Below are 115,343 nucleotides of genomic sequence, written 5' to 3' on the forward strand. Positions count from 1 at the left end.
TTTTTTGCTAACTGCTAACTGCTAACTGCTAACTGCTAACTGCTAACTGCTAACTGCTAACTGCTAACTGCTAACTGCTAACTGCTAACTGCTAACTCATATGTCTTTTGCCAGTTCTATTGCATTTGTTAAGGCTCCAAGTTTATTATATACTTCTTGCAATTCACTTTCAGGATTTGATTTAGCCACCAATCCAGCTCCAGCTTGCCAGAATAATTTATGATTCTGACTTAAAAATGTTCTAATCATAATGGCATGATTAAAATTACCGTTGAAATCCATAAAACCAATGGCTCCACCATAATAACCTCTACTGGTTTTTTCATATTTCTCAATCAGTTGCATCGCTTTATGTTTTGGTGCACCACTTAAAGTACCTGCCGGAAAAGTATCTGCAACAACTTGCATGGTATCTGTGTTTTTATGAATGGTTCCGGTCACTTTACTCACTAAATGGATAACATGAGAGAAAAACTGTACTTCTCTATAATTCTCTACAGTTACATTACTACCATTTCTACTTAAGTCGTTTCGGGCTAAATCAACTAACATCACGTGTTCGCTATTTTCTTTGTCGTCTTTTATTAATTCTTCAGCAAGTTCTGCATCTTTAAGGTCATTTCCGCTTCGTTTAAATGTACCTGCAATTGGGTGTATTTCGGCTTTACCATCACTTACAACGAGTTGTGCTTCTGGTGAACTTCCAAATATTTTAAAATTCCCATAATCGAAATAGAAAAGATAGGGTGAAGGATTGATACTTCTTAAAGCTCTGTAGACGTTAAATTCGTCTCCACTAAAACCTTGCGAGAATTGTTTAGACAAAACTAATTGAAAAACGTCACCTCTGCCACAATGTTTTTTTGCTAACTCTACATGTTCTTTGTACTCATCATCTGTAAGATTAGAGTCAATATCACCATTAGTGTTAAAGTCGTAAGAGGCATATTGTCTGGTCTGAATTAACTGCAGAATATCATCAATATTATTATCAGTATCAAAGCAATGCGCAAAAATGTAGGCTTCGTTTTTAAAGTGGTTTATGGCAATGATGTTTTGGTAAACCGCATAATATACATCTGGAATATTAACAGAATTTTCCTTTTTAGAGATGTCTATATCTTCAAAATATTTTACAGCATCATAAGAGGTATAACCAAAGATTCCATTATTTATAAACTTGAATTCTTCATTAGGATCTACTTTAAAGCGTTGTGTGAATTTGTGAATTTCTTCAACGACACCTACTGTTTCTACGAAATTAGATTTAGAACTACCATCTGGATACGTTTGATAAATAGTATCTCCTTCAACTTTAATAGAAGCAATTGGATTACAGCAGATGTAACTGAAACTATTATCATTGGCATGATAATCACTACTTTCTAAAAGAATGCTATTAGGGAATTTATCTCTAATTTTAAGATAGATGCTTACAGGTGTTATAGTATCTGCTAAAATCTTTTTATAATGTGTATTTAAACTAAATGTTTTCATTGTTGCTGAATTTATTTCCAGAATCTTATTAATACAAAAAAGGCTTGTCGTGAATGACAAGCCTTTTTTCTATATGATTACATACCAAGGATTATTTCACGAACATGAGTTTGAGAAATTCCACCACCAGATATGATTTGTTATTGTTTTCATTTGAATGTCAAATATAGAAATGAAATGTTGGAAATCAAATTAATTAAGATAAATTTAAAAAAGATTCCTGTAAAAGTGAATTTTCACAAAAACAGGAATCATAATTTAAACGTTGCTATTAATAGTTCTTAGGGTATTAAAACTCTAATGTTACATTTAAATCAAAGTTGTCATAAATCGCTTTGTCTTTTAAGTCGTCAAAAAAGCTAGAAGAACCATATTTAATATTGTATTCTGTTCTGTCAACTTCCAAGTTTGCTGTTGCAATATTATCTTTAATAGTCATTGAGAACTCTACAGCTTTAGTCGTTTCTTTAATTGTTAAGTTCGCTTTGATTTTATAAGAACCGTCTTTTCCTGAAACGTTGATAAACTCTAGAGTAGCTGTTGGGTATTTTTCTACGCCAAAGAAATCTGCAGATTTTAAATGTCCATCTAGTTTACCTTTGTATTCACCTTCTAAATCTGTGGTGTTTATTGAGGTCATGTCCATTACAAATGATCCACCAGTTAAGGTTTTATCATCAAAAGTTAATGTGCCACTTTTTAAGCTTATGGTACCTTCATGTTGGCCTGTTACTTTGTAACCTTTCCATATAACTTTGCTTTTTTCAATACTAACTTCCTTTTTCGTTAAAGCTGTAAATGACATCAGTGATACAGCTAAAATTAAAAGCATTCCGATTTTTGAATTTTTCTTTTTCATAATTATTTGTTTTTTAGTTTTATTAATAGGGTATTTAATTGTGTTAACTCTTCTTGAGTTAAATTCTTTGTTATATTTTTTTCTGTTTCATCAATTATAGGATCTACTATTTTAAGTGTCTCTAATCCCAAATCTGTAATCAAAATTTCTACTTTTCTTCTATTCGTTTTGCAAATTGTACGTTTAACAAATTTTTTCTTAATAAGCTTGTCTACTAACCGAGTAGTATTACTCATTTTACTTATCATACGCTCTTGTATGTCTTGCAGGTTAATGGCATTTCCTTTTTGACCTCTCAATATTCTAAGAACATTAAACTGTTCTAAGGATAATTCATAGGGTTTTAGCTGTAGTAAAAAATCATCTTTAATCCATATACTTGAATGAAAAATGTTGATTACAGTCGCTTGCGGTAAGGATAAATTAGCGTTTGTTTTTAAAATATTATTTAACTCTTTCATATACAATATTTGTATATACAAATGTATGTTTATTTTTGAAACTATACATTAATGTTTTGTTAAAAATTTAAACACAGAGAAATGGATTTATAACTTTAACTTATGAAGCATTTATTACTTATTCTCTTAATTTCAGTTTTACCAATTCAACAAGAAAAATTGGAGGTTTATGATTATGATGGTCTAGAGCCTTTGATTCATAAAAAAGACGATAAAGTCCATGTTGTAAATTTTTGGGCAACGTGGTGCGGACCATGTGTAAAAGAGTTGCCTTATTTTGAAGCTATAAATGATACCTATAAAAACGAAAATGTAGAAGTACTTTTAGTAAGTTTAGATTTTCCTAGTAAATATGATTCTGCCTTAAAGCCATTTATAAAAAAGAATAATTTAAAATCTAAGGTAGTTGCTTTAAATGATACAGACCAAAATCGTTGGATTCCTGCAATAAACGAAGATTGGTCTGGTGCTTTGCCTGCTACGATTATTTATAAAGGAGATAAAAGACAATTTTATGAACGCTCTTTTACAAAAGAAGAATTAGAAACCGAACTTAAACAATTTTTAAAATAAGAATGACTATGAAAAATTTAAAATTACTTGCTGTTATGGTGTTGGTATTTTCACTATCTGCTTTTACAAATAAGACCGATGATAATGGTTATAAAATAGGTGATTTTGCTACAGATTTTAGTTTAGAAAATATTGATGGTAAAATGGTATCCTTATCAGATTTTAAAAAAGCAGAAGGCTTTATTGTTGTGTTTACTTGTAACACTTGTCCTTATGCTGTGGCTTATGAAGATAGAATAGAAGCATTAAATCAAAAATATGCAGATAAAGGATTTCCTGTAATTGCAATAATGCCAAATAATACAGATGTAATGCCTGGAGATAATATGGAAGCGATGAGAGAAAGAGCAAAGTCTAAGGGTTTTTCGTTTCCTTACTTATTAGATAAAGGTCAGCAAATCTATCCTCAATATGGAGCCACCAAAACTCCGCATATTTATTTGTTACAAAAAACAGAAAAAGGAAATGAAGTAAAATATATTGGAGCCATTGATGATAATTACCAAGATGCTGAAGCTGTAAAAGTAAAATATGTTGAAGATGCTGTAGATGCATTATTAGAAGGTAAGGCGATAAAAGTTACAGAAACTAAAGCTATAGGCTGCTCTATTAAAGTATAATTCTATGTGTTATAATCTAAATTGAGCTTAGATTAAAAATGTTAAAAAAAGACCCGTTGTGTAACACTTCGGGTTTTTTTTCGTCTATTTTATAAGGAAATGTTAATTTTACAAAAAAATAATAATACAATATATGGCAGATTTATCGCAAGACGAATGGACAAAACAACTTGAATCAGACAATAATTCTGTGATTTTAGATGTTAGAACTCAAGATGAAGTTAATGAAGGTATTATTCCTAATGCTATAAATATAGATATTTATAAAGGCCAAGGTTTTATATATGAGCTAGAAGAGTTAGATAAAACTAAAAACTACTATGTCTATTGTAGATCTGGCGCTCGAAGCGGACAAGCTTGTGGAATAATGAATCAATTGGGTTTTAAAAATGCTTATAATTTAGTAGGTGGTTTTATGGCTTGGCAAGGAGAAGTTGCTCAACAATAAAAAACTAATGACTATGAAAAATATATTTATAATCTGTTGTCTTTTTATAGGAATTGGCCTAAGTACAAGTTGTGCAGATGGCACAACAGATTCTGAAGATGTTAAATTAATAACCGCTTCAGAAATGCAATCTGTTTTAGAGTTAGAGGAAGTGCAGTTGGTGGATGTGCGCACTCCAAAAGAGCATGATGAAATTCATATTGTAAATTCACAGAATATTGATTTTATGTCTCCTACCTTTGATGATGATATTTCAAAATTAGATAAGAAAAAACCTGTTATTCTGTATTGTAAATCTGGCAGACGAAGTGCAAAATGTGCAAAAAAGATGAAAGATGCAGGCTTTGAAAAAATATACGATTTAGATGGAGGTATTTCTAAATGGAAACATTCCGATAAATTAAATATTAAAGTTAAATCTTAATGAATAATATATTCTCAATAAAAAAACCGAACATAACGTTCGGTTTTTTTATTGCTATAATTCATTTCTTAAACTCCTAAGGTTTTTATAAATTAGGCGTCTGTTAACTAAAAAACGGAAACACATCTATTACATTTGTAAATTAACATGCTGTTTATGATTTTAAAAAAAGTACTCCTGCTATGTCTTTTGGCATTTTCTTTTTTATTCAATTTAAATGCTCAAGTATTTGATCCTGTAAAATGGGAGACCAAAACTGAAAAAATTTCTGACACTGAATACGATTTAGTTTCTATTGCAACCATTGAAGCTGGTTGGCACTTGTATTCCCAAGATGTACCAGAGGGTGGTCCAATTGCTACAGGTTTTACTTATAAAACAAATAAAGATGTTGAGCTAGTTGGTGAAACTTCAGAAGAAGACGGTCATGTAATTGATGACCCTGTTTTTGAAATGAAAATTAAGTTTTTCGAAAACAAAGCTGAGTTTAGGCAGCGTATTAAAATTGTAAATAAAGAATTATCTATTGTTGAAGGCGAAGTGGAATTCATGGTCTGCGACGATGAAAAGTGCATGCCACCAAATTATATTGATCTTCAATTTAATTTGAAAGAAGCTAAGCTAGTAAAAGAGGATTCTTCTTCAACTACTTTGAATTTTGGCAATACTGAATCAAAAATATTTGAACCTGTAAAATGGAATACTTCTGTTGAAAAAATTAGTGATACAGAATATGTTTTAGTTTCTAAAGCGACTATAGATGAAGGGTGGAAGTTGTATTCTCAAAAAGTACCAGAAGGTGGTCCAATCCCAACAGGATTTGAGTATAAAACTGATAATGGTGTTGAATTAATTGGAAGCACTATAGAGGAAAAAGGAAAAGAAGTTATGGATAAGGTCTTCGAGATGAAGATTAAGTTCTTTAAGAATACTGCTGAGTTTAGACAGAAAATAAAAATTTCCGATGTAAATATCTCCAAAACTTCATCTGAAGTTAGCTTTATGGCATGTAATGATGAACGCTGTTTGGCACCAACATATTTTGATTTAGAATTCGATTTAACTAAAAGTGTAGCTGTAAAAAAAAAGGAAAACAATTCTGATTCTAAAAAAGAAGGAGAAAGTAAAGGTTTGTGGTCTATCTTTTTTATTGCTTTTTTATCCGGATTTGTGGCTTTGTTAACACCTTGCGTATTTCCTATGATACCAATGACGGTGAGTTTCTTTATAAAGCAAAGTCAATCTAAAGCTAAAGGAATTCGGAATGCCATTATTTATGGGTTGTCAATTATTGTAATCTATGTGTTATTAGGGACAATAATAACCGCCATTTTTGGTGCAGATGCTTTAAATGCTTTAGCAACAAATGTGTGGTTTAATCTCATTTTTTTTTTATTATTAATTGTATTTGCTATGTCCTTTTTGGGTGCTTTTGAAATTGTTTTACCAAATTCTTGGGCAAATAAAGCAGATAGACAAGCAGATCGAGGAGGTCTTGTGGGTATCTTTTTTATGGCATTAGCATTGGCTATTGTGTCTTTTTCTTGTACTGGTCCTATAGTAGGAACGATTTTAGTAGAAGCAGCTTCTAAAGGTGGTGTTGCGCCTGTTATTGGTATGTTAGGGTTTTCATCGGCAATAGCATTACCATTTGCTTTATTTGCAGCTTTCCCTGGATGGTTAAATTCATTACCTAAATCTGGAGGTTGGTTAAATACGGTAAAAGTAGTTTTGGGTTTTTTAGAACTAGCCTTAGCGTTTAAATTTTTATCGCAAGCAGATTTAGTGTTGCAACTTCATTTCTTAGAGCGAGAAGTCTTTATTGCAATATGGATAGCCGTTTTTGGAGCATTAACCTTATATCTTTTTGGTAAAATTCAGTTACCACACGATTCTCCATTAAAACATATTTCGGTTGGGAGATTAATGTTTGGTTTATTGACTTTAACATTTACCATTTATATGATTCCTGGACTTTGGGGAGCGCCACTTAATTTAATTAGTGCATTTCCGCCTCCGTTAGATTATTCAGAGTCGCCTTATGGAGTAGGTAATTCAAAGGGTGGAGGTAGTTCTGTAAGTCATTCAGATTTACCAGATGGAGCACATTTGTTGGCGCCACATGATATTTTGGCATTTAATGATTACGATAAAGGTTTAGCCTATGCTAAAGAAGTTGGTAAACCTGTGATGCTTGATTTTACAGGATGGGCATGTGTTAATTGTCGTAAAATGGAACAGAATGTTTGGGTAAAACCAGAGATTTTATCGAAACTAAAAAATGATGTTGTACTCATCTCGTTATATGTTGATGAACAAATAGATTTTCCAGAAGGTGAAGCGCCAGATTCTAAATTAAGGCCAGGGAAAAAACTGAGAAACAAAGGTCAAAAATGGAGTGAGATGCAGACTATTCGTTATAAAACAAATACACAGCCTTATTATGTTTTAATGGATCATAATGAAAAAAATCTAAATGAGCCTGTAGCATACACACCAAATTATGAAGAATATAATAATTGGTTAAAGGAAGGTATTAGTAATTTTAGCAACTAGAGTTTTATTAATGGCATATACCATTTAGCTAAAATTGTTTTCCGCTATTATTTTTAATCCAAGTTAAGTTTTTCTTAAATACTCAGGAAAGTTCAGTTATCATTCTTTATTCTCTGTTATAAATAATAAGTTTGCAACTTATTTAAAATGAAATCAGAAATTTATGAGTCAAGTAAAAGAAAATGATACGGTAAAAGTACATTATACAGGAAAATTAAAAAGCGGACAAATCTTTGATAGCTCTTTAGAGCGTGAGCCTTTAGAATTCACTTTAGGACAAGGTATGTTGATTCCTGGTTTTGAAAAAGCGGTTATCGATATGAAAGTGAATGATAAAAAAACAGTAGATATTCCTGTGTCTGAAGCATATGGAGATGTTATTAAAGAATTATTTCATAAAGTTGAAAAAACACAATTGCCACCAGAAATGGAACCAGCAGTTGGTTTAGGTTTAGCATCTAGAGATGAAAAAGGAAATGAGCATCAATTTAGAATTGTTGAGGTAAATGAAGACCATGTTATTTTAGATGGAAACCATCCCTTAGCTGGTCAGGAACTAGTTTTTGAATTAGAATTAGTTGAGATAAAATAATTGAATTATCGCCAAAAGTAAAAAACCTGTGAAATTAGTTTCACAGGTTTTTTTATTTGAAAAAGTTGCTATTAATCAAATAAGGTAATCAATGTTTTTTAGGGTCTTTATTTTGTTTAGTTTCTCTTGCTATGTTAGCATCGCACCAAGCATTGTATGCATCTTGTAATTCTTTTACTATCTTAGGGTGTTTAGCAGACAAGTCATTTCGTTCTCCTGGGTCAGCTTCAATATCAAATAACTTTATCGTTAAATCATCTCTTATTGGAGCTATATATTGTGCTGAGGGTTCACTCTTCCAGTGATTTTCTTTGGCGTTGGTGATTTTCCATTTTCCTTTTCGTGCAGCCCATGTTTTTTGCCATTTCCAAACTAATAATCGTTCTTCATTTGGTTCAAATAAATCAATACCATCAATATTATTATCCGTAATTGTTAGTCCTGCAACTTTAGTTAGTGTTGGTAAAATATCAGTAGCAGAGACATAACGGTTTTCAGTACTATTAGGGGCAATATTACCAGGCCAACTTACAGCCATTGGTACGCGTATACCTCCTTCCCATAGAGAATATTTACCTCCAGTTAATGGTGCATTGTTAGAGCCATTTAAAGGTGAGCCTCCGTTATCAGATATAAAAACTATTAATGTATTTTTGTCTAGTCCAGTTTCGTTTAGCGCATCTAAAACACGGCCAATATTATCATCTAAACAATTCAAATTAGCGAGATAATATTTTCGTAGATCATCTGTGTTTATAGCTCCGACTCTGGAGTATTTGTCATAGTAAGCAGAGTAGCTCCCTTTTTTGTGATTGCCGTAAGCCACTAAACTGTCTGGATCATAATTGGCAATTTCCTTTACATTATATTTATCTAAATACTTTTTTGGCACTTCGTGGATTAAATGATGAACAGAGCTATATGCTAAAGTTAAAAAGAAGGGCTTATTGTGTTTTCGTTTTAGGTAATCAATAGATTCGTCTGTTAAGATATTGGTAAGGTAGCCGTCTTCATAGCTTTTTTCTCCCATATTATGCATCAATGGACCTAATAATGCGCTTGTGCCGTAAGGGTCTGGTGTACGTGCTTTTATACTTTGCGAATTGGCCCAATAATCATGTGCATGTGCCGAAAATCCTAAAAATTCATCGTAACCATGATTTAATGGATATTCTCTAACATCATTTTTATGAAAATTCTGACCTAAATCGTTTTTACCAATACGCGCTGTGTTGTAGCCAGCTTGTTTTAAATATTCTGGAATTGTTTTTACGTCATCTGGTAATCCTGGTCCCCAACTTGCAGGTTTATCCCAACGGAATTGGTTTTTTCCTGTAATAATACCAGCACGAGATGGGCTACAAACTGGTGCTGTAACATAAGCTTGCGTAAATACTTTGCCAGATTTTCCTAAACGCTGAATGTTTGGTGTAGAAACAGTTTTATCGTGCGATTCAAAAGGTGTGAAATCAGCATAGCCTTGATCGTCAATAACAATTAAAAGAATATTTGGTTTCTCGCTTTGTGCTGTGCTTTTATCTGATAATTTTTTACTTTTCTTATTTTCAGAATTGCAGGATAGTATTAGTGAAAAGGTCAATAAAATTAAAATTTGTTTCATAGAATAAATGATTGAGTTATTCAATTTTATAGTTAGTTAACAATAGTCACTTTAATCTCTTTCTCTTCCAATTTCTTTCGTTTAAGATCAGAGATGCCTTTGTCGGTAATTATTTCATCAACTTGAGATAGGTCGCATATTCTCGCAAAACTCTTTTTTCCAAATTTTGAAGAATCAGCTAGCACAATCACTTTTTGTGCAGCATTAAGCATTTTTTTATTTAGCTCAGCTTCTTCCAAATTTGTAGTTGAGAGGCCATATTCTAAATCAATCCCATCAACACCTAAAAATAATTTACTGCAAGACACATTTTTTAAAATGTATTCTGCGTAATTACCAATAACTGAAGCTGAACTGTGTCTAATATAACCACCAAGTTGAAGGATTTCAATATTCTTATCATTTATAAGGTGCAGTACTACATGCAGAGAGGAAGTAATAACAGTTAATTTGTTTTTTGCCTTGATGTATTTTGATAGGGCTTGGACCGTTGTTCCAGAAGCAATTAAAATGGAGTCATTTTCTACAATACGTGTAGCTGCCATTTGTGCAATGCCATTTTTCTCTTCTACAGAAATTTTTTCTTTATCTAAAACGGTACGTTCATTTATATAAGGATTTTCTAGTGAAGCGCCTCCGTGTGTTCTGTGTAATAGGCCTTTTTGTTCTAAAAGTTTTAGGTCTTTTCTGATAGTAACAGCAGAAACATTGAGAATTTCACATAGTTCTAAAACTTCAAGGTGCTTTTCTTTTGCTAACTTGTCTAATATGTCTTGGTGTCTCTTCATTCGTTATTTTTTTTGCACTAATCTTTAGTGGGTTTTCGATTTGAGGCTTAACAAATATAATGAAACGAAACTAAATGAAGTTTGAAAATGTATTAATTATATTAATTTTAAAATTTTACTTTCGTTTTGTTTCATTTAGAATAATAATTTATATATTTGAAACTAATTGTAATAAATTATAAATATTTTGTTTAAAAGAGAAACCTTATTAAAGCAGTTAGAAATCACCAAAGATTGGGATGTTATTATTATTGGAGGTGGAGCAACAGGATTAGGAGTGGCGTTAGATTGCGCGACACGAGGCTTCAAGACGTTGCTTTTAGAGCAAGTTGATTTTGCTAAGGGCACATCGAGTAGAAGTACAAAATTGGTTCATGGAGGCGTTAGATATTTAGCGCAAGGTAATATTGATTTAGTAAGGGAGGCTTTATATGAGCGAGGTTTATTATTGCAGAACGCGTCACATTTAGTAAGTAATCAATCTTTTATAATACCTAATTATAGATGGTGGGATAATTTTTTCTACACTGTAGGTTTAAAAATGTACGATTTTTTAGCAGGTAAACTTAGTTTTGGTAAATCTGTTAGAATAAAGAAGAACGAAACGATTTCAAGATTATCAACTTTAAAAACTGATAAATTAAAAGGAGGTGTTGTTTATCATGATGGTCAATTTGACGATTCAAGATTAGCTGTAAATATTGCTCAAAGTTGTATTGAAAATGGAGCAACAGTCTTAAATCATTTTAAGGTAAAGAATCTTCAAAAAGATGATAAAGGTTTAGTTAATGGTGTTATAGCTATAGATACCCAAACTAATACTGAATATACTTTAAATGCGAAAGCAGTAGTGAATGCTACAGGTGTTTTTACAGATGAAGTATTACAAATGGATAATGCAGCGGCTGCAGATAGTATTCGTCCAAGTCAAGGTATTCATTTGGTTTTTGATAAATCTTTCTTACCAGGAAATGATGCTATAATGATACCTAAAACAGATGATGGTAGAGTATTGTTTTTGGTGCCTTGGCATAATAGAGTGGTTGTTGGTACAACTGATACATTGCTAGATAGTCATAGTTTAGAGCCAAAACCATTAGATAAAGAAATTGATTTTGTGTTAGAAACCGCAAATAGATATCTTAACAAAAAAGCAAGTAAGGATGACGTGTTAAGTATTTTTGCAGGACTTAGACCTTTAGCGGCTCCAAAAGATAAATCTGAAAAAACGAAAGAGATTTCACGAAGTCATAAAATCATAATTTCTAAATCTGAATTGATTACCATAACTGGTGGAAAATGGACTACATATAGAAGGATGGCTCAAGATACAGTGAATAAAATGATTGAGTTAAACAAATTGCCAGATGCACAATGTAAAACTCAAAATCTTAAGATTCATGGTGCAGATACTGGTGTAGATCGTAATAATCATCTTTACATTTATGGTACAGATCAAAAAGGAATTGCGCAACTCGTAAATGAGAATCCTAGTTTGGGAGAAAATTTACATCCAAGATTAGAGTTTACAAAAGCTGAAGTTATTTGGGCTGTGAGACATGAAATGGCAAGAGGTATTGAAGATGTTCTTGCGAGACGTGTTAGGGTACTATTTTTAGATGCTAAAGCTGCTATTGAAATAGCTCCATTAGTAGGTGAAATGTTAAGAGAAGAATTAAATGAAACGGTAGATTGGCGTGCTAATCAAATTTCTGAATTTATAAAAGTTGCAGATCAATACATTTTAAAATAAAAATAATAAATTCCGAATCTCTACTTCGGATCAGTAACATATAAACAACAAATTATGGCTAAATATATTCTATCCTTAGATCAGGGAACAACAAGTTCAAGGGCTATTGTTTTTGATAAAAAAGGCAATATTATTTCGATGGCTCAAAAAGAGTTTACGCAATATTTTCCTAAATCGGGTTGGGTAGAACACGATCCTAGAGAAATTTGGTCTTCACAAGCAGGAGTGGCTGCTGAAGCTATTGCTAGTAAAGGATTAGATGTTGTAAATATTGCAGCTATAGGTATTACTAATCAACGTGAAACCGTTGTAGTCTGGAATAAAAAAACAGGTGAACCTATTTATAATGCTATTGTATGGCAAGATAAAAGGACATCTGATTACTGCGACCAACTTAAAAAAGAAGGTAAAGCAGAAATGATCAAGAATAAAACAGGATTGGTGATCGATTCTTATTTCTCTGGCACTAAAGTAAAATGGATTCTCGATAACGTAGAAGGTGCAAGAGCAAAAGCTGAAGCTGGTGATTTAATTTTAGGAACAATAGATAGTTGGTTAGTTTGGAATTTTACCAAAGGTAAACAGCATGTTACGGATGTTACTAATGCATCAAGAACATTAATTTTTAACATTAATACGATGGATTGGGATGATGAATTGTTAGAATTATTAACGATTCCTAAAAGTATGTTGCCAGAGGTGAAAGCATCGAGTGAAGTTTATGGTCATACTGTATCAACGTTTTATGATACAAATATTCCGATTGCAGGTATTGCAGGAGATCAACAAGCGGCTTTATTTGGACAAATGTGTACTAAGCCAGGCATGGTTAAAAACACATATGGTACTGGTTGTTTTATGTTAATGAATATTGGGGAAAAGCCAATTATTTCTAAAAATAATTTACTGACCACTGTAGCGTGGAAAATTAACGGAAAAACAACCTATGCTTTAGAAGGTAGTGTGTTTATTGCTGGTGCAGTAGTGCAATGGTTACGTGATAGTTTAAAGATTATTAGGAATTCTGCAGATGTAGAAACTTTGGCGGCATCTGTAGAAAATACAGATGGTGTGTATTTTGTACCTGCTTTTGCTGGTTTAGGTGCTCCGCATTGGAATCAACATGCTAAAGGTACTATGTTTGGATTAACAAGGGGAAGTACAGATGCGCATATTGCGAGAGCAGCTTTAGAGTCTATTGCATTTCAAACTATGGATATTTTGAAAGCGATGGAAGCAGATTCAGGTTTGTCAATTAAAGAATTACGTGTTGATGGTGGTGCTACAATTAATAATATGTTGATGCAGTTTCAGTCAGATGTTTTAAATACCAAAACGATAAGACCAAAAATAGTTGAAACTACTGCGATGGGGGCAGCGTTTTTAGCAGGTTTGGCAGTTGGTTATTGGGAAAGCCCTGAAGAAATTCAAGATATATGGCAAACGGATAAAACATTTAGTCCTAAGAAAGATAGAACTGAAATTAATGATAATATTAAAGGTTGGTACAGAGCTATTGATGCTTTAGAATATTGGACTAAAAATAATTAATATCAAATAAGACAAAAATTATGACACCATTTATAGCGGAAATTATTGGTACAGCGATATTAATTTTACTAGGTGGAGGCGTTGTTGCCAATGTTGTCCTCAATAAAACAATAGGAAATAATAGCGGTTGGATTGTAATAACAACAGGTTGGGCTTTGGCTGTTTATGTGGCTGTAGTTATTGCTGGTCCTTATAGTGGAGCGCATATTAATCCAGCAGTTACAGTGGCTGTAGCTATTGCTGGTAAATTTCCATGGGCAGATGTGCCAATGTATGTTTTGGCTCAAATGATTGGAGCCATGATTGGCTCATCTGCAGTTTGGGTGACTTATAAAAGTCATTTTGAGGAGACTGAAGATGCGGATTCTAAAAAGGCTGTGTTTTGTACAGCACCTGCTATTAGAAATACATTTTCAAACTTTTTTAGTGAAATGATAGGTACGTTTGTTTTAATTTTTACCATATTTTATTTTACAAATGCGAGTATTACGGATACTGAAACTATGATTGGTTTAGGTTCTTTAGGTGCATTGCCTGTTGCATTTTTAGTTTGGTCTATAGGTTTATCATTAGGAGGAACAACGGGTTATGCTATTAATCCTGCTAGAGATTTAGGACCGAGAATTATGCATGCTATTTTACCAATAAAAAATAAAGCAAAAAGTGATTGGTCGTATGCTTGGATTCCGGTATTAGGACCTTTGGTTGGTGGTGCTATAGCAGCATTATCGATGCTTGCGTTATCATAAAATAGATATACAATATTTTACAGAGCAAATGCCAATTCTAACTGAATTGGCATTTTGCTTATTTTATAATTCCATTTATTTTTATTTTAAGAAGAAATGGTATAATATTATCTTTATGACACTGATGAAAAATATTCTATCCATATTAAGTTTGTTTTTAGCCTTGATTTTGCATAGTCAAGAGTTGCCTCCAATTGAAACATTTACCACGTCCGACTATGCTGGTGAAAACCAAAATTGGATGATTTCTCAAGATTCTAATAATTATATCTATGTAGCCAATAACTTAGGCTTGCTAGAGTTTAATGGTTCGGAATGGACGCCTTATCGGTCTCCGAATAATACTATTCTAAGAGCTGTTAAGGTTATTGGAGATAGAGTCTATTCTGGTTGTTATGAGGAATTTGGTTATTGGGAGCGTAATAAATTTGGTCAGTTAGATTATACGTCGCTCATTCCAGAATTGGGAAATAAAATACTGAATGATGATCAAATATGGAATATAATTAGCTATGATGATTGGGTACTGTTTCAAGCTGGTCATGCTTTATATTTTTACCATAAAACATCAAAGAAATTTAAAACTATCATTTCAAAAAATATTATTTACAAAGTGTTTAATGTAAATAATAGAATTTACTATCATGTTGCTAATGAAGGCATATATGTTTTGGAGGAAGGAAAACCGAAACTTATGGTTAAAGACAGTATTGTCTTGGAAGATAGAGTGATTGGTGTATTTCAAAATGAAGATAAACTAATTATGCTTTCGCGTAATTCAGGTTTCTTTGAGTTGCATGATGATAAATTAGAAGAATGGAATGTGTCTTCAAATGAAAGGCTTAAGGCATTAAATGTCTTTAGTAGTATTCAATTAAAAGATGGAAGTTTTGTTTTGGGGACAATTTCTAACGGTTTGGTGAAAATAAATCGAAAGGGAGAAATTGAATATGAAATAAATCAAAAGAAAGGCTTAGCAAATAATACAGTACTATCGTTATTTGAAGATTATAAAAGCAATGTGTGGACGGGTTTAGATAATGGTTTAAATTGTATAAATGTAAACTCGGCTATAAATACATTTATAGATTATAATGGTGATATTGGTACAGTATATACAACATTGATTTTTAATAATTTTCTTTATGTTGGTACAAATCAAGGGTTGTTTTATCGGTCGATAGATTCAAAAAATCAAGACTTCAAGTTTGTAAAAGGTACAGCAGGCCAAGTTTGGAGTCTATTTAATGATAACGATGGCAATTTGTTCTGTGGACATCATTTAGGAACATTTTTGATTGAAGAAGATAAGTCAAAAAGTATCAGTTCTATTTTGGGAGCTTGGAATTTTAAAACAGTACCAAATCATGCTAATCTTTTGCTTCAAGGTAATTATGATGGCTTATATGTGCTTCAAAAAAATAATAATTCTTGGAGAGTAAGAAATAAAATTGAAGGCTTTAAAAATTCATCTCGTTTTTTTGAAATTAATGATATCAATCAAATTTTAGTTAACCATGAGTATAAAGGGGTTTTTAGGATACAGTTAGATAGTACGTTGCACAAGGTAATTGATATAAAGCCGCAATCTGAATTAGCTTTGGGGAAGAATTCAGGATTAATTACGTACAAAGATCAAATAATATATACTTCTGAAGATGGTGTGTTTAACTACATTAAAAGTGAGGAGAAGTTTGAAAAAAACATAACTTTAAGTGAGAAGGTCTCTCCGTACAAATCTGTAAAAATGGTTGTAGATCAAACAGGGAAGCTGTGGTTGTTTTCAGAACATAACATTAGTTTTATTGATAATGATAACCTCACTAATCAGCCTGAAATCACAACAGTTTCAATTCCATCTAGTTTAAGGAAAGGTGTTTTAGGATTTGAAAACATTCAACATATTGAAAAAGAAAAATATGTTATAGGTACTTCTAATGGTTATTTAACTATGGATTTATCCCAAATACATAATACATCTGAGTATGTCATTTATTTAAATTCTGCAAAAATAATAGACTTAAATGACGGTATTACAGATTTACCAATTCAAGATGAAGGAGATTTTAAGCATAAACAAGGTACGTTGGTTTTTGATTATTCCGTGCCTGAGTATAACAAGTTTCTAGACGTAAACTATCAATATAAATTAAATGGAAAAATGGATCGATGGAGTGCTTGGTCTAAACAATCGAGTATTCAGTTTGAAAATCTACCTTTTGGAGATTATACTCTAGAGGTTAGAGCTAAAGTTGGTAATAAGGTCACCGAAAACAATGTTAATTATCATTTTAATATTAATAGACCTTGGTATTTTTCTAATATGGCTATTCTGTTTTATGTATTACTACTTGTGGTTGTTGGTTTGTTAATTCACAGAGCTTACAAGTTTTATTACGAGCGTATCTTAAAGCATGAGCATATAAAAAGTGAGCGTGCTTTTATTCAAATAAAAAACGAAAAACTAAATCAAGATATAGAAGGTAAAAATAGAGAGTTGGCAATTTCTACAATGAGTATCATTAAGAAAAATGAATTGCTTCGTAAAATTAAGAAAGAGTTAAAAACAACTAAAAATAAAGAAGATATTGCTAGTGCAATAGATTTAATAGACACTAATCTAAATAACAATAAAGACTGGAAATTCTTTAAAGAAGCTTTTAATAATGCAGATAAAGACTTTATGGATAAAATAAAGGCTGCGCATCCGGAGTTAACACCTAATGATTTAAAGTTTTGTGCCTATTTAAGGTTGAATTTGTCCTCTAAAGAAATGGCACCATTACTTAACATATCTATTAAAAGTGTCGAAACAAAACGTTATAGGTTGCGCAAAAGATTACAATTACATCATGATGATTCCTTAGTTAATTATATCTTAAAATTCTAACACCTCGACACTCTTCTATTTTACCACGACTTTACCACGACAAATGGTTTTTATCCAGTAAAACCGGGCTTTTTTTGCAAATATTTTAATTCTTAAAAAGTATAGTGTTTGTAGTGTTTGACGTTGCTTTTTTCTGTTCTTAATTTCTTAAATATTACGATGTTGGTTTTTTATCGAGGTAATAATTATCATATTAACAATTTGTTAGGATTAAATTTACAATAACTTAAAATTGCAGAGGCTTAAGTGAAATTAAGTATTCTATAATTTTGGTGACTAAATAAATAATTAATCAAACCAATATTTATGAAATTAAAATTTCAAAGATCAAGAATTGAAATATTCTTTTGTCTTTTTTTATTGTGTAGTTCGTTCGCCCTCATGGCTCAAACCACAATGAAAGGAAAAGTGCTTTCTGGCTCAGATAATATGCCTTTACCAGGTGCATCTGTCATAGAAAAAGGAACAACCAACGGAACACAAACAGATTTTGATGGTGCATTTACTCTAAATGTATCAAACGAGTCTTCTGTTATCGTTGTCTCTTATGTGGGATTTAAAACAAAAGAGGTAGCGTATAAGGCAAGTGACATTATTGTTACTTTAGAAGACGACAACGCTTTATCAGAAGTGGTTGTAGTAGGTTATGGTACACAAAAGAAAAGTGATATTGTAAATGCTGTTGCAACTACAGATTTAGATAAGGCAACATTGTCACCTACATCTGATGTCAATGAAATGTTACGTGGTAGAATAGCTGGTTTACAAGTAGACGTAGGAGGCGGAACTTTAAGACCAGGTGGTACTTCAGAAATTCTATTTAGAGGTAGAGGTTCTATTGAAGGTAATATTAGCGCTATTTATGTTGTAGATGGTATAGTTAGAGAAGGTGGTATTGAAGATATTGACGCAGATGATATTCAATCTGTTGAATTTTTGAAGGATGCTTCTGCACAGGCTATTTATGGAACTAGAGGAGCTAATGGTGTTGTTTTAGTTACAACTAAAAGAGGTAAAACAGGTAAAGTAAGTGTTAGTTATCATGGTTTTTTAACAACAAAAAAGATTGAACGTAATTTTGATGTATATAGCGGACAAGAATTTGCTCAATTAAAGCGTGAAGCAGCGCGTTCTACTAACGCTGATGACTCATATTCAAATGATGAAGACGTGTTTTCTGCAATTGAATTAGATAATATTGCCAATAACCGTTTTGTGGATTGGGAAGATGAGTTAATGAAAAATGGTGTCGTAAATAGTCAGTCTATTAGTATCAGTGGTGGTACAGATATGACAAAAGTTTTTGGTAGTCTTAATTACTTTAAAGAAGATGGTATAATACCAACTTCTAGTTATACCAGAAAAACATTTCGTTTAAATGTAGATCAAAAAATTTCTGAAAAATTTTCTGTTAATTTTGATCTTAACTTTTTAAATGACGATACCGACAGAGCTGCGAATGTTAATGTCATTACTACTTCTCCTTTGGGAAGTGCATACAATGAAGATGGCAGCATTACAAGATTTCCAAGTGGTGAAGAATTATCTGCTGTAAACCCATTGTGGAATCTTCGTGAGCAAAATCACGATGAAAGAGGAAATGACTTTGTGGTTAACATAACACCAATTTGGCAAATCACAGATGATTTACAATACCAATTAAAAGCCAATTTTAGTAGAAAAACATCTGAAAGAGGACAGTATTTATCTTCATTAAGTTCTGCAGGTGATGATGTAAGAGGTATTGCAAGAATTGAAAATCAATTAACAGAAGGGTATTTAGTAGAAAACATTTTAACTTACGATAAGACTTTAGGTGATAAACATAAATTCAATGCGACATTAGTTCAGTCAATACAAGAGCATAGATATAGTCGTACATTTACTGAAGGACAAGGTTTTGGTAGTGATGATCTTGGTTATGAAGGTATAAATTATGCTATTGGTAATATTACTGTAGACAGAACTGAAGACCCATTTAATTTGGCTTCATTTATGGCTAGGGTTCGTTATGGTTTTATGGATAAGTACTTGTTTACTGGTACTGTAAGAGGTGATGCTTCTTCTACAATTGGTGAAGGGAAAAATGGTGATGAAAAAAAATGGATTTGGAATCCAGCAGGATCTTTTGCATGGAAAATTCATAATGAAAGCTTTTTAGAGGATGTTAATTCTATACAAGAATTAAAATTTAGAGCGAGTTATGGTTCTTTAGCTAATGCTCCAAGTGGTCCTTTTAGATCTTTATTTTTAGCACAAGGTGAACCATATATTTTTGATGGCGGAACGGCATCAGGAAATTCTCCTTCGACTGTTTTACCTAATCCAAATTTAAAATTTGAGAGAATTACAACGTTAAACTTAGGTTTAGATTTCTCAATACTAAATAGAACATTAGTAGGTAATGTGAATTGGTACGATGCTAGAACTAATGATTTATTATTAAAGAGAGGTGTGCCTTCTACAACAGGTTATACATTTTCTTATTTTAATGCTGGTGAAATGCAAAATACTGGTATAGAATTAGGTTTAACAGCTAATATTATTAATAATGATGATTTTAAATGGTCAGTATCTACAAATTGGTCTAATAATAAAAATGAGATATTAGAACTTTATAATGATGGTGAAGGTAATGCTGTTACGGAGGATAATACATATAATTACTATGTAGGTCAGCCAGTGGGTGTTATTTATCAATATGAATTTGATGGTATTTGGCAAGAAGGTGATGATTTTGAAAATGCTGCCCAAGCTAATCCAGAATCAGCTTTACCTCAAGATGATTTAAGACCTGGTGATATTAAGATTAAGGATGTTAACGGAGTAGATGACGAAGGTAATATTACAAAAGGACCAGATGGTAAAATTACACAAGAAGATCGCGTGTTCATAGATCCTAATCCAGATTGGTTTGGTTCATTGTCAACAACTATTCAGTATAAAGGATTTGATTTATTACTAGATTTTTATGCTGTTGAAGGTGCTACAAAAGTGAATCCATTTTTAAATACTTATAATAATGGTGGTACGTTAGAAGGAAAGTTAAATGGTGTAAAAGTAGATTATTATACTCCAGAAAATCCATCAACAACGTTTCCGAGACCAAACGCGGATTCTGCACCTTTATATTTAAATTCATTAGCAGTTAGAGATGCATCTTATATTAGATTAAGAACTATAAGTTTAGGATACACATTATCAGATAAGATAACTTCTAAATTAAACTTTGATCAAATTAGAGTTTATGCTACAGCGACTAATGTATTTACAGATACAGATTATATTGGTTACAGTCCAGAAGTTAATATTAGATCAACATTTTCTAATGCAGATACAGGTTATCCTGATGCAAAGTCATTCACATTTGGTGTAAGAGTTAAATTTTAATTAAAAAAAGAATAATATTATGAAAACGAAGTTTTTTAATTCAAAAATAAAGGGTAGCCTACTTCTATGCATGGCGTTACTCTTCGTAGTGACTTCTTGTGAAGATTACTTAAAAGAGGAGCCAAGTACATTTATAGATGCGGATTACATTTTTACTACTGAAGAAGGCTTAAAGTCTGGTGTGGTAGCTCTATATAAATTTGAAAGAGACCGTTATGATAACAGTACAGAAGATTTTATGGGATCAGTACTTATGTCATCTAGAAGTGATTTGGCTTTTTCAAGAACAGGTTATACAGGTTTAATGGGACGTTACGAAAGAGGTACGTCTCCAGTAGATCAAGGATCTAATTTTGCATCGTCATTATTTTGGAAGCATTTCTATAATATGACTAATAAAGCAACTGCTATTATTAACGCAGCTGAAGAAATAGAAGGTATCGATGAAGATGCAAGAAAGAAAGTATTAGCTGAAGCTAAATATTTTAGAGCACATTCTTATTTCTATTTATACAGAATGTATAATAACATATTTGTTTCTACAGAGACTGTAACTGTAGACAATGCATTTAATGTTGTAAACGATAGGTCAACTGATGCAGAAATATTTGGACTTATTAATAGTGATCTTGATTACGCCATTGAAAATTTAGATTGGATAGATACTTTTGGGCGTGTTACTAAAGGAACAGCAAAACATGTAAAAGCAAAAGTGGCTATGTGGCAAGGTGATTGGACAGAGGCTAAAAATCAAGCACTAGATGTTATTGAAGGACCTGATAGTCCACATAGTTTAGTGTCTAGTACTGCAGATGTATTTGCAGGTGATAGAAATAATTCAGAATCTTTATTCGTAATTCAATCTCAAGACGATGTACTTGGTGGTGGTAATACAACTATGATGAATGCGAATTATGTAACTCAATATTTTCAAATATCAGGAATAGAGTCTAATAATGAACAAGGAGGTCGAGGATTTTCTAGAATTTTACCAAATTTATATTTGTTAAACCTTATAGCTGAGGATCCAAACGACACAAGAGATGATAATACTTACTTTAGATTAAAGTATTACTATACATCAGGAGATAGAATTGGTGAGGAAGTAGATAATTATGAGCCAATAACAGATCTTGCTAATCCTTCTAGCTCATATCAAAATTATTATAAAAGAATGCATCCATCTTGTATTAAGTTTTCACAAGAAGATGGTAATGCAGATTCTTATTTAATAAGAGGTAATGTAACGGTTTATAGATTAGCCGAGACTTATTTAATAGCAGCAGAAGCTATTATGAGATCTTCAGGTGATCCTTTACCTTACATTAATGCTGTAAGAACTAGAGCTGGTGCTGCACCAGTAACTACTGTTAATCAGCAAACCATTTTAGATGAGCGCGCAAGAGAATTAGCTTTTGAAGGACAACGTTGGTTTACCTTAAAAAGAATGGGACAAGATGTAATTGATTTTCAAATAACAAATTATGCTGGTGATGGAGAATATTTTCCTGCAAATTTAGGCTCTAAAGATCCTAGAGAAAATTGGCAATCATATTATATCAACTGGCCAATTGCTCAGAGAGATTTAGATTTGTTAGGACCAGATTATCCTCAGAATAATGGTTATAATTAATTATTTGAGTTAGTTTTTTATATGCAAAATGGGCAAGTTCTCTTGCCCTTTTGTTTTCTTATCATTTGCCTTTAATATATTTACCTATGCGTTACTTAATCATCTTATTTATGTGTATTGGATTGGCATCTTGCAATTCAAATTCAAAAAAATCAGAAATTGTTTTTGCTGATAATCCTGTAATTGCGCACAGAGGTGCGTGGAAAGCCAAAGGCTTACCAAAAAATTCTATAGCAGCTTTAAAAGAAGCTATAAACCAAAAATGTACTGGCTCAGAATTTGATGTCCGAATGACGTCAGATGAAATACTAATCGTTACTCACGATGCAGATTTCGGAGGTTTAGATATTGAATCTTCAACCTATAACGAGTTAGCAAAACACAAATTATCAAATGGAGAAACTCTTCCAACTCTAAAAGATTTCATTTTAGCAGGTATAACAGATAACACCTCAACGGGTTTAGTTTGCGAAATTAAATCTTCAAAAATTGAAGGTCGTAATACACTTATTGCAGATAAGGCTGTGACTATAGTAAAAGAGTTAAAAGCGGAAGCTTATATATCTTACTATATCAGTTTTAGTTACGACGTTATTAAACACATTAAAAAAATTGATCCTAATTCTAAAGTCTTATATCTCGATGGTTCTAAATCTCCAGATGAATTAAAAAAAGATGGTATAAATGGTTTAGATTATTTAGTATGGAAACTAAAGCAGAAACCAGAATGGATTAAAGAAGCTAAAGATTTAAATCTTAAATTAAATGCTTGGACAGCAAATAAGCAAGAAGATATCGATTGGTTGCTAAACAACAATTTTGATTATATTACTACTGATGAACCAGAATTGACTTTTGAAAGACTAAAAGCAACTTCAACCAATTAGGAGCTTATTTGTTAAAGTTTTTAGACTAAACAATATATTGATAAATGAAATTTGTAAAGTTATTTATTATTTGTGTATCTCTTTTGGGTTGCAAAACCTATAAAGAAAATTCAAAGAGTTACAATTCTAGTTTAAAATTGATGACTTATAATATTCGTTTGGACACCGCTTCAGATGGAGAGAATGCATGGCCAAATCGAGCTCAATTTTTAAGTTCACAAATCTTATTTTTAGGTCCAGATGTTTTTGGAGTTCAAGAAGCACTTCCTAATCAAATAGAAGATTTAAATTCTGCTTTAGTAGATTATAACTCTATTGGTGTAGGAAGAGATGGTGAAGGAGCAGGAGAGTCTTCAGCGATTTTTTACAATTCTAAACAGGTTAAAGTTATAGAGCATAAAACCTTTTGGTTGTCTAATTCGCCAGAAAAAGTGTCTAAAGGTTGGGATGCTGCTTATCCTAGAGTATGTACGTATGGTTTATTTACTTCGATTACCACTAATCAAAAATTTTGGGTGTTCAATACACATTTAGATCATGTTGGTAAAGAAGCAAGATATGAGGGGATGAAACTTATTCTTCAAAACATAGCTTCAGTAAATACAGAAAATTACCCTGTGTTTTTAATGGGTGATTTTAATGTAGAACCTCAAAGTGAGGTTATTACTGAAATATCAAATACCATGTTAGATGCAAAACAAACAGCAGAATTAAAATATGGCTCTAACGGAACATTTAATGGCTTTAGATATAATGAGCCAGTTACCAGACGAATTGATTATATTTTTGTTTCTAAATCCTCTCAAGTAATGGTGAAGAAATATGCTGTATTATCAAATACAGTAGATTTTAAGTTTCCTTCAGACCATTTTCCTGTTTATATTGACGTAGATTTAAAATAATTAGTGTTTAATGAAAGTGAATAATAAGACTTTATTTGTTACAGTTATTAGCATAAAATTGCTTGCTATTTTACTGATTTCCTGTCAGTATCTAGATAAAGGAAATATTGTTGAAAATGATTCACAAACGACTGAAAATAAATCAATTATAAATGATGAGATAACAGAACGCAAAATAGATTCGGTTTTGTCATTAATGACCATTGATGAAAAAATTGGTCAATTAGTTCAGTACAGTGGTAAATGGGATGCAACAGGTCCTTCGAGTTCCGTAAGTGACCAGTACAAAAATGATAAGTTAAAGAATGGAGAAGTAGGTGCTATGCTTAACGTCTCTTCTGTAGCTTCAGTTCGCGAAACCCAGCGTATAGTAATGGAAAATTCAAGGTTAAAAATTCCATTGCTTTTTGGTTATGATGTCATCCATGGTTATAAGACTATTTTTCCTATTCCCTTAGGTGAAAGTGCTAGTTGGGATTTGGATATTATGCAGCAATCCGCTGTAATTTCGGCTAAAGAAGCTTCTGCATCTGGTATCAATTGGGTTTTTGCACCAATGATAGATGTCTCTAGAGATGCACGTTGGGGAAGAATAATGGAAGGCTCAGGTGAGGATACTTACTTAACTACTGTTATAGGAGTTGCCAAGATTAAAGGCTTGCAAGGAAATGATTTGTCGAATTCTAATACTGTTGCAGCATGTGCTAAACATTTTGCTGGTTATGGTTTTGCAGAGTCTGGTAGAGATTATAATACCATAAATATTGGTGAGTTTGAATTGCACAATACAATTCTGCCACCTTTTAAAGCTGCAGCAAATGCAGGTGTCGCTACTTTTATGAATGCCTTTAATGATATAGATGGCATACCTTCTACAGGACATAAATATTTACAAAGAGACTTGCTAAAAGGTGAATGGAACTGGCCTGGTTTTGTCGTTTCAGATTGGGGAAGTATAGGAGAGTTGATAGCTCATGGATATGCCTCAGATTTAAAACAAGCTTCTGAGATTGCATTAAATGCAGGAAGCGATATGGATATGCAATCTTATGCATATGAAGCTTCGTTAAAAGAATTGGTAAAAGAGGATAATGTCGCATTAAGCCTTGTAGATGATGCTGTAAGGCGTGTATTAAGAGTGAAATTTCACTTAGGCCTATTTGATGATCCTTATAAATATTGTAATGAAGAAAGAGAACAAAATGATATTTATAACCAAGCACATTTAAATGTTGCCAGAGATGTGGCTAAAAAATCTATAGTACTTCTTAAAAATAATAACCAATTATTACCTCTCTCTAAAAGCTTAAGTAGTGTAGCGGTTATTGGACCATTGGCAAATGATAAAAACACACCTTTAGGTAATTGGAGAGCCAAAGGGGAATATAATTCTGCCGTGTCTTTACTAGAAGGAGTAAAACAAGCCGTTTCTAAAAACACCAAAGTTTATTATGAGAAAGGTGTTGCATTAACGATACCCACTATAAAACCTGGAGAGAATCAATTTTCAACTCCTATAGAATTTAATACTAATGATACATCTGGTATAAGAAAAGCAGTTGAGGTAGCTAAGAAAGCTGAGGTTGTTTTATTAGCTATTGGTGAAGATGCTTATCAAACAGGAGAAGGAAGAAGCCAAGTAGATATTGGTTTTAAAGGTTTGCAGTTAGAGTTGTTAGAAGCCATAAAAAAAGTCAATAAAAATATTGTAATAGTACTAATGAATGGACGTCCTATGGATATAAGGAGTGCTTCAGAAATGGTACCTTCTATATTAGAATGTTGGCATTTAGGTTCGCAATCTGGTAATGCTATTGCAGATGTCATTTTTGGAGATTATAACCCTTCAGGAAAATTACCTGTATCATTTCCGCATCATGTTGGTCAAGAACCTTTGTATTACAATCAAAAAAATACTGGGAGACCATACGGATTAAAGCAAGTTACTTATTCTGCATATAGAGATGCTCCAAGATTTGCATTGTATCCATTTGGTTATGGCTTAAGTTATACTACTTTTAAATATGATAACTTAACGCTTAATACATCTGAAATAAAGGTGAATGGAGAATTAGAAGTTTCAGTGAATGTAACTAATGTAGGAGATAGAGAAGGAGAAGAGGTTGTACAATTATATATTAGAGATTTAGTAGGTAGTTTGGTTAGACCCATTAGAGAATTAAAAGGTTTTAAAAAAATGATGTTGAAACCAGGTGAAACTAAAACGGTTACTTTTTTAATTAATTCGGAAACACTACAGTTTTATTCCGTCAATAAAAAATGGGAAGTTGAGCCTGGTGATTTTGATGTTTGGGTTGGTGGCAGTTCTAAAGCAGAACTCAAAGAACGTTTTAGTGTCATTAACGAGTAAATAGGTTTTAACGGCATTGTCTGCAACTAAATTTTAAAATTGAAAAGTGGCTGATTTTAATCATTTTATGGCTCATTGATTTTGATTAGTTTTATACAAATTGAAAACGATGAAACAAATACTATTACTCACAGACTTTTCTGAAAATTCCATAAATGCTATACATTATGCATTAAATTTATTTAAAGAAGACAATTGTAATTTCTATGTTTTACATGTAGAAAGTTCTAAGTCATATTTAAGTGATGACTTAGTAATGGGAGGAGGCCAAAGTATTTATGATTCTATTGTGAAAAAATCGAAAAAAAGATTGTTAGAGCTTATAGAAAATCTCAAATCTAAGTTTCATAATCCTAAATTTACGTTTCAAGAGGTCATAGATTTTGATGGACTAACACAGGCTATAAACCAGGTGAAAACATCTAAACATATCGATTTAATCGTTATGGGAAGCAATGGAGTAACAGGCGCCAAAGAGATTGTTTTTGGAAGTAATACAATCAATGTTATAAGAAATGTGTACTGCCCAACTTTAATTGTTCCTGAAGGATTTTCATATATAAAACCATTAGAGGTATTATTACCTTTAGATTTAGACGACACATTAAATAGCAATGCATTTTCCGAACTGCTAAAGTTTACCGAAAAGTTCAGTGATAAATTACATTTGTTAAGAATGATTCCTAGTGATGAAGTATCTCAAGAATTAGAAAATGATGCTGAGTATATCAGTGCTTTTATAAAAGGTTTAGATTATGCTTATCATGTTATTGAAGAGGTTCCTATGGATTATACGGTAAGCTGTTACACGCAAACACATCCTATTACTTTAACGGCTCTGTTGGTTCAAAAAGAACGTTTTGTCGATCGTTTTTTTACGAGTTCTTCAACCTCAAAAATAAGTAATAAGTTGAGAGTACCTTTATTAGTTTTTCATTCTTAAATGTGTGATAAATAATTGTAAAAACAGAAATCTAAACCCATTTAATTGGTATGTCTAATTACTCAAATTTATATCATTTGTTGTCTAACAAATGATTTCGTTTGTCTTCTTTCTTAATACTTTTTATAATATCAAAAAGTTGCGTTTTTAGGTTTCTATAATTAGTTTGAAATTCTTTTATTTCTTTAATTAAACCTTGATGCGAATTTCTATACGCCTTTTCTTCCTTAAGTTGATTAACACCATCAACAATAATCTGAAGCTCATTTTCATGAACCTTTATGGCTTCAATTAATAGGTTATTCCGCTTTTGGGATCTATTGAGTACATCGATAACCTCTTTGTTATCCGAAAATTTTTCAGGTTCAATAAGTTGTAGTGTGTAAGACTTAATTAAATCTTCAAAAAAAAGATGTTCATCTTTAATAAATAGTAACTCGGAGAGCCATTCTTTAGACGCTTCATGCATTTCTTCTGCACTTAGCCATTCTACATATTTTGAATTTGTTTGTGTTGTTTTCATGATATTATAATTTATATGATAAAAGAAAATTAATAATAATATTAAGTAGCTTATTTAATTCTCTAATACTAAAAGTATTAATAATCACTATATTTTGAAATGATATAAGTCAGTTTGCAAAAGCTTTTAAAGTACAATTTTTTCTACATCAGTAATTTTAGGGATGGTGACATTCCAATGATATGTGTCTTTTATTTTTACTCTAAAAGCATCTAAAGCTGTGGGTTCTCCATGAATTAAATATACGTTTTCGGGTATATTTTTAATGTTGCTCATCCAATTAATTAAATCATGTTGGTCTGCATGTGCAGATAAGCTTGCGATGTTTTTAATTGTGGCTTTTACAGGATAATATTTTCCGAAAAATCGAATTTCATGTACTCCATCTTGTAATTGTCTGCCACGTGTGCCTTCTGCTTGGTAACCTACTAGTAAAACGGTTGTAGAAGGTTCGTCTATAAGTTGTTTTAAATAGGTGAGTACACGTCCTCCAGTAACCATTCCGCTACCAGCAATAATAATTTTAGAGCGTTTATCATCAATGGTTTCCCAAGTTTCTTTATAGGATGCTACAATGTTTACGTGTTTACACATGGCATTATAATCTTCATCAGATAATTTATGCCATTTAGGGAAACGTTTAAATACACTCAACACATTGTTGCCCATTGGGCTATCAACAAAAACAGGAATATTAGGAATTTTATTTTTTTTGTAGAGTTGCCATAAAATATACATTAAGGTTTGTAAGCGTTCTACAGCAAAACTAGGAATGATTAAGTTGCCTTTTTTCTCTAAGGTCTCAAGAATTATTTCAGTTAATATACCTTCAACATCTTCTTCTGGGTGTAGTTTATCACCATAGGTACTTTCAATAAATAGAAAATCTGCCCATTCAGGTCGTTTAGGGTCATTAAGTAAATAATCATTAGACCTGCCAATATCTCCTGAAAAAACAAAGCGTTTGCTATTAATGTCCAATTCAATAAAAGTAGCACCAATTATATGGCCATTGTATTGAAATCTATATGAGATGTGTTCAGACAAAACAATCCATTTATCTGGTAGTTGTTCCTCAAATAGTGTTACCGTATTTTCGGCTTCTTTTACAGTGTAAAAAGGAAGTGCTGGGTTGTGCTTACTATAGTTTTCTTTATTAGCTTTTTCAGCTTCTTCTTCATGTATTTTTGCGCTATCTCTTAGTATTATTTCAGCTATAGCAAGTGTTGGTGCTGTTCCCATTATTTTGCCACTGAAACCTTGTTTTAATAATCTTGGTAAGTAACCAACATGGTCTAAATGGCCATGTGTTAGCAATACCACATCAATTGATGGAACATTAACAGGAAGATCGCTCCAATTGAGTTCGCGTAGTTCTTTTAAACCCTGAAACATACCACAATCTATAAGGATGTTTTTTTCTGAAGTTTCAATAAGAAACTTGGAACCTGTAACCACTCCAGACGCTCCTAAGAAATTTATTTTTGCGAAATTTTCCATGATTTATTAATTTTTGTTTGGACATAATTGAGTTATTTCATCCAGAATTTTTTTCTTTCTAACTTCTGAAACACCCAAATGATCTAGGTAAAATTTATCGTGTATTAGTTGTCTACAAAGCACTATATCTCTACTTAATAAAAATTGTTTCTCTCTATTGGTTAGCAAGGTAGATACGGTAATAGGGTAAAGGCTTAATCTGTCAATTCTATCTTTTAAACCATCATTGTTAGGATAGTCCCAACTTAATAGATAAAGTCCGCAACACCTACCATATTGAATAGCATCTTCTGTAAATCTTGTATTAGTAACTACCCAACCTTCTGTTAATGTTGTATCTTTTTTGGGATTGGCATCCCAATGTGTTTTTACGTCTTTGTAACGAGAATTGATGTAGAGCGGAATTTTCACATTACAATTAAGCCCTTGTTCATTATGAAATTTACACTCTATTAAACTCGTTTTATTGTCTTTGTGAGCAACCACATCAATTTCATGTTTTACACATTTACCTTGTAAAATTTGCCCAACATCCGTTTTGTAACTAGAGTATTCTAAAAGTTCACTTATAAAACGTTCAAAGGGAAAACCAGTTGGTCCTAACTCATAAATGGCTTTTTTTAGCTTGTATTTTGAAGCGAAATAACTCTTCTTTTTTTTGAGTAAAGCAAAAGCTCTATTGTAAATTTCTTTAGTAGAAATTCCTTGGTACAATTCGTCTCTAACTTTATCAATAATTTGATCGATGGTCTCTTTGTCTGCACCAGTTTTATGTAATGAAGCACGTAGCTTATCTATTGAAAATTTCACACTTTCTCCAGAAGATTTAATGATATCAAAATTTTGAGTTTTCATATGTGATTATTTTAAAAACTGCCAAAACAATATTCATTTTGACAGCCTTAATTAATACCATCTATACCTTTAGATGACCAAAGCAACATCATTTTATTTTACAATCGTTTTCGATTTAAAATGGAAGAACTCATAAAATGGTTAAAATTTAATTAGACTTAAAGTAGTCTCTAACCCATGCTTTTACTTGATTCTCGGTCATGCTATCAGCTTTTTCTACTCCTTTTATTTTTGTACTTAAGCTGTTATAGTGTTTATGTAACTCTTTGCTAAACTTCTCATTGGTGTCAGCAGGTCCAAAAAGTACCAAAGCATTTGTGTCATTTATTTGCGATGCGATGTCTTTAAAATAAAGTTTTAATTGCTGTTTTTCGCGCTCTAAATACTTACTATCTTGAATTACGTCTTGTGGTCCACCTTTTAGTTTTGTACCAGAACCTCCATGGGCTTTATAGTGTTCAATGTTAGATGAAACCGTTTTAAATGTTTCGTTTTCATTCTCTATGCTTACGATATAAGCATTGTCAATATCGATCCAAATGCCTGTATTTTTCATTATAAATTTATTTATAACTCTCATTTAAATGAGAATCTGGTTAATACTTAATTTTTGAAATCGTGCATAGCTAGTATGGGAACATTTAAGTGAAATGAAATCTCCTTTACCATTGGATTACTTAAAATACTTCCAAAAAAAGCATGTTTTTTATTAATAAAAGCAACCATGTCACTTGATCTGCTTTCTACAAAAATGTTAACTGCAGATTGTATAGAATGGTGAGATAAAGTGTGGAAAGTATAGTTAACACCTTCTAATATTTCTTTGAGTAATTCTTTGTTTTCTCTTTGGTCTTCGTCTAGTTTTTCTTCCTTATTTATATAAAGTATTGCAATGTTTGCATCACTCTTTTTTGCAATTTCAGAAAGATAGATAAGTTCTCGTCTTTTAAAATGAGTTCTAAAATTAGAGGGAAAAACAATCTCTTTTGGTAATTCGATTTTTGCATTATGTGGAACAACTAACACCGGACAGTTTCTCACTTTTTCCATTGTATTAATTGCAGTACTGCCAAAGGCTGTGGCTCTAGAATGGGTTTGTCCTTTGGTACCCATCACTATCATCTCAATATCCTTTTTGTCTACGAATTGTTTTATGGATTCAACAACATTATTAAATTCAGAAAAAACTTCAAAATGATGCTTAGGATTATATGAATCGCTCATAGTAATCATATCAAAAACCTTAGCTAATCCATTTTCCGAATGTAGTTTTGCTGTTTCATAAAGCTCGCTTCCAGGTTCTAGATTTAAGAGACTTTCTAGAATATTACCTGTGGCCGAGAATACATTTAGTATAAAAAAATCGCAATGATCATTTTTATATAATTCCCTCGCATAATTAATTGCTCTAATTGAGTTTTTAGAAAAATCGGTAGGCAGTAAAATTTTATGTCTCATGATTAACTAAAATTAATTCGTTGAATTAAATATAGTTACATAACTAAAATTGCCAAATGATATACATCAGCTAAACCAATTGATTTTCAGATTTTTTAAGGATTATGACATGGTATTACCATAAATGGCACTACAGGATGAAATCCTATTTTCTTAATAACAGGTTCTTTAGTCATGTTTTCTATAAAGCCGTGTTTGTAGTTTATCATAGTAAGTATATTGATATCAAATTCTTCTATGAAATCTTTAATACATTGTTCTTTTGTTCCAAAATCTGGCATCCAATGTACACTACTTTTGTAATCTTCTAAATAAGCTTTTAGCATTGCTAAATTATAATTTTGCTTTTCAGATAATTGATCGTTCTGATTAATATGTACAATTCTTATCTTAGAGTTATATAGCTTAGATAATTGTTTTATGTATACTAATTCTTCACCATAAAAACGGTTAAAATCAGTTGGAAAAGCAATTTCCTTTGGTGCTACAAAATTATAAGCATCTGGTATTACCAAAATAGGGCAAAGCTTTATTTTATTAATAATGTCAACTGTATTACTTCCAAAAAGAAATTCTTTAGCTCCAGTTGCTCCTTTTGTACCCATTACAATAAGGTTTATTTTTTCCTTTTTAATGGTTTTTTTAATAGCAGGTAATAGTGGATCTGTACTATAAATAATTTCAAATTTGTGATAATTATTAGTGCTTTCAGCCTCTAGTTTAACCTTTAACTCCTCTAATTTCTGTTTTTGTTCCTCTTTTAGAGTTTCTAAATAGGTTGAGGTTATATAGGTTCTAGATCCAGAACTTGAAAACGTCCAAGAGTGAAGTAAGTAAAAAGTACTCGCTTCATTAGAATATAGTTTTAGGGCATATTGTGCTGCGCTATACGCATTGTCTGAAAAATCCGTAGGTATTAAAATATGATTGTTCATGGTATTTATTATTTTAATTCTAAAGAATAAAATTAATGTAATGACTCTAACTTTAAAATGATATATGTCAGCTTAGTCAGGTATTACTAAAAAAGGTATGGTTGGTTGAAACCCTAATTTTTTAATAACTGGTTCCTTTACAAGGCTTTCTATAAAGCTATGTTTATAATTAATCATGACTAAAATATTGATATTTAGTTCATCAATAAAATCCTTTATTGCTTCATCTTTTTTACTGTAATCTGGCATCCAATGGAAGCTGTATTCGTAATTTTCTAGAGCTACTTTTAATTGGTCTAGGTTATAATCTTGTGCTTCAGAAATACTGTCTTCTTTGTTAATATGAAGTACTCTTATTTTTGAATTGTAAAGATCTGCTAAGTCTAATAATGGTTGTAATTCAGCACCATATAACCTATTAAAATCTGTAGGAAATGCTATTTGTTCTGGTATTACAAAATCAAATTCATCTGGAACGGCTAGTACAGGACAATTTTTTATCTTCTTTATGCTATTTACTGTATTACTGCCAAAAACAATTTCTTTTGCTCCTGTGGCTCCTTTGGTACCCATAACAACCATATCTATATTGTTTTTTTCTATAATCGTTTCCATAGAATGGAACAAATCATTTGAGCTTAATATAATTTCAAAACTATGGTTGGCATTAGCATTAGAAGTTTCTGCCAGTTCTTTTAATTCAGAAAGCTCATTCATGGCATTTTCTGCCATAACACGAAGCAATTTGTTGGACATGTTAGACATGGTTGAAACTTTCATTTTAGTAGAATGTAAAAAGTAAAATGTGCATAGCTCCTCTTCGTATAATTTTAACGCATATACGACAGCACTCCATGCATTATCTGAAAAATCTGTTGGTAATAGAATATTCTTTTTCATGGAATTTGTTTTTAATTAATGAATACTGAAAACTTAATATTTAATCTAACTTGGTTAATGATGTCAGTTAGTGTTTATTTTTTTGGAATTACTAAAAATGGCACTTTTAAATGAAAGCCTATTTGGTTAAGTGTTGATCTAAAGAATAGGTTTTCAAAAAATGAATGTTTGTTATTTATCATAGCTAACAGATTAATTTTTGCTCTTATCTGAAAGCGATCAATAGCTTGGGTTACATTCATACTGTCATAATGATGAAATAAATAAGAAGTCCCTTTAAATTGAGTTTCTAGTTTAATTTGATTGTTTACTTGATTAAAGGTTAAATCTTTTCCTGTGGAAACGTGTAAAGCATTTATTCGAGAATTATGATGAGCAGCAATCTGTTTTAATACATCTATTTGAAAGGTGTTGTAGTCTACTTCAAGATCTGTAGGAAACAATATCTCTTGAGGTTTTTCATATTCAAAATCTGAAGGAATTGCTAAAACCGGACACTTAATTTCTCTAAACGTATGTACTGTATTAGAACCAAATAATACTTCTTTAGCTCCTGTAGCACCTTTGGTTCCCATAACAATGAGATATGTTTCGGTTTCTGTTAAAAATTCTTTTATGCCAGAAATCAAAGTATCAAATCGAGATAGGGTTGTAAACTTGTGTTTTGGATTTTTATCAAATGTTTTTGAAATTTTTTCAACCATCTCATTCAGGTTTTCTTGAGATGTGTTTCTAATGGCATCACCTAAGCCAAATTGAGCAGGATAGCCTAATACATATTCTACATTATAGATGACAGGTGTATAGGTATTCAATAAATGAAAAGTACAAGTTTCATCTTTAAAAAGTTGAATTGCATACTTTACAGCATTCCATGAATTATCTGAAAAATCGGTGGGCAGAAGTATATGTTTCATGACTCATTTATTTAGTTAATTACGTGTTGTGTTTTGCATTGCTAAAAGCGGAATTTCTAAGCCTAGACTAACTTTGTCTATTGTAGATGGAAATAGCATATCTTCTAAAAATGAATGTTGCGTATTTACCATCGTTATCATGTCTATCTCTTTTTCTTCAATCTGAGATTTTATAGTCTCAGCAATTTTTTTACTGTTTTTTATACTAAAATTAACTTTGTTAACCAATAATGCATCTTTAATAAATGCCTGGTTATCTTCTTGTCTTATAGATAATTTGTTACTTGTAGAAATATAAATGACATCAATATAACTTCTATAAGATCTTGCTAAAACAGATAATAATTTTAACTCTCTTCTTTTATAAGGAATCAGGTAATCTGTAGGGAACAAGATGCGTTTTGGTTGTGTGTTTTTATAATTTGAAGGAATCGCCAACACAGGGCATTCTACATATTTTAAAACCTGAAATGTTTGACTTCCAAATACAATATGACTGTCATTAGATTTGCCTTTTGTACCCATAACAATTAAGTCTATATTGTGCTTGTCTACGATTTCATTAGCTTCTTCTACAAGTGTATTATAGGCAGAGACACTATGGTATGTGTATCTTGGATTTGGTGCTATTTCATTTGCCTTTTTTAGTAGATTTTTTAGATTGGTTTCAGATTCATTTTTCACTTTTTCTAAAACCTCTTCAAACACCTCACGAGACACCAAATCATCGTGGTCGTAAAACTCATTTCTATAAGCATGCATAAAATAGAATTGTACTTTTTGATATTTAAAAAATTCTAACGCGTAATTAATCGCATTCATTGAATTTTTAGAAAAATCGGTAGGTAAAAGGATAGATAACATAATCATCTGGTTTTAATGTGGATTATAAAGCTAAGTACTTAATCCATTAAAAACTATGATATATATCAGATTGCATTGAGATTGTAATTGCAGTGTTGCGATTAATTAACAAAAAAGAGACAGCCTAAAAACGTAAAATTAGCCAAGCATTTTACAGTGATAATTTAAATAACTTTAGAAACACGTCTAAATTAAATTTAGACTAATCAACCAACCAAAAATTCTATAAGTTAAAGAAATCAGCTATATAAGCTTAGACAGATAATCCATTAGACTGTCTCTTCCTGATTAATAGCAAACCATTTTTAAATGGTCTTATAATATTAATGCTATTAATTATTAAAAACAATGACATTTGTCAGTTTTACATTAAAACAATACCATAAGCTGTATTAAGTAAATAAATGCCTAGGAAAAATAGTAAGGTATAAATAACTTGTACCAGTTTAATATTGGTTAAAGCTAAAAATGAAACGGTTTTTTTAGGAAAAGAAAATAGAGCCAATCCTATAAAAAGGGACGTCCAACCAATAAGAGTGATAATTAGTTTGTAACTAGGTTCCCACATATTATGAAAAATAATATTAAGTAAGCCGACTACAATGGCTATAAATGCTGTAATAATCAGAAACTTCTGGTCGTACAAGTCGTCAAAGACTTGTTTAATTCGTTTAGGATTAACACTTAGTATAAAGAAAAAAATAAGTAAATACCAACCCCAAAATTTTGCTAAAAATATTGAACTATCCATAATGTTTTAGTTTTTTTCGTGTAATACCAAAAATGGAATATTTACGTGATAACTAATGTTTTCCACTTTTGAATGAAATAATATTTGCTGAAAATAATGTATGTTTTTTGCTACCATACAAACCATATTTATAGCTCTACTTTCTATAAAACACTGTACAGCATCTTCAACTTTTTTGTTAGTTAAGAAATGGAAACTGTATTGGTATGGAGTAAAAAAATCTTCGAGTAATTCTTTGTTTTGCTTTTCATTTTCATTAAGATCTATTTTACGTTTGCTAATATGCAAAATGCTTAATGAAGCCTTAAATCGTTCTATTATTTCTGCTACAGGTTGAAGTACTTGTAAGTTATGAGATAAAGAAAAGTCTGTAGGATAAGCAATCTCGGTAGGTGCGGTAAATGTTGCATTCTCTGGGATGATTAAAGTGTTACACTTTACTTTAGTAATAACGTCTGCAGCATTAGAACCTAAGATTATTTTCTCTAATCCAGAAGCTCCTTTAGTACCCATTATAATTAAATCTATTTGCTTTTCTTCAATGTTCTTGCGTATGCCATCAATAAAAAAGTTTTCTTCAATGATGGTATAAAAATGATGTTTAAGTTTGTTTGTAGATAATTCTATAACACGTTTTAATAGTTTGCGCAGTTGTTGTTTTACAGGCTTTACGTCTAATAAATCTATATCGCTTTGAATCATTATAAGCGGATCATCATTAAACTCAATTGTAGGTATAGGTTTAATGTGCAAAAGATAAAAGTTGCAGTCTTGGTTTTTAAAAAAACTAATGGCATACTTAATAGCATTCCATGAGTTTTCTGAAAAATCAGTGGGTAATAAAATATTTTTCATCAAACAATAGCATTAGGATAACAAAGCTATATGTTAGATACTGTCTTTAAAATGATATTGGTCACCTTTAAGCATTATATTTATAAACTATTGGATGTGTTTAAGCTTTTCTAAGTCTAAGACCTTAATTGTTCTGCCATCCGAGCCAATTATGCCTTGTTTCTTAAAACTAGCTAAGGTTCTGATTAAAGTTTCTGTTGCAATACCAGCAACACTAGCCAAGTCACTACGAGAAATATTAATTGGGTCTTCTGGTTTTCTGTTTATTTTTTCAGCAAATTTTAAGATGGTGTCGGCTGTTTTTTTGTTAACAGAGCTATACGCCATTTCTAATAATTGATCTTTTACATATAAAAGATCATTAGATAATAGTTGAATAAGCTCTATAGCAACTTTAGGATTATCATTTAAGATTTGATTAAATTGATTGGTAGAAATACCAGATAAGCTCGTGTTTTCTATAGCAGTTGCTGTTTCTTTGTGTGGCATACTACTCGTAAAAGAGGTATAACCAAATAAATCATCTTCTTTATACAACCCAGTAACGAGTTCTTTACCTTGGTCATCTATCTGATGGCATTTTACAATACCTTTATTTATAAGGTAAATATAATTAGAGTGCTCAGCTTCTTTATAGATTGTACTGTCTTTTTTAGCTGTAAATGATGTGCCATTATCATCAATATAGATTTTTAAATCATTTAGGGTTTTAATAAGTTGACTAGCTGTTTCTTCTATGTCATTTTCAGCTTCTTTAAGAATAGCCACTTTTGCTAAGCGACTTTCAATAGCGCTAATAAGTTCATCTTCTGTAAAAGGTTTAGTGATGTAGTCGTCAGCACCTAAATTCATGCCTTTTCTTACATCTCCACGTTCTGTTTTTGCAGATAAAAATATAAAGGGAATATGTTTAGTTGTTTGATACTGCGATAGTGTTTTAAGCGTTTCATAACCATCAAGTTCTGGCATCATAATATCGCAAATAATAATGTCAGGAATGTGCTCTTTTGCCATGGAAACACCAATTTTTCCATTGGCTGCAGTTAAGACTTTGTATTCAGAGAGTTCTAAGATTTCGGCAGTGTTTTCTCTTAAAACCATATCGTCTTCTATAAGTAATATATTTGTCATTTTGCAGCTGAGTTTGGAAGTGTTATTGTAAATGTGGTGCCTATTTGTTCTTCGCTTTCAAAGGTAATATTACCACCTAAATTCTCAATGTGATTTTTTACAATATTTAGACCAATACCTGTACCTTGAATATTACTAACATTTTCTGCTCTGTAATAACGATCAAAAATATTTATTTGGTCTTTTTTAGGTATGCCTAAGCCTTCGTCTTTAATTTTAATTGTGGTAGTCGTTTTATTTTGATTCACCATAATAGCAATTGTTTTATGTTCTTGCGAGTACATTATGGCATTATTTAAAAGGTTTGAGAGTATTAATACTATTGATTTTTCATCTTGATAAAGTGAGAAGTCATCAATGTGTTCTGGGTATTTAATAGACTGGCCTTCTTTTAAAAGCATATTGGCGTTATAGATAACTTCATCAATTACTTTAGAGAGTTTAAACTCCGTAAAATTATAATTGAGTTTGCCTGATTCTAAGCGTTCTAAAGATAAAAAGTCATTAAGTATAGAATTGAGGTATTGCACCTTGTCTCCAATAGTTTTAATATGCTTATCACGTTTTTCTTGTTGTTCCGTTAAGGTGTATTTACTCATTAAAACCGTTGAGGTTAAAATACCACTTAAAGGTGTTTTAAATTCGTGTGAAACTAAAGATAAGAATTTAGTTTTTAGCTCGTTGAGTTCTTGTTCTTTAGCTAGTGCATTTTTTAACTCTATTGTACGTTTCTCAACAGTGCTTTCAAGTTTTTCAGTGTAATTTTTTCTTTCAGTAATATCTAAAATTACGGCTACAAAAACTTTTTTATTTCCAAGTATAGATAATTGCAAATGGATTTCTACCGGATAAGTAGTACCATCTTTACGTTGGTGCACGGTTTCAAAAATAAGTTTCTCTTCAAGCCCATCTATTAATGGCTTAACTTTTTCAATAAATTGCGCTTTGGTATAATGTGGTTTAATGTCTAGAGGAGTGAGTGTTTTTAACTCAGCTAAATCATAACCAATGTTTTTTTGTGCACCACGATTAACATTGACAAAATTATATGTTTCACAATCAAAAATATAAATCTCATTTAACGATTCGTTAAAGATATTAGCCCAATGTGATAGCTCTTGCTCTGCTTTTTTACGTTCTGTAATGTCTTTTACTAACGCAAGAACATAGGTGTTTCCATAAATAGTTAGAGGATTTAATCCTACTTCTACCGGAAATGTTACACCACTTTTTTTGAGCCCATATAAATCGCGTCCTATAGCCATTTGTCGTTTAGTAGTATTTTTTACATAACCTTTAAAATGACCTTCATGAGAACCATGATAATCTTTTGGAATTAAAATTTCAAGCGTTTGTCCTTCTAACTCACCGTGTTCATAACCAAAAATAGTATCAGTAGAAGAATTTGTTGCGACTATAGTTTGACTCTTATCAACCAATATGACGCCTTCAGCTAAGGCCTCAGCTAACGTATTAAAAATATCTTGGTTCTGTTTAAACATGTAAAAATGGTTGGTTTTAAAAGAAGTTAAAGATAATTAATCTTTTCTATATTAATAGTGCAATAGATTTTGGTTTTTAGAATGTTATAAAACTGATTTATATCATAGTCCTAAAAGCCTAATAATTATAAATTTATATTCAAAAACTTAACATTTTGAATTTAGAAGATCATACCACATATCGATTTTTTCAGAACCTAGGTAAATTGTTTTTTGCTTTTGCTTCTGTAGATAACAATGTGAGAGAAGAAGAGGTAAAGGCAGTACAGCAATTAGTAAGAAAGTATTGGTTGGATGAAGATATTATAAACACAATTTCAAAACGAGATGCGGAAGATGCTGTTTTAAAAACTTTTGATTGGCTTTGTAAAGATAATGACTATAACGCAGAAGCTTGTTATGATAGTTTTGTAAGCTTCAAAAAACAAAATGAATCATTTTTTACAGATTCTATAAATTCACTGATTTTGAAAACGGTAGGTAAAATTGCTGCGAGTTTTTCTGGACAAAACAAATCTGAACTTATTCTGCTAGCTAAACTTAATATTGAATTAAAAAAAGATTAGTAATAGCGTTTATATATCCCCATCTTTTGGTCTGATCAAGATCATTTTATATGAATGATTAGAACACTAGCTTCGTTTATTAATTATTAAAATTTAAATATCATGAAAAAGACAGTCATTTTATTATTGATTTTTATTGTGTTTCCTCTTTTAGGATTAGCACAAAGCATTGAAAATGTTGACTTTATTTCACCGATTCATAATGATGTTTCAGCGATTAAAAAGGATGGGAAATGGGCTTTTATGAATAAGAATGGGGATTTAATTATCGACTATAGAACAGATTTAGTCATTGAGCAAAATGAAGATGGTGCTTACCCTATTTTTTACAATGACAGATGTAAAATTGTTGAGGTTAAAGCCGGAATATCATATTTTGGATTTATAAACAAATCTGGTGAAGCCATCATAGAACCACAGTTTTTAAATACTACAAATTTTAAAGAAGGTATTGCTATTGCCCTAAAAGTAGATAAAAAGGTAATAGGTGAGAATACCGCTTTGGGCAAGGAAATGGTTAATTATAGATACTTTGAAGTGCTTATAAATACAGAAGGTGAAGCCTTGTATTATCTCACTCTAGATGGTGTTAATGTTGTTTTAGATAAGGACTTTTTAACTGGTGTACCTCTCATAATGTCTAAATATATTGCAAAAGACCTGTATGCCGTTAAACAAAAAGACAATACATGGTCACTTGTAAAAGTGAAAATGTAAGTCTGGAAATTAATATATTCTAAAAGTGAATTTAAATGGTATTTTTAAAAAATGCGGTTAGTACATTAGATTTAAAATTATGGTGTTGTATATGCGTTGGGTTTATAATATTTTCTTGTGCAAATAAAGAAGATAAAATATTACCAACAGAGCGTGCGTTAACGGAATCTGTATATGCTTCTGCAACGATACAGCCAGATAGCTTATACCAAGTTTATGCTATAGTTTCAGGACTTATAGATGCTAATTTAGTAGAGGAAGGTGATTTGGTTTCTAAGGACGATCATTTGTTTCAAATTATTAATAATACACCAAGACTTAATACTCAAAATGCAAAATTGGCATTAAACTTAGCTCAGGATAATTATAAAGGTAATGCTACTGTTTTAAGTAGTATAGAAAGCGAGATTTCTGCGGCAAAATTGAAGTTTAAAAATGATTCTATAAATTATTTTAGACAAAAAAGGCTTTGGGACCAAAATATAGGTTCTAAAGCGCAATATGATACTCAAAAATTAAATTATGAGTTAGCTTCTAATCAATTAGAGGTACTTCAAAACAAATTAGATAGAACAAAAAACGAACTTAAAACAGCGGTTCAGCAAGCACAGAATTATTACCAGACTACTGCAATTACAACAAAAGATTTTACAGTAAATAGTAAGATTAATGGAAAGGTGTATGCTATTTTTAAAGAACCAGGAGAGGTGGTGTCTAGCATGGAACCTTTAGCAACTATAGGTAGTGAAAAACATTTTGTTATTGAGCTGTTAGTAGATGAAGTAGATATTGTGAAAATTAAAAAATCTCAAGAGGTATTAATTAATTTGGATGCTTATAAAGACGTGGTTTTTAAAGCGAAAGTTTCTAAGATATATCCTAAAAAAGACGAACGGAACCAGACATTTTTAGTAGAAGCACTATTTAATAAACCACCAGAAATATTGTATCCAGGTTTATCTGGCGAAGCCAACATTGTTATTTCTAACAAGGCCAATGTATTAACAATACCAATAGCCTATTTAACTAGTGATAATAAAGTAAAAACAGATGATGGACTCGTATCTGTAAAAACAGGATTACAAAATATGGACTATGTAGAAATACTATCTGGTATTACTAAAGAGACTTACATCTATAAACCAGAATAATGGCAAACTGGACCGTTATACTAAATATAGCAAAAACACATTTGCTTACTAAACTAAAGTCAACTTCAATTGCTGCATTAGGTGTAACTTTTGGTATTGGGTCTTACATTACTTTGGTAAGTTTTATGACGGGTTTAAACACTATGTTAGATGACCTTATGTTAAATCAAACACCTCATATTCATGTTTATAATGAAATTGAACCTTCAAAAGAGCAACCCATTTCGCTTTACGATAAGTTTAGTGAAAGCTTTAATATTGTGCACTCTATTAAACCAAAAATGAGTCAAAAGAAGATTCATAATGCCTTACCAATTATAACTTATTTAGAGCGTAATGAAAATGTACGAGGCGCACTTCCAAGGATTGAAACACAAATATTTTATCTAGCAGGTTCTATAGAACTGGGAGGTAATCTTACTGGTATTAGCCCAATTGATGAGGCGAAGCTTTTTAATATGAGTGATTATATTGTTGAAGGTTCTGCAGAAGCATTGCAAAATACTGATAATAGTATTCTTTTAGGGATTGGTATTGCAAAGAAAATGGCTTTAAAAATCGGAGACCGTGTGCAGATAAGCCCTATAAATGGAGGCATATTTCCATTAAAAATTGTGGGTTTTTATCAAAGTGGTATTTCAGATGTAGATGCTATGCAAAGTTTTACAACCATAAAAACGGTGCAGCGTATTTTGGGTGAAGCCAATAATTATATTACCGATATTAATGTAAAGTTGTATGATATAGAACAGGCTGTGCCATTGTCTAAAAAGATTGAGCAGCAATTTAATCTTAAGGCGGTTGATATTAAAACCGCCAATGCGCAATTTGATACAGGTACATCTGTTAGAAACTTAATTACCTATGCTGTTTCTGTAGCGCTTTTAATTGTAGCAGGTTTCGGTATTTATAACATATTAAATATGCTCATTTATGAAAAAATGAATGATATCGCCATATTAAAAGCTATTGGGTTTTCGGGTACAGATGTTCAGCTCATTTTTATGAGTCAAGCCATGATTATTGGTTTTGTTGGTGGTGTTTTGGGCTTAATAGTAGGTTATGGTTTAGCGAGTTTAATTTCTACAATTCCTTTTGAAACAGAAGCCTTGCCAACAGTTGAAACCTATCCAATAAATATAGATCCTATGTTTTTTGTTATTGGTTTTTCATTTGCCATGGTTTCAACATTTTTAGCAGGTTATTTACCCTCTAAAAAAGCAAAAAAAATAGATCCAGTTAAAATTATAAGAGGTCAATAAGATGAGTAACGTATTAGAAGCAAAACATATTAATAAGTATTTTAAAAAGCCTGTGTTATTTCATGTGTTAAAGGATATCAATTTTGAAATTAAAAAAGGTGAATTTGTTTCGATTATGGGAAAATCGGGTTGTGGAAAATCGACCTTACTCTATATTTTATCTACAATGGATACCGATTATGAGGGTGAGTTGTATCTAAATAATAAACTCATTACAGATAAGGATAGTAATCATTTGTCACGTTTGCGGAATGAGAACATTGGTTTTGTATTTCAATTTCATTATTTATTGGCAGAATTTACAGTATTAGAAAACGTAATGCTTCCTGCTAAGAAATTAGCTAAAAAAACGTTTCAAGAAATTGAACAAGATGCTTTAGAGAAATTAAAAATTCTGAACATAGAGCATTTGGCACATAAACGAGCATCTCAAGTTTCGGGTGGTGAAAAACAGCGTGTTGCCATTGCTAGAGCATTAATTAATAATCCATCTATAATAATGGGTGATGAACCTACAGGGAATTTAGATAGCCATAATGCAGAGAATGTTTTTAATATTTTTAAACAATTAAGTGTGGAGGAAGATTTGTCTTTACTTATTGTAACACACGATGAAGATTTTGCCAATAAAACAGATAGAATTATACAAATGGAAGATGGTAAAATTATAATTTAAGCTTTTAATAATGATGATATTAATCATTTTAAATGATTCTATTAATGACTAACTTTAGTAATTAATAATATAAATTCTGATGTTATGAAAACACTTCAAGATATAGAAAATCAAATTATAAGGCTTACTACAAGCATAGAAGTGAATTATCCAGAACTTTATGCAACCTTAGATGAAAATCCTATAACCATTCCGACAAATGCTCATCCAGATATGACCGTTAGTATTATGGAAGATTATTTAGAAAGTCTCAAACAGATTTTAAAACAATACACAAAAACTCATAATAAACAATAATGGCATTTATAGACTATTATAAAGTATTAGGTATCCCAAAAACGGCTACTGCAAACGATATAAAAAAAGCATATCGTAAGTTGGCTCGTAAACACCATCCAGACCTTAACCCAAATGATAAGGAAGCTGAGCAAAAGTTTAAAGAGGCTAATGAGGCTAATGAAGTATTGAGTGATCCAGAAAACCGTAAAAAATACGATGAATATGGTGAGAATTGGAAACACGCTGAAGAGTACGAAAAAGCAAAACAGCAAGAGCAATATCAGCGAAGTACAAGCAATCAGTATGGTGGTTATTCAGAGGAGGATTATTCAGATTTCTTTGGGTCAATGTTTGGTGGTAGACAATCATCGCAATCTCGTGGTCAGCATGTAAAGTTTAAAGGCCAAGATTTTAACGCAAAATTAGAGCTAGACCTTAAAGATGTTTACACGTCGCATAAACGTACACTAACCGTTAATAATAAGAATATCCGAATTACAATTCCGGCAGGAATAGAGAATGGTCAGGTTATTAAAATTAAAGGTCATGGTGGTAAAGGTGTTAATAATGGTCCAAATGGTGACTTGTATATTGAGTTTTCAATACGTAATAATACAGCTTTTAAAAGAGATGGAGATAACCTTTATGTTTCTGTAGATTTAGATTTGTATAAAGCACTTTTAGGAGGTGAAATAACCGTCAATACTTTTGATGGTAAAGTGAAATTAACGGTGAAACCTGAAACCCAAAATGGCACAAAAGTTAAATTAAAAGGTAAAGGATTTCCTAAGTATAAAAAAGAGGGACAGTTTGGAGATTTATATGTGACTTATAATCTAAAAACACCAACAAATCTTACGGAAAAAGAAAAAGAACTCTTTACAGAATTATCAAAATTACGATAACATGGAAACGACACAACTTATATCAATCACTCAATTTTGTACAAATTATAATGTTCCTGTTAGTTTTATTAATGCCTTGGAAGAGTATGAATTGGTTGAAATAACGATTTCAGAAAGCGATAATTATTTACAAACAAATCAGCTTAATGATGTTGAAAAAATGATGCGTCTACATTATGATTTAGATATTAATTTTGAAGGTATTGACGCGATTTACAATTTATTAAAACAAGTTGAAAGTCTTCAGGCTGAAATTACAACACTTAAAAATAAATTAAACTTTTACGAAAAGCTATAAAGCCATTATAATGACAGAAATAGAGCTACTAAAGGAGTGGGTTAGTGCTAATCCTTTAGCAATGAGTGTTATTAAGTTTGTAATTGTGCTGTTGGTTGTTTTATTTGCAATTCAATTGATAAGACGCTATTTAAAAAAGAAGATAGCTAATACCGTAATTCGTTATAAAGCTCAAAAAGGAATAGAGATTCTAGGTTACACTTTGTTAGTTATTTTGGCAATCATTTATTTTTCTGGCTCAATAAAAGATTTCACCATTATTATAGGTCTTTTTACTGCAGGAATGGCGTTTACACTGCAAGAACTAATTCTAAGTATTGCAGGTTCGGTTTATATATTTCTAGTAAAAGTTTATCAACCTGGTGATCGTATAGAAATTAACGGAATTAAAGGCGATGTTATTGATGTAGATAGTATCTATACAACAATGATGGAAATAGGAGAGTGGGTAAGTAGCGATAATTATACTGGTAGAATTGTAAAACTGAGCAATGCATTTGTTTTTAAAGGGCCTATTTATAATTACTCGCAAGATTTTCCTTTTATCTGGGACGAGTTTAATTTACCAATTCGTTATGGGTCTGACATCGATTTAGCCAAATCAATTATTATAAAAATAGCTTCAGAAACGCTTTCAGAATATACCGCTAATTCAAAACATGATTGGGAAAAAGTCGTCAACAAGTATTACATTGAAGATGCACAAATAGACCCAACTTTAGCCATATCACTTACCGATAATTGGATTCAGTTTAATCTTAGATACATTGTCGATTTTAAAAAACGACGTTATATAAAGCATCTTCTAAATGATAAAATAAGAGTAGAAATTGAAAAAACTAACGGTAAAATAATTTTAGCATCTGCAACCGTAGAACTTATTAAAATTCCGGACATAAATGTTAATTTAGATAGCAATAATAAGGTTTAGACTATAAAACTAAATTAATGGAAAAGGCGAAAGAAAATGTGCATCAGCACAAGGGTATTTTAGGAAACAAAACAGAACTGTATTTTGCGATGCTCTGTGGTGTTTTTCTCGTCGCTGCTTTTTTAATCGAAAAATTCAGTGCATTACCCAATTGGGTTTCATTAACTGGTTATTGTGTTTCTTATTTCTTTGGTGGTTATTTTATTACTATTGAAGCTTCTAAGAAGATTATAAAAGGTGGTTTTGATATTGATTTTTTAATGATTGCTGCGGCTGCAGGTGCTGCATATATTGGTAGTTGGGCAGAAGGCTCATTATTGCTTTTTCTATTTAGTTTAGGACATGCATTAGAGCACTTCGCAATGAATAAAGCCAAAAAGTCAATTGAAGCTCTAAATGATTTATCGCCTAAAACCGCATTAGTTAAAAAAGAAGGAAGGCTAAAAGAAATAGCTATAAATGAATTAAAAATAGGAGATGTTATAGTTGTTAAACCAAACACAAAAATTGCTGCAGATGGTGTAATAATTAGTGGTAGCAGTAGTATTAATCAAGCACCAATAACAGGCGAAAGTATACCAGTAGACAAAACCTTTATCACAAGCACTAATAATTTACCTGAGTTTACCCAAATTGATAAAAAACATATCGTATTTACTGGGACTATTAATGGTGATAGTAATCTTGAAGTTCTGGTATTAAAACTAAGTAAAGATTCTTCAGTATCTCGTTTGATAAAAATGGTTAGTGAAGTAGAAACTCAGAAATCACCAACACAACGTTTAACCAAAAAGTTCGAAAAATGGTATGTGCCAATAGTCATCATAGTTGTTTTTTTATTATGCTTTGCTTATTTAGTAATTGATGAAAGTTTTAATAATAGCCTTTATAGAGCCATAACGGTTTTAGTTGCTGCAAGTCCATGTGCTTTGGCAATTTCTACACCAAGTGCAGTATTAAGTGGTATTGCAAGAGCTGCACAAAAAGGAGTACTTATAAAAGGAGGAAAAGCTTTAGAAGACTTAGGAGAAATAACAACTATGGCATTTGATAAAACAGGGACATTAACAGAAGGTAAACCTAAACTGACTAATGTAATTCCGATTAATAATTTCGATGAAAAAGAATTAATAAGAATAGTATTAGAAGTCGAAAGTTTAAGTAATCATCCACTAGCTAAGGCTATAGCCAAAGACATTGAAACAAAATATAAGGTTGAAGCTCAAAATAAAGCAGTCAATGTAAATGCTATTCAAGGAAAAGGCATACAAGCACAATACAATGGTGATTCTGTTTTTATTGGTAATGTAAAACTGATGGAAGACAAAGGAATTATGGTGGTTGAAGCTATTACTAATAAGATGAAAGACCTTTTAGATGTTGGCCAAACAGTAATGATTGTAGCTTACAGAAGTGAAATTATTGGTCTAATTAGTGTTATGGATTTACCGAGAGAGACAGCTGCAAAAACCTTACAGCAGTTAAAAGATATTGGTATAAAACATATGGTAATGCTTACAGGCGATCATCAAAATGTAGGTGATGCTATTGCCAAACAAATTGGATTAACAGAAGCTAAAGGAAATTTGTTGCCAGAAGATAAAGTGTCTGAAGTAAAAAAATTAATTAATGATTACGGTAAAATAGCCATGGTTGGTGATGGTGTTAATGACGCACCTGCAATGGCACTAAGTACAGTGAGTATTGCAATGGGAGCAGCAGGAAGTGATGTTGCACTAGAAACAGCAGATGTTGCCTTAATGTCTGATAAAATTGAAAATTTACCATACCTCATAGGTTTGAGCAGACAATCTAAAAGGATTATAAAACAGAACATTTTTATCAGTTTGGGAGTTGTAGCTGTGTTAGTACCAGTAACTATTTTGGGACTTACCAATATTGGCTTAGCAGTTGCTTTTCACGAAGGGTCTACTATAGTTGTGGTTTTAAATGCACTTAGATTATTACGTTATGATTTAAATTAAAAAACTCTGAATATACTTTTCAAACTATTAACACAGCCAACTGATTTAAATCATAATTTAAATCATTAAGGATGACTAACTTGGTACAAACGAAAAATTATTAGCGCCATGTTTAGAGTATTAAATGAAAAGGAATCGATTGCACTTCTTATGTTAAATTATATAGGTAATCTATCATATATTTTCAGAGAGAAGCCTTTTGTGGTGCCAATTACTTATTTTTTTGATTTGGCAAATAATGTAATCATAGGATATTCTGCAGAAGGTCATAAGATTAATGCGATGCGAAAAAATAATAACGTGTCACTTAGTGTATCAGATTTAGAGTCAATAAACGATTGGAAATCTGTATTAGCGCACGGAACGTTTCAAGAATTATCTGGTAGTGCAGCTAAAGCAAAATTACATCAATTCTCACTTGGTGTAAAAGATTTAATAATTAACAAAGAACACAGAAAATTAGATTATATAAGCGAATTTTCAAGTAAAATTGACAAAGATCAAATGCCTGTTGTTTTTCAAATTAAGGTAAATGAAATAACAGGTAGAATGAGAATGCGCCATAATTCAGAAGATTAAACATAAGTTAATTATAAAATGAAATAATCGTCGTTTGTTGACGTGCGTCATTGTAAGTGAAATCTTATTATCGTAGCTTAATAGCATAAATAATGTGCTATTATGAAAATCCAAATAAAATTTATTATTGCTGTTTTTATTCTTGTCCTAAGTACTATTTTACTGTTGTAAAAATGAGTGTACGGAATAAGTCAATTCAGTTGCAGAACTACTTTTTTATTCTTTAGTATTATTTGCAGCTTTCTTTTCTTGTCGTTCTAGTTTTTTAAAATAGCCTCTAGTTAGAAAATTATGTTTTAAAGCTTCCATATTTTGGTTGAATTTATCTGACCCTTCATTAATATGTTCCAAGGTAGATTTTAAACTATTAACCAATGAGGTGTCTTTAACAATGTAGTTGTAGGTGCCTTCGCTAGTTTCAAAATTAGTAACAACGGTATTGATGTTTCTAACTACGCTGTCTATTTGTGTGCTCGAAGTTTCAAGATGACTAATGATGGTTTTTAATTTATAGCCAGAAATGGTATCGTTTAATAACATACCCAAAACAGACTCATCGTTGGTCTTTAATTCTTTTAGTATTTCATTTATTTCTTCTATAGAATTTGAAGCTCCGTAACTTACATTTTTAAGATTTGTAATAGTTAGTTTTAAGTCCCTTGCCATAATTGTGTCGTTGAGTAATACACCTATGGTACCTTTTCCTTTGGTAATGTTATTGGTTATTTTGAGAAGATCTGTAGTTAAAATTGCGGCATTTTCTGAACTGGTGTTTAATGTGTTTAAAATATCATCAGTCCCTATTTTGCTATAAGATGAAATATGGTCACCATTACTAATAGCTTCTTTGGTGCCTTTTCCAGGTACAATATTAACAATCATATTACCCACTAATCCGTCAGAACCTATGGTTGCAATAGCATCTTTTTTAATGTGTGAAATAATTTTTTCATCTATGCTCATGTCTATTTTTATGGTAGAATCATTAATCATCACAATATCTTTCACTGTACCAATATTAATACCTGCAAAACGAACGTTGTTGCCTTTTTGTAATCCATTAACATTCTGAAAAAATGCACTTACGGTAAACGTTTTTTTAAACATATCTTGACGCTGGCCAATAAAGTAAACCGCAGCAATAAAAAGCAAAGTGCCTATAATGATAAAGAGGCCTAGGTTGAACTTTTGTGAATTTGTTTGTTTCATGATGTTTTATTTTTAAAGAAAGCTTTTATTTTAGGATCTTTATGCTTGGATAGTTCTGCAAATGTACCAACCACATAATCCTTGCCATCTATGAGCAATACCATTCGGTCCGAAATGACACGAGCACAATCCACATCGTGTGTAATAATTAGAGAAGACGTGCCGTATTTTTTTTGAATGGTTTGCATAAGTAAAATAATTTCTTTGGCAGTAATTGGGTCTAAGCCGCTTGTAGGTTCATCATAGAGCATTATTTTTGGTTTTAAGATGAGTGTTCTGGCAATAGCAATACGTTTTTTCATTCCACCAGACAATTCAGATGGCATTAAGTCAATAGCATCTCTTAAGCCTACACTATCTAAAGCTTCAATAACTAGTGATTCCGTATTTGCAGTACTGTCAAATCTTTTGGTATGTCGTCTAAGCGGAAACTCTAAATTTTCTCTTACCGTCATAGAATCGTATAAGGCACTCCCTTGAAATAGAAATCCAATATCAGCACGTAATGTATCTAATGCACTTTGGTTTAATTTTGTAATATCATTTTGCATTACAGAAATAGTACCACTATCGGCTTCCATGAGGCCAACCAAACATTTAATCATTACAGATTTTCCTGAACCCGATTTGCCCATTATAACTAAGTTTTCACCTTGATAGAGTTTTAAGTTAAAGCCATTAAGCACATGGTTGTTTCCAAAACTCTTATGAAGATCTTTGATTTCGAGTACAATATTCTGTTTGTTAATGTCTTTGTTGTTTGTCATAACTCAAAAAATATGTCGGTTACAAAAACCGCTATGAAATCTATTATAAATAATAATAATGACGCAACTACAACAGCTGAATTGGCAGCTTTACCTACACCTGCAGTACCTTTATTACAATAATAACCTTTATAACAACCTACTAATCCAATAGCTAAACCAAAAAAGATAGATTTTATAGTTGCTGGTAAAATGTCTCCAAATTCTAATGCATCAAAAACTTGATTAAAAAACAGTGTAAAAGAGACACTGCCTTTACTATTTTCAATTAAAAAGGAACCAAATAATGCAATAGCGTCGGCAATTATAACTAATAATGGAAGCATTAATGTTACTGCCAAAACACGTGTTACCACCAAAAAATTAAAAGGATTTGTACCAGAAACTTCCATGGCATCTATCTGTTCGGTAACTCGCATAGAGCCAATTTCTGCACCAATACCTGAGCCAATTCTACCAGCACATACTAAAGCTGTAATAATTGGACCAATTTCTCGCACAATAGATATGCTTACCATAGATGGCATCCAACTTACTGCACCAAATTCCAGTAGAGTTGGTCTTGTTTGTATGGTTAAAACCAAACCAATAATAAAGCCAGTGATGCCAACTAAAAAAAGTGAGCGATTGCCCATATAATAACACTGACGTATCAATTCCTTTAATTCAAACGGAGGTTTAAACGCTGTTTTAAAAAATCGCGCAGTGAAATAAGAAAGTTCCCCAATTTCAATAAAAAAGGATTTTAAGGCATATTTTATATAGGCTAAAACTGTCATTTCTTATTGTTAGTATACTCAAAAGTAGAAGTTTAAAGAGCAATTTAAAATGATAAGCATCATCTTACCTTAATTAAGATGTTATTCTAGTTAGTATTGCTGCAGATAAAGTACTTTTATCAAAGCTTACCTCTTATTAATTATATTTGTTTGTATAATTAACTTAATTCTATGCAGAATTATCGCGTTTCCTTTTTGTAATTTGAAAAATTACGCTATTTTTGGTTAACCAATCTGGTTAACCAATTAACAATGAAGCAGGTAATGAAATTAAAATCGATCTTTTTTTTCTTAATTGCAATAGTAATGTTCTTTTGTTGTTCTGACAGTACCAAAACAACTGAAGATCTAGATTATGATATTGATGATGATACTATTCCTGTGGTATATGCAGATATCGATTTCTCTAATTGGAAAGTCACTTTACCAGTAGATGAAAACAACAATGGTAGTCCAGATGAATATCAGCCATCAGAATTGGTAAATGGAGGTTATAGAACCAATACATCAATTCAGCCTTATATGTACGATGATATTTCGGACTCTTCAATAGAATTTTATACATTTCCAGAAGTTTCAACAACAAACAGTTCGTATTCTAGAACCGAGTTGAGAGAGTTAATAAATCCATCAAACTCAAAAGAAAATTGGACTTTAGAAGAAGGTGGAAGTATTTCTGGTCGTTTAAAACTAGTAGCGATTTCCGAAGACCCAGAAAGTAGTAGCCAATACCATAAAACGATAGTGATGCAAATTCATGGGATTATTTCAATTGAAGATATGGCGACTCATAGTTTTTCTTCAAATAATGGTCCACCTTTAATAAAAATATATTGGAAAGACGGTTATATATGGTCGCATAAAAAATCACTTATAGATGAAAGTACTTCTGGTGATGATTTGCTGGAAACATCTAGTGCTACATGGGCAGATATAAAAGATAATATGGGTTATGTTGGTTTTGACGAGTTTCAATTCAGAATTACTGCATCAGAAGCAAGATTAGAATTACAACTTAATGATAATGAGCCTTTAGTTTATCAAGATGTTAGTTTAGATAAATGGCCTTATGAAAATTATTTTAAAGCGGGAAATTATTTAGGTTCTACAGCAGATGGAGCTTTTTCTAAAGTGAAATATTACGAACTCGAAGTAACCCACTAAAATTATAAAAGAATACTAAAAATGAAAAATTGTTTATTAGCTATCAGTTTATTAGTCTTGTTTTTGTCTTGTAATGAGAACACAAAAGCAAAAATAGAATCAAGTGCATTAATTTCTGATACTCAAGAGTTAAAAGAGGCTATTGAAAAAGCACAACCAGGTGACAACATTATTCTAAAAAATGGTGTTTGGAAGGATGTTAAAATTAAATTTAGAGGGAAAGGAACAAAGGATAATCCTATTACCTTAAAAGCTGAAACTGCTGGTAAGGTAATTATTGAAGGTGAATCTTATTTGAAATTTGGTGGTGAATATTTAGTAGTTGATGGTTTGCATTTTAAAAACGGATTTTCACCTTCTAGTGCAGTTGTAGACTTTAAAATAAGCCATAAGGATACGCTAGACGAAATAGCATATCATTGTAAGTTAACCAATAGTGTTATTGAAGACTTTAATAAACCAAAACGAGACAATAGCGATTTATGGATTCAGTTTTGGGGAAGACACAACGAGTTAAGCAACTGTTATATTGCAGGTAAAACAAACAGAGGGCCAACAGTAAGAGTAAGTATAGAAGGTATTGAAAGTATTAATAATTACCATCAAATTGTAAATAATCATTTTGGTCCAAGACCTGTAAAAGGTGGTCCAAGTGGAGAGACTATTCAATTAGGAAATAGTTACACGTCAATGTCACCAAGTCATACTTATGTTGCTAATAATTTGTTTGAAGAATGTAATGGTGAAGTTGAGGTCATTTCAAGTAAAACAAACTTTAACGAATTTAGAAACAATGTATTCTATAAAAGTGAAGGGTCTTTAGTAACACGCCATGGTAATTATTGCACAATTGATGGTAATTACTTTATTGGTGATGGTATCAATGAAAATATTGGTGGTATTAGAATAATTAACACAGGGCATTGGGTGACTAATAATTACTTTTTTAACCTAAAAGGAACAAGCTTTAGAAGTCCATTGGCTGTAATGAATGGTATTCCAAAATCACCATTAAATCGTTATAATCAAGTTACAGATGTAGTTGTTGCATATAACACATACGTAAACTGTAGTTCGCCATGGCAATTTGGTGTAGGTACAAACATTGCGCAAGCAGATGTATTACCAAAGTCTGAAATTCGTTCTGCAAGAGCCATTAGAACAACCGTTGCTAATAACGTTATTTACAATGAAAAAGGTCTTAAGAGCATTGTCGTTGAAAACGATAAAGCGGATGGTGTAACTTTTAAAAACAACATCGTAGATAATCAAGGTATGGATTTTAAGGACTTTGATGGAGGAATTATAGCTGCATCATTAGAGTTAAAAAAAATATCTGATAACATTTTAATACCAACAGGAATTCCAAATGATGTTGAAGCTTATAATGGATTCGATTTTGATACCATTGAAAAAGATTTATTTGGTAATTCTAGAAAAGACAGCAAAAGCATTGGTGCAGTTGTAGGTGCAGATGTTGCTAATCCTAATATTTTAGATAAATCTAAATACGGTACGTCTTGGTATTCAAATATTATGGAGGCTAAAGAGCCAACTAAACATGTTGTATCTAAATCAGAAGACTTGCAAACTAAAATAAACGAAGCAAATAATGGTGATATTATTGCTGTAGCTGAAGGGACTTACACTTTAAGCAAGTCTTTAATTATTAATAAAACAGTTACCATTCAATCCCAAGAAAATGCAAAAGCACAACTTGTTTTTTCTGGGGAAGCAAACACACCATTATTTTCATTAGAATCTAAAGGGAAGTTAACTGTAAACAATATAATTTTAAAAGGAAATGCGTCAAATTATGCATTTGCAAGTTTAAAAGAAAACATGGCTAATCATTTTGGTTTAACTGTTTCTAACACTGAAATCAGTGATTTTAATTATGTATTAAAAGTGTATAAAGAATCATTTTCAGAGCGTATTACTTTTGAAAACTCAACGATCACAAACTGTGAAAACGGAATAGAATTATCTGAAGAAACAAATGATAAAGGAGATTATAACACAGAATATTTAACTGTAAACAATTGTAACTTCAATAACGTAAAACAAAATGTTATTGATTATTACAGAGGTGGCTATGATGAGTCTACTATTGGCGGAAATCTTTTAGTTACCAATAGTACATTTACTAATTGTGGTGTTAAAGAGCAGAACAAACGACTATTAAATCATAATGGTATTGTAAATGTGAATATCACTAAAAACACATTTAAAAACAATCCAGTACAATTTGTATCTATTCTTTGGGGAGCAAAAAATAATGTAGAATCAGAAAACACACTTGTTAATTCTGGACAAATTAAGACGGAAGAAAATTTAGTTATGAAACTAATGTATTAATCCAAATGCTATAAATTAATCAATAAATGAAAAAATCACTATTTACAGTTTTCATCCTTTTACTCATCTTTGGATGTAAAAACAATACTGAAACTAATTCAGAGGTAACGGTTCAAACCGAAACGGAAACAGAAATAAAGTATCCAAGTGATGTTATTCCATTTATGGATAAATGGAAGATTCTTTTAGGAGATGGCACAAGGTCTGAAGACTTGGTAGGTTTTCAAAAAGAAGATTTCTTTTATGTTGAAAACGATGGAAAAACGGATTGGGTAGTTTATAAAACACCAAACTCTGGTATAACTTCTAAAACTTCTAGTAACACAAGAACAGAGCTAGGTGAAAAAGCACATTGGATTCCAGAAACAGGAGGAAAACTAACAGGTACTTTAAAAGTACAACATGTTTCAACTACAGGAGATGCAAATATATCTTCCTCTTATTCTGTTGTTGTAGGACAAATTCATAGTCATGAAGGACATGAAAACGAACCGCTAAAAATTTTCTATAAAAAATTTCCAGGTCATACAAAAGGATCTGTCTTTTGGAATTATGAAATAAATACAGAAGGAGATAATTCTGGTAGATGGGATTATTCTACAGCAGTTTGGGGATATGATTTTTCAGTGGTTGGAGAGAATGCAACTACAAGTCCTGCAGAACCAGAAGATGGTATTGCTTTAGGTGAAGAGTTTAGTTACGAGGTAAACGTACACGAAGGTATTATGTATTTAACCTTTACGAGCGAAGGTCATGAAACTATAAAGTTTACTAAGAACTTATTAAAGTCAGATTTTTCCACAAAAAAAGCTATACCGCAACAAATAATAGATGGGTATTCATCTAGGAGAACAGTAGGAGTAGAACGCGAAATTGCTTATGCAGGTGAGATAAATTACTTTAAGCAAGGAGCTTATAATCAAGCTAATATTAAAACAGGCTCTAAAACATACGATGGAGATATAGTAAAACAATATGCAAACGGAAGCTATGCAGAAGTTTGGTTTAAAGAAGCTACTGTTGGAGCATCTACAGATCCTAACAAATAAAAAATAGAATATTGAAAAAAGTAATATTTATAATGGGTGTTTCTGGTTGTGGCAAAAGCACTATCGGAAAATTATTAGCTCAAGAATTAGATATTCCTTTTTTTGATGGTGACGATTTTCATCCAGAAAGTAACATTCAAAAAATGTCTAACGGACAAGCTTTAAATGATGCAGATAGGCAAGGTTGGTTAGAAACATTGAATGATTTAGCAAAACAGCAGCTAGCTAAAAATAGTTGCGTTATTGTGTGTTCTGCTTTAAAACAGAAATATAGAGATACATTAAGTCTCAATATTAATGCAGAAACTAATTGGGTATATTTATCAGGATCTTTTAATCAGATTTTTGATAGACTCAATAGTAGGGAAGGTCATTTTATGCCATCTGAATTATTAATATCACAGTTTGAGACTTTAGAAGATCCTAAAGATGCGTTAAAAATTGATATTACCTTAACACCAGAAAATATTATAAGAACGATAAAAAGCGGATTAATGAATACTTCAGAATTTGGATTATTTGGTTTAGGCGTAATGGGAAAAAGCCTATGTAGAAATTTAGCCAATAATGGTTTTAAAATTTCTATGTTTAATAGACATGTAGCTGGTGTTGAGGTAGATGTTGCTAAAAACTTTAAAGCAGAGTATTCAGAATTATCGCATGCCAAAGCATTTGATGATATTGCAGCTTTTGTAAATTCATTGCAGCAACCAAGGCGTATCATGCTCATGGTAAATGCAGGGAAAACTATAGATTATGTTATTGAAGATTTACTACCTTATTTATCGGAAAATGATATTATAATTGATGGTGGAAATTCAAACTATAAAAAGACAAAAGAACGTAACACGTATTTAAAAACAAAAGGTATTCATTTTATTGGTACAGGTGTTTCAGGTGGTGAGGAAGGAGCTTTAAAAGGCCCATCAATAATGCCGAGTGGAGATAAAGAGGCTTACAAAAATGTAGCTCAGTTTTTAGAAACTATTTCAGCTAAAGATAAAAATGGTTTACCATGTTGTACGTACGTTGGACCAGAAGGAAGTGGTCAGTTTATTAAAATGGTCCACAATGGAGTGGAGTATGTAGAAATGCAATTATTGGCAGAAGTGGCCACAATTTTGGAAAGTTTAGGTCAAAATCCAGATGATATCGCTAACACTTTAGATAGTTGGAAAGCCACAGCAAATAGTTATTTGTTAGAAATTACAGCGACTATTTTTAGAAAAAAGGAAGGTGACGATTGGTTAGTTAATAAAATACTAGACAAAGCTGGAAATAAGGGAACAGGAAACTGGACAACCATTGCTTCTGCAGAACTTGGAGTGCCAAGTACATTAATAGCTTCAGCTTTATTTTCACGATATATTTCTTTTTACAAAGAAGAGCGAGTTCAATTAAATAAGAATTTTGAAAACTCAAATACTTCAGAATTAAACGTGACTACAAATGATATTTTAGAAGCATATCAGTTTGCTAGAATTATAAACCATTATCAAGGTTTTAAATTAATTTCAGAAGCTTCAAATAAATTTGAATGGCATCTAAATCTAAGTGAAATAGCTAGAATTTGGACAAATGGTTGTATTATTAGATCTACGTTAATGGAAGATTTGGTTGCTGTTTTTAAACACACAACAAACATTCTAACCAATCCAGAGTTAATAAATAAGGTTAATAACTATAAGTCATCAGCAAAAAAGGTTGTATCTGAGTGCATACTTAATGATGTAACAACACCAGCGTTGGCTGAAGCTATTCAATTTTTAAACGGAATTACAACAAAATATGCGTCTGCTAATATCATTCAAGCTCAACGCGATTATTTTGGAGCGCATACCTATCAAAGACTTGACGATGACTCTGGAAAGAGTTATCACTCAAACTGGAATTAGAAACTAAATAACCAAATTAACTAACTCATATTATGGATGTAACCACACCAAAGAAATCATTTCTCAAAAAGATTATAGCTTTAATATTAGGGTTTGGTCCAGGTATTTTTGCTATTGGTTACACAATTGGTACAGGTAGTGTAACGTCTATGATTGTTGCAGGTAGTAAATTTAATATGCAGTTGTTATGGGTGCTTTTAATAAGTTGTCTTTTTTCGGGAATTTTAATGTTTGCTTACGGAAATTACGCTTTAATAACTGGTGAAACCGCACTCTTTGGTTTTAAAAAGCATTTTAAATATGGTAAAATTTTAGCGATTTTAATTATTGTAGGTATAACGTTTGGTCAATGGAACTCTTTGATGGGTATCTTAGGGATTTCTTCGAATATAATTTATGAAATTTTAGCAGTAAATTTTGAAGGGTTATCAGACTTTAAATATGAAACTGTTCTTATTACAGCTATTGTTATCATCGTTACATTCTACTTATTAATGTTAGTAGGGAAGTACACTTTTTTCGAAAAAATACTAGTCATTTTTGTAAGCTTAATGGGAATGTCTTTTGTATTATCATTATGCTTTGTTCAGCCACTTTCTATAGATGTTATTAAGGGATTAATACCAACAATACCAGATGTACCTGGAGGTAAAATGTTGGTTGCTGCTTTTGTTGGTACTACTATGGCTTCAGCAACATTTTTATCAAGACCATTATTTGTAAAAGGAAAAGGATGGACTATTAAAAACTTAGGGCAACAAAAAAGAGATTCAATAACAGCTGCAATTTTAATATTTGTTATTAGCGGTGTTATTATGGCTGTGGCAGCAGGTGCTTTATATTATCAAGGCAAAGAAGTTACACAGGTTTTAGATATGGCAAACACTTTAGAGCCAGTTGCTGGTAAATGGGCTGTAACTATTTTCTTTTTTGGAGCATTAAGTGCGGGATTATCATCTATTTTTCCATGTTTATTAATTGCACCTTTATTGATAGCAGATTATCAATCTGGTGAGTTAGATACCAATTCAAAGCAATTTAGAATTATAACATTTATAGCTTGTTTGGTGGCATTAATAGGTCCTGCTTTTGGAGCAAATCCTATTGAAATTCAAATTCTTTCACAGGTGTTTAATGTGTTCGTTTTACCTATTGTTATTTTAGGTATAATAATGATTGTGAACAGTAAAAAGATTATGAAAGGTTACAAAACAAGTGTTTTTGTAAACGTTGGTTTATATGCATCACTTCTTTTTGCATGTATCATTTCTTATAATGGCATCCTGGCACTAATGGAATATTTTTAACGATGTTTTTTTAGTTTCGTAGTTAAAATAGTACAGATTTGAGATAAATGTCTATATATTTTTTGGTTACTTCCAAAAATCACGTATATTGGTAAACCAATCTGGTAAACCAATTTATTATGTTAAATAAACGATCTCTCGGTCTTGTATCAATGTTTATTTTATTGCTTCTTACGCTTTCTTTTAAAGACGCAGATTCAAGTGTTTTATTAGTAAAAAATATATCTCAATTTAATGATGCGGTTAAAAACGCAAAGCCAGGTGATATCATTACATTAGCTAATGGTGTTTGGAAAGATGCTGAACTCGTTTTTGAAGGTAAAGGCACTTTAGAAAAACCAATTAAGTTAACTGTTGAATCTAAAGGAAAAGTAACTTTAGAAGGTGCTTCAAATTTACAATTGGCTGGAGAACATTTAATTGTTGAAGGTCTTGTTTTTAAAAATGGATACACACCAACAAATGCTGTAATTTCTTTTAGAAAAAACAGAGAAGAAATAGCTAGTAACACAAGATTAACAGAATGTGTTATTGATAATTATAACAATCCAGAACGTCAAGTTCAAGATTATTGGGTCACCATCTACGGAAAAAATAATCGTATAGATCACAATCATATTGTAGGCAAAAAGAATTTAGGAGTTACCATGATTGTTGGTTTAGACACTAAAGAAAGTGTACAGAATAATCATAAGATAGATCACAATTATTTTGGTCCTCGTCCTACTTTTGGAAATAATGGAGGAGAAACGTTACGAATAGGTACAAGTCATACAGCATTAGAAAACTCGAATACATTAGTAGAGTCAAATTATTTTGATAGAACTAACGGCGAGCACGAAATCATTTCTAATAAGTCTTGTCAAAATACATTTAAGTACAATACTTTTTTTGAATGTACAGGGACATTAACGATGCGTCATGGCAATGAAACTTTAGTTGATGGAAACGTATTTATCGGAAACGGAAAGCCGAGTACAGGTGGAGTTCGTATTATTAATGAATCTCAAACAGTTATTAATAACTATCATATAGGATTAACTGGTTACCGTTTTAGAGGAGCATTTGTGATGATGAATGGTGTACCAAACTCACCACCAAATCGATATGTGCCTGTAATTAATTCAATGGCAAATAATAATACGTTTATTGATTGCGATCATATTCTTTTTGGAGCCGGAAATGATTCTGAAAGAAGTCAAGCACCAAAAACTTCTGAGTTTTCTGGAAATATTATCTATAACAAAAAAAAGAAAGACATTTTTACTATTGATGCAGATATAAGTGGAATAACATTTAAAGATAACTTACTCGGACAAAATGGAGAAACATCTATAAATAAAGGTTTTAAAAATGCAGATATTAAATTAGTTAAAAACGAACAAGGGTTTTTAATTCCAACTTCAAATAAAATTAAATCAAAGGTGACTATTAGTCCAAAAATAGCAACTAAAGAAAATACAGGAACCGCGTGGTATTCTAAAGCAGATAATAGTGTAGCTCTAAATTCTGGTGAAACAATTAAAGTTAAAGCTGGCATTAATACCTTATTTGAAATAGTTAAAGTGTCTAAAGCAGGAGATATTATAGAATTAGAGGAAGGAGGAACTTATTTATTAACTAAAGCGGTTCAAATTAATCATCCTTTGACTTTTAAAACTTCAGGAACAAAAAAAGCAACTGTTTTATTTGAACGTATGATGGCTTTCGAAATTCAAAATGGAGGAAGTTTAGCTTTAGAGAATATCACTTTTGATGGTACAAAATCACCAGATTATGCAGGGAATTCTGTTATAAGTACAAGCAAAAATTCAATGCTAGATAATTATAAATTGTTTATTGATAATTGCGAGTTTAAAGATATGGTGGTTAATCATTCATTTGATGTGCTACGAGTTTCAAAAGGTACTTTTGCAGATACTATAAGTATTCAGAATTCAACATTTAAAAATATTTCAGGACATATTGCTGCATTAGATAAAGAAACTGATGATATTGGTGCATATAATGTGGAATATATGATAATGAAAAACAATACAGTTACTGATTTGCAAGGAGCAGCTTTGAGGTTGTATAGAGGAGGAAAAGATGAAAGCACATTTGGTCCATTTTTAGAAGTAGATCATAACGTATTTAATAATGTCGGTTTTGGTAAAAAGAATAAGTATGGAGTAGCTATGTCTTTATATGGTGTTCAGGTTAATGATATTCAAAATAATAATTTCCATAATACTAAAGGCTTAAATATGCATTTGGTAGTTGGAGAGCCAATAGTGAATGTGGTAAATAACAATTATTACAAATCTGGTAAAATTGATGTTACTGGAGATGAAAAATATAATGTTCAAAACCTTTATAATATTGAGTCTACTTTTAAAGAAGGGACTTTTCAATTGTCTGAAGACTCTACTTTGAGAGGTAAAGGAACAGATAAAAAAGATATAGGAATTATTGTTAAAAACTAACTATGACCATAATTAAAAATTTCATAATCAAATTTGCTTTAGTCGCAATTGTATTCACTGCGTTTTCTTGTAAAAAAGAAAACGCAGCTGTTACAGATACTTCAAACGAAACGGCATCATTACAAGAGCATCCTAGTTTAATTTTAACGGCTCAAGGTGTTAAAGATATTAGAGCACAGTTAGGAAGTATTCCAGTTTTTGATAACACATTAAAAGCGGTTCAAGAAGAAATTGATGCTGAAATCGCATTAGGAATAGATACACCAATACCAGTAGATTATTCTGGTGGCTATACACATGTACGCCATAAACGTAACATGGTAGTATTGCAAAAAGCAGGAGTTTTATACCAGATTTTAGATGATGATAAATACGCGAAATATGTTAAAGACATGTTGATGCAATATGAGGAGATGTATAAAACCTTGCCATTACATCCTAAAACAAGATCGTATGCAAGAGGTAAATTATTTTGGCAATGTTTAAACGATTCTAATTGGTTGGTATATGTAAGTCAAGCTTATGATTGTGTTTATAATTATTTATCTGAAGACGAACGCAACAAACTAGAAACAAATTTATTTAAGCCATTTGCGGATCATATTTCAATAGACAGTCCTCAATTTTATCAAAGAGTCCACAATCATAGTACTTGGGGAAATGCAGCTGTTGGTATGATTGGTTTAGTAATGGATGATCAAGAGTTAATCGATCGTGCTTTGTATGGTATTAAAGATTTAAAATTAGATACTAAAGAAAAAGATGATGACGGTGGTTTTTTAAATAAAGATGGAAAAGCTGGTTTTCTAGCAAATATAGAAGAACCTTTTTCTCCAGATGGTTATTATAATGAAGGACCTTACTATCAACGTTACGCCATGTATCCTTTTCTAATTTTTGCAGAAGGACTACATAATGTAAAACCAGAATTAAAAATATTTGAATATAAAGATGGTGTATTGCTAAAATCCATAAATGCATTATTAAACTTATCTGATGCAGATGGTGATTTCTTTCCGCTTAACGATGGCCAAAAAGGCATGTCTTATTATAATGATGCTTTAGTTACTGCAGTAGATATTTCATATCATTTTGGAACGCAAGATCCGGGATTGTTAAGTATTGCTAAAGAGCAAAATAAAGTTTTATTGGATGATTCTGGTTTGGCAGTTGCACTTGGAATAAAGAATGGAAATGAAAAACCTTTCAATAAAAAATCAATTAATTTATCAGATGGACCAGAAGGAACACAAGGTGGTGTTGCTATATTAAGAAATAAAGATATAGAACTCGTGTTTAAATATGCAGCTCAAGGCTCTAGTCATGGTCATTATGATAAGTTATCTTATTCATTGTATGAAAAAGGAGAAGAAATTCTTCAAGATTACGGTTTAGCAAGATTTGTAAACATTGAGCAAAAAGGTGGTGGTAATTACCTAAAGGAAAACAAAACGTGGGCAAAACAAACGATTGCACATAATACAGTAACACAAAATGAAACGTCTCATTTCAATGCGAAGTATGACATAGGAAGTCAACATCATTCGGTTTTAAATTATTTTTCTTCAGAAAATGACAAGGTACAAGTAGCAAGTGCAAGAGAAAATAATGCCTATCCAGGAACAGAGATGTTGCGTACTATGGCAATAATAAAAGATGAAGATTTTGAAAAGCCGTATATGTTAGATATCATGAAGGTGACTTCAAACAAATCTAATCAATATGATTTTCCATATTATTTCATAGGTCAAGTTGTGCAAAAAAACTTCGATTACCATACACCTAAAACGTTAAATCCTTTAGGAAACAAAAATGGATATCAACACCTATTTGTTGAAGGAACAGCAAAAGCATCTAGTGATAATAGTAAATTGTCATGGCTAAATAAAGGGAAGTTTTACACTTTAACATCGGTTACTAATACTAATGATGAGTTGCTATTTACTAGAATTGGAGCAAACGATCCAGAATTTAATTTAAGACGCGAGGCAGCATTAATGTTGAGACGAAAAAATACTAAAAACACTCTTTTTGTTTCAGTTATTGAAGGACATGGTAGTTATAGTCCAGTTTCAGAATCTGCAGTAAATTCAAATAGTAGTATAAAAGAATTGAAAGTAGTTTTAGATACAGAAGCATACACGGCAGTACAAATCACAAATATAAATGGTAATACAAAACTATTTATTACGGCAAACACAAATACTTCAAAAGGAGAAAAACACAATTTAAAAATTAACGATAAGAATTATGAGTGGTCAGGTTCTTATTATTTCGAATAAAATAACATAAAATAAAGCAATTCAAATTATGAAAAGATTTAGCGAAAAGTACGTCATCACAAAAGATATGGAATGGGAAGAGCTTGGTGGAGGAGTATCCCGAAAGTTTTTAGGTTACGATAACCAAATCATGATGGTACGAGTAAAATTTAATAAAGGAGCGTTAGGTGCACCACATCAACATTTTCATACGCAAGCAACTTATTGTGTTTCTGGGAAGTTTGAATTTGAGATTGATGGTGAAAAGCAAATTGTAGAAGCTGGTGATGGTGTTTATATTGAACCTAATTTATTACATAGTGCTGTTTGTCTAGAAGAAGGAGAGCTAATTGATACATTTAGTCCTGTAAGAGAAGATTTCTTAAGTGGAGGAGGAGTATCTTATTTTGGAGACAAAAAGTAATAGACAAAAAAACACTATTCCTATATAAGTGAAGACTTTATGAAGTTGTAAAGTAATTCTTACCTAAAGCATAGATGTTTGCTATTTTAACCCAAACATTTGCTTTATTAACATATAAAATTTACGAAAACGTTATAATTAACAAAATTTTATATATATTTGGTAAACCAAACTGGTTGACCAGTTTGGTTTACCAAAGTTAATAACACAAAGATTGTCTCAATTTATCGTGTTAAAATGAACCTACAGAGGTATAAATAAGAAATTATAATTTAAAAACTAATCTAACTCTAAACAATGAATTATGAATTTAAAAGTTAAACTCATTACAGTTGTTGCACTATTCTTTAGTGTAATGATATTTGCTCAAGATGGTTATACCATAAAAGGTACTGTAACCTCTGCGGCTGATAATATGCCCATACCTGGTGCTAATATTATCGTTGTTGGCACAACTAAAGGTTCATCAACCGATTTTGATGGAAATTATGAGCTTCAAGTTAAAAAAGGCGATGTGGTACAATTCTCTTATATAGGATATGTAACACAAACTGTAATTATTGATGCTCAAAAATCAATTAACGTAAAACTAGCAGAAGATACTAGTGCGTTAGATGAGGTTGTCGTTGTTGGATATGGTACTCAAAAGAAGAGTCACTTAACAGGTTCTGTATCTAAAGTGAAAAACGAGAATTTAGATCAAATTGCTGTAGCGCGTGTAGATGATGCTTTAATAGGTCAAGTATCTGGTGTTAATATTCAATCAACATCAGCAGAAGCTGGTGCAGCACCGACTATTACTATTAGAGGTTTTGGATCTATAGCAGCTGACTCAGGTCCTGCTGTTGTTGTTGATGGTATCGTTGTAAGTTCAGATTTTCTTGGTTCTTTAAATATGAATGATGTTGAATCTTTTGAAGTATTAAAAGATGCGGCATCAGCTGCTATTTATGGTAGTGAAGGAGCTAATGGTGTTATTCTTATCACAACAAAAAGTGGTAAAGAAGGAAAAACAAAATTTGGTTATGATACCTATACAGGTTGGAAATCAGCATTTGAAAGTGAAGATTATAAGAAGAGTGTTTCTGGTTGGGCAGCTAAAGAATTGGCAGCAACAGGAGAACTTTCAAATAATACTAAATATGCTCAGTTATTAGTAGAAACTACAGGTATTGATAGAGATTGGCAAGAAGTATTTTTTGATGGAGGTGTTATTACAAGTCATGCTTTTTCTGCAAGAGGAGGTACTAAAGATACTAAATTTAGTGCATCACTAAGTTATCTTGAAGATGAGGGTGTTGTAATTACTGATAACTATAAGTTGTTTACAGGAAGGTTAAAAGTAGATACTAAATTAACTAAAAATCTTAAATTTGGGATTAACGCTACTCCTTCTTACTCAAAGCGTAGAGCTTTACCGACATCAATACATAATCCTTTAAGACAATCACCTTGGTTACCAATATATCACACTGCAGAAACGCTTCAGTTTACAGACGGTACTCCTCAAATAGGAGATTACTTTGCGGAAGATGATTTAATTAATATAGATGTAGATCCTACAGATAGTTTTGGTTCAAGTAGACCACGTACGTCTGGTGATGCAAACCCTTATGCACAATATGTGGAAAGAGAACATTATGAGTATAACACAAAATTATTAGGTTCTACTTATTTAGAGTATGAAATTCTTGATGGTCTTAAAGCAAAAACATCTTTAGGGGTAACATTAGATTTCCGTAAGAGAACAAGATGGGATGGAACAAAACACCATTCAGGTGGAGCAGGTAGAGCAGCTTATTTGTTAAATAATAGATTTAGATCTAGAATAATTTCTGATAATACTTTAAACTACAGTAAAACAATTGGAAACCATGATTTTGATTTGTTAGCAGGTTTTTCTGTACAGTCTAGAACTACTGAAGAAAGTAGCATTGAAGGTAGTGGTTATTCAAATGATTTACTTAAAAATTTACAAGGAGCAACTATTTTTTCTGGAATAGAAGAAATAAAATTAGTTCAAAGAAAGATTGGATATTTCGCAAGAGTTAATTATGCTTATGCAAATAAATATTTATTGTCAGCTTCATTTAGACGAGATGGTAGTTCTGTTTTTGGTGTAGACTCAAAATGGGGTAATTTCCCTGCTGTATCTGTGGGTTGGAATGTAGCTAAAGAAGATTTCTTAAAAGAGAGTAATTTTTTAAGTAATTTAAAACTTAGATTTAGTTACGGTCTTACTGGTAGTGAGAATTTTGATACAGGTAACGATATTACAGATGTATGGCCTTACTTAGCATTATTAGATAATACTAATAGTGTAACCGAAGGTGGAGTTACAGCTGGTGTATCAGCTCTTAATATAGCAAATGCATTATTACAATGGGAAGCTTCAGAAGAATTTAATCCGGGTGTAGATTTTGCGTTTTTAAATAATAGAATATCAGGGTCTGTAGATTATTACAGAAGAACAAGTGATAAATTATTATTAGAAAACCCTGTGTCTTATGTTACTGGATTTAATTCTGGTATTGTAAATTTAGGTAAAGTACAAAATAGTGGTTGGGAGTTTGAGTTAAGAACTAAAAATGTTGCTAAAGAGAATTTTTCTTGGAGCACAACTATTATAGCATCAACTAATAAAAATGAATTACTTGATATGGGTGATTCAGATGGTGCACTTTTAGAAGATACTTTTGGTAGAAATTCACAATGGATTAATTCTGTTGGAAATCCATTATCATCATTTTATGGTTATGTTGTAGATAAAGAATTAGATGCTGAGTATTATGATTCACCATGGATTCCAATTAACGGTAGATCAGAAGATGTGATAGTTAAAGATTTAAATGGTGATGGTTTAATTACAGATGAAGATAAGACTATTCTTGGAGATCCATATCCAGAGATTGTATGGAGTCTTACAAATGAATTTAAGTTATGGGATTTTGATTTTTCTTTCATGATTCAGGGAAGTCAAGGGGCTGAAGTAAAAAACATTGGAGATCAGTATTTTGGTACAGATTGGCAAGGTTCTACTACAAGTCCACAAGCTGTAGTTGATGCGGGTATTATACCTAATACAACTTTCTTGCAACAAAGAGTTCATACTAATGATGTGGTTCAAAGTGCAGGCTATTTTTCTTTAAGAAATGTAAATCTTGGCTATACGTTACCTGATAGTGTAACATCTAAATTAGGTATAGAAAAACTAAGAATTTACGCAACAGGTCAGAATTTATTATACATTACATCTGATGATTATCACGGTTTCAATCCAGAATATGTAGATGATTCAAATCCTAGACAATATGGAGCTCAGAGAGCAGGTACTCCTGTCTTTAAAACCATGTCTTTAGGTTTAAACGTTAATTTTTAATAAAACAAAACACACCAAATTATGAAACATATAAAATATTTAATTTTTGCTGTAACGGGATTTGTTTTCATATCCTGTGATTCAGAAGAATTTTTAAATCCACTACCAGATACTGCTATTGTAGTAGAAAATTATTATCAGACGGATGAAGATGTGTTAGCTGGAATTATAGGTATTTATGATGCCATACAAGGGGTTAACGAAAATACAGATTCTAGTTATGAGCGATCTAACAGAGGAGTACAAGTAGAATACCTTTTAACAGAACATCGTACAGATAATACAAGAGGTAAGACGTCTGAAGGTTCTAAAGCTGATTTTCATAGGTATTTAATCGATGCGACTAATGCGCAATCAGAAGATTATTATCAATCTATGTATCAAATTATTTTTAGGGCAAATGACATACTAGTGTATATTGATGCGGCAAGCGAAGAAAATCGAGCTAAATATGTAGCTGAAGCTAAATTTTTAAGAGCTTATGCTTATTTTAATTTAGTAAGACTATTTGGTGATGTGCCTTTAGTAACTAGTGTAGTAGGACCAGAAGAAACTGGAGCGCTGTTTACTAGAGTTGATGAAGCTCAGGTTTATGAGCAAATTATTGCAGATTTAGTAGAGGCTAAAGATGTATTAGACAATACATATAAGTCTAGAGCATCAAAAGCGGCAGCACAAGGTCTTTTAGCGAAAGTATATTTAACGCAAGGTGTTAATTATGGAGAAGCTGCACAGTTATGTTTAGATGTTATGAGTAGTGGTTTTTCGTTACAAGATAATTTTTCTGATGTATTTTATAATGAATTAAATGACGAAATAATTTTTGCAGTACAATATGAATTTGGTAATTCTGATGAAAGTCAAGCATTCTCTGCCGAATTTACTTCTTTCAATCGTCAGGGTAGAGAAGATGGTTTAAATTTAGTAGAACAAAACCTTATAGATGACTTTGCAGTATATGGGGGAAACAGAACAGCAGCTTCTTACGTGGCTTTAGGCACTGGAACAAACATTTCTAATGAAGTAATTAAGTTCTTACCTTTCGGAACAGACCTTAATGCTGTTCCAGAACCAACATATGGTCCAAGTGCGCAACAAGCAGGTAATGATTGGATAATCTTACGTTATTCAGATGTGCTACTTATGCATGCCGAAGCAATTTTAGCAGGAGGTGCTCAAACTAATAGTGCAGCAGCAATTGATTCTTATATGGAAGTGAGAGTAAGAGCAGGTTTTGATGCGGTTACAGATCGCCCATCAGTACTTACAAAAGAAGCATTACTTGTAGAAAGACGTGTAGAATTGGCATTTGAAAATCAACGCTTCTTTGATTTGGTAAGATTTGGAGTTGCTAATGAGGTAATTGGTGATTATGCCGCTTCTCAAGGGTTTTCCGATTATAATGTGAGACAGTTATTACTGCCAATTCCTTCAAGAGAAATTAATTTAAGTGATAATGTCTTAGGACAAAATCCAGGATATTAAAAAAAAAAATAAATTTTAAAGTCATGAAAAATAAAATAAATATTTTTAGCAAAGTCACAGTATTGTGTCTGTGCTTAATAACAGCTGTAGGTTTTAATAGCTGTGAAAGTTCTTTTGAGTTCGATTTGCCAGAAGCTGGTTCTCAAGTCGACACGGTTTTACCAACAGCAGATTTTTCGTATGTACCAGACCCTAATAGCTACAATGTTATTCAATTTACAGATTTGTCATTTCAATCTACCACATACTTGTGGGATTTTGGAGGAGGTAATACTTCAGCGTTACGTGATCCGATATATACATTTCCATCTGTAGAAGCAACATACCCTGTTACATTAACAGTTAGCGATGCTAATGGAGCTTCAGATTCTATAACTATAGATGTGGTGGTAATAGATGTATTTGTACCAATTACTCCTGAAATTTTAAATGGAGATTTTCAAAGTGGTACTAGTGATTGGAAATTTGATGAATTTACAGGTGGTACAACAAATCCTTTTAACTCTAGTAGTGATGGATCTTGGTTGAATTATGATGGTTCTGATAATGGATCTAAAACTAAAGGTGCAAAATGGACAATGAGTACTTCAGCTGGTGCTTATCTAAGTAGTAATACTAGATATGCTTACCAAGCAATAACAGTATCTAATGTGGATGGTTCAGGATTGCCAGTTAACTATATTTTAGAATTTGAATATGCTATAAAAGATGATGGTACGCAAGCACCAGGAGATAATAGAATCATTGGAGGAATTATAGACGGTCATTTTGATGATGGAGCGGATGCTATCGCTAGTTTTGACGCAGCTCCTTTAGCAATGTTTGTTGGAGATCAAGATTTAGGAAAAACGGTATTTACTACAGTTCAAATTCCTTTTACTTCAAATGCAACAGGTGAAGTGGCTATACTAATTTATGGTGTGACTGATGTTGATGCTTATGTTGACAATGTTAAAGTATACCCAGCAGATTAATCTTAGTATTGATATGAAAAATTTCCGAAAAAAAATATTAGTTTTTTTACTGATAGCATTTGTATCTGTTAACGTTACTTCTCAAAATACGGGAAGTAACGTTACAGAATCGGATAAAAAAATTGAAAATAAAAAGAGTAAAAAGAGCAAGAAGAAAAAAGGAAGAAAAAAGAAAGTAAAGCTTCCAAAAATTGATTTAAGTCATTGGAAAGTTACATTACCTGTTGCAAATGAAAAGGGTAAACCTTATGAAATAGATCCACCAGAAATTTTAAACTTTGCTAATATCGAAGTTGCTAAACCTTATATGTATATAGACTCTACTAAAGGAGCAATTGTATTTCATGCTATGCCAACAGACTCTAAGACCAAGAATACAAAATACACAAGGTCAGAGTTAAGAGAGCAAATGGTACCTGGTGATAATAATACCAATTGGACCTTTAAGCAAGGAGGTAAGATGAAAGGTAAAATAGCTATGGAGGAGGTCACTAAAGATTCAGATGGTAAATACCATCGTGTAATCATTATGCAAATTCATGGAAGATTAACCAATGACCAACGTGATTTAATAGGTGAAGATGATAATAATGCACCTCCTATGTTAAAAATCTATTGGGATAAAGGTAAGATAAGAGTTAAAACTAAAGTCTTAAAAAACTTAAACGCTTCTGATACTGAATTACTGCATGAAGATGCATGGGATAACGATGAAGGATTTAATTTTGAACAAGAAGTAGGTTTTAGAAAATTCACTTTAGAAGTTCAAGTTTCTGATGGAAAAATGCTAATTATTTTAAATAATAATGAGTATAAATCTTACGAAAGTATTCACATAAAGAAATGGGGAATATTTGAGAATTATTTTAAAGTAGGAAATTACTTTCAATCAAGAGATGAAGGTTCATTTGCTAAAGTGAATTTTTACGAATTGGAAGTAAGTCATTAATAATATATTTGAGTTAGTCGCTTATTGAATTCTACGGTTGTTTAGTGCTATGGGTAGAATTCTTTAAGCACTAATAAATAATAGTATTTGCTTTTATTAGTAATTGTTTAATATTTATATAACTTTATCAGGTTAAAACTGGATAACCAATTTATAAATTTAAAGATATGAAATTAGAAATTTTACCAAAGTCAGAAAGTCTTGATATACAGAAGACTATTATTTCTAAAATAGGAGATCTTATAAATTATAAAAATTTGGAGCCTGGTGATAAATTACCTTCAGAGAGAACATTGTCAGAAAAATTTGGTGTTACAAGAAGTAATGTTAGAGATGCAATTCAAAAATTAGAATTATATGGATTGTTATATTCTATACCACAAAGTGGAACTTTTGTAGCAAATATCGGAGTTACGGCGATGAACGGAATGATTGAAGACATTTTAAGACTTGAAGATCCAGATTTTAAAACCTTGGTTGAAACAAGAATCTTATTAGAACTTAAAACTGTAAGATTAGCAGCGCTAAGGAGGTCAGATGAAGATTTAGAAAAAATAAAATCAGCTTTAGATGCATATTCAAAAAAAGTTTTAAAAGGTGAAGATGCAGTGCAAGAAGATTTGTTATTTCATTTAGCAATAGCAAAAGCAAGTGGTAATAGTACAATGAATAATTTTATGTTATTAATTACACCAAAAATTATTACCAATTTTGAAAAGTATCATGTATGTGATAAAAGTTTAGCAAATCAAGGTATAGAAGAGCATATGGCAATCTATAATGCTATAAAAAATCAAAATTCAAAATTAGCAAAACAAAAAATGAAAGAACACTTTAATGTATTATATCAATATTGTTATAATATTAAAATGTCATCTTAATTGAATTTAAATGAAAAAAACAGGTAAAAAATTAAAAGGATTAAGATGGTGGGTAGTTGCACTAATAGCTATTGCCACGATTATTAATTATATTGATCGTACGTCATTAAGTGTCCTTTGGCCAGAAATTGCCAAAGATTTATATCCTGGACACACAGCTGATGAAACAAAAGAAATTTATGCTTTAATTTCAATTATTTTTGTTTTCTCTTATGCTTTTGGACAAGCAATATTTGGGAAAATTTTTGATTGGGTTGGTACGCGAATGGGATTTGTACTATCAATTGGAGTGTGGTCTATTGCTACAGCATTACATGCTTTTGCCAATGGCATTTTAAGTTTCGGAATATTCCGTGCAATTTTAGGGGTCTCTGAAGCAGGAAACTGGCCAGGTGCAACTAAAGGAAATGCAGAATGGTTTCCTACCAAAGAGCGTGCGCTCGCGCAAGGAATTTTTAACTCAGGAGCGGCTATTGGCGGAATTATTTCAATTCCATTAATCGCAACTTTATCAATATACTTTAGTTGGAAAGCTATATTTATATTTATTGGTTTAGCAGGTTTGCTTTGGTTAATACCTTGGTGGATTTTAGTAAAATCAGCACCAAAAGATCATCCTTGGATTACAGAAGAAGAACGTGAATATATTCTAACAGGTCAAAAAAATGAGGATTTTGATGGTGACGGTATAGAAGATCAGGAGTATAACCCAAATACGGGAGAGTTACTTGGGCATAAACAAAGTTGGGGTGTTATATTAGCTTCAGCAGCAATTGATCCAATTTGGTGGTTATTTGTTTTTTGGATACCAATTTATCTAAATGAAGTTTTTGCTATGGATGTAAAATCAATGGCTTTATATGGTTGGGTACCTTATGCAGGCGCAATGGTAGGTGCTTATTATGGTGGTATTTTAGCTCGAAATAAACTTAAAAAAGGCTGGAATGTTGACAAAACACGAAAAATGGTAATCACACTTGGTTGTTTAATTATGCTACCAGCATTATTGGCAATGGCAAATCCACTTGGTATTGAAACTGCTGTGATTAGTTTTTTGAATAGTATTGGTGCTGTTGACATGTCAATTACAGATATGCAAAACCCTGGTGCCACAACAGCTGTGATATTAATGGCTGTTATTTTATTTGGTTTCCAAGCAGCAATTGGAAATGTTCAGACTTTACCTAGTGACCTTTTTAGTGGTAAAACAGTAGGTTCTTTAGCTGGCTTTTCTGGTATGGCAGCTAAACTTACAGCTGCAGGATTAACTTATTTAGTACCATGGTTAACAAGCGGTGGAAATTATACACCTGCTTTTGTAATAGGAGCAACGCTATCTCTATTAACCTTAGCAAGCGTATGGATATTTATCCCTAAAGTGAAACCAGTGACAAGAAAAGAATAACATAATTTTATATATATTAAATTAATTAAGATGAGTAAAAATAAAGGAAAAGTAGCAGTAGTTACAGGCGCAACAGGTGGAATAGGATTTGCTGTAGCGGAAAGATTAGGTAAAGATGGATATACTGTAATTTTAAATGGTATTGAAGATGAAGCAGGAGCTGAAAGAGTAAAACAATTAACAGCAGAAGGAATAACAGCAGAGTATTACGGATTTGATGTTACTAAAGAAGACGAAGTAGCTTCAAACATTAAAAAAATTGGTGATAAATATGGTAGAATTGATGTACTAGTAAACAATGCTGGTGGATTAGGCGGAAGATCTCGATTTGAAGAAATGACAACTGATTTTTACAGATTTGTTATGGCACTTAATCTTGATTCTGTGTTTTTTGCATCAAGAGCTGCTATACCTTATTTGAAAAAAGGAGAACATCCTTCTATAATAAACTATACCTCAAATGCTGCATGGACAGCTGGTGGCCCTGGAGCAGGAATCTACGGAACATCTAAAGCTGGTGTTAATGCAATAACTAGAGCATTAGCAAAAGATTTAGCAGAATATGGAATTAGAGTAAATGCAGTATCTCCAGGTACTATTGATACACCATTCCATGCTCAAATTAAATCAACGAAACCAGAAGTTTTTGCTTCTTGGGCAAATAATATTATGTTAGGAAGATTAGGTCAGCCAGAAGATGTTGCAGGTGTTGTTTCTTTCTTAGCTAGTAAAGATGCATCATTCGTAACAGCAGAAACTATCCAAATTGGTGGTGGACAAGCTTTAGGTATCTAAAACTTAAGATAAAAGAATATTATATTAATTATGCGTTATTGTAGATATACAATAACGCATTTTTTATTTCGATGAATCTCTAATAATTAATTCAGCATTCAAGATTATTTTATTCAAGCTTTGTTTTAGTTCAGGTTCATCAACACGCTTAAGAAATGTTTCAGCAGCAAGACGTCCAATATCTTTGCTATGTTGTTTTATACTAGATATTGAAGGAGTAACTAAAGAAGTAAAAGGCTCATTACCAAAACCTATTAACCTTATATCTTCTGGTACATTAATATTATTTTCATTTAGAATTTGTAAAGCTCCCAAAGCGGCATAATCACTTGCTATATATACAGCATCAGGTCTATTTTTTAGTTGAAGTAGTCGTTGCATTTCACGTCTACCATCTTCAAGTGTTAAAGAGCTTTCAATAATTAGGCTGTCGTCTTTTGGTAGGTTATTTTCCTTTAAAGCATCAACATAACCTCTAATTCGGTTATTAAATATACGAGTTCTTCTGTAACCTCCAATATGGGCAATCCGTTTACAACCTTTTTCAACTAAATGTTCCACAATCATATGGCTACTGTCGTAATCATTGATGCCTACATAATCGACATTTAAGTCGTTTTCACCTCTATCAAAAAGTATGAGAGGGATTCCTTTGGACTTTATTTTTTCGTAATGAGACAAATCAACGGTTTCATTAGCCATGGAGGCAATAATGCCATCAACCTGAGTGAATAATAAAGTATCTATATTTTTACATTCCTTTTCAAAAGACTCATTAGATTGTGTGATAATGATATTATATCCAGCCTTATTGAGTACAACTTCCATGTTTTCTAAGACGGAAGAAAAGAAATTACTATTAGTTCTAGGGACAATAACTCCTACCAAATTACTTTTTCCTTTTCGTAAGGCACTCGCTAAATGATTAGGTTGGTAATCTAATTCTTTAGCAATTCGTTTAACAGCTTTCTTTGTTTTATCACTGATGCGCGAATCATCATGCATCGCTTTTGAAACAGCAGCAGGTGAGATGTTTAAAGCATTTGCAATGTCTTTTAGGGTAGTTCTTTTTTTATTCGCCAAGTTTTTATATATTTGCTTAATCGATTAAGCAAATATAATAGTTTTAACCAAAAGAATCAAAGCTAGACCGTTTTGATTTATTTTTAAAGCAATTGCTTAATCGATTAACCAAACAACAATTTATAACTAATTAAACTAATATTTAGAATGAAAAAAGTAGTCACTTTTGGAGAGATAATGCTAAGATTAGCACCTCAAGGTTTTTTAAGGTTTTCACAAGCTAATAATTTTGACGCTATTTATGGTGGTGGAGAGTCTAACGTTGCTGTTTCATTAGCAAACTATGGCGTACCTGTTGATTTTGTAACACGTTTACCAAAGAATGATATTGGAGAATGTGCTATGATGGAAATGCGTAAAAGAGGAGTAGGAGTTGATAAAATCATCTATGGTGGTGACCGTTTAGGAATTTATTTCTTAGAAACTGGTGCTGTTAGTAGAGGTAGTAAAGTAGTTTACGATAGAGCTCATTCTGCAATTTCTGAAATTGAACCAGGAATGGTAGATTGGAAAGCTGTTTTTAAAGATGTGGCTTGGTTCCATTGGACAGGTATTACACCTGCAATTTCTCAAGGTGCGGCAGATGCATGTTTAGAAGCTGTAAAAGTAGCTAGCGAAATGGGAGTGACAATTTCTACAGATTTAAATTATAGAGCAAAACTTTGGACATTCTGTGATGATGCACATAGAGAAAAAATAATGACAGAATTAACATCGTATTGTGATGTTGTTTTAGGAAATGAAGAAGATGCAGAAAAGCACTTTGGTATTCATCCTGAAGGTTTAGATGTTCATAAACATGGACACGATGTAAAAGCGGAAGCTTTCTTGTCTGTTTGTAAGCAAATGATGGAGAAATTTCCTAGAGCTAAAAAAGTAATTACAACTTTGAGAGGTTCTATTTCAGCATCTCATAATACTTGGGCTGGTGTTTTATATGATGGTAAAAAAATGTACGAAACACGTCAGTACCAAATCACAGATATCGTTGATCGCGTTGGTGGTGGTGATTCATTTATGGGTGGTTTAATTTATGGATTATTAAAATATCCTGAAGATGATCAAAATGCATTGGATTTTGCAGTTGCAGCTTCTTGTTTAAAACACACCATTAAAGGAGATGCTAACTTAGTAACAGTTTCAGAGGTAGAAAAATTAATGGGAGGTGATGCCTCAGGACGTGTAGCAAGATAAATTATGGCAAATTATACAAGAATAGAAGTCGCAAATGTTATGAAACAAACCGGAATGGTTCCATTGTTTTATAATTCAGATTTAGAAATTAGTAAAAAAGTAATCAAAGCTACTTATGATGGTGGTGCACGATTATTAGAATTTACAGCAAGAGGTGATTTTGCTCACGAAGTTTTTGGTGAGCTTAATAAATGGGTGCTTAAAGAATTACCTGGAATGATTATGGGTGTTGGTTCTGTTACAGATGCAGCATCAGCGTCTCGTTTTATGGCTTTAGGAGCAAATTTTATTGTAACTCCTGTCTTAAGAGAAGATATCGCAATAGTTTGTAATAGACGTAAAGTTGCTTGGTCTCCTGGATGTGGTTCTTTAACCGAAATCTGTAGAGCGGAAGAACTTGGATGTGAAGTTGTAAAATTATTTCCAGGTGGAATTTATGGTCCTGATTTTGTTAAGGCTATTCGTGGTCCTCAACCTTGGACAAGCATTATGCCAACGGGTGGAGTTTCTCCAACTAAGGAAAATCTTGAAGGTTGGTTTAAAGCCGGAGTAACTTGTGTTGGAATGGGCTCAAAATTAATAGCAAAAGGTGCAGATGGTAACTATGATTTAACAAAAATTGAATCGGATACCAGAAATGCATTAAGTATCATTAGCGCTCTAAAATCATAAGAATTGAAATCGTCAGCTGTAACTATAAAAGAACTTTCATTTTTATCAGGATATTCAATATCTACGGTATCTAAGGCTTTAAATAATAAGCATGAAATAAGTAAAGCTACACGCGATACAATTAAAACTATAGCAAAACAGCATAATTATGTTCCAAATAATTATGCTGTTTCACTTAGAATGCAAAAAACGGGTTCTATAGCTGTAATTGTACCCGAAATTACTGAAACATGTTATAGCCATTCGCTTAGTCATTTGCAAAAATCTGCAGAAAGCTTTGGGTATAGAATACTGTTTTATCAATCTTTTAATTCTAATACAAAAGAGTTAAATTGTATTAAGAGTCTTAGTGATGGCTCAATCGATGGTATAATCGTTGTTTCTTCAGAAATTAAAAATAAATCACATTATACGAGTAGTTCATTTCCTATTGAATTTATAAATATTGATAGTCATCAATCTATAGAAGAAATAAAACAACGCTCACATCTTAGTTTAGTAAATGTTTTGAAAGGGTAATACAATCATTAAAAAGAAGCAAGAAACATAGTCCTTACGCTTCTTTTTATGCCTAAAATGGATAAGGGATCAATTTCCTTCATACGATATTCAATAAATTCTACGATTACATTTTTTTAATCACTAGTTCTTGCAAGTCAATAATTCTTATTAGGCTTTTGTAAATTCTTTTTTTTATTCTAACAAGTGTGGCATCATATGACCATGTATGCATTAAATCAATATAACAGTTTAGTATAGGTGATCTATAAATGTTAATTTATTGTTGATAGTGATAAAATACCACTTGTTTTTGTTTGAAAATCACATTAAATTATTTCTTTTTTTGTCAAATTAATAACGAAAACGTTATCGTTTTGTTTTTTTTATTATATTTGGTAAACCAGATTGGTAAACCAATTTGATTTGTGTAACTAAATGAATAATAATTAATTAAAACTTCAATTATGAAAACAAAACTACTTTTTTTGTTCTTATGCTTATCGGCATTGGGATATTCTCAAACTTATGATAATTCCTCAGGGTATTACATAAACGAATTAATTGCTAGTATTTCTGGAACAGATGCGCCAGATGAATATATTGAGCTTAGAGGACCTGCTAGTACAGCTCTACCTGCTGGCACCTATTTTGTTACAATAGAAGGTGATGGTAATAGTGGTAATCTTGGAAAAGTTGATGAAGCTTTAGATTTAAGTGGCCTTACTTTTGGAGCAAATGGTTATCTTACTATTACATTTAGTGGAAGTTCTTATGAATCGCATTTTCAAGCGGATTCTAATAACTATACTGAAGTAGAAGTTATAGCATACGATGGTAATTTATTAGACTATAGTGCTACATATTTACTTATTAATTCCAGCACTGATCCAGATGGTGTAATTGTAGATACTGATCCAGATGGTGAGTTTGATGCCACTGGAGATCATACGTCATGGATTATATATGATTCAGTAAGTTCATTAGATGATGATGACTCTGCTGAGTATGGCTATGGCCAAATGAATGTAACTACTAATTATACAACTACACCTAATATTTTTAATATTCCTAGTGGTAGTTCTGTAATGAGTTGTGATAATACTCCTGGAGGTGGTTCTACGTCTAATGTATATTATATTGCTAGGCAAGGAGAATCAACAGGGTATGATGCAAACTCAGATTGGATGGCAGGACAAACTAATTCTGGATCAACAAGACCATTTTGGGAGTTTTCTGGTACAGTAGAAAAAAATGTTCCGGATGCTCTTAGTAGTTATATTTTAGAGGCATCAACTTTTGGAGGTTTGAATTATAATCCTACTGATGATGCTTTATCGACTGATGATTTCTTAACTTCAAATTTTAGAATATATCCAAATCCAGCGAAGACTATTATCACTATAGAATCTTTAGATAATACTCAGATTGATTCAATAGAATTATTCTCTGTTCTTGGTAGAAATGTTTTAACAACAAAAATATTAATTAACGATGCTGTGGATGTTTCAGAACTAACATCTGGTATTTATTTACTTAAAGTAAATTCCGGAAATAATTCAGTGACTAAACGTGTTGTGATAGATTAATACTTACTTTGATTAATAGCAAAAAATAGCAACTTAAATTTTAAGTTGCTATTTTATTTTAAAGTAAATCTAATGTTAAAATTAGTATGAATTTATATGTAAATTGCCACTTTGTATTTAACATACACTTTTAAAAAAACAAGATGCTGAAAAGAGCAATACAATACATGGTAATTAGTGCTTTGGCCTTTACCCTTCTTAATGTGTTTGTAAAATCATTGAACAGTTTTAATGTCTATCAAATTGTATTTTTTAGATCGTTAGGTTCATTATTTTTTACCCTTCCTTTTTTACTTAAAAATAAGATATCTCTATTAGGAAATAAAAGAGGATTGTTAGTAATGCGTAGTGTTTTTGGGCTTATTTCTATGACCTTATTCTTTTTGTCTCTAAAATATATAGCAATGGGAACTGCCGTGTCTATAAGATATATTGCGCCCATTTTTGCAGCATTTTTTGCTTTACTATTTCTTAAAGAGAAGGTGAAACCCATACAATGGTTGTTTTTTGGTATTGCATTTTTAGGTGTCTTAATATTGAAAGGATTCGATGCGAAATTACAGTTTGATGAAGGCATCATATTCGCATTAATATCTGCGTTATTTGCTGGCTTAGTATATATTACAATTAGAAAAATAGGTAATGAAGATCACCCTGTAGTTGTAGTCAACTATTTTATGATTATCTCAACCGTAATTGGTGGGCTTTTAGCTATAAATGGTTGGGTAAACCCTATCGGCAAAGAATGGTTAGTACTTATGAGTTTGGGAGTGTTTGGGTATTTTGCACAATTATATATGACTAAAGCTATGCAGGTAGGTGAGACCAATGTAATAGCGCCTTTTAAGTACTTGGAAGTTATTTTTACTATAATTATTGGCTTAATTTGGTTTAAAGAAGTTTATACACTTTGGAGTTTAATTGGAATATTACTAATAATATTGGGTTTAACACTTAATATTACCATAAAAAAAGTAAAAAAATAACTCGTCATTTCTATATTTAAGCATTCAGACTAGGAGCACAAGTCCCTCTTTTTAGCATCATATACTCACCATTATTTTTAAATTCACGAATAGAAGTGCCAGCATAGCGTTTAAAAGTTTTAGATAAATGACTAACATCAGTAAATCCAAGTTCGTCTGCAATTTGAGTTAATGTAAAATCGGAATTTAATAAACGAATTTCTACTAATTTCAATTTTGCTTTAATAATGTATTCACGCAAAGACATGTGGACTTGTTTTTTGAAATACTCACTAACATATGTTGAGGACATCATGAAAACATCTGCTAAATTTTCAACTTTTAGTAATTCTGTTTTATCTATGTTTTCATTAATATAAGTGAGCATTTTGGTAATTCTTTCATCATTATTATTCGGAATCTCAAAATAATTACTCTTTTTTATATTTCTAATAAGTATTTCTAAAACACTCGTCATAAGACTTGTAACGAGATTTATGGACGATTCTCCATAACTTCTAGATTCTTGTAAAATCATCTCTATTAAACTTGCTAAATGAGTTCTGTCGATGTCATTTTTAATAATGTCACCTGGTAATTGGTTGTAGTTAGATAAGATGTAAGAGGCTTCTTTAAACCATTCGTTTCTATCAATAGTAATTCTGTTTACATTTTTAAAAAATGAATCCGTAAACTTTAGAAACACAAATTTGGTAGATTTTTCTATCTTAAATGAATGACATTTTAATGGAGGTAGTAAAAAGATGCTGCCTTTGTTGTAACGGACATCATTATAGTTAATGCATTGTGTGCCTTCTCCATCTTTTATTAAGACCAATTCAAAAAAGTTATTTTTAACAGGCCGTTGTTTCCAATCGGTTAATTCTATTTCTTGTATTTCAAAAGGTTTAAAAGCTTCAATTACTTGCATTATTGTATGATTTAATAAAAATTAAGTGTAAAACTATATAAAAAAGTGATATAAATCCTAAAAAGCGCATCTAAAACCTTTAAATGTACATTATTATCCATTTATCTTACATTAAAGCCCTTAGATATGGGAATATCTTTGCATAGATATTAAATACATTAATACTAATTATATGAAAAAATCATTTTTAACGATTGTAGCAAGAATCACTGTAAAAGAAGAACATACAGAATTTGTAAAATCAGAATTATTGAAATTATTAGATGTAACTAGAGCAGAAGAAGGTAATATTAGTTATGATCTTCAACAAGATAATGAGAATCCAAATTTCTTTTTATTTTATGAAAAATGGGTAAATCGCGAGTTGTGGCAAAAGCATATGAATAATAAATATTTAGCGCATTATTTAAAAGTAACAGAAGATAAAGTTGAAAAGTTTATTTTAAATGAAATGACAGAAATCGTAAACTAGATATTAAAATAGAGTCTATCAACTCAAATTATTAGGGATTAGGTTTTTAAAACCTAATCCCTATTTTTGTCTAAATCAAAATACCTTTAATGTTAAAACACATTAAGAAATATTCCATTTTATCTATTTCTGTAGGCATAATATTCACTTGTAGTTTAATTGTGTTTTTTGCAACAGAAGCAAGTTATAGCGTTATTGAAAATGCTTCTTTATGGGTTAGGAATTATTTTGGTTATTTCTATTTATACTTAGGGTTTGGTTGTGTTTTGGCTTTATTACTCATCGCTTTTTCTAAATATGGCAAAATAAAACTAGGCAAATCATCCTCTAAACCGGAATATTCACTTTGGTCTTGGATAGCCATGTTGTATAGCGCAGGCATGGGTTCTGGTATATTATTAAGAGCAGTGCAAGAGCCTGTTTTTATGCAACAACACCCTCCTTACGCATCGGCATTGTCACCAAATATTTTAGCCTTAGAGTTTACCTTTTATCAATGGGGATTAACAGCTTGGGCATTTTATGGTCTTTTTGCAATGGTTGTTGGCTATGCGCTACACGTTAAAAAGAAGAAAGTCAGAATTAGTGCTACCATTGACGATCATATAAAAAGTGACTATTTAAAAAAAGGAGTCGATGTTATAACTATTATAACCACTGTTTTTGGACTAATTGCTGCTATAGGTTTAGGAACAACCCAAATTAGTGGAGGCCTTAATCACATTTCAGATTCAGATCTTGGACTAGCAACAACCATTGGGCTTTGTGTTTTTATTTCTACCGTAGCGTGTTATTCTGCATGGCAAGGTGTAAATAAAGGCATTAAAATATTTTCGAAGCTAAATATCATAGTCACCTTAGCTATTTTGATGTTTGTTTTTACAACAAGTGATATGGGAGCTATACTTTTATCATTTGCTAAAACAACCTTCTATTATATTATAGATTTTGCACCCATGAGTTTAGCAATAGGATCTTATAATCCAGGGTTAGAATTTTTAACCGATTGGACCTTTTATTATTGGGCGTTTTGGTTGGCTTGGGCGCCTTTTACAGGCATATTTATTGCACGCATATCTAAAGGTCGCACCATAAGACAATTATTATTAGGGGTTTTAATCATTCCTTCTTTAGGAACCTTTTTTTGGTTCTCTGTTTTTGGTACTTCTGCATTTCTTTTAATAGAAGAATGGGGAGTTTACAGTAACCAATTTAGTAACGTATTTGCTTCCATATTTATATTCTTTGAGCACTATCCATATGCTACCGTTTTAAATATAACATCCATCTTTTTACTCATAAGCTTTTTAATAACTTCTGTAGATTCGGCTGTATTTGTATTGAGTATGTTTACAGATAAAGGCTCTAAAAACCCAAGTAAAACACACCGTGTTATTTGGTCCGTTTTCATTTTATTAGCAACAATAGCTTTAATTCTTTTAGGTAATTCTAAAGCAAATATCAATGTTTTAGAAGCTGTTCAGCGGTTGTTAATTATTACCTCGTTACCATTTTCTTTTTTCATTATCATCATGTTAAGCTATTTTATTAAGGATCTTAGGAAGATTAAAAAGAAATAATTCACAATAGATTGGTATCATTAAAGGGTTTCTTCTTCCAAATTGGTATAAATCGGAGTGCTTAAGGGCTTTTTTTGACTCAAATTAAGAGAATTTTAAGGTTTAAAAGCAAATAAACCTTTATTTATACCTAATTCACCTTTTTTTATACTTCAATTTACCTGTATACTGGTTTTATCTTTGTCTCAAATTAAAACTAATCATTAAAACATATAAAATGAACACACCAAACTTTGCAAAAGAAGATATATTAAACGCTTTCAATTTTAGACATGCAACAAAGGAATTTGATGCCACTAAAAAGGTTTCAGATGAGGATATGAAATTCATACTAGAAACAGCACATTTATCACCAAGTTCATTTGGTTTCGAGCCTTGGCATTTTATTGTTGTTCAGGACAAAGAATTACGTGAGTTATTAAAACCTGTTGCTTGGGGAGCACCTTTAAAATTGGATACTGCTAGTCATTTTGTATTAGGTTTAAGTATGAAAGCACCTATGGTTAAACATGATTCAGAATATATTATGCACATGATGAAGGATGTAAAACAATTACCACAAGAGGTTATTGATATGTATTCTACATTTTATAGAGAGTTTCAAGAACGTGATTTCGATTTAGATACAGACAAAAAGTTATTCGATTGGTCGTCTAAACAAACCTATATTGCTTTAGGAAACATGATGACCGCTGCAGCATTAACAGGTATTGATTCTTGTCCGATTGAAGGTTTTCATCAAGAAAAAGCAGAAGCATTATTAAAAGAGAAATTTGGAGTCGACACAGATAAATACGGTTTATCATTTATGACGGCTTTTGGTTATAGAAAAGCAGATCCAGAGTTCGGAAAATCAAGACGAAACTTTGAAGATATCGTAACATTTATGTAAACAATTCCTTCTAAAAAACACAAAAACATGAAAGCCATAGGATATAAAGAGAATCTTCCAATAGAAGATACTAACTCACTACAAGACATAGAATTAAACACACCAAAAGCAACAGGTAGAGATCTATTAATAGACATAAAAGCAATTTCTGTAAACCCTGCAGATTACAAAGTACGTGCAGGAATGCCAGTAGAAGGTGACGATTGGAAAGTTATTGGATGGGATGCTACCGGAATTGTAAAAGAAGTTGGTGATAAAGTATCACTATTTAAAGTTGGAGACGAAGTTTGGTATGCAGGTGATTTTACCCGTCAAGGAAGTTATGCACAATACCAAGTTGTAGATGAACGTATTGTTGGTAAAAAACCTTCAGGTTTATCTTTTCCTGAAGCTGCTGCGTTACCATTAACATCGCTTACTGCTTACGAACTATTGTTTGATAGATTACAAGTTGCAAAAGAGGATGCTAGCAAATCCATTTTAGTTATTGGTGCTGCTGGAGGTGTTGGTTCTATATTGGTGCAATTAGCTAAAAAGCTAACAAAACTGAATATTATAGGAACTGCTTCTCGTGAAGAAACTACTGCTTGGTTGAAAGATTTAGGTGCAGATTCAGTTATAAACCACAGAAATAAATTAAGTGAAGAGTTCGAGAAATACAATCTTCCTGCACCAGATTATATTGTGAGTTTAAATGCAACCGAACAGCATGCAGATGAGATTGTTAAAGTAATAAAACCACAAGGAAGATTTGGTTTTATTGACGATCCAAAAACGTTTAACGTGATGCCTTTTAAAGCAAAAGCAGTGTCTACGCATATTGAGTTTATGTTCACACGATCTATGTTTCAAACCGAAGATATGATAGAACAGCACAATATTTTAAACGAAGTAGCCACTTTAATAGACAACGGAACCATTAAAACAACCTTAGGTGAAAACTTCGGAATTATCAATGCAGAAAACCTTCGTAAAGCACATGCTTTCTTAGAAACAGGAAAAGCAAAAGGAAAAATAGTTTTAGAAGGATTTTAGTAAATAAAATAATAAAAATGAATTTCAAATCAATTATAGCAGCATTCGCCATAACAACTTTGTTTGTTAGCCATACAGCAAATGCGCAAGTAACAACTAAAGATTCCATAGCAACTTCAAAAGTGCAACATTTCAATTTTGACAACATGGAATCTGAAACGATTGGAGAAGGGATCCAACGTAAATGGTTTCATGGTGAAAAAGGACAAATGACCATTTTTAATTTAGAAAAAGATGCACATATTCCTTGGCATCACCATCCAAACGAACAGATTACATACATTATGTCTGGAAAAGTAAAAATTAAAACTATTATTGATGGTAAAGAAATGTTTGTAGAAGTTGGAGCAGGAGAAGTGATTGTGTTTCCAGAAAATGTACCACATGAATTTTGGGCTTTAGAAGACACCGTAGATTTAGACGTACATGTTCCAGTTCGTCAAGATTGGTTATCTAAAGAACTTCCAGAGTATTTAAAAAAGAGCAACTAAAACTTTAAAATAACGTCATTTCGAGTGAATTTTGAGGTACGAGAAATTAGTATCGAGAAGTTTGGCTAACAAAAAAGTTCTAGATACAAAATTCTGAATAATAATTTCACTAGAACTGACGTCATAATTATATTCAAGATGAAAAATATTAGTTTCTTATTAATTTTAATCACGTCAGTTATGTCCATAAAAGCACAAAGCACAATAGGTGAAACAGAAGTTTTTACAACTACAGAGCAGGCTGTTGGTAACATTACATTTACTGATACTGGCGATTTAGTTTACAGTCATCATCCTTTTTTCTCACCAGAAAATAGAGTCATGATTATGGATGCTAAAACAAAAGTAAGCAAACCGTTTCCTAATAAAGCGTGGAATACACCACGAACTACAGACGATAATTATCTAAGTAATGTTTTAGGGATTAGAAACGATGAAAACGGAATTGTTTGGATGTTAGATATGGCGCAACGCGATAATGTAACACCTAAAATAGTGGGTTGGAACACAAAAACTAATCAGTTAGAACGTATTTATTATTTACCTAAATCGTCCGTACCAAAACACGCGCAACCAAATGATATGGTTGTTGATACTAAAAACGGTTATTTTATAATTGCAGATGAAGGTATTGGGAATGGAGGAGATGGTACAAATGCTGCATTTATTATTGTAGACATGAAAACGGGTAAAACACGTCGTTTATTAGAAGGTACACGCACAACATTACCAGAAAACACACCAACAGTAATTAACGGAAAACATTTAGCGGTTAACGGTAAAGATTTGTTGGTAGGAAATGATGGAATTACTGCCGATGCTAATTTTGAATATATTTATTATGGTCCGTTAAACGGCACTAAAATTTACAGAATTAAAACGTTAGATTTAGTAAATGAAGCATTAAGAGAAGAAGCATTAGATCGTAAAATCGAAACCTATTCCGAAAAACCAAACAATGGCGGAATGAGTATTGATACAGCAGGCAATATTTATTTAACCGCTCTAGAAACCAATAGTGTAGCTGTAGTTTTATCAAAAGATAAAAGCGTAAAAACCATGGTGAAAGATGCTAATATGGTTTGGCCAGATGGTGTAAGCTACAATCATGTAGATGGTTATATGTATGTGTCTGCTGCCCAAGTAAACAAAGGTGCTGCGTTTAATGATGGTATAGATTTATCTACAAAACCATTTTACATTTTCAGGTTTAAACCTATTACAACAGGTGTTTCTTTTAGATAATTTAAGAATTGATTAATAGTTGAATCCCTTTTATTATTATTATTATTATTATTAATTAAGAAGAAAAGCCACTTAAACAGTGGCTTTTCTATTGATTTTAACTTAAAATCAAGAATGCATACAAAGCCAAAATATTCTATAGTAGTAGTTTTTGGTAAAAAAAAATAGAAACAATGACAAATAAAAATATATTAGCACAAGCTCGTGAACTTGCTTTACCTTCTCGCGAAGCCTCGTTAAATCGTGAAGCTTCAGTTTCACACTTTTGGAATAGTAACCGAGATTTACTCGAAGAGGCATGGACGGAATGGGAAATTGAAAACAAAGACAATTTACTAATCCCTGACGAAACGCTACTAGATCCAAGCTTGCAAAAGGCGATTAAAGATGCTTGGGAAAACCCAGAAAAAGAAAATGTTGTTGCTGATTTATGGGAAGAAATTAGTCCAGGTGTTTATGTTGCTCAGTTTTTTAACCCAGAACGCTTAGCAGATTTTCGTAAATATTTAGAAGCTGTAGTAAATTCACAAATTCCTAAAAGAGCACCATACGGAATACAATTGAATCGTTATGGAATTATGCTTGATCCACGCTCAGAAGGCTATCTTGCAGCACCGAATTTTCAGGCATTTTATAATGATATTATGGACCGTTATATGCGTCCGATTGCACGTTTGTTATTGGGGACTTATGGTTATGACAACCAAACATTTGGTTTTTCAATTCAGTATAATCCAAATAAAGACAAGGATTTAAATGGTCACACGGATGCTTCTGCTGCGACTTTGAATATCAACATTAACTTACCCGATGAAGCATTTACAGGTTCGCAAGTTGATTTTTACGATAAAACCACGGGGAAAACAGTACAAACGACGTTTGAATCAGGGCAAGCAATAATTCACAGAGGTGATGTAGCGCATGCAACGCACCCAATTATCAGTGGACAACGTAGTAATTTGGTTGTGTGGTTATACGGAGACCGTATGCAAATTCCAAGAGGTGGAGCTAGTAGCTACGGTAGTGTCGATAACTCAGAGTCTAAAGTTGTTACATCTGAAAGTATTAGTGCTCGTGAGCGTTGGACTGTGCCAAAGAGTCCCAAAGACACCTTTGCACCTTTTTAAAAAGACTAAAAATCATTTATCTTTCTTTAGGTAATGATTATATGCAAAAATAGCTACTGGGCTATTTATTATAATTTTATAATAAGATAAAAAAAAACAAGAAAATGTCACCGTGAGCAAAGCCGAAAGGTTTTATAGTTCGCATCTGAACTCAAGGTGATATTTTAATAAAAAAACAAAAAATGATGAGTAAAACAATAATAATCACAGGAAGTACAGACGGCATTGGAAAGTTAACTGCTTTTAGTTTAGCCGAAAAAGGACATACGGTTTATGTACATGGAAGAAATGCAGTAAAGGTAGACGCGGTTGTTTCAGAAATAAAAACAACAACAAACAATCAGAACATTTATGGTTTGGTTGCCGATTTTTCAGATTTGGAGGCCGTTTCAAAACTAGCAGTACAAATTAAAAAAGACATTCCTAAAATTGATATACTAATCAATAATGCAGGAATTTTTAAAACGAAAGACGTTCAGAATAAAAACGGATTAGACATTCGTATGGTGGTGAATTACTTAGCACCTTATGTTATGACAAATGCCATATTAGAAAATATAAAGCAATCCGAAGTACCAAGAATTATCAATTTAAGTTCTGCAGCACAAGCACCAGTTTCTGAAGCCGTTTTAATAGGGAAGGAGCAAGATTCAGAAAATAGCACATACGCACAAAGTAAGTTGGCATTAACCATGTGGAGTTTTAATCTAGCAAAACAAGAACCAAAAATTACGGTTATTGCTGTAAATCCAGGTTCGTTATTAAACACTAAAATGGCTAATGAAGCCTATGGTCAACATTGGTCACCAGCAGGAAAAGGCGTTGATATTTTACTTGATTTAGCATTGTCTGATGACTATAAAAATGATTCAGGTAAGTATTTTGACAACGATAAAGGGGATCCAAAAGGTTATTTTGCACCAGCGCATCCAGATGCTTATGATGTTTCAAAAATCACTAATTTGTTAGATGTAACCAGTAAGTTATTAGGGTGTTAGACTTTGTTGCTTGAAATTTTTAATAAGTTTCTTCAAATTTTGTACCTTTTAAAGCGTCATAAAAAAGCACCATTTTTTAGTCTAAAAAGTATTTAATAAAAACAAAATTACTTTAAAGATAAAGAATTAGTTTTGCGTTTTTTTTTAAATTAAAATTTTCCACTAAATGGATAACTTAATTACATTTTCAATTACAGTATTTACTGCTTTTTTTGCTATAACTAATCCTATATCAAATATGACTGTTTTTGTGTCCTTAACGCAAGGCGCAGATGTAAAAACAAAACACGATATAAATAAGCGGTCAAATCTTATAGCATTTGTAATTGTGGCTGTTTTTGTACTTCTTGGTAAATATATTTTCGAATTATTTAATATCAGTATTCCTGCATTTAAGATTACAGGTGGTATTTTAATCTTTTTTATAGGGTTTGATATGCTTCAATCTAAGCAATCCAATGTAAAATCTTTAGATAATGTGCATATTGATGAAAACATAGCAGTTTCACCATTAGCGATACCAATATTAGCTGGACCAGGTACTATTGTTACCGCAATGAATTTTGTGTCTAATGCTGAAACAATTCATATCATTTTAGTCATTCTTATATTTGGTTCAATGAGTTTGTTGACCTATTTTACATTTAGATTAAGTGATTTAATTGTTAAAATAGTGGGTCATAATGTTATTTCTGTAATCGGAAAAATTATGGGACTTATCATTGCTATTATCGGTACAGGTATGATTATACAAGGAATTAAAATTTCTTTTAATTTAATCACTTAATTCATAATTGCTTAAAATAATAAGCGCTCTAATTACTTATGTATTTATTGCTAATTTAGTCATATGAAAAAAATCCTCGTTCTGTTTTCGCATCCTAAATTTGAAAAATCTAGAGTAAATCAGGCATTAATTAATCATATTACAGGTAAAGAAAAGGTTACGATTCATGACTTGTACGAGGAATATCCCGATTTTCATATTGATGTAGTTAGAGAAAAGGAATTATTAAGCCAACATGATATTATCATTTGGCATCACCCTTTTTATTGGTATAGTTGTCCACCTTTAATGAAACAATGGATGGATATGGTGTTAGAGTTTAATTGGGCTTACGGTCCAGAAGGTAATGCATTACAAAATAAAACATGCTTAAATGTTATTACTACAGGAGGTTCTAGAGAAGTCTATTGCTCAGAAGGTTATAACAGCTTTACTATTAGACAATTTTTAAGGCCTTTTGAACAAACGGCAATTTTGTGTGGTATGACTTATTTTCCACCTTTTGCTGTTATGGGAACGCATACATTATCTGATGAAGACTTAAACGATTATAAAAAAAACTATGGAAAACTAATTGACTTATTACAAGCTGATTTATCTATTAATGATTTTGATAACAAATCGTTTTTAAACGATATTCCTCAACTTAAAGCAACATAAACTATGACTGGTAGTATACTTTTTGAAGCCATAGTATTTTTAGCAGGAGCCATAATTTGTGTTTCTATAGCAAAACGTTTAGGCTTAAGTTCTGTTATTGGTTATTTATTGGCAGGTGTGCTAATTGGGCCTTATGTCCTCGGATTTATAGGAGAAGAAGGACAAGATATTTTACACTTTGCCGAATTTGGTGTGGTGGTTATGCTGTTTTTAATTGGACTAGAAATTGAGCCAAAAAACTTCTGGAACATGCGAAAAACCATTGTAGGCATGGGAGGTATACAAGTAGGAGGAACCATGCTACTCTCATATATTCTATTCGCTGCATTAGGTTTCGACTGGAAAGTGGCTTTAGTGATTTCGATGGCTGTGGCACTATCATCTACCGCAATTGCATTGCAAACCATAAAGGAAAAAGGATTGATGAATACCACATTTGGTGCGTCTTCGTTTTCCATCTTATTGTTTCAAGATATCATTGTTATTTTTATGCTGGGTTTTATTCCGTTATTAGCTAATTCAGAACATAAAACATCCACGAAAAATCACAGTGAGCATGCTAACTTATTAGAAAATCTTCCAGTAGGTCTTCAAACTTTAGCTATAATTTTATCAGTGGTGTTAATCATTGTAGCTGGTCGTTATTTAATTGTACCAATGTTACGTAAAGTGGCTAAAACAGGTGTGCGTGAGTTGTTAATCGCAGCTGCTTTGTTAATCGTTTTTGGTATTTCATTCTTAATGGAATATGTTGGTATTAGTCCTGCGTTAGGTGCCTTTTTAGGAGGTGTTGTACTTTCTAATAGTGAATTTAAACATGAACTAGAAAGTACCTTAGAGCCTTTTAAAAATCTGCTTTTAGGTTTGTTCTTTATGGCTGTTGGTGCTTCAATTAACTTTATTGTTATCGCTAAAAGTCCATTGACTATTGGTGGTATTTTGTTAGCCATTATTGTTTTAAAAGCAGTGGTGTTATTCATAACTGGTCATATTTTTAAACTAAAACTAGACCAAAAATTATTGCTAACCTTTAGTTTAGCTCAAATAGGAGAATTCGCTTTTGTACTGCTGTCTTTTGCTTTCGGATTGAATATTTTAGAGCAAGAACAAATGGATATGATGCTCGTAATTACAGCATTGTCAATGTCGATAACACCAATTATTAGCATGATTAACGAGCGTTTAATACTGCCTAAAATTGGTACCAAAGAATCCATAAAACGACCAATGGACCACATTGCTAAATCGCAAAAAATAATACTCGTTGGTTTTGGTCATTTTGGAAGTACAATTGGACGTTTTTTACGCTCTCATGGTGTTGAAGCTACTATTTTAGACCACGATTCCAACCGTGTAGATTTCCTTAGAAAAATGGGGTTTGAAGTGTATTATGGAGATGCCACACGACTAGATTTATTAGAATCAGCCGGAATTGCGGAAGCCAAAATTATTATTTGTGCAACTAATAAACTCAGTGTTTCAAAAGCGATAAGTAAAATAGTGAAGGAGAAATATCCGCATGTAGAATTCATGATTCGGACTAAAAATAGATATGATGCTTACGAATTATTAAATTTAGGGCATCAAAACATATATAGAGAATCTTTAGAAACGTCCTTAACTTTAGCTAAAGATGTGTTGAGCAAAATGGGCTTCAGAAAATACACGCTAACCAGACAGGTTCAGAACTTTATTAAGTATGATGAAGATAGTTTAAGACGATTAGCATCAGAGCCTAAACGAGAAGATGACTATATTTTTAAAGCTAAAAAAGAATTAGAGCAACAAGAGAAATTCTTAAATGAAGATTTTAAACGTGGTGTTGTAGACTATGATAATCATTGGGATAGCGAACATATTAGAAAAGCTTTAGAAAATCCAAACACCAAAAAATAATGGCAAAAGATATTCCACATATTGAATTTGATTCTAAAAAACCAGATAATAGTGGAATAGAAATTTTAACTATTGAAAATCTTGCTGAACGTAAAGATGAAACAGGTCATAATCCTGAAAAAGCACATCAAGTTACATTTAATATGATTGTATTTTACACTGCTGGTGAGAGTAAACATTTGGTAGATTTTGTTTGGCATCCAGTTAAAAAAAATACGCTAATTCATATTTCTAAAGGTCAAATTAACGCCTTTCAGTTTACACCAGAACTAAAAGGATATATCATATTATTTACGGAAGCGTATTTAAAAAAGCAAATTAGCACGTTGCCAAAAAATGAAATTGATAGGTTGTTTAACGCGCAGTTATTTTCGCCAATTATTCAAGTTCCTGTAGATTCTAATGTGGAGACGTATATTCGGTTATTTGATGAAGAATATTCTAATTCTCAAGAAAATTATAATCAAGATAATACGTATAGTGCGTTGCATACCATTATCTTTTCTAAGTTAGAACGCTTAAAGCAGTACCAAACCTTTCACCTTAAACGTTCAGATAAATTAAACACATTTTTAAGCTTTAAAACATTACTTGAAGTTCACTTTAGTAAAAGTAGAAATGCAGATTTTTATGCTGAAAAATTAAACATTACTTACAAACATCTCAATACCATTTGTAAAGAGACTGTTGCAATTACTGCCAAACAATTTATTGACCAGTTTTTAATATTAGAAGCCAAACGGTTACTTATTAATTCGGAATTAAAAAGTACAGAATTAGCTTATTCTTTAGGTTTTGAAGAACCAACTAACTTTGTAAAATACTTTAAGAAACATACCGGATTTACCCCAAATCAATTCAAAAAGACCATACAATTAGATTTTTAGGTTCGATATATACCATTTTTATACTCAAATTTATCTTTAGTTAAGTTTTGTGCTGCTTTAATTTTGTTGAAAACAAACAAAATATGTCAGATATAAAAATATGCCCAACTTGTGGAGCAAAAGCCAAATACAAAGTTAAAGACGATAAAGAAACTTTTAGCGCAGTTCAAGATGAAGATGCTTTTAAAAAAGTAGGTCAACTTAAAAAAGCAATGCAAAAGTTTAAAGAAAAAGCCGAAGCTTTAGAAAAAGAATTAGAAGAATTAAAGTCTAAAACGTAACAGTATGAATACAGAACTGAATAAAAAAAATGCCATTGCGTTTTACAAAATGGCTTATGAAGGCAACCCAACTAAAGCCGTAGAATTATATGTTGGTGAAACATATATACAACACAACCCAATGGTTGCTGATGGTTCACAGGCTTTTATAGATTATTTTGACAGAATGCAAAAGGAGTTCCCTGTAAAATCTATTGATTTTGTAAGAAGCGTTGCAGAAGGTGATTTAGTAGCATTGCATACGCATCAAGTTTGGCCAGATAATGATGAATATATTACTATGGATTTTTTTAGATGTGATGAAAACGGAAAAATTGTAGAGCATTGGGATAGTATTCAGCAAATACCAAAAACGTCTAATAATAACAATACCATGTATAAATAAGACACTATGAATTTTCTAAAAAAGAATTTCGGTTGGATAATTGTTGCCATTTTAGCTAGTTTACCTTTATTGGTCATTTTTAAAATGATAAACGTTGATTTCTCTAATGGCTTGTCAGTTTCCTTTGCAGAGAATGCAGTGGGAAATGGCAAAACAACAGTAGAGATGTTATATCATGTTTCTGGAGAATTTGCCATAAGATGGATGACAGCTGTACTAACATGTACACCTGTTTTTATTATTTTTGGAATTAACAACCTCTTTGTGCGGCAAGCTATGGGAATTGCAACGGCAATATGGAGTTTAATTCATTTCGCTATTTTTACTGCAGCTGAAGGTTTTTTGGAAACATTTTCACAAGTTAATTATGTTCTAGGTTTTATTGCTATATTAATATTAATTCCGTTGCTTTTTACGTCTAATAGAAAATCTATGAAACGACTAAAAAAGAATTGGAAAAAACTACAAAGCTTTGCATATGTTGCTGTTTTATTAAGCCTAATTCATGTTGCCATTTTAGATAAAACTTGGATGATTTATGCTGTAATTGTTGGTTTAGGTTTCATTATAAGAATTCCGGTTGTAAAAAATAAATTCGTTATTTTTAGAAAAAACAAAAAAATTGCAAATTCTTAGTCAAGTTGGTCAGTCTTAACTTTTATATTTTGTGCTTCTGTAATTTTTTTAAAATTGGTTCGACCTAAAGAGAATCAAAAACCAAAAAAAGCTCAAAAATGAAACAACCAACCAAAGTTTTTAAAGTAAGTCAATTAAAAAATAAAGAGCCTGAACACGCTTTGGTCAATGGTTTAGATTTAGTCATTGTAAAGTTCGATGACGATATTTCTGTACTTTATGGAAGGTGTTTGCATCGAGGCGCTTTAATGTCTGATGGACATGTTGATGGACACAACCTAATTTGTGGTGTTCATGGATGGGATTATCGTGTAGATTCTGGTGTTTCTGAATACAATAACAAAGAAGTACTTCATAAATTTTCAACAAAAATTGAAGGTGATGATTTATATGTAGATGCGTTTGAAATCGATGCTTACTTAGTTAATTATCCACAACCCTTTAATCGCGACGCCTACTTAGGTGCTTATGCAGATACACATCCCGAAGAGACAGAACCTTATACTGGTTATATTAAAGAATTAGCCCAAAACGGACTTAAAAACCTTGGCCATCATGGTTTTTCTGCTTCCATGGGAGTGGATAGAAATACATTACCTAAATGGGATAGTATACAGTTTTTACCAGCACAATTAGCAACTCGTCCATTATTAGATGAAGAGTCTGTGGCAACTAAAGTAGTTATTGGTCCAAATGCTAAAAAACCATTAGAATTAGATATTCCTTTATTTGTTAGTGACATGAGTTTTGGTGCTCTATCTAGAGAAGCTAAAATCTCATTATCTAAAGGTGCAGAACTTGCAGGAACAGGTATTTGTTCTGGTGAAGGCGGCATGCTTCCTGAGGAACAAGCTAATAATTCGAGATATTTTTATGAATTGGCATCCGCTCAATTTGGGTTTTCTTGGGATAAGTTAGATAATGTTCAAGCCTTTCATTTTAAAGGTGGTCAAGGTGCAAAAACAGGCACAGGAGGACATTTACCAGGTAGTAAAGTAAGTAAAGAAATTGCTGAAGTAAGAGGATTAAAAGAAGGAGAAACGGCTATCTCACCAGCAACGTTTCCTAATTTTCATGGTGTAGATGATTTTAAAAAATTCGCGAAACAAGTTCGTGAGAGAACTGGTGGAATTCCTATTGGATTCAAAATAGCAGCAAGTCATATTGAAAAAGATATCCAATTTGCACTCGATGTTGGTGTGGATTACATCATACTCGATGGTCGTGGTGGCGGAACAGGTTCTGCACCAACCATTTTAAGAGACCATATAAATGTGCCAACAATTCCGGCATTAGCTAGAGCGCGTAAATATTTAGATAAAGTTGGAGCCAACCATGTTACTCTAGTAATTACTGGTGGATTAAGGGTTGCAGAAGATTTTGCAAAAGCATTAATGCTTGGTGCAGATGCCATTGCAGTTTCAAACTCTGCTTTACAAGCTATTGGTTGCTTAGGCATGCGCGCTTGTGGAAGTAACAATTGTCCTGTGGGAATTGCAACTCAAAAAGAATCTTTACGTAGTCGATTAATTATAGACTCTTCAGCAAAACAATTACATAACTTTTTTGATGCTACAAATGATTTAATTAAAGTCGTAGCAAGAGCTTGTGGTTATGATGATGTCAATAAATTTAATCACGATGATTTATCCACTTTTGATGTTGATATTCATAAACTTACAGGAATTAATTACGCAGGAATAAACTAAGAATCCATGAAAGAACAAATGCATTTAGCTGCACAATATTTAGCAGCAGCAGGAATTAGTTTCCTTGACAAAAAAGCTGATGACAGCCATACCAATTTAGGATTTAATATTAAAAATGGCACTTTAGAAACACATGTGCTCTCAGAAAATGGAGACCAATTATGTCTAAATTATAACGACTTTTCATTACAGTGGAAATCAAAAACTGGAACAGTTTCTTTTGATTTAGATGGTGCAACGCATCAAGATGTTTTAAGTTGGTTAGCAGATACTTCAAAAGCACATTTAGGTAAAGAATACAGGTATAATTTACATTACGATTTACCATACAGTATTAATAATTCTTACGTTTTTCAATTAAAAAGTACGGAAGAATTACAAGAGTTGGTACAATTGAGAACTATGGCACAGTTAAGTCTAGAGCAAATTAATAAAGACTTTGGTAAAAATGCAGACATCAGGATATGGCCTCATCATTTTGATACTGGTATTTACAGCCAATTACTTAATAACGACATATATTTAGGACTTGGACTTGCTATACCAGATAGCTTAAGTGACTACCATTATTTATACATCAGTGGCTATAAAGAAAATAACACCATAAATCCATCTCATTTTAGTCCCCTTAAAAAAGGAGAATGGAAGACTGATGGCTTCAAAGGTGCTATCTTACCAGCTTTAAATGTAACAGAAGCTAATGCTGTAGATTTTTTTAAAGAAGCAATTAATCAATATAAATAGTTAAACAATTTATTTTGTCCAAAGAAATTATACATACATATAAAAACATCCGACAACAAACGGAAGCTATTTGTAAACCCTTACAGATAGAAGACTATTCGATTCAAGTCGTACAATTTGCAAGTCCGGCAAAATGGCACTTAGCACATACAACTTGGTTTTTTGAAACCTTTATTCTTAAAAATTACGTTCAGAATTATATAACTTTTGATGCTGATTTTAACTTTTTATTTAATAGCTATTACAATAATGTGGGAGACCGCATATTGCAAACCAATAGAGGTAATATGTCGCGACCTAGTACAGATAAAATCTATGAATATAGAGCTTATGTAGATGCTAAAATACAAGAGCTTTTAAGTGCTATTTCCGATACTAAAATAATAGAATTAGTAACATTAGGTTTAAACCATGAGCAGCAACATCAAGAATTATTGGTGACAGATATAAAGTACATGCTTGGTCACAATCCTCTTTTTCCTGTGTATGATGAAGATTTTAATCTTATAAAAGATACAAATTCAAATACCGAAAGCATCAAGATTAAAGCTGGCATTTATAAAATTGGTCACCAAGGAGATGACTTTTGCTATGATAACGAGTTAGGTGTTCATAAAGTATATGTGGATGATTTTGAGATAAATAATCATTTGGTGACTAATGGAGAATATCTAGAGTTTATGGCATCTGGTGCCTATTCTGATTTTAATCTTTGGTTAGATGAAGGTTGGTCTTGGGTCAATAAAAATCATATAAAATCACCATTATATTGGCATAATATTGAAGGAGAATGGCATTATTATTCCCTTTCAGGATTACAAAAAGTAGACAAAAATGCGATATTAAGTCATATCAATTATTACGAAGCAAATGCCTATGCGGAGTGGAAAGGTATGCGATTGCCAACAGAATTCGAATGGGAGATTGCTGCTCAGCAACTACATTGGGGAAAACGTTGGGAATGGACAAACAGTGCCTATTTACCATACCCAAATTTTGAAAAAGCAAATGGAGCAGTAGGTGAGTATAACGGCAAATTTATGAGTAATAAAATGGTATTGCGAGGCGCATCTGTGGCAACATCTCAAAATCACAGCAGACCTACATATCGTAATTTTTTTAACCCAACAGAAAGCTGGCAATTTACTGGAATAAGATTAGTAAAATAGATGATTGAAACGTTTAAGAAAGAAGTAAAACAAGGATTAGAGAACCATCCAAAAACGCTACCTTCAAAATATTTTTACAACAAAATTGGTGATGCCCTTTTTGTTGAAATAATGAATCTTCCTGAATATTATTTAACACGTAGTGAGTTAGATATTTTTCAAAATAAAACCCAAGATTTAATTAGTGCTTTTCAGTTAAAACCAGAGTCTTATTTTGAACTCATTGAGTTAGGTGCAGGTGATGGTTTAAAAACAAAAAAACTTCTAAATGCATTAGATGCTCAAAAGTTTAGTTTCGATTATTTTCCAATTGATATCTCTGCAAACGCATTGAGTTTGTTAAAGGAAGATTTATCGGAAGTTTTACCAAACGTTTCTGTAAAAACACAACAGGGTGATTATTTTGAAGTATTAGCGTCTTTAAAAGAAAGTAACAAACCGAAAGTTATTTTGTTTTTAGGGTCTAATATTGGAAATATGAATGATGAAAAAGCCGCACAATTCATCTATAATTTAGGCGCTAATCTAAAACCTGGTGATAAATTGTTATTAGGTGTAGATTTAATAAAATCTAAGGATATTGTGCTTCCTGCTTACAATGATAATCAGGGAATTACCGCAAAATTCAACTTGAATTTATTAGAACGAATCAATAATGAATTAGGAGGTGATTTTAACCTGAATCAGTTCAAACATCAACCAGAATATAATGAAGATGATGGCATTGCGAAAAGTTTTATTGTTAGTACAACCCAACAAACGGTACATATAAAATCTATTGGAGCGTCTTATCATTTTGAGGCTGGTGAAAAAATACACACCGAAATTTCAAGAAAATATAACGATGCTTTGATTGAACAAATTATTGCAGAAACAGATTTTAAGCTAGACACCAAAATAATGGATAGCAAAGCCTATTTTGCAGATTATATTTTGACAAGACACTAAAATGCCAGAAACAAAACTTGCCGTATTAGGACTTGGGAGTCGTTCAACCTTATTTTATTTGAGCGAATTGAATCGTTTATACAATGAAGCGAAAGGTGGTTACAGCACATGTCCATTTGTATTATTAAATATAGATTTTAACGCTATTAATCCTTTATTACCAAACCCTTCAAAGGAATTAGATGCAGCGTTAAGAGTTTATACAAGCGAAATAGAAACGTATCATATACAGCAGGTTTTAATTCCAAATATTACACTTCACGAAACTATAGATAGATTAAATATCACCAAAAACGTACTGCATCCTGTTCATTTGAGTATTAAAAGAATTAAAGAAAACAATTGGACTAAAGTTGTTTTATTTGGTTCTTTATTCAGCATGAATGCTACATATATTAAAAATCAATTTGTAGCAAATGGTATTGAAGTCATATTGCCTTCTGAAGAGGATATGCTAATTATCGATACTGTGAGAAAGCAAATTTACGGAGAAACTGAGACAGCCCAATTAATTGAAAAATATCATAGTATAATAAATACTTATACAGCTCAACATCCTGTGGTATTATCTTGTACAGAGTTATCTATTTTGAAACCAAAAGGGAATAAGAATCTATTAGATATGGCAGATGTACAAATAGAAGAAGCTATAAAACACTGTCTAGCTTAGCGCATACATTTACCATTTTTTGGCTAAGATTCATCTTAAGTTTTCTTAGAAAATCAGGCATCTTTGTATGAGCAAATTATTAATTGTTAAAAACAACTATCATGAAAATAGCAGTAACATCAGCAAGCGGAAAATTAGGCGCTTCCATAGTGAAACATCTTGTGAATTTAATTGGTAAGGATAATGTAATAGGAATTGCACGTACACCAGAAAAAGCAGCGCATTTAGGTGTTGAAATAAGAAAAGGAGATTATAACAGTAGAGAACAGTTTGATGCCGTTTTAAGTGGAATAGATGCTGTTTTATTGGTTTCCGGAATGGACACACCAGATAAGAGAATTGTGCAACATAGAAATGTTATTGAAGCAGCAAAGCAAAATAGTGTTAAAAAAATAGTGTACACAAGTATTGTTGGAGCCGAAGAAAACAATGCATTTAGTCCAATTGTACAAACCAATAGACAAACCGAAAAAGATATTCAAAACTCAGGATTAGAATGGGTTATTGGAAGAAACGGCATTTATATAGAACCAGATTTAGAATACATAGACACCTATGTAAAAGAAGGAGAAATAAGAAATTGTGCTGCAGAAGGAAAATGCACATACACAAGCCGTGAAGAATTAGGTTATGCTTACGCTAAAATGTTAACTGAGGATAAACATAATAATCATATTTATAATCTTGTTGGAAATGCTATAACACAAAAGCAACTTGCAGAAGATATTAATACGGTTTTTAATACTAATTTAGTTTTTAAAAACGAATCTGTTGAAGCATACAAAGCAGAAAGAACTGAAGCTTTAGGTGATTTTATGGGAACTGTTATTGCAGGCATTTATGAAGGCATCAAAGAAGGTGCAAATGATGTGCCTTCAGATTTTGAAACAGTTACAGGAAGACCACATTTATCTGCAATAGAAATGATGGAAGCCTTTAGGAAAGCGCAAGATTAGCTATTAATAAAGGTTTTTTTACTAAATCTTTATTCTTCTTGTTTTACTATTTGCTAACTTGCTTTCAAATTTTAAATGGTTTTGTATTTTATAGAATAACTTCAATACAGTTAAGTATGGCTATTTTTTATTAAGAAGAACTAATTTTATTATCACTAGTATGGGTATTTATGAGTAAAATTGAAATCCGAACAGTAAATGTTATTCAATATTTGTATCCTTTGCGAGAAGGAGGTTCACTTCCTGCTATAGTTAAGGCAGATGACGGTTATTTGTATGTGATTAAGTTTAGAGGAGCCGGACAAGGTAAAAAAGCATTGATAGCAGAGTTTCTTGGTGGTGAAATTGCAAGAGCAATTGGCCTAAAAGTTCCTGAATTGGTTTTTATGAATCTTGATGATTCATTTAGTAAAACAGAGCCAGATGAAGAAATTCAAGATTTACTCAAATTTAGTGTGGGTTTAAATCTCGGTTTGCACTTTCTGTCAGGTGCCATTACTTACGATCCTTTAGTGAGTGAAATAGACGCCTTAACTGCATCAAAAGTAGTGTTGCTAGATAGTATAATTAGTAATATTGACAGAACAACAAAAAACACAAATTTACTTCAATGGAATAAAGAACTTTGGGTTATAGATAATGGTGCAAGCTTTTATTTTCATCATGATTGGAAGACTTGGGAGAATCACCTCACTAGAACGTTTCCACTTATAAAAGACCATGTACTTTTGCAAAGCGCATCAAAATTAGAAGAGGCTTCAAAAGAAATTCAACAATTACTAAATCAAGATAAAACAATAGAAATTGTTTCAAATATACCAGAAGATTGGTTGCTAAGCGAATCTGATACTATGACTCCTACTGAAATGAGAGCAGCTTATGTGAAATTTATAAATACAAGATTTTCGAAGATTGATTTATTAGTAAAAGAAGCCGAAAATGCAAAATAGCCAAACATTTGAGTATGCAATAATTAGAGTTGTTCCTAGAGTTGAGCGCGAAGAATTCTTTAATGTTGGAGTCATTCTATTTTCTAAAAGGAATAAATTTCTTGGAATAAAATATGATATTAATAAAGACAAGTTAAAAGCCTTTTCCACTGATGTTGAGTTAGAAATGCTAGAAGATTATTTAAATGCATGGAAACTTATTTGTGATGGAGATCCTCATGGAGGAAAAATAGGAACGTTTGAGTTGTCTGATAGATTTAGATGGTTAACAGCTTGCAGAAGTACTATTATCCAAAGCTCTAAAACACATCCTGGTTTAAGTAATGATCCACAAAAAACATTAGATGAGATATTTGTAAATTATGTGTTGTAAACAGAATTAAATCTAGAAAAGTTAAGGGTGTTCATCTAATTGATTATAACATCAATAACGTTTCACATTTAGTAAAAAGATTATTTAGTGTTACAATGAAATATTATTTTTAATATCACGTTTCTTGAAAAAGTGAAACAATAATTTAAATGAATAAGCACATCAGTTGCAATGTAATAACGCTTTTTTTGTTATTATATTTTTATAATTTTTCAAATTTATCTGCACAAAACAAAACGGTTAAAGATGCTGGTGATGTAATTTTATTCGCTCTGCCAGTAACAACTTTAGCAACGACATTTATAATTGGAGATACAAAAGGAAGCTGGCAATTTACAAAAGGCCTATTGTTAACAGAAGCACTAACCTATGGTTTAAAGTACAGCATAGATAAAGAGCGTCCAGACAAGAGTAATGAACATTCTTTTCCATCCGGACATACTTCCACAACGTTTCAAAGTGCGGCTTTTATTCACAAGCGCTATGGATTTAAATATAGCATACCAGCATACGCTTTGGCTGGATTTACTGGTTTCAGTAGAATTAATGCTAAAAAACATGATGGTTGGGATGTTTTTGTTGGTGCAGTAATTGGTATTGGGAGCTCTTATCTTTTTACAACAGAGTATCAAAAAGAACATCTGGAACTAACTTTTAATAGTGAAGATGGAGATTATCTGTTTGGTTTCAACTATAAATTTTAAATGCAATCTTTTTCTGCGAACGTTCGGTTATTGTAAAGATTCCTAAACATCATGTATAGTTTTAGTCTGTTTTACTAATGGTAATTGGTAATTTAATACGGTTTTTTACGTGCGTATATTAGGCAATAAGCCAAATAAAAGTTAAAACAGTTTTATATTTCTAACCGATTGTTTAGTTTTGTCCTGTAGTTAGAAATAATGGCAAGAAAAAAACAATATAATGAAGACGAAGTCGTAGAAAAAGCCATGAACCTTTTTTGGAAAAATGGTTATGAAGCGACATCTATGCAAATGCTCGAAAAAGAAATGGGCATTAACAAGTTTTCAATATATTCTAGTTTTGGCAATAAGCACGGTTTGTTTTTAGAAAGTTTAAAGCAATACAAATCTAAAGTCAGTGCGACTTTAGTAAAATTTAAAAACGGTACCAATGGAGTTGAAGACATTAAACAGTTTTTTTACGATTCCATAAGTTCTAATTTTAAATTAGGAAACCAAAAAGGCTGTTTTGTTACCAATACATATAATGAGTTTTCAGAAAATGAGGACCAACTTATAAAAGAACAAATGACTTCTTTTATGGAGAATTTAAAATCCATTATAATAGAAAAATTAGAAATGGATCCTTCAAAAGATGAAGACACCGTTTTAAAACAAGCTAATTATTTACTCTTAGCAAAACATGGTTTAGCCGCTGCTGCAAGAGTTAATACACAGCAAGAAATTGAAGATTACATTGAAATGACGTTTAAAAATCTATAACCCTTTTTTTTACACAATATCTAAACGAGCGTTTAGATAAAATTAACAATAATAAATAATAAAAAGAAAAATTATGACAACTTTAAAAATTCACAATATTGAAACAGCACCAGAAGGCAGTAAAGCATTATTAGAGAATTCTCAAAAAGCTTATGGAATGATTCCTGGTTTGCATGGAGTATTAGCTGGCGCACCAAAAATATTAGAAGCTTACCAAGCCTTACATCAGCTATTTGTAGATTCTTCATTTAACGAAGAAGAATTAACGGTTGTTTGGCAAACCATCAATGTAGAGCACGCTTGTCACTATTGTGTTCCTGCACACACAGGTATCGCAAAAATGATGAAAGTTGATGATGCTATTACAGAAGCTTTACGTAACGAAACACCTCTTGAAAGTTTAAAATTAGAAGCTTTACGTACTATGACATTAACTATTGTTAGAAATCGTGGTCATGTAACCCAAGACGATTTAGATGCATTTTATGCTGCTGGTTATGGTGAAGCTCAAGTATTAGAAATTATTTTAGGATTGTCTCAAAAAACAATAAGTAACTATGTAAACCATATTGCAAATACACCTGTAGATGCTGGGTTTAAAAAGTTTGCATGGTCTAAAGAAAGTGTGGTTAAATAATCCCTATAAACCACAAGTTGATTGATAGTTATAAACCTTCCGTGCATTCGGAAGGTTTATTAATCTTTAAAAAATATAATTATGATTAAAGTTTCTGTAATGTATCCAAATAGTAAAGATCTACAGTTTGATACAGACTATTACCAGAATAAGCATTTACCCATGGTAGTAAGACTAGTTGGTAGCGCCTTAAAACGATTAGAATTAGATTTAGGTATCGCAAGCAGAGTTCCAAGTGAATCTGCTCCTTATGTAGCCATGGCACATTTATTATTTGATGATGTCGCTTCTTTTCAAGAGGCTTTTGGTCCTCACGCGGCAACCTTTGCTGCTGATGTAGAAAACTACAGTAATGTGCAGGCAGAATTACAAATTAGCGAATTAATAACGTTTTAATATGAAAGAGAAATTAAAAATAGATATCGTTTCAGATGTTGTGTGTCCATGGTGTACCATTGGTTACAAACGTCTAGAAAAAGCGATTTCAGAATTAGGTATAGAAGATCAAATAGATATAGAATGGCAACCCTTTGAATTGAATCCGAATATGCCAGCTGAAGGCCAGAATGTGATAGAACACATTACAGAAAAATATGGATCTACTTTAGAACAACAAAAAGCATCACAACAGCATATGATTGATGCTGGTGATGAACTGGGTTTTAAATTCGATTATTTTGATGAGATGCGCATGGTAAATACCTTTGATGCTCATATTTTATTAGATTATGCTAAAGATTTTAATAAGCAAACCGAACTCAAAATGCAATTAACAAAAGCTTTTTTTAGTGACCGCAAAGATGTCTCTAAAAAAGAGGTATTAAAAGAAGCCCTTTTAGAAGTGGGTTTAAATGCAGACGAAGCCTTAGCTAAATTAGATAATGACGAAGCGTGTTTAGAGGTAAGAAACAAACAGAATTATTGGAAAAATTTGGGAGTTAACTCTGTGCCCACAATTGTATTTAACAGAAAAAGTGCCGTTACAGGCGCGCAACCTGTAGATACATTTAAACAAGTGCTTTCTGAGTTAATTGCTGAACAGAAATCAATGTAATTCGGCAGTAGTTAGTAGTTAACTTATATTTTAATAAAAACAAGAATATTTTATAATGAAAAACAACAGACGGAATTTTATTAAAAATTTAGGTATTATGGGAACAACAGGACTATTGATGCCAAATATAGTATTAGGAAACACACAGGAAAATAAAAACATTATGACAAACACAACACGACCTAAAGTATTATTTTTTGATGTTAACGAAACACTTTTAGATCTCACCCAGATGAAAAAGCAAGTTGGTAAAGCATTAAATGGTAGAGAGGATTTACTATCGCTTTGGTTTACGACGATGTTACAATATTCATTAGTAACAACAGCTAGTGGACAATACGAGCACTTTGGGAATATTGGAGCAGCAGCTTTACAAATGGTTGCGGCAAATAATGGCTTTTCAATTTCTGAAAAAGAAGCCAGAAACGTCATTGTAAATTCTTTGAGAGGCTTACCTGCACATCCAGAAGTAAAAGTAGCATTGGCTCAACTAAAAAAAGAGGGTTACAAATTGGTGTCGTTTACCAACTCATCTAATGAAGGTGTAAAAAAACAATTTGAAAGTGCTGGATTAACGGACTATTTTGAAGAACGTTTAAGTGTAGAAGACGTTGGAAAATTTAAGCCTTTCACAGATACGTACGCTTGGGCAGCACGTAAAATGGGTGTAAAATCAGAAGAGTGCATGCTTATTGCTGCTCATGGTTGGGATGTTGCTGGAGCTGTTTGGGCTGGTTGGAGAGCTGCATTTATCAGCAGACCTGGACAACAATTATTTCCATTAGCACCAAAAACTGAAATTGTAGAATCAGATTTGCAAAAGGTAGCAGATGTTCTTGTTACCTATAAATAAGAATATTTCGATTGGTTTTTCTGAATTTAGAAAGAGTTAAAAGTTGAAATATTTGAGATGAATTAAAGAGGCGTAAATTTTATTTACGCCTCTTAGTTTAGAAACCAAAGCCCATTCCAAAGGCTACTCTTGCTCCGTCCGAAGAATTAAATACGCCTAAATTTGCAGATAATAAATCTATAGCATTAATAAAAAATCCACCACCATAAGCGTTATGCCATTTTTCTGATTGATCATCTTCAATCCAAACTCGTCCATAATCGAAGCCTCCAAAAACTCCTAGTTTAATAGGAATTAGTCTTGTTTTCATGTTATTAAAACTATATCTCAAATCTGTATTTTGGTAAAATGCATTCTTACCTGTAAAACGTTGGTTTCTGTAGCCTCGTAATCCATCTAGACCTCCAATTGAAGCGGCTTGGTAAAACTCAAAGCCATCACCAAAATTTAAATGGATTTTTAATTTAGTTGCCAAAACTAATCGTCCAGATTGGTTTAGTTTTCTTGCAAATCCTAAATCTGTAATGAGATATCCAAAACTACGATTGCTTACTTCTAAATTATCTTTATAACCTGTTTCAATAGAGAATGTCATACCATTAGTTGGATAGGCTTTTTTGTCATAATTAGAATAAGTATATTTTGCATTTACACCAGCAAAATACTCTTCATCAAACACATAATTAGGTAATAAGGTGTTATCTGAAACATACCTATTACTACTATTCTGAATTTCATTGACTTCATAACTTATGCCAAAATTAATAAGACTTCCGCGTTTAGAATTCCAAATAAGTTGAGGTGTAAAACGAAGAATTCTAGTTTTTACTCTATTGTAATCCATGCCTAAATCGTCATCAGAATTTTCAGTCTCATTACCATATCCAAAGAAATTGACACTGTAGTTAGGGCTTTGAAAATGAGACTCAAATCCAAAATTTAAATTTCCAATAACATTAGCAAATTCACCATTATAGTTTAATTCAAAACCATTGGTTGCAAAATAATATGCGGTTTTGAATTGATGTTGTGATGTAAACGGGTTTCGTTCAAATCCATAAACTGTATAAGTGTCTGTAAAACCTAATTTTAGTCCATCATCAGGATTAGCTCCTAATGTTGGAATGATTTGGTTGATGTTATTTTTTATTTTTCGATAATCGTAAACGTTAGTATTATAATCATCTGTTAATTTAATTCTTGCTTTTTGAGCATGCTTTAAATCGTTTTTCTTTGATTTGTAATCGTAAATGACAATGTTCTTACCATGTTCTACTTTATAGTCGTCATTATTCTGACCACCAATAAAACGTACTTTGATTTTAGAAACCTTTCCTTCAACTTCAAAACTGTCTTCATCATCTAAACCATAGATCCAGATCTCTTTTGTTGTTTTAGGTTCATAAATTTTATGATGAAATCGGTCTTTATATGTGCCATCTTTTTTACGATATACTGACACTTCTACATTGCCATTTTTTAGAGCCTTAACATGTATGTAGTCATCTTTATTAGTACCCGTTAAAATGGCATATTTACTAATTAACTTTACATATCTATCTGAAATATTCTGAAGATTAGATCGTCTCTCTTTTAAAATATTTTTAATTTCAATAACGGTTTTAAAATCTAACTCTTTTGGGACGTTTTTAAAAGCTTCATCTATAACATCATCAGTGATTTGAGATTGAATAGACTGTACTTGTTTATCCCAATCTAACTTATTGTAATCGGTAATAAATGCAACATCTAAAGGGAATCCAGACACATTAAATCCTTTTACATCTTTTAGGTCAGATTCATATTTTCTAAATTTTCTTGCAGCAGGTATAAGTTTTACTCCAGCTCCAAATAAAAATCCATCAGACATTTTAGAAAAAGCCAAATCTCTATCTCTAGGTAAAGGTTTATAAATTGTTTTTCCGTTTTTTTCAAATACTAACCAACGCCATTGATCTTGATGTCTATCTGCATCTCCAATTAGCATATCAAATAATCTTGCCTTTATAAATTCGTTTTCATCTATAATTTTAGATTCATCACTTAATACTTCATTGAGCATGTCTACCGTACTGACAATCTCTCCTGTAAATTTTCCAGTTGCCAACTCTGTGTGTCCATCAGAAGGATGTTCTTCAAAGAGATAAAGTTCATCACCAAAATCTTCATTATATAGTCCTAAGGCATTTTGTTTAGGTACATAATATAGTTTAGGATTTAGATGTGGCAGATTTATAGCATCTGATAAAGTGGCTATTGTAAAAGGTGCATATGGATACGACCCTGAAAAAACATCTTCTAATAAAGCTTCTGAGGCTGTTTCTGTAAACTGACCTTCTACATATTGATCTTTAAAAATTGCAGCTTGCAAAAATTGGTCTGCTTGTTTTTTCATTGCACGCATTACATATCGTTTTCCATTTGAAGCTTTTAAATGTAGTGTCTTAGATTGCGTACCTCCTCCTTTTCTAAGCGGTTCTAATCCTCCCATTAAAGTATCTAGGTCAACAACTTTAGCCTTAACATCTTTACTATAATCGTCGCGATATCTCTGTCCCCAAAGAAATTTATAAAAGCCAGATTTATCGGTGTCCTTTTTGTTATAAATGGAGGCACTTATAGAATCTAAATTTAGTTTGGGATATGCAACTTCAGTAATGCTTGTTGGTTTTTTTATTTGCTTATAAAATTCAACTTGATCTGAATTTGAATTAAAAAACTGAACATCTACAGCTTTGTTTTTATCTATATTTAATAAGGCGTAGCCAGAAACTGAATGTCCATAATTGTTTGGATTACGCATTCTTATAGGAGTTGTCTTGGAACCAGAACCACTAATTATCTGAACAATATTATCAGCCTCTAAATATTGTAAGTTATGTTCGTGTCCAGAAAGAAAAATGACATTTTCATTCTGTTGGGCAGCTACGATGAGGTTTTTTCTTAATTCATTATAGAATGGATTAGATAAGTCAGCGTTAACCACGCCAGTTGTTGTTCTTAATACATTTTTAATAGTGCCTATAATAGGTAATGGTTTCATGTTTTCCTTAACTCCATAACGTCCATTGTGTGGACCATTACTATACATAGGATGATGTATGGCGACTAAAGTGACTTTTCCTCTTGCTTTCTTTATTTCACTCCTAAATTCGTCTAAAAAATCGGCTCTCGTTTTTAGTTCACAATCGTCGTTAATTGTTGGGTGATTATTCCAATTGGTAATATACCATTGAGAATCTACAATTAATAAAACGGTATCATCATTAAGATTTATTTTCTCAATAGGGCAGCCATTTTCTGGTTGAAACGTGTTTTTGCCTAGAGCTTCTTCAACCATTTTTTCTTGTTGCTTTAAACCTTTTAAGCCACTATACCAATCATGATTTCCTGGAATAAATAAAACTTTACCAGGAAATGTTTTAGCCACTTCTAATTGAAGGGTAAGCGCTTTTTTTGCAGCCTTAATAGCTTCGTCATCTTTTAGAGGAATACCTTTAGGATAGATGTTATCTCCAAGAAACAAAAGCAAATCATTTTCATCTGCTTTGTTAAATTGATTTTGTAGTTTAACTAATGCTTTTGGTGCTGTTCCGTCTTCTTCAGGCTTACCTGCATCACCAATTAAAAAAATATTGGTTGTTTTGTTATTTATACCTTCAAGCTGTTTGTCTATAACATTTGCATTGTAGGGATTGTAAGTGGCACAACCACTAGCTATAAATGTGATTATAACTAAACTAATTAATAATTTTACCTTCATAGATTCTTTCTTATTGCACAGCTTGTAAATCTTCTATGGTAAAAATATCTGATACCTTTTGAAGTGATTGATTGATGTCTACTCTAAGCGCTTTTATACCACTTGCACCTTGAAGCTCTTCTAACTCTAGTATTTCTATAGTACTTCCGATATAATTTTTGGCTTGTAAAAACTCAAAATAAGCTAAGTATTCTTTTTCTATAGCATTGCTAGAGTAGACTACAGCAAGTTTATGTGGTTGTGTTAAACGCTCATTTGTGTTTTTAATAAAGGCTTTATCGATTCGTTTTTTTATCATTTCGTAACGAACATTATATGCGCCATCTACATCAAATTGTTTTTCATCTATACGATAGCGAATTGTAATAGGAATATCATAAGCCAAAATTAACGACGCGACTTCTAATTGTAACGGAAATTCTTTTTGTTTTTCGTAATACATAGCCTCCATTTCGCAGGTAACCTGAAGCTGCCACAAGCGCAAGTTGTATAAAACAGTTGGATGATAATTTAAATACTTTGTAATAGATTGCCCAATGTATAAATTGTGTTCAATACCATCTGTTTTAAATTTCTCAAAATAATGAGGGAAGATTTCTTGAGCCTTTAGTTGCTGTTTGTCTAAAAATGTAGACAATGCTTTGTTCCCTTTTTCAATGGTTTTGTCGTATTTTTTTCTGGCATCATAAATACTACTTGTTGTGTTATCTATGGTGTTAATAAATTCATCTACATCATTACTGTTTTTAGAATTACTTTGAAAATGTTTGAATAAAGGAAAGAGCTGCTTCTCAAAAAATATATTAATTTCTTGCTCAGAATTGGTGTGGAAGTTTTCGTTTAATTCAAATAAATATTTGTCAATTTGAAAAATTAACTGTTCGTAAAAAGGTAGATTTATTTTAATTCTATTTTTAAGTATGGCTTTACTTATTTCTAGCTGCTTGGTCAGATCTATTCTAATAGCCTCGTTTCTAGCATTAGATGAGCCAACGACATCTACTTGCCCAAAAAGAGGAACGACATCTTTGAAAACAATTTCATGAAAAACAGGGTTTTCTCCGTAGTTGCGTTCTTGGAGGTATTGGTTAGCTTCTTCTTCAAAACGCCATTGTACTGAAGGATGTATAGCTGTACACTCTTGCTGTATTATGGCACTTATTTCATTTTGATACTCTGAAAATGTTCGTTTAGAATAACTTAAAATAAACGGCATAATGGTATCTAACTTAACCATATTAATGGCGTTAAGTTGGTTTGGTTTAAAAGATGCTAGCTCTAAAATAAAACCTAATTCACCGTTAATAGGGATGGGAATTAAAGCCACACTTTTTAACCCTTTTTGCAATAGAATTTCACTTAATCTGTTGCCTTTGCTTCGTTTATGGTAGGTTTCTACATTAGAAATAATTACAGGTTTACAATCTTTAAATAGCGTATCTTTTATGTAAGTACAAGCATATTCATCGGTACATATGTCATCCTCTGGTAACAGAGTTAACATATCGAAGTTTCTATTAAAAGGAGGTATAATTCTATTATGCTCCACATTATAGCTTCCTAGTTGTAGATCTGGATTGTTAAATATGCGTCTTATGTCTTCAATTAAATATTGAAAACTTTCGTTATTAGGTTCTATTAAGTGGGTTTTAAAGTCATCTATTCGTTCGTCTAATGATGTGTCAATTAGAGTAATTATGCCGAAGCCTTCAATGGTCCATGAATCTTTTGGGAAATATTTTTTCCAAATTTCAATATTGTTTGCATTTCTTAGTAACTCATCTAAAATATCATCAGTAATTTCAATAGCACTTTTGTTTGGGTAGATGTCTAAGAAGTCGGCATTAAAAACAACGCGATACCGCTTTTTCTCACCATTTTTATTAGTAATGGATACGGTTTTAGGTCGTTCAAAATCTACATCAAATTTATAATGAATATTTAGTATTATAGCATATGTGAGCAAATCAAAAGAATCTTCATAATCTTTATAGAGATCATTAAAAATATTATCTGTGATGGTTGAATTAATTATAATGTCCTCTAGTCTAGAACTGCAAAAAAATACATCATTAGAATAGGGAGTAACAGCTCCTTTTATTTCATTCTCAGTTAGGGCAGTTGGAAAAATGTAAGACATTAACTGATCTATAACTGGTTTGTTATTGAGGAAATCTTCAACTGAATCAGTTCCGGTTAACAAAATCGAGTGCTTGTCAAATAACTCTAAAGCTTGTTTGGCTTGCGTTTGAACAGCAATATTATTGGAATCTAATAAACGTTCAAACTTCTCCTTTAATAAGCGCAATGATATAATTATTTTAAAGGGTCCTGTATTTTTATTTTTCATTTTTTTGCTTTTTAAGATATATTAAGCAGGCATATTGATGTAGTAACTGTATATAAATGCTGCGGCCGAAATAATAATGCCGAACATAAAAACAGTATAAGTGATTCTAAGTAATTTGTATTTTCTATTAAGCACTAAACCTAAATAGTATAAATCTTTAGTAAGTGAATTATACAAAGTGTCTTCGTTATCCATTAAGTAGTCGATTCCCCATTCAAAATCTTTCAAACTCATTTTACTAAAATTACCAAAAAATAGAATATTAGTTTTTTTCTCCTTAATCATTTCCTTTGTAATGGCTACATTAGATATTTTAGGTCGCGTAGATAATACAGATAGTACAACGGATGCCACACTAAAAAGCATTAAAATTAAAGTGGGATAGACTAAAAATAAATTTGATGGGTTGTCTAGTTTTGGAATTAAATTAGACAAGGCGATAGAAATAATTATGGCGTTTACAGAGAGCAGTATGTTTGCTTTTGTATCTGCAATAGCACTTAATTCTATATGGTTTTTTAACTGTACGCGATACATCGTTTCTACACCTCTGCCAAACTTCGTTTTTTTGCTTTTTTTATTGGCTTTAGTAATTAGTTTATCTATTTTTTTTTGAATTTCTAACTGAAGAACCTCTTTTTTAGGTTGCCAATTCCTTTTTGCTGAATCAGTATAAAACGAATGATTTTTAAGAAATACTAGATTTTGTTTAGCCCATTCTAGTTCAGAAAAATTACTAGCATTTTTAGCGTTCATTTCCTGTAATAAATTTTCAGAAATGTCTAAGAATTTATCAGAAGCAATATGTCCACAGTCGGCATCTTTTATAATAGATTCTAATTTGTTGTTGGGTGCAACCTCGCTTTTTGTAGCTAAAATTAATTGCTCAATTTGGTTTAGTGTGTCTTCAGATATGTTTTCTTGGCTTAAATAAGCACGCGCAATCTTAACACTTTCTTCTTCATGGCCATTGTCTGTATTAATAAATCCAGTATCATGAAACCAGCCAGCAAGCAACAACGTTAAAGTTTCTTCTTCCGTACAATCTTCTGTATGCGCTAATTCTAAAATATAAGCAACAACTTGTCTTGTATGAATGGTGTTGTGATAATAGTTTGTTGAAGCCAACTGTTTATTTAGCAAATCCGCTACATATGTTTCAACATCGAGTAAAAGCTTTTCTTTCATATTACAAATTTACATTGTTTTAATAGTCGTGTAAAAAGATATTTACTATCATTTTTTATAAATGAAGGCTGATGCAATTTGTTTTTAATCGCATTACTTGTGTAATTTAATGAAAAAAAAACTTTTTTGGGATTTCTAGAGATTACAAAAAAAAAGCCCTAATCATTTAAATGATTAAGGCTTTTAAGTGGAGTCGGAGAGATTAACTTCGTTGTTCTCTAGTGAGTCCCATCCTGTAAATGTAACTTCCTGTCCTTTCAGTCCAGATGTTTTAAAACAACAAAGTGCAATCAAGTAAACTTGTTGCACTTTGTTGTTCTAAAACGTAACGAAGTTACGCTTAATTGTGGAGTCGGAGAGAATCGAACTCTCGTCCAAACAAGTAACCAAAAGGCTTTCTACACGTTTATTCTTTTCTTGGATTTTTGACTAAAAGCTGGTTAAAGACAACCCACTTTTAGCTTAGCTTCTTAATCTCGAAAAGGCATCAAAGCACTACCTAATCTTAGTCAATTTTTACGATGCCTCAAAAAAGAACGCCATTAACCAAGGCTTTCTGGAGACATTTAGCCTTCCTACCTAGTAGGAATGAGCACGAATCTTACTATAATTCAGATTATGCAGCTAAAGCGTAGTTATTCTCGCCGTTTAAAATTTGGTCTAGCCTTTTACGTGTCTCAATGCCATTACACGACGTGCTTACCATCTAATTAATCTCGCTGTCAAAACCAGTCGACCCCATTTTTAAATGATAATAATATTTTGGGCGTTACCTTATTAGGTTGGGCTTTTCGCTATATCTTTTACCTCAAAAAGCAAAAGGATATTGCTACAATCCCTAACGCATCAAACCAAGAAACAGTAATATAATTTCAAGGTCTGCAAAATTACTAAAAATAGTAATGCAAATGCCATACCAATCTTGTTTTCTATGTGTTTGCAGAAATTGTGTCAGTATTTATTCAAAATCTAACAAATATGAAAATGTATTTATAAGAACATCATAAATATATCAGGTTAATTTAAGTATAAAACCTAAGGTAATTAGATAAGTGATATAGCATGTGTTTTTAATAAAAAATCGATTTAAAGTGTAATTTTGCGGACTTCAAAACTAAACCATGTACACATGATAAAACCAAGAATAGCACTAGCGGTTGGCATTATTTGTATTTCAATATTTCCAATATTAGTTAAGTTAAATTTAACTCCAGGACTTATATCAGCGTTTTATAGAATGGCTATTGCATCGGCAATTCTATTGCCTTATGTTCTTATTACAAAACAGTTTAAAGTTACCTCAAAAAAAGCATGTTGGTTGGCCGTAATTTGTGGTGTTGTTTTTGGGTTAGATGTAGGTGTTTGGAATATATCCATACAACAATCAACAGCTACTCAAGCTACATTGTTAACCAATTTATCACCAGTTTGGGTAGGTATTGGTGCGTTTTTATTTCTTAAAGATAAACCAAAACGTAATTTTTGGATGGGTACTATTGTAGCAATCATTGGCATGGTGCTTTTAGTTGGTTTTGATTTGTTTATCAATTTCGATTTTAATCTGGCTTTCATCTTTGGTATCCTGTCAGGTATGCTTTATGCCGTTTATATGCTT

General features: G+C 31.8%; 103 protein-coding genes and 1 other RNA gene (1 of these 104 running past the window's edge). 77 read left to right on the forward strand and 27 right to left on the reverse strand.

The annotated features are described in order from the left end of the window. Window positions 1-96: 96 nt before the first annotated feature. The 3 genes from DFQ10_RS09735 to DFQ10_RS09745 all read right to left on the reverse strand — a co-directional run bounded on the left by DFQ10_RS09735 (window position 97) and on the right by DFQ10_RS09745 (window position 2,817). The gene (locus tag DFQ10_RS09735; protein ID WP_115817234.1) at window positions 97-1,497 is read right to left on the reverse strand and encodes an anthranilate synthase component I family protein; all 1,401 of its coding nucleotides are present in this window, start codon (window positions 1,495-1,497) and stop codon (window positions 97-99) included. Window positions 1,498-1,786: 289 nt separating this feature from the next. Further along, a complete protein-coding gene (locus tag DFQ10_RS09740) occupies window positions 1,787-2,356 on the reverse strand; it encodes a YceI family protein (RefSeq protein ID WP_115817235.1) in 570 nt (189 codons plus the stop codon). 2 nt (window positions 2,357-2,358) lie between these two features. After that, complete coding sequence (locus tag DFQ10_RS09745; RefSeq protein ID WP_115817236.1) at window positions 2,359-2,817, reverse strand: MarR family winged helix-turn-helix transcriptional regulator; 459 nt, start codon at window positions 2,815-2,817, stop codon at window positions 2,359-2,361. Between the two features lie 102 nt (window positions 2,818-2,919). Here DFQ10_RS09745 and DFQ10_RS09750 point away from each other — a divergent pair, with 102 nt between their 5' ends. The 6 genes from DFQ10_RS09750 (at window position 2,920) to DFQ10_RS09775 (ending at window position 8,030) form a co-directional block, all read left to right on the forward strand. Continuing rightward, on the forward strand, window positions 2,920-3,390 hold the full coding sequence (locus DFQ10_RS09750) for a TlpA family protein disulfide reductase (protein WP_115817237.1): 471 nt from the start codon (window positions 2,920-2,922) through the stop codon (window positions 3,388-3,390). Between the two features lie 8 nt (window positions 3,391-3,398). Continuing rightward, window positions 3,399-4,010 carry a thioredoxin family protein gene (locus tag DFQ10_RS09755; protein WP_115817491.1) on the forward strand — a complete coding sequence of 204 codons (612 nt, stop codon included), beginning with the start codon at window positions 3,399-3,401 and terminating at the stop codon, window positions 4,008-4,010. A 133-nt stretch (window positions 4,011-4,143) separates the two neighbouring features. Beyond that, window positions 4,144-4,458, forward strand: coding sequence for a rhodanese-like domain-containing protein (locus DFQ10_RS09760; protein ID WP_115817238.1), 315 nt, complete (start codon window positions 4,144-4,146; stop codon window positions 4,456-4,458). A gap of 13 nt (window positions 4,459-4,471) precedes the next feature. After that, window positions 4,472-4,882 carry a rhodanese-like domain-containing protein gene (locus DFQ10_RS09765; RefSeq protein ID WP_115817239.1) on the forward strand — a complete coding sequence of 137 codons (411 nt, stop codon included), beginning with the start codon at window positions 4,472-4,474 and terminating at the stop codon, window positions 4,880-4,882. Window positions 4,883-5,038: 156 nt separating this feature from the next. Further along, complete coding sequence (locus DFQ10_RS09770) at window positions 5,039-7,438, forward strand: protein-disulfide reductase DsbD family protein (protein WP_115817240.1); 2,400 nt, start codon at window positions 5,039-5,041, stop codon at window positions 7,436-7,438. A 163-nt stretch (window positions 7,439-7,601) separates the two neighbouring features. After that, entirely contained in the window at window positions 7,602-8,030 is a 429-nt protein-coding gene (locus tag DFQ10_RS09775) for an FKBP-type peptidyl-prolyl cis-trans isomerase (RefSeq protein WP_115817241.1), read from the forward strand. A gap of 88 nt (window positions 8,031-8,118) precedes the next feature. Here the strand turns inward: DFQ10_RS09775 and DFQ10_RS09780 are convergent, their stop codons facing one another. Then, the gene (locus DFQ10_RS09780) at window positions 8,119-9,651 is read right to left on the reverse strand and encodes a sulfatase family protein (RefSeq protein WP_115817242.1); all 1,533 of its coding nucleotides are present in this window, start codon (window positions 9,649-9,651) and stop codon (window positions 8,119-8,121) included. A 32-nt stretch (window positions 9,652-9,683) separates the two neighbouring features. Further along, window positions 9,684-10,439: a DeoR/GlpR family DNA-binding transcription regulator gene (locus tag DFQ10_RS09785; protein WP_115817243.1), complete on the reverse strand. Its 756-nt coding sequence runs from the start codon at window positions 10,437-10,439 to the stop codon at window positions 9,684-9,686. A 187-nt stretch (window positions 10,440-10,626) separates the two neighbouring features. Between DFQ10_RS09785 and DFQ10_RS09790 the strand changes: the two genes are divergently transcribed. From DFQ10_RS09790 to DFQ10_RS09835, 10 genes are all read left to right on the forward strand, one after another. Beyond that, a complete protein-coding gene (locus DFQ10_RS09790) occupies window positions 10,627-12,192 on the forward strand; it encodes a glycerol-3-phosphate dehydrogenase/oxidase (RefSeq protein ID WP_245940676.1) in 1,566 nt (521 codons plus the stop codon). A 54-nt stretch (window positions 12,193-12,246) separates the two neighbouring features. Continuing rightward, the gene (gene glpK, locus DFQ10_RS09795) at window positions 12,247-13,743 is read left to right on the forward strand and encodes a glycerol kinase GlpK (protein WP_115817245.1); all 1,497 of its coding nucleotides are present in this window, start codon (window positions 12,247-12,249) and stop codon (window positions 13,741-13,743) included. Between the two features lie 20 nt (window positions 13,744-13,763). Further along, complete coding sequence (locus tag DFQ10_RS09800; RefSeq protein ID WP_115817246.1) at window positions 13,764-14,492, forward strand: MIP/aquaporin family protein; 729 nt, start codon at window positions 13,764-13,766, stop codon at window positions 14,490-14,492. Between the two features lie 115 nt (window positions 14,493-14,607). Then, window positions 14,608-17,382: a helix-turn-helix and ligand-binding sensor domain-containing protein gene (locus tag DFQ10_RS09805; protein WP_181897619.1), complete on the forward strand. Its 2,775-nt coding sequence runs from the start codon at window positions 14,608-14,610 to the stop codon at window positions 17,380-17,382. A gap of 381 nt (window positions 17,383-17,763) precedes the next feature. Continuing rightward, window positions 17,764-20,772 carry a SusC/RagA family TonB-linked outer membrane protein gene (locus tag DFQ10_RS09810; RefSeq protein ID WP_181897620.1) on the forward strand — a complete coding sequence of 1,003 codons (3,009 nt, stop codon included), beginning with the start codon at window positions 17,764-17,766 and terminating at the stop codon, window positions 20,770-20,772. Between the two features lie 19 nt (window positions 20,773-20,791). Beyond that, window positions 20,792-22,405 (forward strand): RagB/SusD family nutrient uptake outer membrane protein, encoded by a 1,614-nt coding sequence (locus tag DFQ10_RS09815; protein WP_115817249.1) that lies wholly within the window; start codon window positions 20,792-20,794, stop codon window positions 22,403-22,405. 86 nt (window positions 22,406-22,491) lie between these two features. Beyond that, window positions 22,492-23,292 carry a glycerophosphodiester phosphodiesterase gene (locus DFQ10_RS09820; protein ID WP_115817250.1) on the forward strand — a complete coding sequence of 267 codons (801 nt, stop codon included), beginning with the start codon at window positions 22,492-22,494 and terminating at the stop codon, window positions 23,290-23,292. 44 nt (window positions 23,293-23,336) lie between these two features. Next, window positions 23,337-24,194, forward strand: a complete 858-nt coding sequence (locus DFQ10_RS09825; protein WP_115817251.1) for an endonuclease/exonuclease/phosphatase family protein — start codon at window positions 23,337-23,339, stop codon at window positions 24,192-24,194. A 10-nt stretch (window positions 24,195-24,204) separates the two neighbouring features. Next, a complete protein-coding gene (bglX, locus tag DFQ10_RS09830) occupies window positions 24,205-26,565 on the forward strand; it encodes a beta-glucosidase BglX (protein WP_115817252.1) in 2,361 nt (786 codons plus the stop codon). 109 nt (window positions 26,566-26,674) lie between these two features. Beyond that, window positions 26,675-27,508, forward strand: a complete 834-nt coding sequence (locus tag DFQ10_RS09835) for a universal stress protein (protein ID WP_115817253.1) — start codon at window positions 26,675-26,677, stop codon at window positions 27,506-27,508. Between the two features lie 73 nt (window positions 27,509-27,581). Here the strand turns inward: DFQ10_RS09835 and DFQ10_RS09840 are convergent, their stop codons facing one another. The 13 genes from DFQ10_RS09840 to DFQ10_RS09900 form a co-directional block, all read right to left on the reverse strand. Beyond that, a complete protein-coding gene (locus DFQ10_RS09840) occupies window positions 27,582-28,031 on the reverse strand; it encodes a hypothetical protein (RefSeq protein WP_115817254.1) in 450 nt (149 codons plus the stop codon). Window positions 28,032-28,157: 126 nt separating this feature from the next. Further along, the gene (locus tag DFQ10_RS09845; RefSeq protein ID WP_115817255.1) at window positions 28,158-29,531 is read right to left on the reverse strand and encodes an MBL fold metallo-hydrolase RNA specificity domain-containing protein; all 1,374 of its coding nucleotides are present in this window, start codon (window positions 29,529-29,531) and stop codon (window positions 28,158-28,160) included. Between the two features lie 6 nt (window positions 29,532-29,537). Then, a complete protein-coding gene (locus DFQ10_RS09850) occupies window positions 29,538-30,386 on the reverse strand; it encodes an ATP cone domain-containing protein (RefSeq protein WP_115817256.1) in 849 nt (282 codons plus the stop codon). Window positions 30,387-30,534: 148 nt separating this feature from the next. Continuing rightward, on the reverse strand, window positions 30,535-30,942 hold the full coding sequence (locus DFQ10_RS09855) for a hypothetical protein (RefSeq protein WP_115817257.1): 408 nt from the start codon (window positions 30,940-30,942) through the stop codon (window positions 30,535-30,537). Window positions 30,943-30,989: 47 nt separating this feature from the next. Then, window positions 30,990-31,844 carry a universal stress protein gene (locus DFQ10_RS09860; RefSeq protein WP_115817258.1) on the reverse strand — a complete coding sequence of 285 codons (855 nt, stop codon included), beginning with the start codon at window positions 31,842-31,844 and terminating at the stop codon, window positions 30,990-30,992. A gap of 95 nt (window positions 31,845-31,939) precedes the next feature. Continuing rightward, window positions 31,940-32,779: a universal stress protein gene (locus tag DFQ10_RS09865; RefSeq protein ID WP_115817259.1), complete on the reverse strand. Its 840-nt coding sequence runs from the start codon at window positions 32,777-32,779 to the stop codon at window positions 31,940-31,942. A gap of 72 nt (window positions 32,780-32,851) precedes the next feature. Continuing rightward, window positions 32,852-33,679 (reverse strand): universal stress protein, encoded by an 828-nt coding sequence (locus DFQ10_RS09870; protein WP_115817260.1) that lies wholly within the window; start codon window positions 33,677-33,679, stop codon window positions 32,852-32,854. 74 nt (window positions 33,680-33,753) lie between these two features. Further along, window positions 33,754-34,596, reverse strand: coding sequence for a universal stress protein (locus tag DFQ10_RS09875; protein ID WP_115817261.1), 843 nt, complete (start codon window positions 34,594-34,596; stop codon window positions 33,754-33,756). A 15-nt stretch (window positions 34,597-34,611) separates the two neighbouring features. After that, complete coding sequence (locus DFQ10_RS09880; RefSeq protein WP_115817492.1) at window positions 34,612-35,460, reverse strand: universal stress protein; 849 nt, start codon at window positions 35,458-35,460, stop codon at window positions 34,612-34,614. Window positions 35,461-35,824: 364 nt separating this feature from the next. Next, window positions 35,825-36,211 carry a hypothetical protein gene (locus DFQ10_RS09885; protein ID WP_115817262.1) on the reverse strand — a complete coding sequence of 129 codons (387 nt, stop codon included), beginning with the start codon at window positions 36,209-36,211 and terminating at the stop codon, window positions 35,825-35,827. 6 nt (window positions 36,212-36,217) lie between these two features. Beyond that, window positions 36,218-37,066: a universal stress protein gene (locus tag DFQ10_RS09890; protein WP_115817263.1), complete on the reverse strand. Its 849-nt coding sequence runs from the start codon at window positions 37,064-37,066 to the stop codon at window positions 36,218-36,220. Between the two features lie 87 nt (window positions 37,067-37,153). Next, window positions 37,154-38,197: a response regulator gene (locus DFQ10_RS09895; RefSeq protein ID WP_115817264.1), complete on the reverse strand. Its 1,044-nt coding sequence runs from the start codon at window positions 38,195-38,197 to the stop codon at window positions 37,154-37,156. Beyond that, complete coding sequence (locus DFQ10_RS09900; RefSeq protein ID WP_115817265.1) at window positions 38,194-39,699, reverse strand: sensor histidine kinase; 1,506 nt, start codon at window positions 39,697-39,699, stop codon at window positions 38,194-38,196. The genes DFQ10_RS09895 and DFQ10_RS09900 overlap by 4 nt, the downstream gene beginning before the upstream one ends. A 155-nt stretch (window positions 39,700-39,854) precedes the next feature. On the opposite strand from DFQ10_RS09900, the gene DFQ10_RS09905 reads away from it, so the two are divergent. From DFQ10_RS09905 to DFQ10_RS09955, 11 genes are all read left to right on the forward strand, one after another. Then, on the forward strand, window positions 39,855-40,265 hold the full coding sequence (locus tag DFQ10_RS09905) for a hypothetical protein (protein ID WP_115817266.1): 411 nt from the start codon (window positions 39,855-39,857) through the stop codon (window positions 40,263-40,265). 102 nt (window positions 40,266-40,367) lie between these two features. Beyond that, window positions 40,368-40,982, forward strand: coding sequence for a WG repeat-containing protein (locus DFQ10_RS09910; protein ID WP_115817267.1), 615 nt, complete (start codon window positions 40,368-40,370; stop codon window positions 40,980-40,982). Window positions 40,983-41,017: 35 nt separating this feature from the next. Next, a complete protein-coding gene (locus DFQ10_RS09915; protein ID WP_115817268.1) occupies window positions 41,018-42,133 on the forward strand; it encodes an efflux RND transporter periplasmic adaptor subunit in 1,116 nt (371 codons plus the stop codon). Then, on the forward strand, window positions 42,133-43,395 hold the full coding sequence (locus DFQ10_RS09920; RefSeq protein WP_115817269.1) for an ABC transporter permease: 1,263 nt from the start codon (window positions 42,133-42,135) through the stop codon (window positions 43,393-43,395). Before DFQ10_RS09915 ends, DFQ10_RS09920 begins: the two co-directional genes overlap by 1 nt. Window position 43,396: 1 nt before the next feature. Beyond that, entirely contained in the window at window positions 43,397-44,071 is a 675-nt protein-coding gene (locus DFQ10_RS09925) for an ABC transporter ATP-binding protein (RefSeq protein WP_115817270.1), read from the forward strand. 84 nt (window positions 44,072-44,155) lie between these two features. Continuing rightward, window positions 44,156-44,368 carry a hypothetical protein gene (locus DFQ10_RS09930; protein ID WP_115817271.1) on the forward strand — a complete coding sequence of 71 codons (213 nt, stop codon included), beginning with the start codon at window positions 44,156-44,158 and terminating at the stop codon, window positions 44,366-44,368. Next, entirely contained in the window at window positions 44,368-45,255 is an 888-nt protein-coding gene (locus DFQ10_RS09935) for a DnaJ C-terminal domain-containing protein (protein ID WP_115817272.1), read from the forward strand. The genes DFQ10_RS09930 and DFQ10_RS09935 overlap by 1 nt, the downstream gene beginning before the upstream one ends. 1 nt (window position 45,256) lies before the next feature. Then, window positions 45,257-45,553, forward strand: coding sequence for a chaperone modulator CbpM (locus DFQ10_RS09940; RefSeq protein WP_115817273.1), 297 nt, complete (start codon window positions 45,257-45,259; stop codon window positions 45,551-45,553). Window positions 45,554-45,563: 10 nt separating this feature from the next. Next, window positions 45,564-46,484: a mechanosensitive ion channel family protein gene (locus DFQ10_RS09945; protein ID WP_115817274.1), complete on the forward strand. Its 921-nt coding sequence runs from the start codon at window positions 45,564-45,566 to the stop codon at window positions 46,482-46,484. 17 nt (window positions 46,485-46,501) lie between these two features. After that, complete coding sequence (locus DFQ10_RS09950) at window positions 46,502-48,469, forward strand: heavy metal translocating P-type ATPase (RefSeq protein WP_115817275.1); 1,968 nt, start codon at window positions 46,502-46,504, stop codon at window positions 48,467-48,469. 108 nt (window positions 48,470-48,577) lie between these two features. Beyond that, entirely contained in the window at window positions 48,578-49,048 is a 471-nt protein-coding gene (locus tag DFQ10_RS09955) for a pyridoxamine 5'-phosphate oxidase family protein (RefSeq protein WP_115817276.1), read from the forward strand. Between the two features lie 216 nt (window positions 49,049-49,264). Here the strand turns inward: DFQ10_RS09955 and DFQ10_RS09960 are convergent, their stop codons facing one another. The 3 genes from DFQ10_RS09960 to DFQ10_RS09970 are packed head-to-tail and all read right to left on the reverse strand — an operon-like array spanning window position 49,265 to window position 51,803. Next, entirely contained in the window at window positions 49,265-50,257 is a 993-nt protein-coding gene (locus tag DFQ10_RS09960; RefSeq protein ID WP_115817277.1) for an MlaD family protein, read from the reverse strand. Next, window positions 50,254-51,024, reverse strand: a complete 771-nt coding sequence (locus DFQ10_RS09965; protein ID WP_115817278.1) for an ABC transporter ATP-binding protein — start codon at window positions 51,022-51,024, stop codon at window positions 50,254-50,256. Before DFQ10_RS09965 ends, DFQ10_RS09960 begins: the two co-directional genes overlap by 4 nt. Continuing rightward, entirely contained in the window at window positions 51,021-51,803 is a 783-nt protein-coding gene (locus DFQ10_RS09970) for an MlaE family ABC transporter permease (protein ID WP_115817279.1), read from the reverse strand. The genes DFQ10_RS09965 and DFQ10_RS09970 overlap by 4 nt, the downstream gene beginning before the upstream one ends. A 264-nt stretch (window positions 51,804-52,067) precedes the next feature. Here DFQ10_RS09970 and DFQ10_RS09975 point away from each other — a divergent pair, with 264 nt between their 5' ends. From DFQ10_RS09975 to DFQ10_RS10045, 15 genes are all read left to right on the forward strand, one after another. Then, window positions 52,068-52,967, forward strand: coding sequence for a polysaccharide lyase family 7 protein (locus DFQ10_RS09975; protein ID WP_245940678.1), 900 nt, complete (start codon window positions 52,068-52,070; stop codon window positions 52,965-52,967). A gap of 21 nt (window positions 52,968-52,988) precedes the next feature. Continuing rightward, window positions 52,989-55,325, forward strand: a complete 2,337-nt coding sequence (locus tag DFQ10_RS09980) for a chondroitinase-B domain-containing protein (protein WP_115817281.1) — start codon at window positions 52,989-52,991, stop codon at window positions 55,323-55,325. 26 nt (window positions 55,326-55,351) lie between these two features. After that, on the forward strand, window positions 55,352-56,374 hold the full coding sequence (locus DFQ10_RS09985) for a polysaccharide lyase family 7 protein (RefSeq protein WP_115817282.1): 1,023 nt from the start codon (window positions 55,352-55,354) through the stop codon (window positions 56,372-56,374). Window positions 56,375-56,385: 11 nt separating this feature from the next. After that, window positions 56,386-58,269, forward strand: a complete 1,884-nt coding sequence (gene gndA / locus DFQ10_RS09990) for an NADP-dependent phosphogluconate dehydrogenase (protein ID WP_245940680.1) — start codon at window positions 56,386-56,388, stop codon at window positions 58,267-58,269. Window positions 58,270-58,301: 32 nt separating this feature from the next. Further along, window positions 58,302-59,576: an Nramp family divalent metal transporter gene (locus DFQ10_RS09995; RefSeq protein ID WP_115817284.1), complete on the forward strand. Its 1,275-nt coding sequence runs from the start codon at window positions 58,302-58,304 to the stop codon at window positions 59,574-59,576. Between the two features lie 119 nt (window positions 59,577-59,695). Beyond that, window positions 59,696-62,041 (forward strand): polysaccharide lyase 6 family protein, encoded by a 2,346-nt coding sequence (locus tag DFQ10_RS10000; protein ID WP_181897621.1) that lies wholly within the window; start codon window positions 59,696-59,698, stop codon window positions 62,039-62,041. Window positions 62,042-62,043: 2 nt separating this feature from the next. Then, on the forward strand, window positions 62,044-64,323 hold the full coding sequence (locus DFQ10_RS10005) for an alginate lyase family protein (protein WP_115817286.1): 2,280 nt from the start codon (window positions 62,044-62,046) through the stop codon (window positions 64,321-64,323). A gap of 28 nt (window positions 64,324-64,351) precedes the next feature. Then, a complete protein-coding gene (locus DFQ10_RS10010; protein WP_115817287.1) occupies window positions 64,352-64,726 on the forward strand; it encodes a cupin domain-containing protein in 375 nt (124 codons plus the stop codon). A 304-nt stretch (window positions 64,727-65,030) separates the two neighbouring features. After that, entirely contained in the window at window positions 65,031-68,105 is a 3,075-nt protein-coding gene (locus DFQ10_RS10015; RefSeq protein WP_115817288.1) for a SusC/RagA family TonB-linked outer membrane protein, read from the forward strand. 21 nt (window positions 68,106-68,126) lie between these two features. After that, window positions 68,127-69,590, forward strand: coding sequence for a RagB/SusD family nutrient uptake outer membrane protein (locus tag DFQ10_RS10020; RefSeq protein ID WP_115817289.1), 1,464 nt, complete (start codon window positions 68,127-68,129; stop codon window positions 69,588-69,590). Window positions 69,591-69,613: 23 nt separating this feature from the next. Then, a complete protein-coding gene (locus tag DFQ10_RS10025; RefSeq protein ID WP_115817290.1) occupies window positions 69,614-70,564 on the forward strand; it encodes a PKD domain-containing protein in 951 nt (316 codons plus the stop codon). Between the two features lie 13 nt (window positions 70,565-70,577). Continuing rightward, window positions 70,578-71,513: a polysaccharide lyase family 7 protein gene (locus tag DFQ10_RS10030; protein ID WP_115817493.1), complete on the forward strand. Its 936-nt coding sequence runs from the start codon at window positions 70,578-70,580 to the stop codon at window positions 71,511-71,513. A gap of 167 nt (window positions 71,514-71,680) precedes the next feature. After that, a complete protein-coding gene (locus tag DFQ10_RS10035; protein ID WP_115817291.1) occupies window positions 71,681-72,394 on the forward strand; it encodes a FadR/GntR family transcriptional regulator in 714 nt (237 codons plus the stop codon). Between the two features lie 10 nt (window positions 72,395-72,404). Next, window positions 72,405-73,799, forward strand: coding sequence for an MFS transporter (locus DFQ10_RS10040; protein WP_115817292.1), 1,395 nt, complete (start codon window positions 72,405-72,407; stop codon window positions 73,797-73,799). A 30-nt stretch (window positions 73,800-73,829) separates the two neighbouring features. Continuing rightward, entirely contained in the window at window positions 73,830-74,594 is a 765-nt protein-coding gene (locus tag DFQ10_RS10045) for an SDR family NAD(P)-dependent oxidoreductase (protein WP_115817293.1), read from the forward strand. Window positions 74,595-74,657: 63 nt separating this feature from the next. Here the strand turns inward: DFQ10_RS10045 and DFQ10_RS10050 are convergent, their stop codons facing one another. Then, window positions 74,658-75,677, reverse strand: coding sequence for a LacI family DNA-binding transcriptional regulator (locus DFQ10_RS10050; protein ID WP_115817294.1), 1,020 nt, complete (start codon window positions 75,675-75,677; stop codon window positions 74,658-74,660). Between the two features lie 147 nt (window positions 75,678-75,824). Here DFQ10_RS10050 and DFQ10_RS10055 point away from each other — a divergent pair, with 147 nt between their 5' ends. The 5 genes from DFQ10_RS10055 to DFQ10_RS10075 all read left to right on the forward strand — a co-directional run bounded on the left by DFQ10_RS10055 (window position 75,825) and on the right by DFQ10_RS10075 (window position 80,616). Further along, on the forward strand, window positions 75,825-76,871 hold the full coding sequence (locus DFQ10_RS10055; RefSeq protein ID WP_115817295.1) for a sugar kinase: 1,047 nt from the start codon (window positions 75,825-75,827) through the stop codon (window positions 76,869-76,871). A 3-nt stretch (window positions 76,872-76,874) separates the two neighbouring features. Further along, complete coding sequence (locus DFQ10_RS10060) at window positions 76,875-77,543, forward strand: bifunctional 4-hydroxy-2-oxoglutarate aldolase/2-dehydro-3-deoxy-phosphogluconate aldolase (RefSeq protein WP_115817296.1); 669 nt, start codon at window positions 76,875-76,877, stop codon at window positions 77,541-77,543. A gap of 3 nt (window positions 77,544-77,546) precedes the next feature. After that, a complete protein-coding gene (locus DFQ10_RS10065) occupies window positions 77,547-78,062 on the forward strand; it encodes a LacI family DNA-binding transcriptional regulator (protein WP_115817297.1) in 516 nt (171 codons plus the stop codon). A 446-nt stretch (window positions 78,063-78,508) separates the two neighbouring features. Continuing rightward, the gene (locus DFQ10_RS10070) at window positions 78,509-79,630 is read left to right on the forward strand and encodes a T9SS type A sorting domain-containing protein (RefSeq protein WP_115817298.1); all 1,122 of its coding nucleotides are present in this window, start codon (window positions 78,509-78,511) and stop codon (window positions 79,628-79,630) included. Between the two features lie 143 nt (window positions 79,631-79,773). Further along, window positions 79,774-80,616: a DMT family transporter gene (locus DFQ10_RS10075; protein ID WP_245940681.1), complete on the forward strand. Its 843-nt coding sequence runs from the start codon at window positions 79,774-79,776 to the stop codon at window positions 80,614-80,616. A gap of 16 nt (window positions 80,617-80,632) precedes the next feature. Here DFQ10_RS10075 and DFQ10_RS10080 read toward each other — a convergent pair whose 3' ends face one another. Further along, window positions 80,633-81,526: an AraC family transcriptional regulator gene (locus DFQ10_RS10080; protein WP_115817299.1), complete on the reverse strand. Its 894-nt coding sequence runs from the start codon at window positions 81,524-81,526 to the stop codon at window positions 80,633-80,635. 172 nt (window positions 81,527-81,698) lie between these two features. On the opposite strand from DFQ10_RS10080, the gene DFQ10_RS10085 reads away from it, so the two are divergent. From DFQ10_RS10085 to DFQ10_RS10225, 29 genes are all read left to right on the forward strand, one after another. Continuing rightward, the gene (locus DFQ10_RS10085; protein ID WP_115817300.1) at window positions 81,699-81,998 is read left to right on the forward strand and encodes a putative quinol monooxygenase; all 300 of its coding nucleotides are present in this window, start codon (window positions 81,699-81,701) and stop codon (window positions 81,996-81,998) included. Between the two features lie 89 nt (window positions 81,999-82,087). After that, window positions 82,088-83,578 (forward strand): BCCT family transporter, encoded by a 1,491-nt coding sequence (locus DFQ10_RS10090; protein ID WP_115817301.1) that lies wholly within the window; start codon window positions 82,088-82,090, stop codon window positions 83,576-83,578. Between the two features lie 217 nt (window positions 83,579-83,795). Next, window positions 83,796-84,470: an NAD(P)H-dependent oxidoreductase gene (locus tag DFQ10_RS10095; RefSeq protein WP_115817302.1), complete on the forward strand. Its 675-nt coding sequence runs from the start codon at window positions 83,796-83,798 to the stop codon at window positions 84,468-84,470. Between the two features lie 27 nt (window positions 84,471-84,497). Next, entirely contained in the window at window positions 84,498-85,505 is a 1,008-nt protein-coding gene (locus DFQ10_RS10100; protein ID WP_115817303.1) for a zinc-binding alcohol dehydrogenase family protein, read from the forward strand. Between the two features lie 17 nt (window positions 85,506-85,522). Further along, the gene (locus DFQ10_RS10105) at window positions 85,523-85,996 is read left to right on the forward strand and encodes a cupin domain-containing protein (protein WP_115817304.1); all 474 of its coding nucleotides are present in this window, start codon (window positions 85,523-85,525) and stop codon (window positions 85,994-85,996) included. A gap of 138 nt (window positions 85,997-86,134) precedes the next feature. Further along, window positions 86,135-87,241 (forward strand): major royal jelly family protein, encoded by a 1,107-nt coding sequence (locus tag DFQ10_RS10110; protein ID WP_245940682.1) that lies wholly within the window; start codon window positions 86,135-86,137, stop codon window positions 87,239-87,241. A 173-nt stretch (window positions 87,242-87,414) separates the two neighbouring features. Next, window positions 87,415-88,368: a 2OG-Fe(II) oxygenase gene (locus DFQ10_RS10115; protein WP_115817305.1), complete on the forward strand. Its 954-nt coding sequence runs from the start codon at window positions 87,415-87,417 to the stop codon at window positions 88,366-88,368. 182 nt (window positions 88,369-88,550) lie between these two features. After that, window positions 88,551-89,366: an SDR family NAD(P)-dependent oxidoreductase gene (locus tag DFQ10_RS10120; RefSeq protein ID WP_245940683.1), complete on the forward strand. Its 816-nt coding sequence runs from the start codon at window positions 88,551-88,553 to the stop codon at window positions 89,364-89,366. A gap of 166 nt (window positions 89,367-89,532) precedes the next feature. Further along, window positions 89,533-90,153 (forward strand): MarC family protein, encoded by a 621-nt coding sequence (locus DFQ10_RS10125; protein ID WP_115817307.1) that lies wholly within the window; start codon window positions 89,533-89,535, stop codon window positions 90,151-90,153. Window positions 90,154-90,216: 63 nt separating this feature from the next. Next, window positions 90,217-90,813, forward strand: coding sequence for a glutathione-regulated potassium-efflux system oxidoreductase KefF (gene kefF / locus DFQ10_RS10130; protein ID WP_115817308.1), 597 nt, complete (start codon window positions 90,217-90,219; stop codon window positions 90,811-90,813). 3 nt (window positions 90,814-90,816) lie between these two features. Continuing rightward, a complete protein-coding gene (locus DFQ10_RS10135) occupies window positions 90,817-92,709 on the forward strand; it encodes a monovalent cation:proton antiporter-2 (CPA2) family protein (protein ID WP_115817309.1) in 1,893 nt (630 codons plus the stop codon). After that, the gene (locus DFQ10_RS10140; protein WP_115817310.1) at window positions 92,709-93,596 is read left to right on the forward strand and encodes a helix-turn-helix domain-containing protein; all 888 of its coding nucleotides are present in this window, start codon (window positions 92,709-92,711) and stop codon (window positions 93,594-93,596) included. Before DFQ10_RS10135 ends, DFQ10_RS10140 begins: the two co-directional genes overlap by 1 nt. 83 nt (window positions 93,597-93,679) lie before the next feature. After that, a complete protein-coding gene (locus DFQ10_RS10145; protein ID WP_115817311.1) occupies window positions 93,680-93,877 on the forward strand; it encodes a hypothetical protein in 198 nt (65 codons plus the stop codon). A gap of 4 nt (window positions 93,878-93,881) precedes the next feature. After that, on the forward strand, window positions 93,882-94,262 hold the full coding sequence (locus DFQ10_RS10150; protein ID WP_115817312.1) for a nuclear transport factor 2 family protein: 381 nt from the start codon (window positions 93,882-93,884) through the stop codon (window positions 94,260-94,262). Between the two features lie 6 nt (window positions 94,263-94,268). After that, window positions 94,269-94,898 carry a ferric reductase-like transmembrane domain-containing protein gene (locus tag DFQ10_RS10155; RefSeq protein ID WP_115817313.1) on the forward strand — a complete coding sequence of 210 codons (630 nt, stop codon included), beginning with the start codon at window positions 94,269-94,271 and terminating at the stop codon, window positions 94,896-94,898. Between the two features lie 98 nt (window positions 94,899-94,996). Further along, complete coding sequence (locus tag DFQ10_RS10160; RefSeq protein ID WP_115817314.1) at window positions 94,997-96,607, forward strand: glutamate synthase-related protein; 1,611 nt, start codon at window positions 94,997-94,999, stop codon at window positions 96,605-96,607. A gap of 6 nt (window positions 96,608-96,613) precedes the next feature. Further along, window positions 96,614-97,351 (forward strand): hypothetical protein, encoded by a 738-nt coding sequence (locus DFQ10_RS10165; RefSeq protein ID WP_115817315.1) that lies wholly within the window; start codon window positions 96,614-96,616, stop codon window positions 97,349-97,351. An 11-nt stretch (window positions 97,352-97,362) separates the two neighbouring features. Beyond that, window positions 97,363-98,520, forward strand: coding sequence for an ergothioneine biosynthesis protein EgtB (gene egtB, locus DFQ10_RS10170; RefSeq protein WP_115817316.1), 1,158 nt, complete (start codon window positions 97,363-97,365; stop codon window positions 98,518-98,520). Continuing rightward, the gene (gene egtD / locus DFQ10_RS10175; RefSeq protein ID WP_115817317.1) at window positions 98,521-99,468 is read left to right on the forward strand and encodes an L-histidine N(alpha)-methyltransferase; all 948 of its coding nucleotides are present in this window, start codon (window positions 98,521-98,523) and stop codon (window positions 99,466-99,468) included. A 1-nt stretch (window position 99,469) separates the two neighbouring features. Further along, on the forward strand, window positions 99,470-100,138 hold the full coding sequence (locus DFQ10_RS10180) for an aspartate/glutamate racemase family protein (RefSeq protein WP_115817318.1): 669 nt from the start codon (window positions 99,470-99,472) through the stop codon (window positions 100,136-100,138). A gap of 101 nt (window positions 100,139-100,239) precedes the next feature. Continuing rightward, window positions 100,240-101,094 carry an SDR family oxidoreductase gene (locus DFQ10_RS10185; RefSeq protein WP_115817319.1) on the forward strand — a complete coding sequence of 285 codons (855 nt, stop codon included), beginning with the start codon at window positions 100,240-100,242 and terminating at the stop codon, window positions 101,092-101,094. Window positions 101,095-101,264: 170 nt separating this feature from the next. Further along, a complete protein-coding gene (locus tag DFQ10_RS10190) occupies window positions 101,265-102,044 on the forward strand; it encodes a HipA family kinase (protein ID WP_115817320.1) in 780 nt (259 codons plus the stop codon). Further along, window positions 102,034-102,417: a DUF3037 domain-containing protein gene (locus DFQ10_RS10195; protein ID WP_115817321.1), complete on the forward strand. Its 384-nt coding sequence runs from the start codon at window positions 102,034-102,036 to the stop codon at window positions 102,415-102,417. Before DFQ10_RS10190 ends, DFQ10_RS10195 begins: the two co-directional genes overlap by 11 nt. Before the next feature lie 149 nt (window positions 102,418-102,566). Further along, window positions 102,567-103,121 (forward strand): phosphatase PAP2 family protein, encoded by a 555-nt coding sequence (locus DFQ10_RS10200; protein ID WP_115817322.1) that lies wholly within the window; start codon window positions 102,567-102,569, stop codon window positions 103,119-103,121. Window positions 103,122-103,319: 198 nt separating this feature from the next. Continuing rightward, the gene (locus DFQ10_RS10205) at window positions 103,320-103,883 is read left to right on the forward strand and encodes a TetR/AcrR family transcriptional regulator (protein WP_115817323.1); all 564 of its coding nucleotides are present in this window, start codon (window positions 103,320-103,322) and stop codon (window positions 103,881-103,883) included. A gap of 73 nt (window positions 103,884-103,956) precedes the next feature. Beyond that, complete coding sequence (locus tag DFQ10_RS10210) at window positions 103,957-104,520, forward strand: carboxymuconolactone decarboxylase family protein (protein WP_115817324.1); 564 nt, start codon at window positions 103,957-103,959, stop codon at window positions 104,518-104,520. 81 nt (window positions 104,521-104,601) lie between these two features. After that, on the forward strand, window positions 104,602-104,916 hold the full coding sequence (locus DFQ10_RS10215; RefSeq protein WP_115817325.1) for an EthD family reductase: 315 nt from the start codon (window positions 104,602-104,604) through the stop codon (window positions 104,914-104,916). Between the two features lies 1 nt (window position 104,917). After that, on the forward strand, window positions 104,918-105,574 hold the full coding sequence (locus tag DFQ10_RS10220) for a DsbA family oxidoreductase (protein ID WP_115817326.1): 657 nt from the start codon (window positions 104,918-104,920) through the stop codon (window positions 105,572-105,574). Window positions 105,575-105,629: 55 nt separating this feature from the next. After that, window positions 105,630-106,427, forward strand: a complete 798-nt coding sequence (locus tag DFQ10_RS10225) for a haloacid dehalogenase type II (RefSeq protein WP_181897622.1) — start codon at window positions 105,630-105,632, stop codon at window positions 106,425-106,427. Between the two features lie 97 nt (window positions 106,428-106,524). Here the strand turns inward: DFQ10_RS10225 and DFQ10_RS10230 are convergent, their stop codons facing one another. From DFQ10_RS10230 to ssrA, 4 genes are all read right to left on the reverse strand, one after another. After that, window positions 106,525-110,190: a metallophosphoesterase gene (locus DFQ10_RS10230; RefSeq protein WP_115817327.1), complete on the reverse strand. Its 3,666-nt coding sequence runs from the start codon at window positions 110,188-110,190 to the stop codon at window positions 106,525-106,527. Between the two features lie 10 nt (window positions 110,191-110,200). Further along, window positions 110,201-112,540, reverse strand: a complete 2,340-nt coding sequence (locus tag DFQ10_RS10235) for a hypothetical protein (protein WP_245940684.1) — start codon at window positions 112,538-112,540, stop codon at window positions 110,201-110,203. Window positions 112,541-112,561: 21 nt separating this feature from the next. Further along, window positions 112,562-113,728, reverse strand: a complete 1,167-nt coding sequence (locus tag DFQ10_RS10240; protein ID WP_115817328.1) for a Pycsar system effector family protein — start codon at window positions 113,726-113,728, stop codon at window positions 112,562-112,564. Window positions 113,729-114,072: 344 nt separating this feature from the next. Further along, window positions 114,073-114,468, reverse strand: a transfer-messenger RNA (tmRNA) gene (gene ssrA, locus DFQ10_RS10245). Between the two features lie 389 nt (window positions 114,469-114,857). Between ssrA and DFQ10_RS10250 the strand changes: the two genes are divergently transcribed. Beyond that, window positions 114,858-115,343, forward strand: the 5' portion of a protein-coding gene (locus DFQ10_RS10250) for a DMT family transporter (protein WP_115817329.1). The gene runs 384 nt beyond the window's last position; only the first 486 of its 870 coding nucleotides appear in the window; the start codon lies at window positions 114,858-114,860; the stop codon falls past the right edge of the window.

It is taken from the genome of Winogradskyella eximia (genome assembly GCF_003386165.1).
GTDB lineage: Bacteria > Bacteroidota > Bacteroidia > Flavobacteriales > Flavobacteriaceae > Winogradskyella > Winogradskyella eximia.

Bases quoted from the DNA above. Each gene is read 5' to 3' on its own strand.
- DFQ10_RS09735 (WP_115817234.1), bottom strand. From the start codon at position 1,497: ATGAAAACATTTAGTTTAAATACACATTATAAAAAGATTTTAGCAGAT.
- DFQ10_RS09740 (WP_115817235.1), bottom strand. From the start codon at position 2,356: ATGAAAAAGAAAAATTCAAAAATCGGAATGCTTTTAATTTTAGCTGTA.
- DFQ10_RS09745 (WP_115817236.1), bottom strand. From the start codon at position 2,817: ATGAAAGAGTTAAATAATATTTTAAAAACAAACGCTAATTTATCCTTA.
- DFQ10_RS09750 (WP_115817237.1), top strand. From the start codon at position 2,920: ATGAAGCATTTATTACTTATTCTCTTAATTTCAGTTTTACCAATTCAA.
- DFQ10_RS09755 (WP_115817491.1), top strand. From the start codon at position 3,399: ATGAAAAATTTAAAATTACTTGCTGTTATGGTGTTGGTATTTTCACTA.
- DFQ10_RS09760 (WP_115817238.1), top strand. From the start codon at position 4,144: ATGGCAGATTTATCGCAAGACGAATGGACAAAACAACTTGAATCAGAC.
- DFQ10_RS09765 (WP_115817239.1), top strand. From the start codon at position 4,472: ATGAAAAATATATTTATAATCTGTTGTCTTTTTATAGGAATTGGCCTA.
- DFQ10_RS09770 (WP_115817240.1), top strand. From the start codon at position 5,039: ATGATTTTAAAAAAAGTACTCCTGCTATGTCTTTTGGCATTTTCTTTT.
- DFQ10_RS09775 (WP_115817241.1), top strand. From the start codon at position 7,602: ATGAGTCAAGTAAAAGAAAATGATACGGTAAAAGTACATTATACAGGA.
- DFQ10_RS09780 (WP_115817242.1), bottom strand. From the start codon at position 9,651: ATGAAACAAATTTTAATTTTATTGACCTTTTCACTAATACTATCCTGC.
- DFQ10_RS09785 (WP_115817243.1), bottom strand. From the start codon at position 10,439: ATGAAGAGACACCAAGACATATTAGACAAGTTAGCAAAAGAAAAGCAC.
- glpK (WP_115817245.1), top strand. From the start codon at position 12,247: ATGGCTAAATATATTCTATCCTTAGATCAGGGAACAACAAGTTCAAGG.
- DFQ10_RS09800 (WP_115817246.1), top strand. From the start codon at position 13,764: ATGACACCATTTATAGCGGAAATTATTGGTACAGCGATATTAATTTTA.
- DFQ10_RS09805 (WP_181897619.1), top strand. From the start codon at position 14,608: ATGACACTGATGAAAAATATTCTATCCATATTAAGTTTGTTTTTAGCC.
- DFQ10_RS09810 (WP_181897620.1), top strand. From the start codon at position 17,764: ATGGCTCAAACCACAATGAAAGGAAAAGTGCTTTCTGGCTCAGATAAT.
- DFQ10_RS09815 (WP_115817249.1), top strand. From the start codon at position 20,792: ATGAAAACGAAGTTTTTTAATTCAAAAATAAAGGGTAGCCTACTTCTA.
- DFQ10_RS09820 (WP_115817250.1), top strand. From the start codon at position 22,492: ATGCGTTACTTAATCATCTTATTTATGTGTATTGGATTGGCATCTTGC.
- DFQ10_RS09825 (WP_115817251.1), top strand. From the start codon at position 23,337: ATGAAATTTGTAAAGTTATTTATTATTTGTGTATCTCTTTTGGGTTGC.
- bglX (WP_115817252.1), top strand. From the start codon at position 24,205: ATGAAAGTGAATAATAAGACTTTATTTGTTACAGTTATTAGCATAAAA.
- DFQ10_RS09835 (WP_115817253.1), top strand. From the start codon at position 26,675: ATGAAACAAATACTATTACTCACAGACTTTTCTGAAAATTCCATAAAT.
- DFQ10_RS09840 (WP_115817254.1), bottom strand. From the start codon at position 28,031: ATGAAAACAACACAAACAAATTCAAAATATGTAGAATGGCTAAGTGCA.
- DFQ10_RS09845 (WP_115817255.1), bottom strand. From the start codon at position 29,531: ATGGAAAATTTCGCAAAAATAAATTTCTTAGGAGCGTCTGGAGTGGTT.
- DFQ10_RS09850 (WP_115817256.1), bottom strand. From the start codon at position 30,386: ATGAAAACTCAAAATTTTGATATCATTAAATCTTCTGGAGAAAGTGTG.
- DFQ10_RS09855 (WP_115817257.1), bottom strand. From the start codon at position 30,942: ATGAAAAATACAGGCATTTGGATCGATATTGACAATGCTTATATCGTA.
- DFQ10_RS09860 (WP_115817258.1), bottom strand. From the start codon at position 31,844: ATGAGACATAAAATTTTACTGCCTACCGATTTTTCTAAAAACTCAATT.
- DFQ10_RS09865 (WP_115817259.1), bottom strand. From the start codon at position 32,779: ATGAACAATCATATTTTAATACCTACGGATTTTTCAGACAATGCGTAT.
- DFQ10_RS09870 (WP_115817260.1), bottom strand. From the start codon at position 33,679: ATGAAAAAGAATATTCTATTACCAACAGATTTTTCAGATAATGCATGG.
- DFQ10_RS09875 (WP_115817261.1), bottom strand. From the start codon at position 34,596: ATGAAACATATACTTCTGCCCACCGATTTTTCAGATAATTCATGGAAT.
- DFQ10_RS09880 (WP_115817492.1), bottom strand. From the start codon at position 35,460: ATGTTATCTATCCTTTTACCTACCGATTTTTCTAAAAATTCAATGAAT.
- DFQ10_RS09885 (WP_115817262.1), bottom strand. From the start codon at position 36,211: ATGGATAGTTCAATATTTTTAGCAAAATTTTGGGGTTGGTATTTACTT.
- DFQ10_RS09890 (WP_115817263.1), bottom strand. From the start codon at position 37,066: ATGAAAAATATTTTATTACCCACTGATTTTTCAGAAAACTCATGGAAT.
- DFQ10_RS09895 (WP_115817264.1), bottom strand. From the start codon at position 38,197: ATGACAAATATATTACTTATAGAAGACGATATGGTTTTAAGAGAAAAC.
- DFQ10_RS09900 (WP_115817265.1), bottom strand. From the start codon at position 39,699: ATGTTTAAACAGAACCAAGATATTTTTAATACGTTAGCTGAGGCCTTA.
- DFQ10_RS09910 (WP_115817267.1), top strand. From the start codon at position 40,368: ATGAAAAAGACAGTCATTTTATTATTGATTTTTATTGTGTTTCCTCTT.
- DFQ10_RS09915 (WP_115817268.1), top strand. From the start codon at position 41,018: ATGGTATTTTTAAAAAATGCGGTTAGTACATTAGATTTAAAATTATGG.
- DFQ10_RS09920 (WP_115817269.1), top strand. From the start codon at position 42,133: ATGGCAAACTGGACCGTTATACTAAATATAGCAAAAACACATTTGCTT.
- DFQ10_RS09925 (WP_115817270.1), top strand. From the start codon at position 43,397: ATGAGTAACGTATTAGAAGCAAAACATATTAATAAGTATTTTAAAAAG.
- DFQ10_RS09930 (WP_115817271.1), top strand. From the start codon at position 44,156: ATGAAAACACTTCAAGATATAGAAAATCAAATTATAAGGCTTACTACA.
- DFQ10_RS09935 (WP_115817272.1), top strand. From the start codon at position 44,368: ATGGCATTTATAGACTATTATAAAGTATTAGGTATCCCAAAAACGGCT.
- DFQ10_RS09940 (WP_115817273.1), top strand. From the start codon at position 45,257: ATGGAAACGACACAACTTATATCAATCACTCAATTTTGTACAAATTAT.
- DFQ10_RS09945 (WP_115817274.1), top strand. From the start codon at position 45,564: ATGACAGAAATAGAGCTACTAAAGGAGTGGGTTAGTGCTAATCCTTTA.
- DFQ10_RS09950 (WP_115817275.1), top strand. From the start codon at position 46,502: ATGGAAAAGGCGAAAGAAAATGTGCATCAGCACAAGGGTATTTTAGGA.
- DFQ10_RS09955 (WP_115817276.1), top strand. From the start codon at position 48,578: ATGTTTAGAGTATTAAATGAAAAGGAATCGATTGCACTTCTTATGTTA.
- DFQ10_RS09960 (WP_115817277.1), bottom strand. From the start codon at position 50,257: ATGAAACAAACAAATTCACAAAAGTTCAACCTAGGCCTCTTTATCATT.
- DFQ10_RS09965 (WP_115817278.1), bottom strand. From the start codon at position 51,024: ATGACAAACAACAAAGACATTAACAAACAGAATATTGTACTCGAAATC.
- DFQ10_RS09970 (WP_115817279.1), bottom strand. From the start codon at position 51,803: ATGACAGTTTTAGCCTATATAAAATATGCCTTAAAATCCTTTTTTATT.
- DFQ10_RS09975 (WP_245940678.1), top strand. From the start codon at position 52,068: ATGAAATTAAAATCGATCTTTTTTTTCTTAATTGCAATAGTAATGTTC.
- DFQ10_RS09980 (WP_115817281.1), top strand. From the start codon at position 52,989: ATGAAAAATTGTTTATTAGCTATCAGTTTATTAGTCTTGTTTTTGTCT.
- DFQ10_RS09985 (WP_115817282.1), top strand. From the start codon at position 55,352: ATGAAAAAATCACTATTTACAGTTTTCATCCTTTTACTCATCTTTGGA.
- DFQ10_RS09995 (WP_115817284.1), top strand. From the start codon at position 58,302: ATGGATGTAACCACACCAAAGAAATCATTTCTCAAAAAGATTATAGCT.
- DFQ10_RS10000 (WP_181897621.1), top strand. From the start codon at position 59,696: ATGTTAAATAAACGATCTCTCGGTCTTGTATCAATGTTTATTTTATTG.
- DFQ10_RS10005 (WP_115817286.1), top strand. From the start codon at position 62,044: ATGACCATAATTAAAAATTTCATAATCAAATTTGCTTTAGTCGCAATT.
- DFQ10_RS10010 (WP_115817287.1), top strand. From the start codon at position 64,352: ATGAAAAGATTTAGCGAAAAGTACGTCATCACAAAAGATATGGAATGG.
- DFQ10_RS10015 (WP_115817288.1), top strand. From the start codon at position 65,031: ATGAATTTAAAAGTTAAACTCATTACAGTTGTTGCACTATTCTTTAGT.
- DFQ10_RS10020 (WP_115817289.1), top strand. From the start codon at position 68,127: ATGAAACATATAAAATATTTAATTTTTGCTGTAACGGGATTTGTTTTC.
- DFQ10_RS10025 (WP_115817290.1), top strand. From the start codon at position 69,614: ATGAAAAATAAAATAAATATTTTTAGCAAAGTCACAGTATTGTGTCTG.
- DFQ10_RS10030 (WP_115817493.1), top strand. From the start codon at position 70,578: ATGAAAAATTTCCGAAAAAAAATATTAGTTTTTTTACTGATAGCATTT.
- DFQ10_RS10035 (WP_115817291.1), top strand. From the start codon at position 71,681: ATGAAATTAGAAATTTTACCAAAGTCAGAAAGTCTTGATATACAGAAG.
- DFQ10_RS10040 (WP_115817292.1), top strand. From the start codon at position 72,405: ATGAAAAAAACAGGTAAAAAATTAAAAGGATTAAGATGGTGGGTAGTT.
- DFQ10_RS10045 (WP_115817293.1), top strand. From the start codon at position 73,830: ATGAGTAAAAATAAAGGAAAAGTAGCAGTAGTTACAGGCGCAACAGGT.
- DFQ10_RS10055 (WP_115817295.1), top strand. From the start codon at position 75,825: ATGAAAAAAGTAGTCACTTTTGGAGAGATAATGCTAAGATTAGCACCT.
- DFQ10_RS10060 (WP_115817296.1), top strand. From the start codon at position 76,875: ATGGCAAATTATACAAGAATAGAAGTCGCAAATGTTATGAAACAAACC.
- DFQ10_RS10070 (WP_115817298.1), top strand. From the start codon at position 78,509: ATGAAAACAAAACTACTTTTTTTGTTCTTATGCTTATCGGCATTGGGA.
- DFQ10_RS10075 (WP_245940681.1), top strand. From the start codon at position 79,774: ATGCTGAAAAGAGCAATACAATACATGGTAATTAGTGCTTTGGCCTTT.
- DFQ10_RS10080 (WP_115817299.1), bottom strand. From the start codon at position 81,526: ATGCAAGTAATTGAAGCTTTTAAACCTTTTGAAATACAAGAAATAGAA.
- DFQ10_RS10085 (WP_115817300.1), top strand. From the start codon at position 81,699: ATGAAAAAATCATTTTTAACGATTGTAGCAAGAATCACTGTAAAAGAA.
- DFQ10_RS10090 (WP_115817301.1), top strand. From the start codon at position 82,088: ATGTTAAAACACATTAAGAAATATTCCATTTTATCTATTTCTGTAGGC.
- DFQ10_RS10095 (WP_115817302.1), top strand. From the start codon at position 83,796: ATGAACACACCAAACTTTGCAAAAGAAGATATATTAAACGCTTTCAAT.
- DFQ10_RS10100 (WP_115817303.1), top strand. From the start codon at position 84,498: ATGAAAGCCATAGGATATAAAGAGAATCTTCCAATAGAAGATACTAAC.
- DFQ10_RS10105 (WP_115817304.1), top strand. From the start codon at position 85,523: ATGAATTTCAAATCAATTATAGCAGCATTCGCCATAACAACTTTGTTT.
- DFQ10_RS10110 (WP_245940682.1), top strand. From the start codon at position 86,135: ATGAAAAATATTAGTTTCTTATTAATTTTAATCACGTCAGTTATGTCC.
- DFQ10_RS10115 (WP_115817305.1), top strand. From the start codon at position 87,415: ATGACAAATAAAAATATATTAGCACAAGCTCGTGAACTTGCTTTACCT.
- DFQ10_RS10120 (WP_245940683.1), top strand. From the start codon at position 88,551: ATGATGAGTAAAACAATAATAATCACAGGAAGTACAGACGGCATTGGA.
- DFQ10_RS10125 (WP_115817307.1), top strand. From the start codon at position 89,533: ATGGATAACTTAATTACATTTTCAATTACAGTATTTACTGCTTTTTTT.
- kefF (WP_115817308.1), top strand. From the start codon at position 90,217: ATGAAAAAAATCCTCGTTCTGTTTTCGCATCCTAAATTTGAAAAATCT.
- DFQ10_RS10135 (WP_115817309.1), top strand. From the start codon at position 90,817: ATGACTGGTAGTATACTTTTTGAAGCCATAGTATTTTTAGCAGGAGCC.
- DFQ10_RS10140 (WP_115817310.1), top strand. From the start codon at position 92,709: ATGGCAAAAGATATTCCACATATTGAATTTGATTCTAAAAAACCAGAT.
- DFQ10_RS10145 (WP_115817311.1), top strand. From the start codon at position 93,680: ATGTCAGATATAAAAATATGCCCAACTTGTGGAGCAAAAGCCAAATAC.
- DFQ10_RS10150 (WP_115817312.1), top strand. From the start codon at position 93,882: ATGAATACAGAACTGAATAAAAAAAATGCCATTGCGTTTTACAAAATG.
- DFQ10_RS10155 (WP_115817313.1), top strand. From the start codon at position 94,269: ATGAATTTTCTAAAAAAGAATTTCGGTTGGATAATTGTTGCCATTTTA.
- DFQ10_RS10160 (WP_115817314.1), top strand. From the start codon at position 94,997: ATGAAACAACCAACCAAAGTTTTTAAAGTAAGTCAATTAAAAAATAAA.
- DFQ10_RS10165 (WP_115817315.1), top strand. From the start codon at position 96,614: ATGAAAGAACAAATGCATTTAGCTGCACAATATTTAGCAGCAGCAGGA.
- egtD (WP_115817317.1), top strand. From the start codon at position 98,521: ATGATTGAAACGTTTAAGAAAGAAGTAAAACAAGGATTAGAGAACCAT.
- DFQ10_RS10180 (WP_115817318.1), top strand. From the start codon at position 99,470: ATGCCAGAAACAAAACTTGCCGTATTAGGACTTGGGAGTCGTTCAACC.
- DFQ10_RS10185 (WP_115817319.1), top strand. From the start codon at position 100,240: ATGAAAATAGCAGTAACATCAGCAAGCGGAAAATTAGGCGCTTCCATA.
- DFQ10_RS10190 (WP_115817320.1), top strand. From the start codon at position 101,265: ATGAGTAAAATTGAAATCCGAACAGTAAATGTTATTCAATATTTGTAT.
- DFQ10_RS10195 (WP_115817321.1), top strand. From the start codon at position 102,034: ATGCAAAATAGCCAAACATTTGAGTATGCAATAATTAGAGTTGTTCCT.
- DFQ10_RS10200 (WP_115817322.1), top strand. From the start codon at position 102,567: ATGAATAAGCACATCAGTTGCAATGTAATAACGCTTTTTTTGTTATTA.
- DFQ10_RS10205 (WP_115817323.1), top strand. From the start codon at position 103,320: ATGGCAAGAAAAAAACAATATAATGAAGACGAAGTCGTAGAAAAAGCC.
- DFQ10_RS10210 (WP_115817324.1), top strand. From the start codon at position 103,957: ATGACAACTTTAAAAATTCACAATATTGAAACAGCACCAGAAGGCAGT.
- DFQ10_RS10215 (WP_115817325.1), top strand. From the start codon at position 104,602: ATGATTAAAGTTTCTGTAATGTATCCAAATAGTAAAGATCTACAGTTT.
- DFQ10_RS10220 (WP_115817326.1), top strand. From the start codon at position 104,918: ATGAAAGAGAAATTAAAAATAGATATCGTTTCAGATGTTGTGTGTCCA.
- DFQ10_RS10225 (WP_181897622.1), top strand. From the start codon at position 105,630: ATGAAAAACAACAGACGGAATTTTATTAAAAATTTAGGTATTATGGGA.
- DFQ10_RS10230 (WP_115817327.1), bottom strand. From the start codon at position 110,190: ATGAAGGTAAAATTATTAATTAGTTTAGTTATAATCACATTTATAGCT.
- DFQ10_RS10235 (WP_245940684.1), bottom strand. From the start codon at position 112,540: ATGAAAAATAAAAATACAGGACCCTTTAAAATAATTATATCATTGCGC.
- DFQ10_RS10240 (WP_115817328.1), bottom strand. From the start codon at position 113,728: ATGAAAGAAAAGCTTTTACTCGATGTTGAAACATATGTAGCGGATTTG.